This is a genomic window from uncultured Streptomyces sp., from assembly GCF_947488945.1.
Classification (GTDB): domain Bacteria; phylum Actinomycetota; class Actinomycetes; order Streptomycetales; family Streptomycetaceae; genus Streptomyces.
Window position 1 is genome coordinate 114,205 of the sequence record NZ_CANLBS010000017.1, and the last position, 81,279, is coordinate 195,483.

The window sequence follows — 81,279 nt, forward strand, 5'->3', positions numbered from 1 at the left end:
TGCGCATCAGGCCCGGCTGCTCACGCTGTTGCGCGACGGAGGCCCGCATTCGCGGGCGCAGTTGGGGGACCTGGTCGATCTCTCCCGCTCGAAGCTCGCGGTGGAGGTCGACCGGCTGCTGGAGACCGGACTCGTGGTGGCCGACGGCCTCGCCGCCTCGCGCGGCGGACGGCGGTCCCACAACATCAGGCTCGCCCCCGAACTCCGTTTCCTGGGCGTGGACATCGGCGCCACCTCGATCGACGTGGCCGTCACCAACGCGGAACTGGAGGTGCTGGGACACCTCAACCATCCGATGGACGTGCGTGAGGGACCGGTCGCCGTCTTCGAGCAGGTGCTCGCGATGGCGGCCAAGCTCCGCGCCTCCGGGCTCGCCGAGGGGTTCGACGGGGCGGGCATCGGCGTGCCCGGTCCGGTCCGCTTCCCCGAGGGCGTGCCGGTCGCCCCGCCGATCATGCCCGGCTGGGACGGCTTCCCGGTCCGCGAGGCGCTCAGCCAGGACCTCGGCTGCCCGGTCATGGTCGACAACGACGTGAACCTGATGGCCATGGGGGAGCAGCACGCGGGCGTCGCCCGTTCCGCGGGCGACTTCCTCTGCGTCAAGATCGGCACGGGCGTCGGCTGCGGGATCGTGGTCGGCGGCCAGGTCTACCGGGGCGCCACCGGCAGCGCCGGCGACATCGGGCACATCCAGGTGGAGCCGGACGGACGCCCCTGCGCCTGCGGCAACCGGGGCTGTCTGGAGGCCCACTTCAGCGGCGCCACCCTCGCCCAGGACGCCAAGGCGGCCGCGCGGGCCGGGGACTCCGCCGAACTCGCCGACCGGCTGGCGGCGTCCGGGCGGCTCACCGCCGTGGACGTGGCCGCGGCCGCGGTGGCGGGGGACACCGTGGCGCTCGACCTGATCCGCGAGGGCGGGGCCCGCGTCGGCCAGGTCATCGCGGGGCTCGTCAGCTTCTTCAACCCCGGCCTGGTGGTGATCGGCGGAGGCGTGACCGGACTCGGGCACACCCTGCTGGCCAGCGTGCGGACCCAGGTCTACCGCAAGTCCCTGCCGCTGGCCACCGGCAATCTGCCGATCGTGCTGGGCGAGCTGGGCCCCGTCGCCGGGGTCATCGGCGCCGCCCGCCTCATCAGCGACCACCTGTTCTCCCCGGCCTGAGCCGGGGCGCGGCGGGCCACACCGCCCGCCGCACACGTCACACCCGCACCACCCGTACGACCAGCGCCACGCGTGCCACCTGCACCACTAGTTCCACCGTCCCACCAGCGTCACCCGCCCCACCCGTCCGGCCCGCACCGCCCGCGAGACACGTACCACCGCGAGACACGTAGACCGTCGTCCACCGCACCGTCGTCCACCGCACAGCGCGTCCGCACCACCGGCGGCCGGCCCGTCGCCGCACCCGCCGCACCCGAGCCGCCAGCACCCGAGCCGCCCGCACCCGCAAGGCCCGTACGCACCGGGCCCGTTCCCGTGATCCGTACCGCCCCCGCCCCACCCCGCACCGCCCTGCGTCGACACACCGCGCGGCGGCGGCTCCGGCCGCCCCGCACCGGGGAACGGCACCGCCGCCCCGCGCATCCGCCCACCGGCCGCACCCGTCGAGGGGATCCGTCGTGGAACCCGAACCACCGCTGCTCACCATGTCCGGCATCACCAAGTCCTTCCCCGGCGTACGCGCCCTGGACGGCGTGGACCTGGAGGTCCGGGCCGGCGAGGTGCACTGCCTGCTCGGCCAGAACGGCGCGGGCAAGTCCACCCTCATCAAGGTGCTCGCCGGAGCCCACCAGCCCGACGGCGGGCAGATCACCTGGCGCGGCGAACCCGTGGCGCTGAAATCGCCCATCGCCGCCATGCGCCTGGGCATCGCCACCATCTACCAGGAACTCGACCTGGTGGCCGGGCTGTCCGTCGCCGAGAACGTCTTCCTCGGCCGCGAGCACACCACCGCCCGGTTCGTCGTCCGCCCCGGCGCCGGCCGCTCGGCCGCCGCCGCACTGCTGCGCCGGCTCGGCCACCCGGAGATCGACCCGGCCCGCGAGGTCGGCGAACTCTCCGCCGCCCAGCAGCAGATCGTCTCGATGGCCCGCGCCCTCTCGCACGACGCACGGCTGATCGTGATGGACGAGCCGTCGGCCGCGCTCGACCCCGACGAGGTCGACAACCTCTTCCGGGTGGTGGCCGCGCTCACCGCGGACGGCGTCGCCGTCGTCTACATCTCGCACCGCCTGGAGGAGATCCGCCGGATCGGCGACCGGGTCACGGTGCTCAAGGACGGCCGGGCCGTCGCCGTCGGGCTGCCCGCCAAGTCGACCCCGACCAAGGACGTGGTGGCGATGATGACCGGCCGCAACGTCGAGTACGTCTTCCCGCCCCGGCCGGACACCCCGTCCGTACGGCGGGACGCGCCCGTCCTGACCGTCCGGGGGCTCTCCCGGCCGGGCGAGTTCGACCCGCTCGACCTGGAACTGCGGCCCGGCGAGATCGTCGGCCTCGCCGGTCTCGTCGGCTCCGGCCGCTCCGAGATCCTGGAGACGATCTACGGCGCGCGGACGCCCGGCACCGGCACCGTGGCCGTCGGCGGCCGGGAACTGCGCACCGGCAGCGTGCGCGCGGCGGTCGCCGCCGGCATCGGCCTCGCGCCCGAGGAACGCAAGGCGCAGGCGCTGCTGATGACGGAGTCGGTGACCCGCAACGTCTCCGTCTCCAGCCTCTCCCGCTTCTCCCGGGCCGGCTGGCTGGACCGCTCCGGCGAACGCGCCGCGGCCCGCGCCGCCACCCGCGAGCTGTCGATGCGCCCCGACGACCCGGACACCGCGGTCCGCACGCTGTCCGGCGGCAACCAGCAGAAGGCCGTCCTCGCCCGCTGGCTGCTGCGCGGCTGCCGGGTCCTGCTGCTCGACGAGCCGACCCGCGGCGTCGACGTGGGCGCCCGCGCCGAGCTCTACGCCGTGATCCGGCGGCTCGCCGACGACGGCCTCGCCGTCCTCCTCGTCTCCAGCGAGGTGCCCGAGGTGCTGGGGCTCGCCGACCGCGTGCTGGTGCTGCGCGAGGGCCGCGTCGTGCACCGCGCCGACGCGGCGGACCTCGACGAACACCGCGTACTCGACCTCGTGATGGAAGGGAGCCCGACGTCATGACCCAGCCCCTCTCGCCGGCGCAGCACGACGGGCCGGACCCGGCGACCGCGCCCGGACCGGTCCCCGCCCGGCCCCGGAAGAACGGCGACGGCCGCCGCGCCGCACTCCGCCTCGACGTGCGCACCCTGTCGCTGCTCGGCGTCCTCGCCGCCCTCGTCCTGGTGGGCGGGATCACCGAACCCGACGCCTTCCTGGACACCGGCAACCTCCAACTGATCCTGACCCAGGCGTCGGTGATCGGCGTGGTGACCGTCGGCGCCACCTTCGTCATCACCAGCGGCGGCATCGACCTGTCGGTCGGCGCGATGGTGGCCCTGGCGTCCGTGTGGGCGACCACCCTCGCCACCCAGGAGTACGGCCTGTGGGGCATGCTCTTCACCGCCGTCGTCGTCGGACTGGGCGCCGGCCTCGTCAACGGGGTGCTGATCGCCTACGGCGGCATGGTGCCGTTCATCGCGACCCTCGCCATGATGGTGTCGGCGCGCGGCCTGGCCCTCCAGCTCACCGACGGCAAGACCCAGATCGTGACCGTGGACTCCGTGCTCGACCTCGGGCTGCCCGACTCCTACGTCCTGGGCGTCCCGCCGCTGGTCATCATGTTCGCCGTGGTCACGGTGGTGGGCTGGCTCGTCTTCAACCGCACCACCTTCGGCCGCCGCACGGTCGCCGTCGGAGGCAACGCGGAGGCGGCGCGACTGGCCGGCATCGACGTCCGCAGGCAGCGGCTGTACCTGTACCTGCTCTCCGGGGCCTGCTGCGGCATCGCCGCCTTCATGCTGGTCGTCCTGTCCGGCTCGGGGCAGAACACCAACGGCAACCTCTACGAGCTCGACGCCATCGCCGCCGCGATCATCGGCGGCACGCTCCTCAGCGGCGGGCGCGGCACGATCATCGGCTCCGTCCTCGGTGTCCTCGTCTTCACCATCATCACCAACATCTTCGCGCTGAACAACCTGCAGAGCGACGTCCAGCAGATCGCCAAGGGCGCGATCATCGTCGCCGCCGTGCTGGTCCAGCGCCGCACCCTCCGCAACGGCGAGACCTGAGCCGCGGAGCCCGGCACCTCCCCGCACGCACGTCCCTCGTGAGCCGCCGTCCCGTACGCCCCACCCGGAAGAAGGGTTCGACCGTCATGCCAGAGACCAGTCGCAGAAACCTGCTGTTCGGCACCGCAGCCGTCTCGGCCGGAGCGTTCCTCACCGCCTGCACCAGCAACGAGCCCAAGAGCGAGAACACCGCGCGGAGCGAGCAGCCCGCGGCGAGCGACGACAAGCCCGGCACCCCCGTCACGATCGGCTTCGCCGGGCCGCAGGCCGACCACGGGTGGCTGAACGCCATCAACGTGCAGGCCGCCGAGCGGGCGAAGAAGTACTCCGAGGTGACCATGGAGGTCACCGAGGGCTCCAACGACACCGCCGCGCAGATCGGCCAGGTCAAGACCCTCATCAACAAGAAGGTCGACGTCCTGGTGGTGCTGCCCGCCGACGGCAAGGCGCTCACCCAGGTCGGACTGGAGGCCATGAAGGCGGGCATCCCCGTCATCAACCTGGACCGCGTCTTCGCCTCCCCGCAGGCCTACCGCTGCTGGGTCGGCGGCGACAACTACGGCATGGGCCTCAACGCCGGGCACTACATCGGCGAGCAGCTCAAGGACAAGGCGTCCGCCAAGGTCGTGGAACTGGCCGGCATCGACAACCTCGAACTCACCAAGCAGCGCAGCCAGGGCTTCGCCGACGCTTTGAAGAACTACCCCAACATCAAGCTGGTGGCCCGCCAGGCCGCCGACTTCACGGTCGAGTCCGGCCAGGCGAAGATGGCCCAACTGCTCCAGGCGCAGAAGCAGTTCGACGCGCTGTGGAACCACGACGACGACCAGGGCGTGGGCGCGCTGCGCGCCATCCAGCAAGCCGGCCGTGACGAGTTCATCATGGTCGGCGGCGCCGGCGCGAAGTCCGCGATGGACGCCATCAAGGCGGGCGACAGCGTGCTCAAGGCGACCGTCCTCTACCCGCCGACCATGGCCGCCTCCGCCATCGACCTGGCCCGCGCGCTCGGCCAGAACAAGGGCGTCGGAGGGCTCGCCGAGATGGAGATCCCGACCTCGCTCACCCTGTACTCCGCCGTCGTCACGAAGGACAACGTCGACCAGTACCTGCCGACCGGCTTCAGCTGACCGGGCCCGCCCCGCGGGCCGTCCCGCGGGGCCGGCACCGCCGCACCGTACGAACCGACGAGGAGGAAGTCCGCATGGCCCTCAGTGAAGAGACGGAGCAGGACACCGCGGCGCCACCGGGCAGCCCACCGGCGACGCTCGGGATCGGCATGGTCGGATACGCGTTCATGGGCGCCGCCCACTCCCAGGGGTGGCGCACCGCCGGACACGTCTTCGACCTGCCGGCCCGGCCGGCTCTCGCCGCGATCTGCGGACGCGACCGGGCGGCGGTCGACGCCGCCGCCGCCCGGCACGGCTGGGCCGCCGCGGAGACCGACTGGCGGGCGCTGATCGCCCGCGACGACGTCGACCTGGTCGACATCTGCACCCCCGGCGACAGCCACGCGGAGATCGCGATCGCCGCGCTGGAGGCGGGCAAGCACGTGCTGTGCGAGAAACCGCTCGCCAACACCGTCGCCGAGGCCGAGGCGATGGCCGAGGCGGCCGAACGCGCCGCCGCACGCGGGCAGGTGGCGCTCGTCGGCTTCAACTACCGCAAGCTGCCCGCCATCGCGTACGCCCGCTCGCTGATCGCCGCCGACCGGCTGGGCGCGCTGCGCCACGTGCGGGCCGCCTACCTCCAGGACTGGCTGGTCGACCCGGCGTCCCCGCTGACCTGGCGGCTGGACCGCGACCGGGCCGGCTCCGGGGCGCTCGGCGACCTCGGCGCGCACCTCGTGGACCTCGCCCAGTATCTGGCGGGGGAGCCGCTGGTGGGGGTCTCCGCGGTGACCGAGACGTTCGTGCGCGAACGCCCGCTGCTCGCCGGGCCGGTGAGCGGACTCGGCGGCGCCGCGGACGCGACCGGGCGAGGCGCGGTCACCGTGGACGACGCGGCCCTGTTCACCGGGCGGCTCGCCTCCGGAGCACTGGCATCCTTCGAGACGACCCGGATGGCGGCAGGCCGCAAGAACGCGCTGCGGCTGGAGATCAACGGGGAGCTGGGTTCGCTCGCCTTCGACCTGGAGCGGCTCAACGAGCTCCAGTTCCACGACCACACCGAGCCCGCCACCACCTCGGGCTTCCGGCGGATCCTGGTCACCGAGCCGGAGCACCCCTACCTGGAGGCGTGGTGGCCGCCGGGCCACGGCCTCGGATACGAGCACACCTTCGTCCACCAGGCCCGCGACGTGGTGCACACGGTCGTCGGGGGCGCCCGCCCCTCGCCGTCCTTCGCCGACGGCCTCCAGGTGCAGCGGGTGCTCGCGGCCGTGGAGGAGAGCGCGGCGAAGAACTCGGTCCACACCCCCGTCCTGTCGTAGGAGGTCCGCCCATGCCCCGCCCCTTCACCCTGTTCACCGGCCAGTGGGCCGACCTGCCGCTGGAGGAGGTCTGCCGCCTGGCCCGCGACTTCGGTTACGACGGGCTCGAACTCGCCTGCTGGGGAGACCACTTCGAGGTCGACAAGGCGCTCGCCGATCCCGGCTACCTGGCCGGCCGGCACGCGCTGCTGGAGAAGTACGGTCTGCGGTGCCACGCCATCTCCAACCACCTGGTCGGACAGGCCGTCTGCGACGACCCGATCGACGAGCGCCACCAGGGCATCCTGCCCGCCCGCATCTGGGGCGACGGGGAGCCGGAAGGGGTGCGCCGACGGGCCGCCGAGGAGATCAAGGACACCGCGCGGGCCGCCGCCGCGTTCGGCGTCCGTACGGTGATCGGCTTCACCGGCTCGTCGATCTGGCACCTGGTGGCGATGTTCCCGCCGGTCCCGCCGCACATGATCGAGCGGGGGTACCAGGACTTCGCCGACCGCTGGAACCCGATCCTGGACGTCTTCGACGCCGAGGGGGTGCGGTTCGCACACGAGGTCCACCCCAGCGAGATCGCGTACGACTACTGGACCACCCACCGGGCCCTCGAAGCGGTGGACCACCGGCCCGCCTTCGGGCTGAACTTCGACCCCAGCCACTTCGTCTGGCAGGACCTCGACCCGGTCGGCTTCCTCTACGACTTCCGCGACCGGATCTACCACGTCGACTGCAAGGAGGCCCGCAAGCGCCTCGACGGCCGCAACGGCCGGCTCGGCTCGCACCTGCCCTGGGGCGACCCGCGGCGCGGCTGGGACTTCGTCTCGGCCGGCCACGGCGACGTGCCCTGGGAGGACGTGTTCCGGATGCTCCGTTCCATCGGCTACGACGGGCCCGTGTCCGTCGAGTGGGAGGACGCGGGCATGGACCGGCTGCACGGCGCGCCGGAGGCACTGGCCTCGTTGCGGAAGTTCGACTTCGACCCGCCCGCCGCCTCGTTCGACGCGGCGTTCGGCGGCGGCGACTGACCCACCCGGCCCTGCGGCGCCGGGGGGCTCCGCGACGGACGCCCCCCGGCCGCTCCGCCCTGCCCCGCGCCGTCCCGCACGGCTTTGTCCTGGCGCCGGCGAAAGGCGTACGCATCCGTGCGCAAGGCCTTTCCGTCCCGGACGAACGCGGCTACCGTCCGACAGGTGACGGGTGCCGACATGTACACGACATAAATGTGTCGGCACCCCCACGCCGGCACCTCTCCACGGCGCGGCAGTCCCCGCGCGGCACGGCACCACCCGCCCGCACAACCGGCCCCTCCCGGAGGACACTCGTGCACAGAGAAGGAAAACGGCTGCGACCCCGCAAAGCGCTCGCTCTCCTCACCGGCGGACTGCTCGCCGCGGCGACGCTCACCCTCGGCTCCGCGCCCACCGCCGCCGCGCACCCCGACCACCCGCCGGCCGAGGCCGCCGCGGGCGAGGTCCAGCAGGTCACCCTCGCCAAGGGCGCCGCCGAGACCGGCGAACCCATGTCGCTCGCCGTCCTCCCGGACCGCAGCGTGCTGCACACCTCCCGCAGCGGGGAACTGCGCATCACCGACAGCGCCGGCAACACCCGCGTCTCCGGCACCCTCCCCGTCTACACCCACGACGAGGAAGGGCTCCAGGGCGTCGGCGTCGACCCGGACTTCGCGGAGAACCGGGCGATCTACCTCTTCTACGCGCCCCCGCTGGACACCCCCGCCGGCGACGCCCCGGAGACCGGCACCGCCGCCGACTTCGCCCCCTTCGACGGGGTGAACCGGCTCTCCCGCTTCACCCTCGCCGAGGACGGCACGCTGGACCTCGCCAGCGAGAAGAAGGTCCTGGACGTCGCCACCTCGCGCGGCATCTGCTGCCACGTCGGCGGCGACATCGACTTCGACGCCGACGGCAACCTCTACCTGTCGACCGGCGACGACTCCAACCCCTTCGCCTCCGACGGATTCACCCCGATCGACGGCCGCGCCGACCGCAACCCCGCCTTCGACGCCCGCCGCACCTCCGGCAACACCAACGACCTGCGCGGCAAGATCCTGCGCATCAAGGTCGCCGACGACGGTTCGTACACCGTCCCGGACGGCAACCTCTTCGCCCCCGGCACCGACAAGACCCGTCCCGAGATCTACGCGATGGGCTTCCGCAACCCGTTCCGGTTCAGCGTCGACAAGGCCACCGGCATCGTCTACGTCGGTGACTACGGCCCCGACGCCGGAGCCGCGGACCCCGCCCGCGGACCCGCCGGACAGGTCGAGTTCGCCCGGGTGACCCAGGCCGGCAACTTCGGCTGGCCGTTCTGCACCGGGGACAACGACCCCTATGTCGCCTACGACTTCGCCACCGCCACCTCCGGCGAGCCGTTCGACTGCGCGGCCCCGAAGAACGAGTCCCCGCACAACACCGGGCTGGTCGACCTGCCGCCCGCCCGGGCCGCGTGGATCCCGTACGACGGCGCGTCCGTCCCCGAGTTCGGCACCGGCTCCGAGTCCCCGATGGGCGGACCCGTCTACCACTACGACGCCGGCCTCGACTCACCCGTGAAGTTCCCCGAGGAGTGGGACGGCGACTTCTTCGCCGGGGAGTTCGGCCGCCAGTGGATCAAGCGCGTCTCCCAGGACGCCGACGGCGCGGTCACCGCGATCGAGGACGTCCCGTGGAGCGGCACCCAGATCATGGACATGGCCTTCGGCCCGGACGGCGCCCTCTACGTCCTCGACTACGGCCTCTCCTGGTTCGGCGGCGACGAGCACTCCGCGCTCTACCGCATCGAGAACGCCACCGACGGCCGCTCACCCATCGCCGAGGCGTCCGCGAACAAGACCTCCGGCACCGCCCCGCTCAAGGTGAAGTTCTCCTCGGCCGGCACCGCCGACGGTGACGGCGACGCCCTCACCTACTCCTGGGACTTCGGCGACGGCGGCACCTCGACCGCCGCCGACCCCACGTACACGTACAAGAAGAACGGCACCTACACCGCCACCGTCACCGCGACCGACCCGGACGGACGCACCGGATCGGCCAGCGTGCACGTGACCGTCGGCAACACCGCGCCCACCGTCGTCCTGGAGACCCCCGTCGACGGACAGCTCTTCGAGTTCGGCGACGCGGTGCCCTTCAAGGTCACCGTCACCGACCCCGAGGACGGCACGATCGACTGCTCGAAGGTCGAGGTCAAGTTCACCCTCGGCCACGACAGCCACGGCCACGACATCACCACCGCACACGGCTGCGAAGGCACCGTCAAGACCGCCATGGAGGGCGGCCACGACCCCAACGCCAACATCTACGGCGGCGTCTCCGCCTCGTACACCGACGGCGGCGGCGGTGGCCAGGCCACGCTGACCGGCCGCGACCAGGCCCAGCTCCAGCCCCGCCACCGGCAGGCCGAGCACTTCGGCGCCTCCTCCGGCGTGAACATCATGGACAAGGCGAGCGCCCACGGCGGCAAGACCGTCGGCGACATCCACGACGGCGACTGGATCTCCTTCTCCCCGTACGTCCTCGACAAGACCACCCGGCTCACCGCCCGCGTCTCCTCGGCCGGAGCCGGCGGCTTCCTCGAAGTACGCGCCGGATCGGCCCGCGGCAAGCTCCTCGGCTCCGCCGCCGTCCCGGTGACCGGCAGCTGGGACACCTTCCAGGACGTCGACGTACCCCTGCGCGGCGCCCCGAAGAAGCAGAGCGACCTCGTCCTCGTCTTCAAGGGCGCGAGCGGCGCGCTCTACGACGTCGACGACTTCGAGATCTCCAGCTCCGCGCCCGACAAGAACGCCAAGCGCGTCCTCGTCTTCTCCAAGACCGCGGGCTTCCGCCACGACTCCATCCCCGAGGGCATCGCCGCCCTGAAGGAACTCGGCGCCGAGGCCGGCATCACCGTCGACGCCACCGAGACCGCCGCCCAGTTCACCACCGCCAACCTCGCCCGCTACGACGCCGTCGCCTTCCTCTCCACCACCGGCGACGTCCTCGACGCCGACCAGCAGAAGGCCTTCGAGAACTACGTCGGCAGCGGCGGCGGCTACCTCGGCATCCACGCCGCGGCCGACACCGAATACGACTGGGAGTTCTACGGCGGCCTCGTCGGCGCCCACTTCGACTCCCACCCGCAGATCCAGCCCGCGACCGTGCGCGTCGAGGACCACGACCACCCGGCCACCGCCCACCTGGACGACGCCTGGGAGCGCACCGACGAGTGGTACAACTACCGCTCCAACCCGCGCGGTGAGGCCAAGGTGCTCGCCACCCTCGACGAGACCACCTACACCGGCGGCACGATGAAGGGCGACCACCCGATCTCCTGGTGCAAGAACTACGGCGGCGGCCGCTCCTTCTACACCGGCCTCGGCCACACCAAGGAGTCCTACGCCGAGCCCGCCTTCCGCGGCCACGTCCTCGGGGGTCTGCGCTACGCCACCGGACAGGTCAAGGCCGACTGCGAGCCCGACACCGGCTACCGGCCGCTCTTCAACGGCACCACCCTCGAAGGCTGGAAGCAGGCCGGGCCCGGCACCTTCGACGTCGTCGACGGCGAACTCCGCTCCAAGGGCGGCATGGGCCTGCTCACCTACCAGGCCAAGGAACTGCACTCCTACTCGCTGAAGCTCGACTGGAAACTCGAAGGCGACGACAACTCCGGCGTCTTCGTCGGCTTCCCCGAGTCGGACGACCCCTGGTCCGCGGTGAACAACGGCTACGAGGTCCAGATCGACGCCACCGACGCCCCCGACCGCACCACCGGCGCCGTCTACACCTTCAAGTCGGCCGACCTCAAGGCCCGCGACCGCGTCCTGCGGCCGCCCGGCCAGTGGAACAACTACGAGATCCGCGTCCAGGGCGAACGCCTGCGGGTCTTCCTCAACGGGGTGAAGATCAACGACTTCACCAACACCGACCCCGCCCGCTCCCTCAGCGACGGCTACATCGGACTCCAGAACCACGGGGCCGACGACCAGGCGTCCTTCCGCGACATCCAGCTGAAGGAACTCCCGCCGCAGTAGCCCGCCCGGCGGGCGGGACGCCCCCGCCCGCCGGGCCCCGCGCCACCCCTCCCGGCCACCGTGTCCGCCGCCCCGCCCGCACGCCCCACCGCGGGCGGCCGGGGCGGCGCCACGGCGCCCGGCCGCCCGACCCTTCCCCTCGCACACCCACCGCTCCGGCCCGCCGGAGCCCCCGCCAGGGAGGCAGCCCGTGTCCGCACAAGCGTCACGCACCGGAGTCTGGTTCATCGGAGCACGCGGCTCCGTCGCCACCACCGCGACCGCGGGCTGCGCCGCCGTCGCGGCCGGACTCCATCCGGCCACGGGACTCGTCACCGAGACCCCGCCGTTCGCCGGGGCCGGACTGCCACCGCTCGCCTCACTCGTGTTCGGCGGCCACGACGTCACCGACTGCCCGTTGCCCAAGCAGGCCGAGGCGCTCGCCGCCGGCAACGTCCTGCCGCACGGCCTTCCCTCCGCCGTCCACGCCGAACTCGCCGCCGCAGACGCCGAGATACGCCCCGGCGGCCCCTTCCCCGGCGACACCCGCACCGACGAGGAACTCATCACCGGGTTCGCCGCCGACCTCACCGCCTTCACCGCCCGGCACGGACTCGCCCGGACCGTCGTCGTCAACGTGGCCTCCACCGAACCGGCGCCCGACCCGGACGCCGACCGGCTGCCCGCCAGTTCCCTCTACGCCGCCGCCGCCCTGAGGGCCGGCTGCCCCTACGCCAACTTCACCCCCTCCACCGGACTGCGCGCCCCGGCCCTGCGCGACGCCGTGGCGGAAGCCGCACTGCCCCATGCGGGCCGGGACGGCAAGACCGGGCAGACGCTGCTGCGCTCCGTGCTCGCCCCGATGTTCCTGCAGCGCGCGCTGCCGGTGCGCGCCTGGTCCGGCACCAACCTGCTCGGTGGCGGCGACGGGGCGGCGCTCGCCGACCCGGCCGCCGCCGCGGCCAAGAACGCCGGCAAGGAACGCGTGCTCGCGGACAGCCTCGGCATGGTCCCCGAGGGCCAGGTCCACATCGACGACGTCCCGGCCATGGGGGACTGGAAGACGGCCTGGGACCACATCGCCTTCGACGGGTTCCTCGGCTCCCGCATGGTCCTCCAGACCATCTGGCAGGGCTGCGACTCCGCCCTCGCCGCCCCGCTCGTCCTCGACCTCGCCCGGCTGCTCGCCCGCGCCGACGCCGCCGGACTGACCGGCCCCCGGCCGGAACTGGGCTTCTACTTCAAGGACCCGGACGGCGGTCCGGCCGGCCTCGCCGAACAGTTCGGAGCCCTGCTGGACTTCGCCGAGCGACTGCGGGAGCAGGCGTGAGCCGCCCCGGCCCCGCACCGCTGCGCCCGCTGAACGGCGCCGCCGCCCCGGCGGACGCCCCCACGAACGGCCTGCCCGGTGCGCGCGGGACTGCGCCCGCACCGGGCAGGTCCCCGGCCGGCACCCGGCCCGGCCCCGCCCCGGTGCTCCCGCCCGCTCCCGCCGCGGACGCCACGGCCGCGCCCCGCCGCGCGCGGGGCCGGGCACGGGCCCGCGCCTGGGCCGAACTCCTACGGGTTTCCGCCCTGTCCACGGTCGTGGGCGACGCGCTCGCCGGCGCCACCGCCGTGGGCGCGCGCCCCGGCCGGGGCACCGCCGCGGCCGTCGGCGCGTCCCTGTGCCTCTACGAGGCCGGGATGGCGCTCAACGACTGGGCCGACCGCACCGAGGACGCCGTGGACCGCCCGCACCGGCCGCTGCCGTCCGGCCGGATCGCCCCCCGCGAGGCGCTGGCCGCGGCCGGCCTGCTCACCGCCGGCGGCCTGGCCCTCGCCGCCCGCGCCGGCCGCCCCGCCCTGGCGGTGGCGGGCGGACTCGCCGCCACCGTCTGGGCGTACGACCTCCGGCTGAAGCACACCCCCGCCGGGCCCGCCGCCATGGCCGCCGCCCGCACCCTGGACGTCCTGCTGGGGGCGACCGCGACCGGCGGACGCACCGCCCCCGTTCGGGCCGCCGTGCCCGCCTCCGCGGCCCTCGGCCTGCACACCTGGGCCGTCACCACCGTCTCCCGGCACGAGACGCGGGGAGGCTCGACCACCGCCCCGCTCGCCGCCCTCGCCACCGCCACCGCCCTCGCCACCGCCCTGGCCCGCCCGGACCGCCGCCCCGCCGAGGGCGCCCCCCAGGCCCCCCGGGGCGGCCGCTCCCCGCTGCTGCCCGCCCTGTGCGCCCTCCCGTACCTGCGCACCGCGGGCCGCCCGCTGCTGCACGCCGCCCTCAACCCCTCCCCGGAGCTCACCCAGCGGGCGGTCGGCGGCGGCATCCGGGCGATGATCCCGCTCCAGGCGGCGCTCGCCGCCCGCGCCGGAGCCCCGGCGGTCGCACTCGGCGTACTGGCACTCGCGCCGCTCGCCCGCGCCCTCGCCAGGAAGGTGAACCCCACATGACCCTCGCTCTCGGCTACGGCACCAACGGACTGACCGACCTCCGGTTGGACGACGCCCTGGAACTCCTCGCCGACCTCGGCTACGACGGCGTCGGACTCACCCTCGACCACATGCACCTCGACCCGTTCGGCCCCGACCTGCCGGGCCGCACCCGCCGGGTCGCGCGCCGGCTGGAGCGCCTCGGGCTCCGCGTCACCGTGGAGACCGGCGCCCGCTACGTCCTCGACCCCCGCCGCAAGCACGGCCCCTCGCTCCTCGACCCCGACCCGGCGGCCCGCGCCGCCCGGGTCCGGCTGCTGGTACGGGCCGTCCGGACCGGCGCCGCGCTCGGCGCGCACGCCGTTCACCTCTTCAGCGGGGTCCTGCCGCCCGGCACCGACCCGGGGGCGGCGTGGAAGCGGCTGACCGAAGCCCTCGCCCCGGTGCTGGCCGCCGCCCGGCGCACCGGGGTGCGCCTCGCCGTGGAGCCCGAACCCGGCCACCTGGTCGGCGCGCTGGCCGACTTCCACCGGCTGCGCGCCCTCCTCGGCGACCCGCCCGAGCTGGGACTCACCCTCGACCTCGGCCACTGCCAGTGCCTGGAGCCGCAGTCGCCCGCCGACTGCGTACGGGCCGCCGCACCCTGGCTGGCCCACGTGCAGATCGAGGACATGCGCCGGGGTGTCCACGAGCACCTGCCGTTCGGGGAGGGCGAGATCGACTTCCCGCCCGTGCTCGACGCGCTCGCCGGGGTCGGTTACGAGGGCCTCACCGTGGTCGAGCTGCCCCGCCACTCGCACGCCGGACCCGAACTGGCCCGCACCTCCCTCGACTTCCTCCGCGCCGTCTCCCGTACAGCCGTCTCCCGTACAGCCGTCTCCAGCACCGCCGCTTCCCGGACCGCCGCGACCGTGGAGGGACGGGCATGACGCAGACGACCACCCGCGACACCCTCGACCGGAGCCTCCCCGGCGCCGCCCGCGCCTGGCTCGACGAGGCCCTGGACGAGGCCGCCCGCGTCGCCGACCGCCCCGCGGCCCGCCCCGCCGCCCCGCCCGCCCCCTGGGAGCTGCGGTTCGCCGCCGCAGGCCGCGTCTGCGGAGCAGGACACGCCGACGCCGTCCGGGTACTCCTGCTCGCCGAGGCGCGCGCGGACGCGTCCACGCTGACCCGGCTCTACGAGCGGGGGACCGCAGCAGAACGCCGGGCCGTCCTGCTCGCCCTGCCCGAACTGGACTTCGGCGGGACGGCGTTGGTGCTGGTCGAGGACGCCCTGCGCACCAACGACACCCGGCTGGTCTCGGCCGCCGTCGGCCCGTACGCCGCCGCCCGCCTCGACCCGCACGCCTGGCGCCACGCCGTCCTCAAGTGCCTGTTCACCGGGGTGCCGGTCGCCGACGTCGCCCGGCTCGCCGAGCGGGCCGCCGGTGACGCCGAACTGGCCCGCATGCTGCGGGACTTCGCCGCCGAGCGGACCGCCGCCGGCCGCCCCGTACCCGCCGACCTGCACACCGTGCTCCGGCACGCCGACCCGTCGTCGCCCTCCGCCACCGAGGAGTCCTGATGCGCATCTTCGACCCGCACATCCACATGACCTCGCGGACCACCGACGACTACCGGGCGATGTACGACTCCGGGGTCCGGGCCCTGGTGGAGCCCTCGTTCTGGCTGGGCCAGCCCCGCACCTCGCCCGACAGCTTCTTCGACTACTTCGACGCGCTCCTCGGCTGGGAGCCGTTCCGCGCCTCCCAGTACGGCATCGCCCACCACTGCACCCTCGCCCTCAACCCGAAGGAGGCGAACGACCCCCGCTGCACCCCCGTCCTCGACGAACTGCCCCGCTACCTCGTCAAGGACGGAGTCGTCGCCGTCGGCGAGATCGGCTACGACTCCATGACCCCGGCCGAGGACACCGCCCTCGCCGCCCAGCTCGAACTCGCCGCCGCGCACGGCCTGCCCGCCCTCGTGCACACCCCGCACCGCGACAAGCTCAACGGTCTGCGGCGGACCATCGACGTCGTCCGCGAATCCGGCCTCGCTCCCGAACTGGTCCTGCTCGACCACCTCAACGAGACCACCGTGGACGAGGCGCTGGACAGCGGCTGCTGGGCCGGCTTCTCCCTCTACCCCGACACCAAGATGGACGAGGACCGGATGGTCAGCGTCCTCAAGAACCACGGACCCGAGCGCATCCTCGTCAACTCCGCAGCCGACTGGGGCAAGAGCGACCCGCTGAAGACCCGCAAGGTCGCCGACGCCCTGCTCGCCGCCGGATTCTCCGAGGACGACGTCGACCGCGTCCTGTGGCGCAACCCGGTCGCGTTCTACGGCCAGAGCGGCAGGCTCCAGCTCGACGTCACCGCGCCCGGCACACTGCACGAGGGCAACTCCATCCTCCGGGGCGGGGAATAGCGCCGTGCGCTTCCGCCACCCCGACGGCTCGACCGTCCACCTCGCCTACTGCACCAACGTCCACCCCGCCGAGACCCTCGACGGCGTCCGCGCCCAGCTCCGCGAACACTGCGAACCGGTCCGCAGACGGCTCGGCCGGGACCGCCTCGGCATCGGCCTCTGGCTCGCCCGGGACGCGGCCCGCGCCCTGTCCACCGACCCCGCGGCCCTGCGCGCCCTGCGCGCCGAACTCGACCGCTGCGGCCTCGAAGTCGTCACCCTGAACGGCTTCCCGTACGAGGGGTTCGGCGCCGACGAGGTCAAGTACCGGGTCTACCGCCCCGACTGGACCGACCCCGCCCGGCTCTCCCACACCACCGACCTCGCCCGGCTGCTCGCCGCCCTCGTCCCCGACGACGTCACCGAAGGCACCATCTCCACCCTCCCGTTCGCCTGGCGCACCCCCTACGACCAGGACCCCGAGGCGGCCCCGGCGGCCCGCCGCGCCTTCACCACCCTGGCCGGCCGGCTCGACGCGCTCGCCGAGACCACCGGCAAGTCCATCAGGATCGGCGTCGAACCCGAACCCGGCTGCACCGTCGAGACCACCGCCGACGCCCTCGCCCCGCTCACCGCGATCGGCCATCCGCGCATCGGCCTCTGCCTCGACACCTGCCACCTCGCCACCTCCTTCGAGGACCCCGGCACCGCCCTCGACGCGCTCGCCGCCGCCGGCGTCCCGGTGGTGAAGGCCCAGCTCTCCGCCGCCCTGCACGCGGAACACCCGCACCTCCCCGAGGTCCGGTCCGCACTCGCGGCGTTCGCCGAACCCCGCTTCCTGCACCAGACCCGCACCCGCACCGCCGCCGGACTGCGCGGCGCCGACGACCTCGCCGAAGCACTCGCCCCCGGCTCCCCGCTCCCCGACGGCACCCCGTGGCGGGCCCACTTCCACGTCCCCCTGCACGCCCCGCCCGAGCCGCCGCTCACCTCCACCCTGCCGGTGCTGCGGGCCGCACTCGCCCGCCTGGTCGGCGGACCGGCGCCGCTCACCCGGCACCTGGAGGTCGAGACGTACACCTGGCAGGCGCTTCCCGAGGCGCTGAGGCCGCGCAGCCGCAGCCGGCTCGCCGAGGGCATCGCCGCCGAACTCACGCTCGCCCGCGATCTGCTGACCGACCTCGGTCTGAAGGAGCTGCCGTGACCACCCCCGAACCGGCCACCGGTCCCGTCCCGCTGCTCGTCCTCGACGTCGTCGGCCTCACCCCCCGGCTCCTCGACCACATGCCCCGGCTGCGGGCCCTCGGCGAGACGGGCGGGCGCGAGGCGCTCTCGACCGTGCTGCCGGCCGTCACCTGCGCCGCCCAGTCCACCTTCCTCACCGGCACCACGCCCGACGAACACGGCATCGTCGCCAACGGCTGGTACTTCCGGGAACTCGGCGACGTCCTGCTGTGGCGGCAGCACAACGGACTCGTCGCCGGCGACAAGCTCTGGGACGCCGCCCGCCGCGCCCACCCCGGCTACACCGTCGCCAACATCTGCTGGTGGTACGCGATGGGCGCCGACACCGACTGGACGGTCACCCCCCGCCCGGTCTACTACGCCGACGGCCGCAAGGAACCCGACTGCTACACCCGGCCGCCCGCCCTGCACGACGAACTCACCGCGAAATTCGGGACGTTCCCCCTCTTCCACTTCTGGGGGCCCGGCGCGGACCTGGTCTCCTCGCAGTGGATCATCGACGCCACCCGCCACCTGCTCGCCACTCGCGCCCCCGACCTCGCCCTGGCCTACGTCCCCCATCTCGACTACGACCTCCAGCGGTTCGGCCCCGACGACCCCCGCGCCCACCGCGCCGCCGCCGAACTCGACGAAGCGCTCGGCCCGTTGCTCGACCACGCCCGCGCCCAGGGCCGCACCGTCGTGGCGCTGTCCGAATACGGCATCACCCGCGCCGACCGGCCCGTCGACATCAACCGCGCGCTGCGCCGGGCCGGGCTGCTGGAGGTGCACACCCAGGACGGGATGGAGTACCTCGACCCGATGACGTCGCGCGCGTTCGCCGTCGCCGACCACCAGATCGCCCACGTCTACGTACGCCGCCCCGAGGACCTGGAGGCCGCCCGCGCAGCCCTCGCGGACCTGCCCGGCATCGCCGAACTCCTCGGCGACGAAGGCAAGAAGGCCCACCACCTCGACCACCCGCGCTCCGGCGAACTCGTCGCCGTCGCCGAACCCGGTGCCTGGTTCACCTACTACTACTGGCTCGACGACGCCCGCGCCCCCGACTTCGCGCAGCTCGTCGAGATCCACCGCAAGCCCGGTTACGACCCCGTCGAACTCTTCATGGACCCCCAGGACCCCTACGTCCGCGTCAAGGCCGCCGGAGCCGTCGCCCGCAAGAAGCTCGGCATGCGCTACCGGATGGCGGTCGTCCCGCTCGACCCCTCGCCCATCCGCGGCAGCCACGGCCGCCTCCCCGACCACGACGACGAGGGCCCCGTCATCCTCTGCTCCGCACCCGGCGCCCTCACCGGCCGGGTCGCCGCCACCGAGGTCAAGGCCCTCCTGTTGCGCCTGGCCGGCCTCGACCAGCCCTTCTCCGACCAGGAAGACAGCTCCCCGCACCCCACCGAAGGAGTACGCCCATGAGCCGCCGCACCCCTGCGGACGCCGAACTCGCCCACCGCCTCGGCCGCCGCTCCCTGCTCGGCGTGGCGGCCGGCGCCGCCGCCGCCGCCCTCGTCGGGGCCGCCGCGCCCACCGCCGCCGCCCTCGGCAAGGGCCGCGGCGCCCCGCTGCTGCCGCCCGGCCGGCTCGGCATCCAGCTCTACACCCTGCGCGACAAGGTGGCGACCCTCGGTTTCGACAAGGTCTTCGCGGAACTGGAGACGTACGGCTACGACGAGGTCGAGTACGCCGGCTACACCCAGGGCTCGGCCGGTGACATCACCCTCGCCCAGCTCAAGCGCATCACCCGGGACCACGGGCTGACCGGCATCGGCAGCCACGTCGGCTACTGGTCCGACGACGACCCGAACGCCTACACCTTCGCCCAGAACCTCACCAAGGTCCTCGACGACGCCCAGGCGCTCGGCCTCAAGCACATCGGCACCGCGTCCGGCCCGTTCCGCTACGGCTCCACCGTCGACGCCTGGAAGCGGGCCGCCGACGACTTCAACACCTACGGCGCGGCGGCCCGCAAACGGGGCATGAAGTTCTACCAGCACAACCACGCCGAGGAGTTCTCCTTCGCCACCGACCGCCCCGACGTCCGCCTCTACGACGTGCTGCTCGCCGAGACCGACCCCGACCTCGTCCACCTGGAGATGGACATCTACTGGGCCTACGTCGCCCAGCACCGGTTCGGCAGGCGCGCCGACGGCACCCCCGCCCCCTTCGACCCGCTGGCCTACGTACTGAAGCAGCCCGACCGCTACCCGCTCTTCCACGTCAAGGACGGCGAACGCGACATCGCCGAGCGCGACGGTTACCGGATGGTCGACGTCGGGGACGGCGACATCGACTACCGCCGCTTCCTGACCGCCGTCGGCCAGACCCGTGGCGGCCGGCGGGACCACCACTGGCAGGTGGAGCACGACGCGCCGATCGTCGACTCCCTCGTGACCGCCCGCCGCTCCGCCGCCCATCTGCACGGCCTGCGCGCCCGGGGCTGCTGACCCGGCGCCGCACACCGGAAACCGACCGGCCCTCCCCGCGCCGGCGGGGAGGGCCGGTCGGTTTCACGCGGTGCGCACGGTCAGGGGGCGCTCCTCGTCGGAGCTTCCCGCCGTCCCCGCCTTCCCGCCTTCCCCGCCGTCCCCGTCGTTCCTGCTGGTCCGCGCGACCCGCCCCTGCGCCGTCCGGCCCGCCGGACCCCGCCCGGCGACCGCCGGTGTCCGTGTCGGCACGTTGCGTACGCGCGCCCGCCCGCGAACCGCGTCCGGCACCCGTACAGGCCGACGAGACCGCACTGACCACCCGATATGCAGGTGAGAGGCGCTCCGAACCCCTGGTATTGTTTTCCACGTCGGAACGGGCGCGGCCCGTGAGACAGACACCTTGTCCGGGTGGCGGAATGGCAGACGCGCTAGCTTGAGGTGCTAGTGCCCTTTATCGGGCGTGGGGGTTCAAGTCCCCCCTCGGACACCAACCAGGGTCGACCGACCGAACAGAGCCGGTCAAAGCGAGAGTTCGTCGCTTTGACCGGCTCTGTTGTTGTGTCCGGCGTACGGGAGGCCGGCTGCGGTTCGCGTGTTCGGTAGGGATACCGACGGATCGGCTGGGCTGGGATCCGGGCCTGTGTGCCCCGTGTCCTCCGGTCGGGACTCCCGGGGACTCGTCACGTCGAGGTCGTCACGTGCCGCGGTCTCGTGGCGGGGCCGGCGGATCGTGCCACCTCTGAAGACATCACCTCGCTCGCAGTGCAGCTTCGTCCCGCCCCGTTGTCACCGACGCAGGAGACCGCCGCGTTGGCCGCCCCGGCCGTGAGTGGAGGAGGCCAAGTGTCTCGGGTCGGCGGCGAGGACCGGGAGGTCAGAGGAAGGTGACGACAATGGGACCTGAGGGCCTGATACGGAGGTGATCCCGCCGGGGCTGAGGCAGTCGAGCAGGTCGGTCGCGATGGCCAGAGTCGTGCGGCCGGCGGTGTCGCCGACCAAGACACCGGAAATCACGGTGCCCACGGTGGTGAGCACTGTCTGACCACCGGGCTTGAGATCGAGAGTGCGGGTATGTCGGACCGTGCTGCTGGAGCCGTCGTTCCAGTTGTGGACGGTGTTGTAGGCGCCGGGGCTCCCCCCGACGCATGACAACGGATCGGTGCCTCGGAACGATCCGGTCCCCCGGCGATGGAAGGAGAGGGGTGCCCACGCCGTCGCAGGCCGCGCCGGCTCCCAGCCCCACGGCTCGGGCGGCGGTCGCATCCGACGAACGAGGTGTCAGCCGGTCGGATGGTCGGCGTTGCCGACCTCTGCGGTGACTCGGCGCAGTTCGTCGGCGGCTTCGTCTCGCCGAGGATTGTTCAGCCCGACGAGGGTGCGGTGGGCCGCGGTCAACACCGTGCGGGCCTCGTCGTGACGGTCGAGGTGGCGCAGGGTGATGCCGAGGTCGAGGCGGACGGGTTCGCTCCAGGCAGGCATCCGCCCTGCCTCCCAGTGGGCCAGGGCGGCACGCAACGAGGCTTCCGCCTGGTCCCATCGCCCCAGGGCCATGAGGTCGCTGCCGAGGTTGTGGCGGGTCTGTGCCAGGTAGGAGGTGATGAGGTCGTGGGGCGTCCCCGGTACTCCGGCGAGGCAGAGAGCTTCGCTGCGCCGGTGGATGACCAGGGCCTCGTCCGCACGATTGGCGTAGCGCAGGTGCTGGCCCAGGGTATTGAGGATGGTGAGTTCGGCGAGGCGGACTTGCGGGTCCGTGTGGTTCCTGACGTGGGTGGCTGCTTCGTGCAGCCGGACGATGGACTCGTCGGTCCGTCCGAGCCGGCGGAGTGCTCCTGCCTCGTAGCCCAGGGCCCATCCCGCCTGGAGCTGGTCCGCGGCCTCGTACGCCGCGGCCAGGGCGGCCCGTGCGGCGGCCAGGGCGGCGGGGTAGTCGTGGAGGCAGAAGTTGTGGGCCCAGGCGAGGTAGTTGAGGTGGACGGCCTCGTCGCGCCTGCTGCCGAGCGCGCGGGCGGAGTCGACGGCCCGCTGGAACACCTCCGCCCACAGCTCCCAGTGCGCGGTCACGTCGGAGAACCAGTGCATCGCTTCCGCGGCGTCGACGACCTGCCGGTGCCGGCCTGCCGCCTGGGCCTGGCCCAGGGCCGCGAGCCACTGGGCCCGTTCGGCTTCCAGCCAGATCCGGGCCTGCTCGCGGTCGGTGGGCGCGGTGGCCGGGTCGGGGTCGCCTTCCGGCGCGTCCTGGTGGCGGTCGGCATCGAAGCGCAGTGCGGCGGCGGTGGCCCGGCGCAGGGTCCAGCGGGCGGCCCGTTCCTCGGCAGCGGCGACCTGGGCGGGATCGTCGTCCTCGGCCAGTTGTTCGGTGGCGAACAGGCGCAGGAGGTCGTGGAAGCGGTAGCGGTCGGCGGTGGGATGGGGCTGGAGCAGTCCGGCGTCGGCCAGCCGTTCGAGGCAGCGCGTGGCCTGGCGTGGGGGTACGCCTGCCAGGAGTGCTGCGGTGGCGGGGCTGAAGTCGGGGCCGCAGGCGAGTGAGGCGCGGCGGAAGACCGTGCGGGCGGCCGGGCCGAGCTGCCGGTAGGACAAAGTGAAGGCGGACCGGATCCGCAGGGAGCCTGCCTGAAGGGTGTCCAGGCGGTCCCCGTGAGCGGTGAGCTGGGTGACGAGTTTCGCCAGGGTCTCGCCGGGCCGGGCGGCCAGGCGCTGGGCGGCGATGCGCACTGCCAAGGGCAAGTACCCACAGAGTTCTGCGAGGTCGCGGGCGGCCTGTGTCTCCCGCTCGACCCGCTCCGGCCCGATGACGCGGGTGAGAAGTTCGACCGCGTCCTCGCGGCGCAGCAGCGCCAGTTCCGTGCGGTGGACGGCTTCCAGGCCGGCCAGCGAGCGGCGGCTGGTGACCACGGTCAGACAGGCGCCGTGGCCGGGCAGCAGAGGGCGGACCTGGTCCTCGTCGGCGGCGTTGTCCAGAAGGAGCAGCACCCGGCGCTCGCGCAGCACCGAGCGCAGCAGACCGCTGCGCTCGTCGGTGGCGGCCGGGACGGCGGTCTCGGCCACCCCGAGCGCATGGAGGAGGCGGGCGAGCACCTCGCGCGGCGGTACGGGCTTCGGGTCCATGCCGCGCAGGTCGACGGCGTACTGCCCGTCCGGGAAACGCGGCGCCAGAGCATGGGCGGCGTGCACGGCGAGGGCGGTCTTGCCCAGCCCGGGCTGCCCGCAGATCACGGCGACCGGCGGTCGGGCGGGATCGAGGCGCTCGGCCAGGACCCGCAGTCCGGCCAGGGCGGGGCCGCGGGCGGTGAAGTCACCCAGATCGCGGGGCAACGCCAGCCCGTGCCCAGCCGCCGACCCCGTGCCCGGCACTTTCCCCGCCGCCGACCGGGGCCCCGCTCCGCCGACGGTCCGCGGACGACCCGACCGGGCGGCGTCCTCCAGCTCCTGGGCCACGACGCCATCCACGCGCAAGGCCGCCACCAACGCTTCCACCGTGCGCTGCCGCGGCCCCCGCGTCCGCCCGCGTTCCATGTCCGACAGCGCCCGCACACTGATCCCCGCCCGCTGCGCCAGCCCTTCCTGGCTGATGCCCGCGCCCGTGCGCAAGGCGTGCAGCCGCTCGCCGAACCCGTTGTCGCTCACAGCTGTGGTCCCCCTGGTCTGCGTGGCCCGGCCGGGACGGCGTACCTACTGGTAGTACTCACCGGCAGAAGTATGCGGGCCGCTCCATCCACCGGTCGAACTTCCTGGTCCCCCCGGCCCGCACCGGATGGGATGAGGCGTGTCGGGCGCGGTCCTGAGGGTTCTCGTGCCGGAGAAGCCGCCAGGGCGCGGCATGCGCGCAAACGCGCCTCACGTCACGCAGGGCGCCGTGTCGGCCACCCGGCAGCGGGCGCCCGACCACCTACGCATCCAACCGGTTGCCGCGTGCCTGTTCGGTTGCGCGGCGACTTCTAACCAAGGCCCCTTCACATGCGCATATCACGATTTTCAGCTGGTTCCGGTCGACGTCCGGGTCGCCGCTCAGGCATGGCTGTCCGCCGGTGGGACCTGTGGGCATTGGCGGCGAGTTCCTTGATGGCCCTCGGCGTGGGGCTCGCTTCCGCATCGAACACGTCGCAGCACCGATGGGGACTTGCCGCTGCTGCCGCCTATGCCTGTGCCGCGCTGGCGTCGCTGGGCTCCCGTGCACGGTGGTCCCGTTCGGTGGCTCTGATCTGCGTCGTAGGCGCGCTGGCGGTTCCGCTGGTGTGGCTGACGGCCGTGGGCCTGCAGCAGATGGAGGTCGGCGTCGTGGAACGGTCCGCCCAGCACTTCCAGGAGACCGGCACCCCTTACCTCTCGCATCCGGTCGCGGTGCGCGACTTCAACCCCTACCTCCCCGGCATGGCCCTCTTCGGCCTCCCCCACGCGCTGTTCGGTGCGGGAGTGTTCTCCAGCGCCCGTCTGTGGAACCTGGCCGGGTTCGCCGCCGCGCTGGCCGCTGCCGTGGGCGTGCTGGTCAAGGGCCGGCCGCACGCCGGACGAACGGTGGTGACGGGGGCTGCGTGGATCGCGGCCTGCCCCGTGGTGGCGCTGCCGCTGGCCATAGGCGGGGTTGATCCCGTGGTCGTGGCCTTCGTTCTCCTGGCTCTGGCATACGCGCACCGGGGCCGTTCCGTGGGTGCGGGGCTGGCACTGGGAGCGGCAGCCATGCTGAAGTGGACCGCGTGGCCGGCCATTCCAGTCGTCGTCGTCCTCCTTGCTGCGTCCAAGGGATCACGCGCGGCCAGGACAGCGGCTGCGGTGGCGGTCGCACTGGCGGCGCTGGTGGTCGTACCGCCGCTCCTGGCCGATCCGCGGGCCTTCCTCGACAACGCGGTGCTCTACCCGTTCGGGCTGAGCGATACGGCCTCGACCGCCGCCAGCCCGCTCCTGGGCGCCCTTTTGTCTGCCCTGTTGCCGCACGGCAAGACCGTCGCCGTCGCGCTCATAGGCGTCGGAGCCATCGCTGTGGCACTCTCGCTCATCGTGCAGCCGCCCACGACCACGGCGGCTGCCGCCCACCGGCTCGCGCTCGGACTCACCATCGCCATCCTGCTGTCGCCGGCAACCCGCATCGGCTACGCCGTCTACCCCCTCACCCTCCTGATCTGGGCCCGCTGCACCACCCTGGCCGGGCCGCAACCCGGTCCAGCGACGGCGCAGGGCCAGGGGACCGGCAGCCCAGTACCGCGCCCGGCCGTGGAGCGGCTCTGAGACCGGCCGGAGCCGCCCGCCGACTGCGGGGAGGGAGACCAGCTCGGGCCGCCGGACGCTCCGTGGTGGCAGCCGCCCGTCCGCCGTGCCCGGCCTCGCCCCGGACCCGCCTGCGCGGGTCAGGCGTCCGCGTGCGCGGGCGGCTGTTCGGGGCGGTCGGAGTCCTGCAGTTCGGCGAGGAGTGCGCTCTGGCCGGCGAGCAGCTCGGTCAGGATGCGGCGGGCGGCGCGCAGCAGTTCGGCGACGTCGCCGCCGGCCAGGGCGTAGCTGACGGTCGAGCCCTCGCGGATGGAGACCACGATCCCGGAGCGGCGCAGTACCGCGAGCTGCTGCGAGAGGCTGGACGGCTCGATGTCGATGTCCTGGAGCAGGTCGCGCACGGGGACCGGCCCGTTCTGGAGGAGTTCGAGGACGCGGATGCGCACGGGGTGCCCGAGCATACGGAAGAACTCTGCTTTGGCCTGGTAGAGGGGCACCTGCACGGGCTCGCTCACTCCCTGACTCGGATCGGGCTGACTGGTCGGGGTGCGGCGGCCTCACCCGCCGCACCCCGGGCGTGCTGTGTGCATCCTCCCAGGTCAGGGCCGTCGAATCCGATCAGTTGACTGGATGCGGATGTGGGCAGTTGAAGAAGTCTTCAAGTTGAAGTCAAAGAAAAAGGCCTGCGGCTCAGACCTCCAACTGCTCCTCGGTGCGCTTGAGGTGGTGGCGCGCCATGGCCAGGTTCGACCTCTCCTTGTCCAGGACGAGATAGATGAACAGGCCGTTGCCGCCGCGGCCGGAAACCGGGCGGATCAGGTGGTACTGGCCGCCGAGGGTGATGAGGATGTCCTCGATCCGGTCCTGGATGCCGAGCATCTCCATCGTGCGCATCTTGGCGCGGATCACGTCGGTGTTGCCGGCCGCGGCGACGGTCAGGTCCAGGTCCTTGTCGCCGCCGAGGGTGCCGAGGGCCATGCCGCTGGTCCAGTCGACGACGGCGGCGCCCCGCGCGCCCTCGATGTCGGTCAGCAGGCTCTTGAGAGACACTTCCACGCTGGTCACGGATTCTCCTTGTCGCGAGGGAGGGCGGGTTCTCCAGCCCCCGACGCGCACCCTAGGCACTCCGCGTACCCCGCGTCCGGCACATGCCGGAAGTGGCGGAAAGAGGCCTCCCGCCCGTCCCCGGCACGGCCGGCGCACGTCGGCCCCGCAGCCGCAGCCGCAGCCGCAGCGACAGGGCCTGGCGGTCGGCGTACGGTGCGACGCCCGCCCGCGTCAGGGAAGTTCGGCCGGACGCGGCGGGGCGCCGACCGGCAACGCGGACGCGGCGGCTCCCCTCGACTCCGGTACCACCGCCGCGGCGGCCGCCTCGTCCGGCGGCGCGGTCCGTTGCTTCGGGACCGCCGGGCACAAGGTGCGCGGCCCGGGCACCACCGCGTAGTCGGAGCCGAGGAAGTCGGGCGTCAGCTCGCCGGGGTCGTCGCCGAGCGCGAGGCGTACGGCGGCCCACGGCACGTTCAGCCCGCACTGGGCGAGTTGGTGGAGGCCGCCCGACGGGCGGGTGTTGACGTCCATCAGGACGGGTTCGCCCGCGTACATGCGGAACTGGATGTTCGTCAGCCAGTGCAGCCCGAACGACCGGGCCACCAGCCGGGCCGGCCCGATCCACGCGGGGTCGACGGTGAACCCGCGCCGACGCCCGTTCTTCGTCCGCCCCACCGCCATCCGCACCTCCCCGTCGGGGCCGGTCAGGCAGTCGACGGACACCTCCGGCTCGTCCAGCCGCGGCATCACCAGCCAGTCGACGGACCGCTCGGTGCGCCGCAGAGCCCCGGTGACCAGTTCCAGCGGCACGTACGGGCTCGGGAACCCGGTCAGGTGCAGCATGGAGAACGGCGCCCGGGTGATGACCCGGAACCCGACCCCGCCCTCGCCGGTGGTCGGCTTGAAACACGCCTTGCCGCCCGCCGCCTCGATGGCGTCCACCGCGGCCAGCAACTGCTCCTCGTCGCGCACCCGCCACCACGGCGGCACCGGGGCGCCGACCCGTTCCACCGTCTCGTACGCCACGGCCTTGTTCGCGAAGAGGGCCGTCGCCTCGGCGGGCGGGGCGAGCAGAGTCGTCCCGAGGGCCGCGAAGTCGTCCCGGTGCGCCGCCAGCACCGCCTGGTGCAGGACCGGCACGAACACGTCGAAGCCGCGCCGCGCACACTGGTCCAGGGCGTACTCGACGTATCCGGCGGGCGACAGGTTCTCCGGCTCCGGGGCCGCGGTGTCGGCGGCGGCCAGCACCGGGGAATCCGGGTCGCCGTGCGTGGCGTGGATCTCGACCGGACGGCCCTGCGGATTGCGCCGCAGCTGATCCATGAAGAACACGTTCTCCGCGTACGTGCGGTTGAGCCAGACGCGTACGGGAGAGACCATGCAGGCCGCCTTACGGGGTCGCGGACACGGCGGGGCAGGGCCGCACCCGGGGGTGACGAGGGGGAGTGGACACCTACCGCGTGCCGCGGCGCCGAGCCGCGGGCGGAAGTGCTGGGGCGATCCTAGGCCGCGCGAAGCCCCCCTTCTGCTACGTGCGTGTTACGGATTCCGGCACCGCCCCCACCTTCCTCCGGGCTCGTTCCCGCGCCCCGCGATGTCCGCCCGGAACCGCTGGTCCGGAAGGGTGTCGTCACGCGATGCGGTCGGTCCGTCACGGGGCCGGGGGCGGCGGGGACGGCCGGAGCCGTGAACGGCCCGAAACCTGTTGGACATGCTCCGAGCGGCGGAGCTTCCTACCCTCGAAGGACGCGCGTCACCGCGAAGGGGCGCCCGGACCCGCAGCCAGCGGTGAGCGTACGCACCCGACAGGAGGCGAACCGGTGACCGAAGTGACCGAAGCCCCGGCCCCTGAACCGCGCCCGCGCCCGACCCGCACCGGGCGCAGGCGCCCCGGCCCCGACGCGGAGCCCGCCGAGCCCGCCGAGCCCGTGGTGCGGCTGCGCCACCACACCGTGCACGGCTACCGCCGGGCGTACCGGATAGCCGGGCAGGGACCCGCGCTCCTGCTCATCCACGGTATCGGCGACTCCTCCGCCACCTGGGAGAACGTGATCCCGGCGCTGGCCCGCCACCACACCGTCATCGCCCCCGACCTGCTCGGCCACGGGGCGTCCGACAAGCCCCGCGCCGACTACTCGGTCGCCGCGTACGCCAACGGGATGCGGGACCTCCTCGGCGTCCTCGGCATCGACCACGTGACCCTGGTCGGGCACTCCCTCGGCGGCGGCGTCGCGATGCAGTTCGCCTACCAGTTCCCCGACCGCACCGACCGCCTGATCCTGGTGAGCGCCGGTGGCGTCGGCCAGGAGGTCACCCCGCTGCTCCGCGCCGCCTCGCTGCCCGGAGCGGACCTGATGCTGCACTCGCTGCGGCTGCCGGGGATGCGCGCCCAGGTGGGCCTCCTCAGCCGCGCGGTCCAGTTGCTCGGCACGGACCTCGGCCAGGACGCCGCGGAATTCCTCAACGTGGTGGACGGCCTGCCCGACGCCACCGCGCGGAGCGCCTTCATCAGCACCCTGCGCTCGGTGGTCGACTGGCGCGGCCAGATCGTCACCATGCTCGACCGCTGCTACCTCACCGCGGGCATGCCGACCCTGCTGCTCTGGGGCTCCCGCGACAGCGTGATCCCGGTCCGGCACGCGTACGGCGCCCACGCCGCCATGCCCGGCAGCCGCCTGGAGGTCTTCGACGGCGCCGGCCACTTCCCCTTCCACACCGACCCGCAGCGATTCCTCAGCGTCGTCGAGGAGTTCGTCGCCACCACCGCACCCGCCGACTGGAGCCAGGAACGCTGGCGCGACCTCCTGCGCGCCGGCCGCCCCGGCACCACCCCCCACCTCCCGGAAGCCGCCCCGCACCACCGGGCCGTCCAGCGCGAACTGCGGGACGCGAGCGAGCGGAGCGCCACGTAGGCGAGGGGACGGACGCCATGCCTCGGGACGTGCGCGGGCCGAGTGCGCCCCGCCGTTGGGCACGTCGGTGCGTCGTTTTCCGGTCAAGCGACGAGGACGGCCCGCGTGTCGGGGTGCAGGGCTCTCGAACGCCGTAGCTGGATCGGGTGGGTCCTGCCCCCTTGGGCCATGGGCTCATGTCCGCACATGTGCCCGCAGGGGGGCCGAGAACCCAGCAGAGGTACCCCGGTCTCGAGTCGGTACCCCTGTTCGACCGTCCGCCGTGCACGGCCGGATCTTCCGCACCCTTGTGGGAGTGTGATGGAGTGTCCGCCATCAGGCCCTAAAGTAGGCGGAGTTGTGTTGAAGGGCATCGGGGGACGACAGAGTGACCACTGCTTTGAGGACGGATACCACCACCCTTGTACTGGTCGCCGGATATGCCGGTTCCGGCAAGTCGGAGGCGGGCAAGCTGTTGGCTTCCGCGACCGGCTGGGCATTGCTCGACAAGGATACGATCAGCCGCCCCATGACCGAGCGCCTACTGATCGCGCTCGGCGGGGATCCGGACGACCGGCACAGCCCGTCGTATCTGGAGCATGCCAGGCCCTTGGAATACGAGTGCTTGATGAAGGCCGTGTGGGAGAACGTGGAGTGCGGAACGTCTGTCGTTGCCGTCGCGCCGTTTCTCACGGAAAGCTCCGATCCTCGGTGGGCGGCGCGAGTTTCGCGGCGCTGCGTCAGGTCCGGTGCCCGCATGGCCACGATCTGGGTGGACAGCGACCTGGAGTCCATGCGCGACCGGCTGATCTCGAGGAACGCTTCTCGGGACACCTGGAAGCTCACCCATTGGCATGCTTACACCGCCGGACTCGATCTGGATCTGCGGCCGGTACTTCCGCATCACCTCATCGACAATCGCATCGGCGCTTCTCGGCCACTGGCGGAGCAGGTCGAATCCGTGGCACAGGTTCTTCGGACCGTATCGTGACCGCCGTCGTACTGTACGGACCGCCTGCAGCAGGCAAGGACACCGTCACTGCAGCGCTCTGCTCCCTTGACCCTCGCTTCGAACTACTCGTCAAGTTGAAGCAGGGGGCGGGTCGGTCATCCGGCTACCGGTTCGTCGAAGCGGACGAACTGGATGCCCTCCGGCGGCAGGGGCGCATTGTCGTGGAGACCCGCCGCTACGGAAACGTCTATGCCGTGGACCGGCAGACGCTGAACGAGGCCCGACAGCGCCAGGCTGTCCCGATCACCCATATCGGGAATGTTGCAGACATGCGGCGTCTGCTGGTCGGGACGCCCGGGACCTCTTGGTTACGCGTCCTCCTCTGGACCCCGAGGAGCGAATGCGAGAGGCGTTCTCGCGCCCGCGGTGACACGGATACGGCGGCTCGTCTCACAGCGTGGGACCAGACGGCCGAGGACGTGCTCGCTGCCGACATACATGATCTGTTCGATGTGGTGATTCGGACAGACCGCACAGATCCGGCGACAGCGGCCAAGAGGATCATTGCACTGGTCGGGAGTCACCACGGGGCGCTACAGCACGAGGAAGTCATGACCGCTCTAGCTCTCTTCCCGCCGGACGGAAATCGCTCATGACTGCCGTTCCCCTCTGTTGTGGGGGACCGCGTTCACTCATCCTTCTGTTCCAGTCGTATGGGTTTCCGGGGTACTGATGGGCGTCGCGCGCACATTGGAAGAGCTGGCGAGAATCGGTCGCCAGCGAACCGTCAACGATCGCAGTGTGCATCTGCGGCACGAAGAGATTGCTACCGACCTCCTGCTGGACACGGTCTCGGCGGACCAAGTCTCCCTCGAACGGCTGAGCGTGGACGGGGCGCTCACCGTTCGGTCGTGCCACATCGATGAACTCGTCATCGACCACGTGGAGGCCGATGCGATACTCATCGTCAATGCGCGCATCGGCCGACTGACCGTACGCAACGCCGCGGCCGGTTGCGAAGTGACGGTCACCGATTCCTCATTGGACTTCATCGCTCTGCACTCATGTGGCGCCACTCGGCTCGAACGTCTCCGTGTGGAGGAGGTGATCCAAGTAAACGCGTTGCGCGGCCTCCTGCGTATCGCCAATACCCGTGTCGCCGCACTGACGATTCGGAGCCAGGCGACCGGTGGCCGGCTCGGCAGACCGCGAGTGATTCTGCGCGGGGTGCGGGCACGGGAAGACGTCACCTTCGACGATCTCTGGTTGTCTGCCATCGACATCGACGATGTCGAGACCCGCGAACTCTCCCTCCGGCGTGTGCGGCTGGACGAACCCCTGTGCGCGAACGAACTCCGCTGCAGCGAGACGATGCGTGTCAACGGACTCGTCCTTCCCGCAGAGAACAGCACGATCAGCAACAGCTCCATCAGAGGCCCGGTGGAATTGAGGAACCTGGAACTGGGCGAGGAAAGCGGTGAGGGATCGGCGGTGGCCCGGCTCGGCCTGCACAATACGACAGTGATGTCGCTCTCTTCCTCGTCGGAATCGCCGTCGGTGGTCAGTCTGCACGGCTCCTCGGTGACCGGCACACTGGGTATTCCGAACGGCGGTTCCCGATACAACCTCGACAGTTCGTCCAGCGTCGGGGACATGGAGCTGGCCGGGCACGTCTTCCGCAACAGAAGCCAGGTCAGCGGCTTCCTGAACCGCACGTTCACCGAGGTGACGGGCGTGACCATCGAGTCGGTTCGGTCGGCATTGGCCAAGAGGAATCGGAACAGCGAGGTGGACGAGCTCTACTTCCTGGCCCGACAGCGTGAGGCCTCGGCCCGACCGCCAATACGGAGAACCGTGGAGCGGGTGATCCTCGGCGGAGTCCTCGGCTGGGGAGTCCGCGCACGTAACCCCGCGCGTGTCCTCGGGCTGTGCGTTCTAGTGACGGGAATCGTCCTTCACCTGGCCGGCGCGCTGCGCGATCCGGGCCGCGGGCTCACCGACGTGACGGCCATGGGTAAGAGCTTGGTGCTGGCCCTGGCGCTGTGGTTGAACGTAGGCACCGGACTGCCGTCGGAGCTGAAGACGGCAGAGTGGTCGGCGATCGCGGTCTCGCTCACCGCCGCCGGCATGCTCTTCACCACCCTCATCGTGGGGATGGTCATACGCAAGCTGGTGCGCTGACCTCGGGATCCCATCGGTGGCACAGTGGCTCCATGGACACGAGTGCAGAGGCCGCACAAGGCGTTCCCACGAGTCCGGCCGCCATCTACGGGTTGCGTGGCAAATCGTTCGTGGTCACCGGAGGAAGCCGAGGTTTGGGGCTCGCCACCACACGCCTTCTCGTAGCCGAGGGAGCCTCAGTGGCGATCTGCGGCAGAAACCCGGAGAGCCTCGACAGCGTCGCCACACGCTTGTACGAGGAGTTCGGCGTCCGGGTACTGACAGAAGCGGTGGACGTATTGGCCGAGGGGCAGTTGGAAGACTTCACCCGGCGCGCGGGCGAGACCCTGGGCGGACTCGATGGTCTGGTTGCGAACGTCGGCGGCAAACGTGGTGGCGCCCTTCTTGATTCCACGCGTGCGGACTGGGAAGAGACCTGGGAACTGAACACCGGTCACGCGGTACGCGCTATCCGGTCCGGCCTGGCCAGCCTTCGTGAAGGCAGCTCCGTGGTTCTGGTCGCTTCCGTTTCGGGCTGGAAACCTCGCTTCCCCGCGCAGTATGGAGCGGCCAAGGCGTCGGAGATCTACCTCGCGAGTGCTCTGTGCCAGGAACTCGCTCCTTACCGGATCCGGGTCAACACGGTCAGCCCCGGTTCGATCCTGCTTCCGGGGAAGAGCTGGGACCGCCTGCGTCTGCGCGACCCGGAGGCGTTTGAGGCGTACGCGGCACGGAACCCCAGCGGGCGCCTGCTGAACCCGGACGAGGTAGCCCAGGTCATCGCATTCCTGCTCTCTCCGGTGTCCGGGGCGGTGAACGGCGCGCATGTCCCTGCCGACGGTGGACAGCCACAGGCAGGGCTCGGCGGTGCGCCGGTCCGCCCCGGAGGGCGCAACTGACCCGCGGGCAAGGGGCGGTCGGATCCCGTGGCTGCCCCGGAGGCCTTCTCCGGCCGACTGCGTAGCACAGTTGCGGCGAGGGCTGGCTCAGCCCTCGATGGGCTTCCGGATCGCCGCGATGTCGAACTGGAGGCGGAGCCGCTCGCTGACCATCGCGCCGCCTTCGGCGAGGCGGGCGTTGTAGGTGAGACCCCAGTCCGAGCGGTTGATGGTGGTGGTGCCGTCGAAGCCGACGCGCTCGTAGCCGAACGGGTCGGTGACGTGGCCGATGTAGGTGAGGTCGAGGTCGACCGGGTTGGTGACGTCCCTGATGGTGAGGTCACCGGTCATGCGGTAGACGTCCTTGGACAGCAGCCGTACCGAGGTGCTTGTGAAGATCATCCGCGGATACTTCCGGGCGTCCAGGAACTCACGTCCCACGAGATGCGCGTCGCGCTGCTCCACTCCGGTGTCCACGCTGGCGGTGGCGAGGGCGATCTCGGCGCGCGAGCGGGAGGGGTTGCTGCCGTCGAAGACGAGGCGGCTCTCGTACTCCAGGAACGAACCCCGCACGGTCGTCACCATGGCGTGCCGCACGGAGAATCCGATCCTGCTGTGCGCCGGATCGATCATCCACTCCCCGGTAAGAGCCGCCAGCTCGGGGTCCGGCAGTACGGCGGCCGGGGGCGCGACCGCCGTGCCGGCGTCCGCCGAGCGTCGGGGTGTGGAGTTGCGGCTGAAAAGGTTCATGGAACATGTTGCTACCTGTGCGTGAGCGGTGCTGGCAAGTCGTGCACGAGAAATCCGAACATCTCCACACAAACCTTCACAGCGCGAGTGATCTACGGTGCGAGAGCGATGACGGCAAGTCACCATGAGTGTGACGTCTCCCTTCCCGGTCAGGACATGCGGAGCGGGAGCGGAGGGAAGAGTGGAGTCGTGGCCGACCGTCCCTCTCGGCTCCTCTTACCCCGACTTCGACCAGGAACGCGCTGGGCCCGCCCGTTCAGGACACGATCGCGACGCACCGGAACCCGAGCCCTGTGAACGCGTGCGTCGTGCCGACCTGCACCGTGTTTGGGCCCGCGGACGCGTCACCGCGCAGCCGCGCCGCGCGGATGCCGGCCGCCCCTCAGCTGCTCCCCGGCTCTGTCGCAGTCTTCTTGGAGCGGGCGCTGACGCCGGTCTTGCCCGGCGCGGACCCACTGTCCAGCCATCCACGCACCCTCGCGGCGAGCGCATCGGGTTCCGCGTCCTGTGAAGCCCCGGAGAATGTCTCCGGCCCATCGCCGTGAAGGGCTGAACGCCAGGGGAGCAACGTCTCGTTGCGAGCGTCGTCCGCCGACTGTTCGAAAAGCCGGCCGACGAGCCGGGCGGTGGGCCGGCTCAGGAACCCGTGCGTGGAGCGGTAGTTCTTGCGCATCTTCGTCGTCCGGCCGCCGGCCCTGGTGTCGATGGCCTTCAGGCTGACCTTCGTGTCGGAGATGCGCCGGCAAGGCCGCTTGACATGAACAGGCCCTTCGGTCGGCCCGGTGTGGCGGCTCGCAGCATCCGCCACCGGGCGGGGTGCGGGTCCAGCGTCTCGTCCACGATCACGTGCCGGCAAGCGGGCCACCGTTGATATCGCCCCCCTGATCCAGAATGATCACCGCCCAGTTGTGGTAGCCGAAGCGCTGTGGCGCACACACACGACACCGAGCAGGGAAGGCATGAGCGTCGGAAAGATGTCCGGCAGAGCGAAAGCGCTTTGCGTGGTGGTGATTTTGACGCTTGTCGGAGCGGGCTTCTACGCGTGGCTGTCCCGCTCCCGCGGAGACGAGGACAGCGCGCTGAAGGCCCCCGCCAGGCCGTGCTGGCACGGTGCGCCGGACGGGGCCACGCTGCAGAAGCTCCTCGGTCCAGGTGACAGGCTTCTGCACCAAAAGGATGAATTCCGGGTGATGAAGGACCACTTTCCGAGCCACTGCCAGTACGAGGCGCAGGCCGAAGGAGTGCTGGACACCGTTCTGGATGTCGACGTTGCGTGGAACGACGACGCACTTCCGACAAATGAGCTGCCCACGTCCGACGCGCAGGGGGACGAGCCCAGGACTCCATGGGACGCCGGAGTCCTCGCGTACTACCTGAGGGCGTCTCAAGTGGTGTTCTTCGAGTGTGTTCCCGACTTGTCGGCGGATGCGCCCGCTTATATGAAGCGTGACAAATACATTGAGGTTGATGTCCTGGCGCGGCCGATGAAGGGGGCCGGCCTGTCTGCGCTCGAAGCACGGAAGGTAGGCCTGGACGCCGTGCTGCAGGTGGCCCGTGACGTAGCGAAAAAGGCGGGTTGCAAGAACGACACCAACCTTCCGGACTCGCTGCCTTCCGTGAGCAATCCCAATTGGCCTGGATTCAATCGCTGAATTTCAGCCGACTGCCGCAGGCGCACTGAAGGGGGTGTTCAACCCGGGCGGAACACCGCCTTCGTGAACGTGCGGCCCAGCTCGCCGCGGCCTGCGCGCGTATCTGGCGCGCTGAGGCTGCCGATCCGCGGGGTGCTCGCGCACGTCCTCCTCGCCGCAGAGCGCGCAGACGAGCACACCCGTCCCTCGCCCGATGCCCTTGTGGCGTACAACTCCCGGTTCACTGCCGCGTGCCCGCGCCGGTTGGCGAAGACCAGGTGGTCGGCTTCATTTTACTCCAAAACGCTCTGAGTTTGGGCTCGTTGGCAGGGTGCGCGATCTGGTGGAGGGGATGCGCGGACCTGGTCGCGCGACGCTCAGGAGGCTGTGGGGTTGCCGGCGGTGTCCGCGCTGGTGGAGGGGCGGGACCGGGCGGACAGTCGCGGACCTGTGCGTCGTCGGGCCGGTCCGTGGCGTGTCGCCGCGCAGGCGGTCCTCAGGAAACCATGCGCTCGATGGCATGTGCGAATGACCTGTAACCGGTTTTCACGGCTTCCGAAGAGCGTGCATGCGGCATCAGAATGGCCGGAAGGTGTGCGACGCGCCACATGCGATACGTTGTGCGATCCGATCCGGATTCATGAATTCCGGCCACGGTGCATGCCCGCTGAATCGCTTCGAGAATCAGATGGGACGTGGATTCTGCGGGTTGCCCGCCGGCAACGGCTGCGCCGATCAACGCATGCATGAAGGCGACCAGTTGCAGGTCGCCTCCCGCGCTCAGCATCCGGCGAATGTCTTGAGGAATCCCCATGTTCGGAGAGTATTCGTCGATTCCTCCGGACCACAGGAGTAGAGATGGCGCAGTCACCTTGTGGTCGGAGTGCCAGCCCAACTCGTCCACGAGTGCCATCGTTGATTCATGGAATGTGCCGATCGCCTGTACGAGGTGCAGGATTCGCCGCACGTCGTTCTGGTTTCGGATGATGAAGTTTTTGACGGAGACGCGTTCGAGTGGCACGCTCTCCAGGGAGGCGGCCACTGCTCCGATCTCGACGATCCCCCCGAGAGGGCCGAAGATTCCACGGGCCAATGACGTTTCCGGTACTCCAGTCTCGCTATTCATTTCCATATCCCTGAAGAACGTTCATGAAGTGCTGAGAGGCGTTGTTGCGGCGGGGAAGCGGCATTTTTTAAAGAGCGGCAATACGTTGTCGGCGGAATGGCGAAGTGCTCTCGCAAGTCTCCCGCAGGTCCTTCGTTGAGCCACAGCCCATCGTCCCTCCTGGGCCGGTGCATTGGGTAGTGGCGCGAGTGATCCTCTTTCATGTGAATAGTCGCAGTTCGGTAGCGTGTGGACGGCTTGGATGAAGGTGCCGAGGTGGCGGGTGGAGCATCTGGCTCGCCGGAGCAGTCGCCAGGCTCTCAGTTGCGCGAAGGCGCGCTCTCCAAGGGCTCCGGGTTGGGCTGGCCGACCACCAGGACGAGATCGAGCTGCATTTCCTGCCCCCGTACTCACCCGAGCTCAACCCGGACGAGCTCGTCGACGCCGACCTCAAACGCAGCCTGCCCCACACCCACCGGGCCAGGAACCGGGCCGAACTCGCCGCCGAGACCCGCAGATTCTTCCACCGCCGACAACGCCAACCCCACATCTTCACCGGCTACTTCAAAGCCTTGCCAGGAGGGCTGTCGGCTGAGAGGAAGCAAGCACTCTCCAGGTGAACGAGCGCATCGTGCCGTGGCCGCTTGCCCGAGCTCTTGTCGGCGGTGCCGCGGGGTCGCGTAGGCGCCCGCAAAATGGCTGGTCACGGGAGTGGTCTGTGCAGGACTCTGTGGGTATGCCTCGACGTCTCATGTTCGTGCAGTTGAAGACTGGTTACACCACCGACCGCGGACCCTCGTGGATCGGGTGGGTGGACTTCTCGAAGACCTGGAGTACTGCGTACTTCCGCGGGAGGACACTGCGCCGGGCAGGGGGGATGTTCGATGCGAACTTCTACGACGTGCAGACCGACGAGGAGTTCTGGGTCTCCGGGCCGAAGCGGGACCGCACGGACACCCGCTACGGCCCCTCCGACCCTGAAATCGATCCGGAAGCCGTCGACACCTATCGCGCCTTCCTGGAGGGCGCATCTCTGCCGGGCCGGGAAAACGGCTGACCTCGCGCCCTTGCGAGCGGGGTGTCCGGGTCTTGATCAAATAAGCGGAGAGTGCTCCTGACCTGCAACGATGGGACTTGTCTAGGGTCCTGTCAGCTGCACGGAAAGAAGCACTCTCCAGGTGAAGAAGCGTGTCGGGTCATACCCGCGGATCCGCATCGAGGGCGGCGGCCGGGCGGTGGTCTCGCAGGCCGGGAGCGTGCTGCTGGTCGAGATCGTCCGCAAAGCGGGCCTGGACACCGCGATATCGGCGGCGTTGGCGCCGTGGCGGAAGGCGAGGGCCGTCCATGATCCCGGGAAGGTTCTGCTGGACGTGGCGTTGGCGGTCGCGTCGGGCGGGGACTGCCTGGCGGATGTCGGCCTGCTGCGGGCGGAGCCGGCTGTGTTCGGGCCGGTGGCCTCGGACCCGACGGTCTCCCGTCTCGTCGGCACTCTCGCCGCCTCCGGTGAGAAGGCTCTGGCGGCGATCCGTGCCGCGCGGGCCGAAGCCCGCGCTCGTGTCTGGGAGTTGGCCGGCGCCGGGGCACCCGATGCCGGCGGGACGGTGACCGTGGACCTCGACGGGGTGCTGGTTCTCGCGCACTCCGACAAGGAGGACGCCGCACCCACCTGGAAGCGGACCTACGGCCACCACCCGCTGATGGGGTTCGTCGACCACGGACCGGGCGGCACCGGCGAACCGGTCGCGGCCCTGCTCAGACCGGGCAACGCGGGATCGAACACCGCCGCCGACCACATCACCGCCGCCCGACTGGCCCTGGCCCAGCTGCCGAAGTCCTACCGGCGCGGGCGCCGGACCCTGATCCGCACCGACTCAGCCGGCGGCACCCACACCTTCGTCGCCTGGCTCGCAAAGCCGGGCCGGTGGCTGTCCTACTCCGTCGGCATGACCGTCACCGAGCAGATCCACAGCCACGTCCTGAAGGTCCCGGCCTCGGCCTGGACGCCGGCCGTCGAGACCGGCGGCCAAGTCCGCGATGGCGCCTGGGTTGCCGAACTCGCCGGCGACGTCCTTCACGGCTGGCCCAAGGGCATGCGGCTCATCGTCCGGAAGGAACGCCCGCACCCGGGCGCTCAGTTGAGGATCACCGACGCCGACGGCATGCGGCTGACGTGCTTCGCCACCAACACCGTCGGCCTCCCGATCTCCGAGCTCGAGCTCCGTCACCGACTGCGGGCCCGGGCCGAGGACCGCATCCGGGCCGCCCGCGCCACCGGCCTGCGCAACCTGCCCCTGCACACCACCGCGGAGAACCGGATCTGGCTGGAGATCGTGCAAACCGCCCTCGACCTACTGGCCTGGATGCCGATGCTCGCCCTGACCGGCCAGGCCCGCCTCTGGGAACCCCGCCGCCTACGGCTCCGCCTGTTCACCACGGCCGGACAACTCGTCACCACCAGCCGCCGCCGAATCCTCCGCCTCGCCCGCCACTGGCCCTGGACCGGCGTGATCACCGACGCACTCGAACGGCTCGCACTCCTGCCGAACCCCGGCTGACCAGCAATTTTGCCGCCCCTACGACAGCAACCCGAAACCGGAGCAGTGGAACCCGGCGCCACCCCGAGACGACACTCGGGCCCCCGGCCTGCCCACCCTCAGCCCACCACACGAAAACGGCCCACCAACTCCGTCGGCGGACCGTCATGAAACTTCGAGGCTAGAGATTGTGTGGTCCTGGAATCGGGCAAGGTGGCTTGCCACGCTTGGCATCGACTCCGCGTCGCTTGACAGGACGATGCAGAATTTGCTGAGCGTGATCCCTTCGGGCCGTTTGATGTAAGACCATTGTTTACCGGCTCGGTACAGGACCTTGAAGAATTCCTCGCGAGCGGCGTGATCCTCGGAAAGTGCACGTTCGGCTGATTCGATGATCAGAATGTGGTAGTCCGATGAGAGTCATTGGAGGTCTCGAAGGCAATCGTAGAGAGCATGCCAGTTCCATCCGAAATAGTCGGGGAATTTCAGTGTCTCCCAGAATTTCTCAAAAGCCGACGACTCGTCAGGCATGTCTTCGCCGTTGAGGCGTGCCACGTAAACGCTGCCCGATGAGGGCAGGAGTTGATCAAAATTCAGGCCGGCGCCTGGTGCGACGATGTGCAGCCATGGGGCGACATGGATCGCCTGTGTTTCGTCTCTCATTAGTGCACCCATTCAGGGCTTCTGCTTTTCCATGTCCCGAAGGACCTGCATCGACTCTGCTTGGTGCCATCCGCCTCGATACGGCGGGCGAGTCTGCCCTCGACCGTCCATTCCAGACGCGTGACGGCTCCCAGCGGACCGGTGATCGCAACGGGCCCCCCGAAGGCGTCACGCTCGTAGTGTGTGACTTCCCTCAGTGGATCGGTGAGCAGCGCCTGCTTGAAGCAACCGAGCCTTTGTCACCGGGTGTTGCGGACCCGGCGGTGCTCGTACAGCAGCCAGGAGACATGCTCGACGAGCCCGTGCGGGACGTCGAGCATGGAAGGATACGGAACCAACAGGGCCCCTCAGGTCGCCGGTGTGAGGAGTGGGATCACCACGCCTACGGCGAAGGGCCCTGCCTCGTCGCCACACCCGCTGAGCAGACCATTTCATTCCTGCGCCACAGGATGAAAACGAAACATGATGGAAGAACTGGAGAAGGTGGATCAGGGTGACCAGGTCGGCTGTCGGATGTGCGTTGTTCGTGGCTGCCTCGCTGCTTGCTGCCGGTTGCTCCGGTGGGGAATCCAGGCGGGAAGAAGCTCCCAAGGGGTGGGCCGTCTGCAACGAATTCCTCGGCGTCGAGAGCATCAATGCCTTGGATGAACAGATGGGTGAAGGGGTTCTGCGAATCGAGAATCAACTCGTTTCCGTGGATGACACCGGGAGGTGGATGGCGTCCATGGCTCGGTCCTGGGAGCCGGGCAGCACAGCTCATTGGTCGAATCGGAACAAGCCCTGTGCGATCGCTCTTGAGGGCACGAGGCAGGAGTTCGTCTCGGAGGTGGGCTGGTCCGTTTCGTCCTTCGCGGACCTGAAGTCCGTCCGGGAGCCGCGAGGTTGGCGCAGTGTGGGCGGAGATGTCTTCACCTACGAGGAGGCTGACGGGAGGACGCTGGTGGCAGCGTTTCCCTGCGAGGTGCCGGATGCGGGCGAGCAGCAGGAAGCCGGCCTTCCGATGGAGGTGAGAGTCAGCGGGAGGGCGATCCCCGGCTTCAAGGATCACTTGAGGGGCACGTTGGCCTCCGCTCTCGCCCGAACGATGAGCGGCGCGTTGGGGTGCGTCAACGCGCCGCTCATTCCTGAGGAGTTGTAGCCCTCGCCGTCACCCCGAGGGGCGGTTCAGCGCTCAACGGGTACGTGGTGGTGCGGGTCGGCCTTCGCAGCGAGGTGTGAGGCGGGCCGGGCAGTGCCACAGGTCGCCCGGCCCTTCAGCCCCACGCGACCCAGCAGTAGACGCCGTGATCCTGGTGCCGGGCGCTGCTGACGAGACCGGCCGGCTCACGCACGATCGCCTCCGCGATCTGCGTGTCGATGGCCTCGCCGTCCTCCGCGCGCAGCTGAGCCCATGAGGCGGCGATGTCCCGCAACCTGGAGTGCCCGGCGTCCGCGAGTGCAGTGGACAGGCGAGGCGAGATCGCGAAGACGACGCACCTGTCGTTGTGTACTCGGGATCGTGTTCACGCAGGGTCTTGAGCAGCCCCGGCGCCCGGTCGGCCAGCAGTCGCACGACCGCGGTGGTATAGGCGTGGGCGGTGGCGACGGATATGCCGAAGCCGGCGGCGATCTGGGCGAGGGTGTCGTGCTTGCGCAGGTAGACGAGAGCGACCAAGGCCCGCTGGTGCGGCGGAAGGTTGCAGCGTCGGTCGCCCTCACGGGTGACGATGAGCATCGTGACCCACTCGACCAGCGCATGCGGCAGGTCGAGTGCGGCAGGATAGGGAACCAACAGGGTTCCTGGACCGGCAGGTTGAGACTTCGAACACCTCACCCAACGGCACGGGAGCCCTGTCCGTTGCGGGCACCGAGGCCATCACCCGATCGGTGGCCCCGCTGAAAACGCTCAACCAGAAAATAATCGACGGAATCGCCAGCACCAATCCCGGCGCGGACAGAGGAGCGGTGGCAGCCAAGTGGACCGGCCGAGGTCTACTCGCCGCCGACGTCGGGTTCGGCGTGTACGCGGTGGTCGAGGCTCCTGAGGGCGAGAAGGTCCGGAGCGCGGCCCGGGAGACCGGAAGCGTCGCCGGTGGCTGGGCCGGTGCCGCCTACGGTGCCACGACCGGTGCCACGATCGGAGCCGCGGTCGGCAGCTTCATTCCCGGGGCCGGAACGGTCGTGGGAGGCGCCGTCGGCGGTGTCGTCGGCGGTGTCGTCGGCGGATTCGCCGGGAGTAGGCTCGGCCGGAAGACCGGAGATGTCCTGGGAGGGTTGTTCTAGCCAGTGACCGAACAGTCACCGGAGACCGTGGTGCCCGCCCTCGTGACGGGCACCACGGGTGTCTCCTACGCGGAAGTCGAGGACGGTTCCTTGCGGCAGGTGTCTCCCCTGCAGGGCCCTGGCGTCCTCACCGGGGCGCAGCCCACGTGGGCTGCTCGTCATGGGCGCGGACTCAGCGTCCGAGTCTCCGTGGAGTCGGCCGACGTGCCCCTCGTCACCGGCGAGAACGCCTCCTCGCTGCGGCCGCTCCCCCCGCTTCCGCGGGCCGGGCGCCCCGCACGGCTCCGTGCCGTGTGCGACGACGGCACCACTCTCGCGGACGTCCCCGAGGACCGCCCCCCCGCCGACAGACTGGACGAGGCGGTCCTGTACGCCCTCCCCTGGCAAGCGTCCACCTGGCAGGCGGTCGAGGTGCCGGAGACGTTCCGGCTGCGGCGACCCGTGGGCACGGAGGGCTCGGCCGTCCTCCTGGCGGGCACGATCGGAACGCCGCCGCTGCGGCGCACCCCCGAACGCGCGGCGCTGTTCACCCTCGACCTGGCGGCGAACACCCTCACCGCGAGACCGTTGCCCTCGGTAAGACCTCGCCGTGGACTGCTCGATCGGCTCGTACGGATCTCCGCCGACCCGGCCCACACCGATCTCTTTGGCGGAGCCACCCGTCGGAACATGCTGGTCGTCGGATCCACTTTCACCCACCAGACGCTGACCTATCCGGAGACCGATTTCACGATCCTGCACGCCATCGATCTCCAGCACGACTCCTGGTCGACCGTGCGGCTCAGGGCCGAGGAGTTGGTGACCGCCTGGCACGTGAACGAGGAACGCACCGCCTATGCGCTCAGCAGCCGCCCCGACCTGTGGAGCTGCTCCCCGAACGGCCGGTGGCGGCGCACTCCGCTGCGCCGAGGTCTCGCCCGGCTGCTCGCCGAGCCGGCCGAGGAGCTCCGGCTCTCCTCAGGGCGCGTCACGGAGGACCGGGTGCTGCTCACCGTGAGCAGAACCGTTGTGGCTTGCGCACTCGACGGAACAGGGCTGGAAGTGCTCTACCGGTTCGCCAACAACGTGACCGACGTCGTCTGCCTGTGACCGGCGTTCGAACGCCGCGTCTCACCACGGCAGGCGTGGCCTGCGCTCTCCGGGGCGCCGGCCACGCCTACCCGGCTGGGCCAGGGTCCGACCGTTCGCGCGGTTCGCATCATTGGGGAGCGACAACAGGTATCAGATGTCAGCGCGTTTCCTTTCTGGGGACGCAGAGCCTCTGAGATACATCACCCTTGCCGCGGGAGTCGATACCGGCCCGCTATTTCGCATGCCTGAATTCCCTTGCGCTCATAAATTTCACAACATGTTGATCACGTAACCTTTTCCGAAGATCCCGTGAATGCCAGTATGTCGCTGCCACATCTCAACTGCATTGCATTCAAAGAGCGTTTTCAGCGGGGCCACCGATCGGGTGATGGCCTCGGTGCCCGCAACGGACAGGGCTCCCGTGCCGTTGGGTGAGGTGTTCGAAGTCTCAACCTGCCGGTCCAGGAACCCTGTTGGTTCCCTATCCTGCCGCACTCGACCTGCCGCATGCGCTGGTCGAGTGGGTCACGATGCTCATCGTCACCCGTGAGGGCGACCGACGCTGCAACCTTCCGCCGCACCAGCGGGCCTTGGTCGCTCTCGTCTACCTGCGCAAGCACGACACCCTCGCCCAGATCGCCGCCGGCTTCGGCATATCCGTCGCCACCGCCCACGCCTATACCACCGCGGTCGTGCGACTGCTGGCCGACCGGGCGCCGGGGCTGCTCAAGACCCTGCGTGAACACGATCCCGAGTACGTGCTCCTGGACGGCACCCTCAGTGAGTGCGACCGACTGGGCGACGGACGCGCCGACTACTCGCACAAGCACCGCCGCCACGGCGTGAACGTGCAGGTCGTCACCGATCCCGACGGCAGGCTGCTGTGGATCTCGCCGGCACTGCCGGGCCGAGCCCACGACCTGACCGCAGCCCGCACCCACCGCATCCGGATCTGCGAACGCCAGGGCGTCCCGATCGTCGCCGACCGCGCCTACATCGGCGCGGGCCCCTGGGTCACCACCGCCATCCGACGCCCGCCCAACGGTGAACTCACCCAGACCGAACGGACGCTGAACCGCGCACTCGCCCACGCCCGCGCTCCCGTCGAACGAGGCGTCGCCCGGCTGAAGTCCTGGCGGATCTTCCGCCGAAGCCGCTGCAGCCCGAACCGGATGACGGTCATCGCCAAAGCGGTCCTCACCCTGGAGAGGCAACGCTGAAAACGCTCACTGCCTCCTCGGGATCGAAGTTGCCGAAGGAGAGCGACTCGAATGTCCGTCCCGGCCCGGTCTGGAGGGTCAGAACCGCTGACGTGTCGTCCGGCGCCACGAAGAACTTCACGATGATGCTCACCCGGGCATCAGCCGGGCTGCCCACACCCGTGATCGGCCGGACAAGCTCCAGCGCTCCGCGCGGACGGATCTCGACGATGGCATCGCCGAAACGCTCGGCCTGCGTTGCGAATACGCTGGCGACGCCAGGGTCGGACGAGGTTGGCGTGATGCCGTGCCGCTGGACGCCGGGGCTGCCCTCGAAGCCCCTGGTGGTTCCTCGGAAGAGGTGCGGAAGGCACGGTGACAGGCCGATCTGGTCGGTCCAGACGTGCGGATCGGCGGTCGTCCGGGGCGGCAATCGAGGGGCAGGCCCGTGCCGCTGCCGGGTGGCGTCGGTCCTCGGTGGGACGGCGACAACCCCCCGCCCCCACCCGTCATCCCGATCCATGCCCAAAGCCTCACCCAACCTCCCTATAGTGGGGGCGCGTTGATCGTATTGGCCGCAACGCGCGAAGCCGTGTCCCTGGAGTCCGTACGATGACGAGCACCTCCTTACCCGCAGCCGCCACGTCCGGAGGCGGCTGCCCCGCGCACCTCTCCACCGCCCCCGTGCAGCTCGGCGGGGGCGCGCTCCAGGCCGAACCTCGGGCCCTGTACCGGAAGATGCGGCACGAGTACGGGTCCGTGGTACCCGTGGAGCTCCCCGGAGGGGTTCCCGCCTGGCTGGTCGTCGGGTACCGGGAGCTGCACCGGGTCATGGGCGACGGCGAGCTCTTCCCTCGGGACGTCGGGCTGTGGAACCAGTGGGAGCGCATTCCCGAGGACTGGCCGCTGCTCCCCATGGTCGGCCGGCCCATGCCATCCATCTACTTCACCGCGGGCGCCGAACACCGCCGGCACGCGGCGATGGTGGTGCCCGCGCTGGAGGCGGCGGACCCGCTGGAGATCCGGGAGCACTGCGAGCAGCTCGCCGACCGGCTCGTCGACGACGTCTGCACCCGGGGCGCCGCCGACCTGGTCGCCGACTTCGCCGAGCCGCTGCCCGTCCTCGTCCTGGCCCGGCTCGTCGGCTTCCCCGACGCCGAAGGCAGGGACATCGCCCGGGTCCTGAAGGACCTCGCGGACGGGGGGCCCGGCGCCCAGGAGGCGCACGGCCGGTTCGGTGAGCACATGCGGAGGCTGGTGGAGGCCAAGCGGGCCACCCCCGGCGACGACATCACCTCCCGCATGCTCGCCGATCCGGAGCCCTTCACGGATGAGGAGTACGCCCTCGACCTGATGGCCATCACCGCGGCCGGGCACCTCACCACCGCCGACTGGATCAGCAACTCGCTGCGTCTGATGCTGACCGAGGACCAGTTCGCCGACTCCCTGGCGGGCGGCCGGCGCAGCGTCGGCGACGCGATGAACGAGGTCCTCTGGGAGGAGAGCCCGACCCAGATCCTGGCCGGCCGCTGGGCGGCCCGCGACACGCGGCTCGGAGGCCGGACCATCCGTGCCGGGGACATGCTGCTGCTCGGCCTGGGCGCCGCCAACACCGACCCGCTGATCCGTCAGGACGCGCTGCCGGGCGGCGTGGGGCAACGGGCGGGCAACGGGGCGCACCTGGCGTTCAGCCACGGGGAATACCGCTGCCCCTTCCCGGCGCAGGAGATCGCGGAGACCATCGCACGGACCGCCATCGAGGTCATCCTCGACCGGCTGCCCGACCTCGAACTCGCCGTGCCCGTCCAGGATCTCGTCCGTCGGCCGTCCGCCTTCCTGTGCGGGACGAACGCGCTCCCGGTCCGTTTCACGCCCGCGCCCATGACAGGAGACCAGCTGTGAACTGCCCGTACGCCACCGTGGTCGTCGATCCGCTGGTCCAGGATCTCGACGGTGAGACCGAACGGCTCCGCGCGTTCTCTCCGCTCGCGCGCGTCGAGCTCCTCGGGGTCCCCGCGTGGGCGATCACCGGGCACGCCGAGGCCCGTCGGCTCCTCGTCGACCCGCGGCTGGTGAAGGACCTGGACGCCTGGGGCCTGTGGCGCAGCGGTGAGGTGACCCACGCCTGGCCGCTCATCGGCATGATCGACGCGGGGCGTTCCATGTTCACCGTGGACGGCGAGGAGCACCGCAGGCTGCGGACGAAGACCTCCCAGGCGCTCACCCCGCGCCGCCTGGAGGCGATCCGCCCCGAGATCGAGCGGTTCACCGCAGAGCTGCTGGACGCGCTCGCCGAGCAGGGCGCGGACGGCGTCGTGGACCTCAAGTCCGTGTTCGCCCAGCCGCTGCCGATGCGCGTGGTCGGTCTGCTGATGGGCGTGGACGAGGCGCTGCACCCCATGCTGACCCGGCAGTACAAGGCGTTCTTCTCCATGCTCACCCCGCAGGAGGAACGTCTCGCTCTGCTTGCCGAACTCGACGTCTTCTACGCCGAGTTGGTGCGGGGGAAGACCGCCCGCCCGACCGACGACCTGACCAGCGCGCTGATCCTCGCGGACGAGGGCGGGAAGCCGCTCACCGAGGAGGAGGTGGTCGGCAACCTCAAGGCGATGGTGGCGGCGGGGCACGAGACCACGATCGGGCTCATCCTCAACGCCGTGCGTGCGCTGCTCGCCCATCCCGACCAGTTGCGCAAGGTGCTGGACGGTGAGATCCCGTGGGAGACGGTGATCGAGGAGACCCTGCGCTGGGACACGCCCACCACCCACCTGCTGATGCGGTTCGCGACCGAGGACATCGAGGTCGGTGACCACGTGATCGCGGAGGGGGAGGGCGTGGTGATCTCCTACCGGGCCATCGGCCGCGACACCACCCACCACGGGGAGGACGCCGACGCCTTCGACGTCACCCGGCCGACCCCGATCCGGCACATGACCTTCGGCCACGGCCCGCACATCTGTCCCGGAGCGGCGCTGTCCCGGATCGAGGCCGGCATCGCCCTGCCCGCCCTGTTCGGGCGCTTTCCCGGTCTGCGACTCGCGATCGCCGACGACGAGATCCGCAAGCTGCCGGTCATGACCCAGAACGACATGGAGGCGTTCCCCGTACTGCTCCACGGCTGACCGGGCGCTCCGACCCGGCGGGCACCCCGCCCGCGGCGCTCCCACCCGCGGGTACCTGGCCCGCGGTGCTCCCATCCGCGGGCGCCCCGCCCGCGGCGCGGGCGGCCGGCACCGGGCGTACTCTTCGCGGCAACCTTTTCGTCGTCGGTGGCGACTGGAGGACGGAGCCCCACATCCTCCGCCCCCGACCGAAACGGATCACGTCATGGCTGTGAATCGACGACGTACGGCTCTTCGTCCCGGACCGCGCCGGGTGGTGACACTGGGGGTGAGCGCAGTGCTGGCTGCGGGCGCGCTCCAGGCGACCGGGTCGGCCTCGGCCGCCGCGGTGGCGACCACGCTCACCGTCGCCAAGGACGGCAGCGGGCAGTACACGACGGTGCAGGCCGCGGTGAACGCGGTCCCGGCGGGCAACACGGCACGGGTGGTCGTCCTCATCAAGCCGGGAACCTACCGCGAGTTGGTGAAGATCCCCTCCACCAAGCAGAACGTCACCCTGCAGGGCAGCGGTACCAGCCGAAACGACACGGTCATCGTCTACGGCAACGCCTCCGGCACGCAGAAACCCGACGGGTCGGGTACGTACGGGACCAGTGGCAGCGCGACCCTCGCGGCTGAAGCAAACGGCTTCCAGGCCCGCAACCTCACCATCGCCAACGACTTCGACGAGGCCGCGCACCAGAACATGAGCGGCCTTCAGGCGGTCGCGCTGCGTACCGCCGCCGACAAGGTCGTCCTCGACTCCGTCGTCGTCACCGGCGACCAGGACACCCTGCTGCTGGACACCGCCTCCAAGACGACGCTCGGGCGCGTCTGGATGACCAACTCCTATGTCGTCGGCAACGTCGACTTCATCTTCGGCCGGGCCACCGCGGTGATCGACAAGTCGGTCATCACGCTGAAGAAGCGCTGGGACGGCAGTTCGGCCGGCTACATCACGGCGCCCAGCACCGCCGCCGGACGCAAGGGCTTCCTGATCACCGGCTCGACCGTCAACGGCGATGTCTCCGCCGCCTCCTTTTACCTCGGCCGGCCGTGGCACGCGGGCGGCGACGCGACGCTCGACCCGATGGCCACCTTCCGCGGTACGACGCTCAGTTCGGCCGTCAAAGCCGCCCCGTGGACGGACATGAGCGGCTTCTCCTGGAAGGACGACCGGTTCGCGGAGTACCGCAACACCGGTCCCGGTGCCGGTTCCGCGAGCGGCGACCGCCCCCAGCTCTCGGACGCGCAGGCCGCGGAGCAGGAGACCGCCGACTGGCTGGCAGACTGGACGCCTTCGGCTTCCTGACCGGGATGTCGCTCCCGGACGAGATCGGTGGAGTCGAAGCGCTTCGACTGCCCTCAAAGGCAGTGTTCACAGCACCCTGGACAGTGTTTTACGTCGAAGTCTAGGCTCCACTCTGTTGGTGATGATGGTGCAAGTAGGGGCGCGAAGGAGAGCTCGACACCGCCGTGTCGAAGCGCTTCACCTCTTTCGTGGACACCTTTTTCAGGGGAGAAGTCGAATGGTCACGCTTGCCGAGGTCGCCCAGCACGCCGGAGTCTCCGCCAGCACGGTGAGCTACGTCCTCAGCGGGAAACGGTCGATCTCCGCCTCCACCAAGGAGCGCGTCGAACTCAGCATCCAGACGCTGGGCTACCACCCCAACGCGGGCGCCCGCGCCCTGGCGAGCAGCCGGTCCAACATCATCGCCCTCATGGTGCCGTTGCGGACCGACATGTACGTCCCGGTGATGATGGAGATCGCCATCGCCGTCGCCACCGCCGCCCGCACCCACGGGTACGACGTGCTGCTGCTCACCGGTGAGGAGGGCCCGGCCGGGGTGCGCCGCATCGCGGGGAGTTCCCTCGCGGACGCCGTGATCCTGATGGACGTGGAACTGCACGACGAACGCCTGCCGATCCTGCGGGAGAGCGACCGGGCCGCCGTGCTGATCGGTCTGCCCGCCGACACGACCGGACTGACCTGCGTGGACCTGGACTTCGAGGCCACCGGAGCGCTCTGCGTCCAGCACCTGACCGACCTCGGACACCGCGAGATCGCCCTCATCGGCGAGGCGCCCGCCGTGTACGAACGGCACACCGGGTTCGCCGAGCGCACGGTCGACGGGGTACGGGCCAGGGCCGCGGAGACGGGTGTCACCGTGCTGCACCGGCCGTGCGAGGGCGGGTACGCCGCCATGGCCCGGACGCTCGCCCGCATCTTCGACGAGCGGCCCGGCACCACGGGGTTCATCGTGCAGAACGAGGCCGCCGTCGAGCCGCTGCTCAACCTCCTCCAGCAGCAGGGCCGGGCGGTCCCGGAGGACGTGTCCGTCGTCGCGGTCTGCCCCGAGCAGGTGGCGGTGCAGGCATCCGTCCGGCTCACCTCCGTGGCCATCCCCGCCCAGGAGATGGGCCGTCGCGCGGTGGAACAGGTCATGGCGACGCTCACCGGCCGCATCACCGGCGAAGTGGAGCTGCTGGCACCCGAGTTGACCGTACGGGAGAGCACCGGGCCGGCGCCGTCGGCCTGAGGCCGCCGCCCCGCCCCCGCCACCCCCGCCCCGCCCCGCCCCTCCGGACTCAGCCCCCGCCGCGTCCCGCCGCCACCGCCTCGCCCGTTTCCGTCCGGTAGTAGAGGACCGAGCGGCCGGCGCGGCGGCGGCCGATGAGGCCGGCGTCGAGCAGTACGCGCAGATGGCGGCCGACCGAACCGAGCCCCTGGCCGGTCAGCGCCACCAGGTGGGTGGTGCTCTTCGGGGTGCCGAGCAGGACCAGCACGCGGGCCCGCGCGGTGCCGAGCAGCGCGCCGAGCGCCTCCGGTACGGCCACGGCGCCGCCCTGGTCGGCGAGGGTGCCCGAGCAGGGGTAGACGATCGCGTAGCGGTGCGGGGCGTGCCAGCTCACCCACCCGTGGCCGGGGGTGACCGGTACGAACAGCAGCCGTGCGCCGACGATGTCGCGCGGCGGATTGGCGCGGGTGTTGATCTGGAGGCGGCTGTCTCCGAGCCACTGCCTGCCCCGCCCCATGCCCTCCAGCGCCGCCGCCCACCCGTCACGCCCCCCTCTGGCGGCGCGCGCGACGATGTCGGCCTCGATGACTCCGCGGCGGCGCGGCCAGGAGGGCGCGACCGTCCGTTCCCACACCCATTCGAGCAGCGCCGCCGCCCGTTCCGGCAGGTCGTCGCGGTGCAGAACGGCGGGCAGCGGCCCGCCGAGGGAGGCGAGCAGATCGCTGCGGGCCGCCTCCGGCCGGGTGTCGCGTACGCCGGCCACTTCGGTGGGGAAGCCGCCGGGACCGTCCTCGCCGGTCGGCGTGGGCGTCAGGAAGTCCGCTGTCCAGGTGCGGCCCAGCGCGGCCCGGATCAGCGGGGCGGTCACCGGGTCCTCGGCCAACCGTGCCCGGTAGGCGGGAAGATGGTCGTCCAGCCAGGCCCGCTCGCCGGGGTGCGGCGCGGTTCCCCTGTGCAGGGTCTTGAGCGCTCCGACGGTCTCCGCCAGCGGCGACACCGCGAACCGGCTGTCCGCCAACGTGTCGGCGTCCACCTGCCACCAGCCCATGCCGCCCGCCTCCCCCGCGCCGACGTCGTTTCGCGCCGCCGCGAAACATTAACCGCCGCGCCCCGCCCCGGCCGACACTCCCGCCATGCGTACCTACCGGGAACTCTTCCGCGTACCTGAGTTCACCCCCCTCTTCGCCGCCGCCTGCGCGGGTGTGGCCGGCCGCACCCTGAGCGGACTGGCCCTCGGCACCCTGGTCTACGGGGAGACCGGGTCCCCGCTCTCGTCCGCGCTCGCCATGTTCGCCCCGTCGCTCGCCCAGGTGCTCGGCGCGGCGACCCTGCTGTCGGCCGCCGACCGGCTCCCGCCCCGCGCCGCGCTGACCGGCCTGGCACTACTGACCTGCGCCGCCACCGCGCTCCTCGCCCTGCCCGGCTTCCCGCTGTGGGCGGCCTTCGCCGTGCTGCTGTCCCTGGGCGTGGTGTCCGCGCCCGCCGGCGGGGTGCGGTACGGGTTGCTGAACGAGGTCCTCGCCCAGCATGGCTATCTGCTCGGCCGCTCGCTGCTCAACATGTCCACCGGGCTCATGCAGATCGCCGGATACGGGACGGGAGCGGTGCTGCTGGTCGTGCTGTCGCCGCGAGGGGCGCTGCTCGTCGCGGCGGCGCTGCACCTGGCCGCCGCGCTCACCGCGCGGTACGGGCTGCTGTGCCGCCCGCCCCGCGCGTCGGGCCGGCTCTCCGTCGCCGCGACGTGGCGGATCAACCGGCTGCTCTGGGCGTCGCCGCCCCGCCGGTACGTCTTCCTCGCCCTGTGGGTGCCCAACGGCCTGATCGTGGGGTGCGAGTCGCTGTTCGTCCCCTACGCGCCCCGGCACGCGGGGCTGCTCTTCGCGTGTGCCGCGCTCGGCATGCTGGCGGGGGACGTGCTGACCGGCCGGTTCCTGCCGCCCCGGTGGCGGGCGCGGCTCGCGGCGCCGATGCGGCTGCTCCTCGCCGTCCCGTACCTGCTCTTCGCGTACGGGCCGCCGTTGCCCGTCGCCGCGGCGGCCGTCGTGCTGGCCTCCGTGGGGTACGCGGCGAGTCTGCTGCTCCAGGAGCGACTGCTCGCCCTCACCCCGGAGCGCCGGACCGGACAGGCGCTCGGTCTGCACTCGTCCGGGACGACGGCCGTGCAGGGGGCGGGCGCGGCGCTGGCGGGCGGTGTCGCCCAGTACACCTCGCCGACCGCGGCGATGGCCGTGATGGCGGTGCTCTCCGTCGCCGTCACCCTGGTGCTGGCCCCGGGGCTGCGACCTGCGGCCGGGGTTCCGGCGGGCGGGGCCGCCGGCGCGGAAGCGGCCGGGGAGCAGGACGCGCCGGCGCGGTAGGCGCGGGACGCGAAGGCGCGTGGGTGCAGGCAGTGGCGCGAAGGCGCGGGGGCGCAGGCGGTGGCGCGGGGACCGGTCCTCACCCGGAGGTCCGGGCCCCCGCGCCGCTCCCGTCAGCCGGAGGAGACGCTGAAGGAGTTCGTCCGGAAGTCCATCCCGCCCGCCGACGAGGTGATCTCGTAGCCGAACTGGACGTCACCGATGGTCTCGTCGCCCCACCAGCCCTTGGTGTCCTTGATCCACTTCAGGATCGGCAGCACGTTGACGGTGCCGGCGGACGAGTCCGAGGTGCGGAGGAACGAGAAGACCTGGTTGGCGCCGTTGTCGCCCTTGTAGACGGCCCAGGTGTGGCCGCCGAGCGTCACCGTCCCCTGCGAGGTGCCGAGGGGGCCGACCGCGCCGTTGTAGTTGACCCAGAGCATCACCTCGTAGTCGTAGTCGGTGTCCCAGATGTCGTACGAGGTGTTGTACGCCCCGCCGGACGGCACGGTGACGTTGTAGCTGCTGGTCAGCGACGTCAGCGAGGAGAGCGGCTTGTTCACGATCTTCTTGGCGTTGGGGTAGGACTTGATGCCGCCGGTGTTCGGGTGGTCGGCCCAGACGCCCCAGTTGCTGGAGGAGTTGGCCCAGATGGACTGGGTTCCGGCGCCGGAGCCCCAGATGTTGTTGTAGAGGATGTAGTTGTCGGAGGTGGTGTAGTTGCCCCACTGGTCCGACGAGGACCAGATCGCCGCGTGGGCGGGGGCGGCGGCGAAGCCGATCAGCGCGGCGACGGCCGCGGCCGGTGCCACGACGAGACGGGTGAGGGCAGGTCGTGCCGGGGATGACGCCATGGTGTCCCTTTCCATGGTGGGGGGAGTGTCGCTACCGCGGTCTCAGGGTGAGGACGCGGTCCACGCCGGCCGTCAGGACGAGCGGCTCCTGCGGGCGGCCGGCGGAGTCCGGGGTGGGGGGAGCGGGTGCGGGGGCCTGCGGGCCGGCGGGTTCCGCGCCACCGGCCTCGTGCACGGTCAGCCCCGGCCCGGTGCGTACGTCGATCCGGGCGTCCCGGTCCGGGCGGAGCACGGCGGTCGCCCCGTCCGGCGACCAGGTCAGGTCGACGCGCGCGCCGAACCGGGTACGCACACCGGTCAGTTCGCCGTACGGGTGGAGGGGCGCGGCGGCGGTCGGCAGCAGTACCAGGCGGTCCGGGGCGGACTGGACGAGGCTCTCCAGGACGAGGGCGGGCAGCGCGTGCGCGGCGTCGGCGTTGTAGACGTCCCGGCCCGGATAGTGCGCGCTCATCAGCGAGTCGTGGAAGTAGTCGCCCCCCAGCACCGACGCCAGCGCTGCCGACGCGCGTACGCCGTCCCTCAGGCGGGCCGCGATCAGGCCGTGGTGCAGATGGCCGTGGGCGGAGCCGTTCTCCGGTCCGCGCAGGGCGAGCGCCCGGTGCGCGGCCTCGGCGAGCTCCGGCGTGTCGTACGGATTGATCTCCGTCAGCGGCCACACCGCGTACAGATGGCTCAGATGCCGGTGGTCGTAGGTGTCGCGCAGTCCGGGCCAGGCCCACTCGGCGAGGGCGCCGTCCTCGTTGACCCGGTGGGAGGGGAGCCGGTCGGCCAGGGCCCGCCGGCGTCGGGCCGTGGACGTGCCGGGGCGGAGCGCAGCGGCGGTGGTGAGGGCGTGGCGGGCCGCGGTGATGTCCATGGCGGCGTTGAGCGTGCCCCAGCTCGCGTTCTCCGGACGGTTCTCCGGCGAGTACGAGGGGACGATGACCAGGGTGCCGTCCGGTGTGGAACGGGTGAGGAAGTCCTCGTAGAAGAGCGCCGTCTCGTCCAGGGCGGAGATCAGCTCCGACGGGAACTCGCCTGTCGTGTCGGCCTGTTCGAGCAGCGGGGCCAGCAGCCAGTCCGCGCCCGCCGTCCACAGGTGCAGCGGGTAGGCGCGCTGGAAGTGCCGGGTGTGGCCGCCGGCGCCGTCGGTGTGGGAGGGCGCCACGATGCCGCGGGCGCCGAACAGCGCGCGGGCGTTGTCCCGCCAGTCCGCCAACTGGCCCATGATGAGCCGGGCGTGGGCCTCCATGACCTCGGTGAGGCCGGCGGCCGGTGCGCAGGCCACCTGGAGGTTCAGGTTGGCGTTGGTGGTGAACGCCCCCGACCAGGCGGTGTCCCACTCCCCGGTCCAGATGCCGGGCAGCCGGGGCGGCAGCAGCCCGGAGGAGGACAGGAGGTGGTAGCGGCCCGCCGCGAAGAGCCGCTCCAGCAGGGCGGGGCTCGACGGGCGGCGCAGCAGCTCGCTGCCGGGCAGTGCCCCGAGGCTGTCCTCGGCGTCCGGCAGTCGCAACGCGACCCGTTCGAACGCGGCCCGCTGCGGGGGGAGATGGCGGGCCATGAGCGACTCGTAGTCGCCCTCGGGCAGGGTGACCGGCCGTGTCGCCCCCGCGTCGTCCGCGTCCCTGCGGACCCGCGTCAGCAGCAGCAGGGACGCGGCGCCCGTCACCCGGACCCCGTCCCCCGACACGGTGACCGTGCCTGTCTCGGCACGCAGCCGGGTGGTGCCGGTGTACGAGGCGGTGCTGCCCGGATAGCCGACGCGCAGGGTGAGCAGCGCGCCGTCCGGGGTCAGCTCGGTGGAACGCGTGACCGCGAGGTCGGCGGGCGCGCCGGGCAGCGCGTGGTCCAGGACGAACTGGGCCACCGGGCCGGGTGCGGTGACGTGCTGCACGATCACGTCGTCCGGCCGGGAGACGAAGACCCGGCTGCGCCAGGCCCCGCGGGCGGCGCCCGCCTGGCCGGAACCGAACTCCACCCACCTGCGGTAGCCGCTTCCCTGATCCCGGACTGCGACGTCGTCGCCGCCCGGCTCCGGGGGCCCGCCGCGCAGCCGGGTTTGGAACGCGGGGTGGAACGGCTGGACCCACAGCATCGGGTACGCGGCCCCGAAGCGCTCCGCCGCCGCGGTGTCACCGGCCAGCAACGCGTCCTGCAACGCTCCCAGTTCGTCCGCCAGCTCGGGCGGTCGCGCGTGCTCGCTGCCGTTGGGGCGCACCAGGGTGTGGTGGGTGACGACGACCCGGTCGTCGGCCGGATCTCCGTACACCATCGCCCCGTGGCTGCCGTTGCCGCTGAGGAACGCGTCCTCCCACCGGGCGGCCGGGCGCGGCTCCCAGGTCCCGCCGGCGTTGCCGAAGGCGCCCCGGCCCCCGCCGCCCCCGCCCGGCCGACCGCCGTTCACGCCGCGCCGTCCAGGGGGCGGAGCGCGACGACGCCGTACCGGCCCAGTTCCACGCGTCCCGAGGTCTTGGCGCCGGTCAGCAGGTCGAGGTGGTCGCCGGCCGGCAGCTCCACGGAGACCGGCCCGGTGCCGTGGTGGAGGAGGAAGAGCACCGGGCCCCGGCGCACCGCCTCGACGCCGGCGGGCAGTCCTTCCAGCACCGGCCGCACGCCCGCGCCGGCGGTGATCCGGGCCAGCAGGGCGGCCAGCGACGCCGGTTCCGGGAGGGTGGAGACGTACCAGGCGGTGCCGTTGCGGAGCACCGCGGGGAGCCCGTCCAGTTCGCCGCCCCGGTAGGCGGCGACGGTCTCGGCGCCGTCCTCGGCCTCCAGCTCCTCCGACCAGAGCAGCCCTTCGAACGCCTCCGTCCCGCCGGTCCCGCCGCACTCCACCGTCGCGTCCGCGTCTAGCGGCCACCACTCGTGGACCGCGCGGATGCCGAACAGGGCGCGCAGCCGTGCGTCCATGCCGCCGGGCCGGATGCGGTTCTCCCGGTCCGCGACGCCGGTGAAGAAGCCGCAGACCAGGGTCCCGCCCCCGGCGGCGTACGCCACCAGGTTGTCGATCGCCGCGTCCGACAGCAGATGGAGCTGGGGGACGACGACCACGCGGTACCCGGACAGGTCGCCCTCCGGGCGGGCGAACGCCGTGGTGACGCCGTTCTCCCACAGCCCCCGGTGCCAGGCCCGCACCACCTCGGGGTAGTCGACGAGCGTCGAGGGGCGGCCGGCCTGACCGCTCGCCCACCAGGCGTCCCAGTCGTGCAGCACCGCCACCCCGGCCGCCACCGGGGCGCCCTCCACCGCCTCGCCCAGTTCGGCGAGTTCGGCGCCGATGCGGGCGATCTCGCGGAACCCGCGGCTGTGTTCACCCGCGTGCGGGACCATCGCGGAGTGGAACTTCTCCGCCCCCTGGCGGGACTGGCGCCACTGGAAGTAGCAGACGGCGTCCGCGCCGCGGGCGACCGACTGGAGCGACCAGAGGCGGTTCAGCCCGGCGGGCTTGGGGCGGTTCACGGGACGCCAGTTGACGGCGCCCGCCGCCTGCTCCATCAGCATCCACGGGCCGCCCGCCTGCGAGCGGGTCATGTCGCCGAGCATCGCGTTGTACTGGCCGCCCCACGGGTCCTGCGGGTCGGGGTAGACGTCGACGGAGACGATGTCCTCGTGCTCCGCCCACGCCCAGGCGTCCTGCCCGGACCACAGCGGCATGAAGTTGGTGGTGACCGGGACGCCGGGGGTGTGCCGGGCGACGATGTCGCGCTCGGCGCGGTAGCACTCCAGCAGCGCGTCCGAGGTGAACCGCCGGAAGTCAAGCACCTGCGCCGGGTTGTGCAGGTACTGGGCCTTGCGGGGCGGCAGGATCTCCTCCCAGTCCGCGTATCCCTGGCTCCAGAACGCCGTGCCCCACGCCTCGTTGAGGGCGTCGAGGGTGGTGTGGCGTTCGATGAGCCAGCGCCGGAAGTGGGCGGCCGTCTCGTCGCAGTAACAGGAGGTGCAGTACTCGTTGTTGATGTGCCAGACGGTGAGTGCGGGGTGGTCGGCGTACCGGGCGGCGAGGTCCTCGGTGAGGGCCGCCGCGTACCGCCGGTAGACCGGGGAGCTGGCGCAGAAGTGCTGGCGCGAGCCGTACCAGACGACCGAGCCGTCCTCGGCGCGCGGCAGCGTCTGCGGGTGGAGCGCGCCCATCCACGGCGGCGGCGACGAGGTGGGGGTGGCGAGCACCACCCCGATGCCGGCCCCGTGCATCAGGTCCATCACCCGGTCGAGCCAGCCGAAGTCGCGTATGCCCGGACGGGGTTCGATGCGGGCCCAGGAGAACACCCCCACGGTGACGGTGTTCACCCCGGCCTCACGCATCAGCCGGACGTCCTCGGCCCACACCTCCTCGGGCCACTGCTCGGGGTTGTAGTCGCCGCCGAAGAGGATGCGGCCGGCGGTGGCGTCGTGCAGGGACGGCATGGAGTTCTCGTTCCTCACTCAGGGTCCGCGTACTGGATGCCCCGGCCGTTGGTGCCCAGGTACACCCGGCCGTGGACACGGGGATCGCCGGTGATGGTCTCGCCGGTCCACCCCCACTGGTGGGCGTCGTCGTTGATCCGCACCCAGGTGGCGCCGGCGTCGTCGGAGCGCAGCACCGCCACCCCGTCGTGGGTGGCGGACACCCGCCCGGTCTGGAAGACCGCCGGGTAGCCGGAGCCCCCGCGGCCCGGGGCGGCCTTGCCGAAGCCCAGCGCGTGCGACTCCTGGCAGCCCGCGACGGGGGCGAAGGCGTCCCCGCCGTCCGTGGACCGGTGCAGCCCGCCGGTCTTCGCCGACAGCCAGAGGTCGCCCCGGCGGCCCGGTGCCGCGACCATCGCGAACTGGACGTCCCCCGACGGCAGCCCGCCGGACACCTCGGTGAAGGTGGCGCCCGCGTCGGTCGAGCGGTGCACGGTGCCGGTCCGGGTGTCGTACGCGTAGAAGCGCGCCGGATCGACGGGGTCGGCGACCGGTTCGGCGCCCGCCGGGCAGGTCGGGACCTCGGCCCAGCTCGCCCCGCCGTCGGTGGACCGCTGGGCGGGGTAGGGGGTGCCGTCCCAGTGGACGAAGGACCAGACCAGCACCGTGCCGTCGGCGTTCACCGCGATCGGACCGGGTGCGGACGGCGCGATCTCCGGCTGGGCGGCGAACGGCCGCCAGCTCCGGCCGCCGTCCTCGGAGAACGCCCCGGCCGACTGCGAGCCGGACGGCCAGCCGGTGCGCACGACGTAGGAGGGGCGCCGGGCGGCCAGGGCCAGACCGGTCGCCGTGCCGAACACCGGACCGGTCGCCATGCCGCGCGAGGGGGAGGCGGTCAGCGACTCGTGGAACATCACGCCGATGTCGCCGAGTCCGCTCAGCAGGGCGGCACCGCCCCGGTCCGGCGGGGCCAGCAGCTGGCGCACCGAGGACTCCTCAAGCCCGCGGATCCGGGGCGCCCAGTGCGTCAGGTCGCGGGTGCCGTAGATCGTCGCGCCCGTCCCGAAGAGCAGGTTCCGGGAGTCGAAGGGGTCCAGGGCCACGGCCTGGATCCACCAGCCGAACTTCGCCTCGCCGCCCCAGCGCAGGTACGGCGTCTCCGACACGTCGAGCACCGCGGTGTCCTTGAGGGAGGTCCACGTCGCGCCGTCGTCGGTGGTGCGGAAGAGGGTGTCGACGGGGCCCCAGCGGTTGTTGGTGGAGACCACGGCCGTCCCCGGCCGCCGGGCGTCCACGGCGACACCGCCGTAGCCGAACGCGTCGCCGTCCGCCGGGACGAGGGGGGTGACGTCGCTCCACGCACCGGTGACCGTGTCCAGCCGGTGCACCGCGCCGGCGCTCTGGTTGTTGGGGCCGGGCCCGTTCGCGTACGTCACCCACAGGGCGCGCGACCCCGCGTCGTACGCCGCCCGGACGGGGAACGCGGTCGCGCCCGCGGCGGGCGGCTGACCGGGGACGGCCTCCCAGCCGCCGGACGGGGTGGTGCGCAGCAGGGAGGTGGTGCCGTCGCCCCAGCCCGCGTAGACCGTCCGGCCGGCGGCGACCAGCAGGGTGACGCCCTGGCCGGCCGGGTCGGGGGTGACCGGGAAGCCGGTGACGGGCGCCCAGGTCGCGCCCCGGTCGGTGGAGCGCAGCAGCCCGTCGTGGCGGGTGCCGAGCCAGAGCGTGGAGCTGTCGCGCGGGTCGACCAGCAGCCTCTCCCCGGCGCCGCGCCCGTCCTCGTTCGCCCCGAGCCGCACCGTCAGGTCCGCCCGTTTCCAGGTCCTGCCCCGGTCCTCGGACCGCAGCACCGCGCCGGGGGACGCCCAGGACTGGGCGTACGTGCCGAGCGCCAGGTACAGCCGGTCCGGGTGGGAGGGGTCGACGGCCATCGCCTCGACGCCCAGCAGGTTCCAGTCGTCCCAGCCGAGATGGTCGGTGAGCGCCGTCCAGCGGGCCGTGCGGTCGTCCCACCGGTAGGCGCCGCCGATGTCGGTCCGGGCGTAGGCCAGGCCCTTGACGGACGGGTGGAACAGGATGCCGGTGACGAAGCCGGTACCGCCGATCGCCGCGGTCCGCCACCGGTGCGGCTCGGTGGTGGCCGGCCGCCGGGCGGCGACGGCGGGGGACCCCGAGGGGACCACCGCCGCCGCCGCGGCGACCGCCGCGGCGGCGCCGAGCACCGTGCGGCGCGCCGGTGTGGACCGGGCCCGGTCCGGGGGAGCGGAGTCGGGCCCGGGGAACGGGGCGGACGAAACGCGCATGGGGAACACACCTTCCGGATGGGGGAGTTGCCGGGCCGTGCCGTTCTCGGGAGCCGTGCTGTTCTCGGGAGCCGTGGCGTGCGGGAGAGCCGGGGCGTGCGGGGCGTCCGTCCCGTACGGGTGCGCGGGGGCGGGGGTCAGCCCTTGACCGCGCCGGTGAGCATGCCCTCCTTGAAGTGCTTCTGGACGAAGGGCGACAGGACCGCGACCGGGATCAGCGCCAGCACCATGACCGCCATCTGGATGGCGAGCGGCGACAGGTGCCCGGTGTTGATCACCTGGGTGAGCCCGGTGGGCCGCTCCTGCTTCAGCACCAGTTGGTTCATCACGTTCTGCAGCGGCAGCATCTGCGGATCGCTGATGTAGATCGAGGCGTTGAACCAGGCGCTCCAGTACCCCACCGCGTAGAACAGGGTGATGACGGCGATGACCGCGCGGGACAGCGGCATGACGATCTGCCACAGGATGCGGAAGTCGCCGGCGCCGTCGAGCCGGGCGCTCTCGATGAGCTCCTGGGCGGTGCTCATGAAGAAGGCCCGCAGCACCAGGATGTTGAAGACGTTCAGCGCGCTCGGCAGGATCAGCGCCAGGTACGAGTCGGTGAGACCGAGCCCCTGCACCACCAGGTAGGTGGGGATGAGTCCGGCGCCGAAGAACATCGTGGCGAGCATGAACACCAGCAGCGGCCGGTGCAGCACCGAACCGGTCCGGGACAGGCCGTAGGCGCACAGCACCGAGACGGTCATGCTGAACAGGGTCCCGACGACCGTCACGCCGATGCTGATCAGGGTGGCCCGGGTGACCTGGCCCCCGCCCAGCAGTTCCTGGTACGCGACGAAGGTGACGCCGCGCGGGATCACCACCAGGCCGCCGGTCTCGGTGATGGTCTTCACCGAGGAGAGGCTGGTGACGACCACGACCCAGAGCGGGAAGAGGACGGCCAGGCACACCAGCACCAGGACCACGCCCTTGGAGGCGAGGCCCGCCTTCGACGGCTCCTCCTCCCACACCGGTCGGAGCCGACCGCGGGTGCCGGGCTTCACCCCGGCGATGCCGGTGAGCCCGGAGAGCAGGCTGCTCACTTCTTGTACACCCCCTGCTCGCCCATGAGATGGGCGACCTTGTTGGCCCCGAGGACCAGCAGCAGACCGAAGATTCCCTTGACGATGCCGACGGCCGCCGCATAGCTGAACCCGCCGTTGGTGATGCCGACGTTCCAGACGTAGGTGTCGAGCACCTCGGAGGCGCCGGGGCCCACCGCGGTGCGCTGGAGCAGGATCTGCTCGAAGCCCACGGTCAGCGCGTTGCCGACCTGGAGCACCAGCAGCAGGGCCACCACCGGGCGCAGGGCGGGCAGCGTGATGTGCCACATCCGGCGCCAGCGGTTCGCGCCGTCCATCGCGCTCGCCTCGTACAGGTCCGGGCTGACCGAGGCCAGCGCGGCGAGGAAGACGATGACGCCCCAGCCGGCGTCCTTCCAGATCATCTCGAAGGTGATCAGGAACTTGAACAGGCCCGGGTTCGTCATCAGGTCGAAGCCCTCGTGGCCGTGCTCCCGCAGCGTCTGCGCGATGAGTCCCGCGCCGCCGAACATCTGCTGGAAGACGGTGACGACGAGCACCCAGGAGAAGAAGTGCGGCAGGTAGAGGATGGCCTGCGCGACCGCCCGCACCCGGGGGCGCACGAAGCTGTTGACGAACAGCGCCAGCAGGATCGGTACCGGGAAGAACAGGGTGAGCTGGATCAGGAAGATCACCAGCGTGTTCCGCAGCGCCGACCAGAACAAGCGGTCGTTCGCCATCTCCTGGAACCACTCGAACCCGACCCACGGGCTCTGCGCGATCGCCTGGAAGGCGTTGTCCGCGATGTAGGGGTCGTAGTCCTGGAAGGCGACCACGTTGCCCGCGAGCGGGACGTAGGCGAAGACCAGGAGCAGCAGCATCGCCGGCAGGGTCATCAGCAGCAGGGTGCGGTCCCGGCGCAGCCGGTGCCGCAGCGGCATGCCCTTGGCAGCCGTGCGGCGCCCGGCCGCCTTCGTCCGGACCGGCGGCGTCGCCGACTCCCGCGTGCGCCGGTCCTCGGTGCTCAGTGCCATGTCAGGAGGCCGACTCACCGGTCTCGTCGAGCAGCTTCTTGTACCAGTCGCGCAGGGCGTCGCCGCCCTTGGACTTCCAGTCGGACACCGCCTGCTGCATGTCGCCGACCTTCCTGCGGCCGCGCACGATGTCCTTCTCCAGGTCCTCGAACTGGGCGTTCAGCTCGGTGTAGCGGGTGGGTTCCTGGATCTGCATGCCGAAGAAGAGCGGCTTCCTCAGGTGCGCGCCCTGGCGCTGCTGCCACTCGATGACGCCCTTGGCGACGTCCGGGTGGTCGGGGTAGGCGCGGAAGGGGGCGGGGCTGGCGACGTACTCGTAGGTGGCGAAGACCTCGTTGTTGCCCTGCTCGGTCTTGGTGAGGACGCCGTCCTTCAGGGTGTGGTGGGTGCCTTCCAGGCCGTACGCCTTGAGCCGCTGCTCCTTCGAGCCGTACGGGGCGGCCGTGTAGTTGGCGAGCGCGAGGACGTCCTCGACCGTCTTCTTGTCGGCCTTCTTGTTGACGAAGCACCAGATGTTTGAGGGGGCGGCCTCGTAGATGACCGGGTCGCCGCCGTCGTGGGCGAAGAAGTCGATCGCACCCATCCGGAAGTCCGGGTTGTCCAGCCGCTGCACGGTGGTGGCCGCGTACCAGTCGGAGATGTCGGCGTTGTACATCATGACGTTGCCCGCGGAGAAGGTGGTGCGCATGTCACCGGTCTCGGCCTTGGCGTCCGGGTGCACGAATCCGGCCGAGTACAGCGAGCGCGACCACTCCAGCGCTTCCAGGTACTCGTCGGTCTCGTAGCGGTTGACCAGCTTGCCGTCGACGAGCTGCCAGTAGTACGGCTTCTCCGGCAGCACCCCGAAGAACACGAACGACGACCAGGTCATGTCGCTGCACGCCCAGACCTTGCTCTTGGGGGCGTTGATCTCCTTGCAGAGGTCGAAGAACTCCTGGGTGGTGGTGGGGACCTCCCAGCCCTTCTCCTCGAAGAGGTCCGCGCGGTAGAAGGGCGTGATGTTCGGGGTCGACTCCGCGGGCATCGGCAGGCCGCGCAGCTTGCCGGCGAAGACGGCGCGCTGCCAGGCGCCGGTGGGAATGGCCGCCAGGTTCGGGTACGCCTTCACCTTGTCGCCGGAGAGGTACGGGCCGAGGTCCGCGAACTTGTTGGCGATGGCGCTCGGGATCTTGCCGCCCAGCTCCCAGCCGGGGACGACCACGGCGTCCGGGATGCTGGAGGAGGCCAGCACCGCGCCGAGCTTCTGGCCGTAGACGTTGCCGTCCTGGTTCTGCCACTTGACGGAGACGCCGGCCGCCTCGTCCATCGCCTTCCAGTACGGGTTGCCCTCGCCCGGGGAGGTGCCCCACAGCGGCGCCATGATCGTCAGCTCGCCGCCCTTGCCGAGCTTCTTCGGCACCGAGACGGCCAGCTGGTCGGCGGGGAGGGCGGTGGTGAAGCCGTCGGCCGAGCCGTTCTTGCCGGGGATGTCCGGGGTGACGGCCTTCGAGGGCACGTAGGACGGCAGGACGTCCTTCAGCTTCTTGCCGGTGGTGGTGCCCTCGTTCTTCGACCCGCCGGAACCGCCGCCGCAGGCCGCGAGGAGCGGTATCCCGCCGCCCACGACGGCCGCGGCGACGGCGGTGGAGGCGAGGAAGCCTCTCCGGCTCGGGGCGGAGGGGGAGTTCGGCGTCATTGCGTCAACCCTTCGTGGTGCACCAGGACGATCCGTCGGCGGCGTGCCGTTCGGTTCCTCGGTCTGAGGTGGGCGTTACCGTCCGAGCCGGCGGCACGGCGCCGGCCGAGACGAAGCGGCCGACTCCCGTGTCCGATGGGCGGGTTGTCGAAGCGCTTCGATGTTGCAGCGAGGTTAAGTGAACCCTTCCACTCGCACAAGAGTCCGTTTCGAACTTCCTGCCGCGTGTTTCCCACGGGTTTCTCCTGGACGTAAACGTGCATAGGGCAAGCGCTTGTTGCCGCTCTTGACACCCTCGGGGTGGGACCCGGAGCATCGAAGCGCTTCGAAGATCCGAACTTGTCCCACTGCCCTAGGGGAACCGCACGTGACGGACCATCCGCTGCCCTTCCGCGACCCGAACCTGTCCTTCGAGCGGCGCGTCGACGACCTCCTGCGACGGCTCACGCCGGACGAACGGATCGCGATGCTGCACCAGTTCGCCCCGGCCGTGGAGAGACTCGGCCTGGCCGCGTTCCGCACCGGCCAGGAGGCCCTGCACGGCGTCGCCTGGATGGGCGGCGCCACCGTCTTCCCGCAGGCGGTCGGACTCGGCGCGACGTGGAACGACGAACTGGTCCGCCGGATCGGCGAGGCCGTCGGCGACGAGGTCCGCGCCAAGCGGGCACTCGACGACCGGGTCGGCCTCAACGTGTGGTCCCCGACGGTCAACCTGCTGCGCCACCCGCTGTGGGGCCGCAACGAGGAGGGGTACGCGGAGGACCCCGCGCTGACCTCCGCCATCGCCGTCGCCTACACCCGCGGCCTGCGCGGCGACGACCCGCGCTACTGGCGCACCGCCCCCGTCCTCAAGCACTGGCTCGCCCACAACAACGAGACCGACCGCGACACCGCCTCCTCCTCGGTCCGGCCCCGCGTCCTGCACGAGTACGACCTCAGGGCGTTCCGCTCCGCGGTCCGCGCCGGGGCCGTCGCCGGGGTGATGCCCGCCTACAACCTCGTCAACGGCCGCCCCAACCACGTGTCGCCGCTGCTGGAAAGGGAGTTGAGGAGCTGGACCGACCAGCCGCTGGTGGTCTGCTCGGACGCCGGAGCCCCGAGCAACCTGGTCGACTCCGAGCACTACTTCGACACCTACGAGGAGGCCACCGCTGCCGCGCTCAAGGCCGGCGTGGACAGCTTCACCGACCACGGCACCGACTCCTCGGTCATGACCGGGCGCGTCCGCGACGCCCTCGCCAAGGGGCTCCTCGACCCCGAGGACGTGGACACCGCGGTGCGTCGGCTGCTCTCCATGCGGTTCGCGCTGGGGGAGTTCGACCCCGCACTCGACCCGTACGCCGGGCCCGCCCCGTTCGACACCGAGGAGCACCGGGCCCTCGCCCTGGAGGCCGCCGAACAGGCCGTGGTGCTGCTGAAGAACGACGGTCTGCTGCCGCTGGCCCCGGAACCCGGCCGGAAGATCGCCGTGGTCGGACTGCTCGCCGACGCCTGCAAACTCGACTGGTACAGCGGCACACTGCTGCACCGCTCCACCCCGCTCGACGGACTGCGCGCCCGCTTCGGGGCGGACCAGGTGGTCTTCGCCGAGGGAGCCGACCGCGTCCTGCTGACCTGCGAGGGCGGCGCCCTCCGGGTGCCGGAGGCCCCCGCCGCCCCGGACGCGGCGACCGCGACCGCCGCGGACGGCGCGCTCGACCCGGCCCTGCTCACCGGCCGCACCGACCTCCCGCCGCTCGACGTCGCGCCCGTGGGCACCGAGTTCGCCCTGGTCGACTGGGGCGAGGGCGTGCTCACCCTCCGTACGGCACAGGGGCGTTACCTCTCCGTCGCGGACGACGGACACGTCAGGGCGTCGGCGGACGAACCCGGTGGCTGGGTCGTCCAGGAGACGTTCCGGCTGGAGTCGGTGGAGGGACACGACGGCGGCTACCGCCTTCTGCACATCGGTACGGGTGGGTACGTCTGTGTCGCCGCCGACGGCGCGAAGGTTGCCGAGGAGGGCGAAAAACTTGCCCGGGACCGTGCGACCGTCTTCGGAGTCGACACCGTGGAGCGCGGCGAGGACGCCGTCGCCCGCGCCGCCGCCGTCGCCCACACCGTCGTCGTGGTGGCCGGGAACGACCCGCACATCAACGGCCGGGAGACCGAGGACCGCACCACCCTCGCCCTCCCGCCGCACCAGGACCGCCTCTGGCGCGCCGCCCACGCCGCGAACCCGCGCACCGTCCTGGCGCTCACCTCCGCCTACCCCTACGCGGTGCCCGAGGCGGACGAGGCGCTCCCCGCGCTGCTGTGGACCGCCCACGGCGGCCAGGCCGCCGGCGCCGCGCTGGCCCGGATCCTGGCCGGCGACGTCTCACCCGGCGGCCGCCTCCCGCAGACCTGGTACGGCTCCGACGCCGATCTGCCGGACCTGCTGGACTACGACGTGATCGGCTCCCGGCAGACCTACCAGTACTTCCCCGGCCAGGCCCTCTACCCGTTCGGGCACGGCCTGTCGTACGGCGCCTTCGTCCACTCCGGCCTGACCGTCGCACGCGACGGCGACACCGTGCGCGCCGCGCTGACCGTCACCGCCACCGGGGACACCACCGCCGACGAGGTCGCCCAGCTCTACGTACGGCGCACCGGCCCCGGCGCCGAGCGGCTCCCGCTGCGCAAGCTCGTCGCGCACCGCAGGGTACGGCTCGCCCCCGGGGAGGAGCGGCGGCTCGACTTCGCGGTGCCCTTCGAGGAGCTGGGCCACTGGGACGTGGCGCACGGCCGCTGGACCGTCGAACCCGGCACGTACGAGTTCCTGGCCGGCGCCTCCAGCGCGGACGTCCGGCTCACCGCGACCCTCACCGTCGACGGCGAGCCCGCCGGACCGCGCCCCGTGCGGGAACGCGGCCTGGAGGCCGCCGACTACGACGAGCAGCACGGCACCGCCCTCGTCGACCGCGCGAAGACCGACGGCGACGCGGTCGCCGCCGCCGGACCGGAGGGCGGCCGGCTGCTCTTCGAGCGCTGCGCCTTCGGCACCGGTACCCGCACCGTCACCGCGACCGTCTCCGGCGAGGGCACGCTCGCACTGACCGCCGGGGGAGCGACCGCGGTGCTGACCGTGGCCGACGCCGGGGGCCCGTACGCGTACACCACCGTGACCGGGGAGTTCGCCGCGGAGGGCGAGCGGGACCTCGCGGTCCAGCTCACCGGCTCGGTGCGCCTGGCGCGGCTCGCCTTCGACGGCGGCCCGGCCGGAGCCGGCCGATGACCCCGCCGCGCGGCCTGTCCGCGACCCGCCGCACCCCCTCCGGCCGGGCCGGGTCCCGCCCCGGCCGTGCCGCCCTCTGCGAGGAGTCCCGATGAAGTTCACCGACGGCTTCTGGCTGATGCGCGAAGGGGTCCACGCCTCCTACGCCACCGAGGTCCGCGACCTGAGCGTGGAGGCCGACCGGTTCACCGCGTACGCCTCGGTCAAACGCGTCGCCGACCGGGGCGACACCCTCAACACGCCGCTGATCACCGTCGAGTGCTTCTCCCCGGCGGAAGGCGTCATCGGCGTCCGCGCCACCCACCACGCCGGGAAGGTGCGGCGCGGACCGGACTTCGCGCTCGCCCCGGCCGCGGCGGGCGCGCGCACCCGCAGGGACGGCTCGGTCACCGAACTCACCAGCGGACCACTGACGTTGCGGATGGACGGCGACGGGCCGTGGGGGATCACCTTCCACGACGCGGACGGCGAGCGGATCACCGGCGTCGACCGCAAGGGCACCGCCTTCGCCACCGCCCCCGACGGCACGCACCACATGATCGCCCAACTCGCGCTGGCCGTAGGCGAGAACGTCTACGGACTCGGCGAACGCTTCACCCCGTTCGTCAGGAACGGCCAGACCGTCGAGATCTGGCAGGCGGACGGCGGCACCAGCAGCGAGCAGGCCTACAAGAACGTCCCGTTCTACCTCTCCTCGCGCGGCTACGGCGTCTTCGTCAACCACCCCGGCAAGGTCTCCTTCGAGATCGGCTCCGAATCGGTCGGCCAGGTCCAGTTCAGCGTCGAGGACCAGACGATGGAGTACTACGTCGTCGCCGGACCCACCCCCAAGGAGGTGCTGGCCCGCTACACCGCGCTCACCGGCCGCCCCGCGCTGCCCCCGGCCTGGTCGTTCGGCCTCTGGCTCACCACGTCCTTCTGCACCTCCTACGACGAGGACACCGTCACCTCGTTCGTGGAGGGCATGGCCGAGCGGGACATCCCGCTCTCCGTCTTCCACTTCGACTGCTTCTGGATGCGCGAGTACCAGTGGTCGGACTTCGCCTGGGACCCCGAGGTCTTCCCCGACCCGGCCGGCATGCTCGCCCGGCTCAAGGAGCGGGGCCTGCGGATCAGCATGTGGATCAACCCGTACATCGCCCAGAAGTCCCCGCTCTTCGCGGAGGGCGCCGCACGCGGATTCCTGGTGCGGCGGCCCGGCGGGGACGTCTGGCAGTGGGACCTCTGGCAGCCCGGGATGGCCCTGGTCGACTTCACCGACCCGGACGCCCGCGCCTGGTACGCCGACAAGCTGCGGGTCCTGCTCGACCAGGGCGTCGACTGCTTCAAGACCGACTTCGGCGAGCGCATCCCCACCGACGTCGTCTGGCACGACGGCTCCGACCCCGAGCGGATGCACAACTACTACGCCCAGCTCTACAACCGGACCGTCTTCGAACTGCTGGAGAAGGAGCGCGGCGCCGGCGAGGCGGTCCTGTTCGCCCGCTCGGCGACCGCGGGCGGCCAGCAGTACCCGGTCCACTGGGGCGGCGACTGCTTCGCCTCCTTCGGCGCGATGGCGGAGTCGCTGCGCGGCGGCCTGTCGCTGTCGCTGTCCGGCTTCGGCTTCTGGAGCCACGACATCGGCGGCTTCGAGGGCACCCCCGACCCGGCGGTCTTCAAGCGCTGGCTCGCCTTCGGCCTGCTCTCCTCGCACAGCCGTCTGCACGGCAACGTCTCCTACCGGGTGCCGTGGGAGTTCGGCGACGAGGCGGTCGACGTGACCAGGAAGTTCACCCTCCTCAAGCACCGCCTGATGCCCTACCTCTACGGTGCGGCGGTCGAGGCCCACCGCACCGGCGTCCCGATGATGCGCCCCATGCTGCTGGAGTTCCCGAAGGACCCCGCGACCCGCACCCTGGACCGGCAGTACATGCTCGGCCCGGACCTGCTGGTCGCCCCCGTCTTCACCGAGGACGGGCGGGTCGAGTACTACGTCCCCGAGGGCGCCTGGACCCACCTGCTCACCGGCGAGACGGTCACCGGACCGGCCTGGCGCCACGAGACCCACGGCTTCGACAGCCTGCCGCTGCTCGTCCGGCCCGGCGCGGTGCTGCCCTGGGGCGAGGACGACCAGCGCCCCGACGGGGACTGGCTCGGCGGCCTCACCCTGCGCTGCTACCCCGGAGGCCCGGCGGACGGCGCGGCCGTCACGGTCACCGTCCCCGGCCCCACCGGCACACCAGCCGCCTCCTACCGCGTCCTGCGCGACGCCGACGGGCTGCGGGTGGAGGCGGAGGGAACCGACCGCCCCTACCGGGTGTGCGACGAGCGGTCCGGCGCGTCCGCCGAAGGGACGGGCGCACTGACCGTGCCGGTCCGGGAGGCGGAGGTCCCGCCCTCTCCGTGAGAGACAGGGGAAGGGACCGGCCGCGGCACGGCCCCTTCCCCTTCGACGGGAGCGGTGGCGGGCCGTGGGCCGGCGTGCCCGCCGCCGCATCCGCGGCGCCGCTCAGTCGCGGCCGGCACCCGTTCCCGCCCCGTCCGCCCCGCCCCCCGACCGCCGTGCCGGGACGCCGAGGGCGAGCAGCGCGGTGTCGTCGTCCACGCCCGCGCCCAGCTCCGCCAGGAGTCTCTGCAACGCGGTGATCGCCGCCCGCGCGCCCGCCGGGGCGAGGGCGGCGGTGAGGGCCAGCAGCGCCTCGTCGCCGTAGCGGTCGCTGCCCGACGCGTCCCGGGTCTCCGTACGGGCCTCGGTGAGCCCGTCGGTGTAGAGCAGCACGGTGTCCCCCGGCCGCAGGCGGACCGTGGTGGTGGCGATCTCGGCCTCCGGGAACGCCCCGATGAGCTGGCCGCCCGGGGTCGGCAGCCGGCGCGCGGTCCCGTCGGCGCTCAGCAGGATCGCCGGAGGATGCCCGCCGGACGCCAGCGTCAGCCGTACGTCGCCGCCGTCGCCTTCGGGGGCCACCACCCCGAACAGCACCGTGCAGAAACGCGGCTCGGTGTCGTGGTACTCCCTGGTCAGGACCGTGTTCAGGTTGGTGAGCACGGCGGCCGGGTCACCGTCGTAGACCGCCGCGGCGCGCAGGGTGTAGCGCACCAGCGAGGTCACGGCGGCGGCCTCCGCGCCCTTGCCGCGCACGTCCCCGAGGAACAGCCCCCACGCCCCGCCGGCCAGCGGGAACAGGTCGTAGAAGTCACCGCCCACCTCGTCGACGGAGGCGATGTGGTAGTGGGCGGCCACTTCCAGGCACTCGGGGGCGCTCAGCACCGGTGGCAGCAGGGTGCGCTGCAGGGTCGTCGTCAGCCGCTGGAGCCGTGCCCGCTCGCGTTCGGTGGCGAGGAACGCCGCCTCGGTCTCCCGGCGGGCCCGCTCGGCCTCCCCGTGGGCCCGCTCCGCCTCCAGGCGGGCGTCCTCCGCCTCCTGCCGCGCGCGCAGCAGCTCCGTCTCGTAGGCCCGTCGGTCGTGCGCGTCGAAGAGCGTCGTTCGGATCAGCAGCGGCCGGCCCTCGCCGTCCGACTTGACCGTGGAGGTGACGAGCACCGGCAGCCGGGTGCCGTCCGCCGCCTTCAGCTCCAGCGCGATGCCGCCGATCTCGCCCTGCATGCCGAGCAGCGGCGCGAAATGCGTCTCGTAGTACAGGCGCCCACCGACCGTGAGCAGGTCGGCGAAGGTACTGCGGCCCACCAGCTCCTCCCGGTCGCGGCCCAGCCACCCCAGCAGGGTGTTGTTGACCTTGGCGATCCGGCCGTCCAGGAAGGTGGACAGGTAGCCGCACGGCGCGTTCTCGTACAGGTCCTCGGCGCTGTCCGCCAGAAGGGCCGACAGCCGGTCCGGGGCCTTGGCGGCCCCGGGGTCGGCACCGGGCCGCTCCTCGTCCCCGTCCCCCGCGGCCGTCACGAGCGGGCCCGGACGAACGCGGCGATCGTCGCGGCGGTGGGGCCGGGGGAGCTGAGCTGCGGACAGTGGCCCGTGGAGTCGAGGACCACCAGCTCGCTGCCGGGGATCGCCGCGTGCACGTACGCGCCGACCTCCGGCGGGGCGATCGCGTCCACCGCGGACTGCACCACGAGGGTGGGCACCCCGACCTGCGCCAGGTCCGCGCGGTTGTCCGAGCGGAACGTGGTGCGGGCGAAGACACGGGCGATGGCGGGGTCGGTGCGGCAGAAGCTGTTCGTCAGCTCCTCGCCCAGCTCGGGGCGGTCCGGAGTGCCCATGATGACCGGCGCCATCGCCCCGGACCAGCCGAGATAGTTCGCGTCCAGGGAGTCCAGCAGTTCGTCGATGTCCTCGGAGCTGAAGCCGCCCCGGTAGCCGGTCGCGGGCTCGTCGACGTACCGGGGCGAGGGCGTCAGCAGGATCAGCCCGGCGAACAGGCCGGGCTCCCGCACGGCGGCCAGCACCCCGGCCATCGAGCTCACCGAGTGCCCCACGAAGAACACCGGACCGAGGTCCAGCTCCCGGCAGATCCGACCCACGTCGTCCGCGTAACCGTCCAGCGTGGAGTACCGCTCCTCGCTCCACGCGGACACGTCCGAACGCCCGGAGCCCACATGGTCGAACAGGACGACCTTGAACTCCTCCGCGAGGACCGGGGCGACCAGCCGCCACAGATGCTGGTCACAGCCGAAGCCGTGGGCGAGCACCACCACGGGACCGTCGTCCTGACCGGTCACCACCACATGGTTCCTGCTCACCACGCCCATAGCCGCCAGTTTCGCACCACCGGCCCCACCCTCTCCACAGGACGGGCGGAAACCAAGATCGACGACGGCGGCCGGGGCGCGGCTCCCCGGCTGCGCGCCCGGCCGCCGGCGTCAGACGGTGGCCCGCGCCCGTACGGTCGCCATCACGTCGCGGTCCGGCTGGAGGGTCAGCGACGGCACCGGCAGGATCTCGCCCGGCTCGATCTCCAGGTCGAAGCGGCGCGCCAGCACCGCCAGGATCAGCACCGCCTCCACCATCGCGAACCGGGTGCCGAGGCACCCCCGCGGACCGCCGCCGAACGGGAACCAGGCGTACTCCGCGATCGTGTCCCCGTTCTCCGCGTCCCACCGCTCGGGCCGGAACTCCTCCGGCTCCGGGAACCACCGGGCGTCCCGCTGGGTCGCCCACTGGCTCGACCACACCCGGGTGCCCTCCGGCACCGGCCGCCCCCCGAGCGTCGCCCCCTCCTTGGCGACACCGGTGACCAGCCAGATCGTCGGATAGAGCCGCAGCGTCTCCTTCACCACCGCCTGGGTGTACGGCAGCCGCGCGTAGTCGTCGAAGCCCGGTTCCCGGTCGCCCAGCACCGCGTCCAGCTCCGCCGTCAGCGCCGCCCGGGCCTCCGGCGTGCGCGACAGCAGGTACCACGCCCACACCAGCGTGGAGCTGGTCGTCTCGTGCCCGCCGATGTAGAGGGTGACCGTCTCGTCCCGGATCTCCTGGTCGCTGAGCCGCTCGCCCTTCTCGTCGACGGCGGTGAGCAGTCGGCTGAGCAGGTCCGGCCGGTCCTCGCCGCCGTCCCGGTGACGCGCCACGACCCGGCCCACCTCGGCGTCGATCACGGCGGCGGCCTTCTTGATCCTGGCCCGGCCCGGCGTCGGCACCCAGTCGGGCAGCACCGCGCCGAGTCCGCTGAACTCCTTGCCGATCTCCTGCTGGGCCACGTCCATCGCCCGGCCCATCGACGCGGCGTCGGCCGGGGTGTCCACACCGAAGATCGTGCGGACCGCGATGTTCTGCGTCAGCGCGGACATCTCCCGCTTGATGTCGACGCGCCGGCCGTCCTGCCACGCGTCGGCGACCTCCACCGCGCACGCCGCCATCGTCGCCGCGTACGACTTCACCTGCTTCGGGCGCACCGACGGCTGTACCAGCGACCGCTTCCGCCGCCAGTCGTGCCCGCGCGCCACGACGACCCCCTCGCCCATCACGGTACGGAAGGCGATGCCCAGCCTCGGCTGGTCGTAGGTGCGTTCGGTCTCGGCGAGCAACTCGCCTATGCAGGAGGGGTCGGAGACGAACAGGCAGCGGTTGCGCCCGAACTTCCAGCGCACCACGTCCCCGTGGGAGCGCAGCCGCTCGAAGAAGGCCAGCGGGTCCTTGCCGAACTGCGGCAGGGACCCGAGGAACGGCAGCCCGCGGGGCCCCTGCACGGGCTCCGGCCCGAGCTTCGCGCCGCCTCCGGCGGAGCCGCTCCCCGCGCCGCCCCCGACGCCGTGTTCCGTGCCGTTCTCGGTGGACATGTACACCGCTCCGCTCTCTGTCGTCGCACCGCACGACCGGTACGCCCCGAATCACCCCGCACGCCCCCGAGTTCAGCCCATCGGCCTTACGGAATACGTGAGTTGCCGAGAGTAGCCGCTCCGGGATCATGTTTCGAACGGGGGTGCGGGCGGCACTCCGACGCGTCAGGCGGCGCGCGCCTCCGCCGGATCCGGCGAGTCCGGCGCGAGCCCGGTGCGGTCCCGGCGCAGCGGCCCGGACGACAGACCCAGCAGGCCGACGCCGACGAGCGCGACCGCGCAGCCGACGGTCACCCCGGTCGGCCCGCCGGTGTCCGCCAGCGCGCCGAGCAGGTTGTTCATGACCAGCAGCGCGAGGCTCTGTACGAGTACGAGCACGGCCTGCACGCGCGACAGGTGGCTCTGCGGGGTCGCCGTGAGCAGGAGCGGGGCGATGTGCGCGGCGAACATCCCGTTCCCCACGCCGACGACCACGGCGGCGGCCGTCGCGGCCGCCGTGCCGGGCGCGAGGGCGAGGCCGAGGACCCCCAGTCCGGACAGCGCCAGCGCGGCCGCCGACAGGAGTCCCGGCCGGCCCATCGGCCCGCGCTTCACGACGAAGGCGGTCACGGCCACCATGCCCGCGCCCTGCGCGCCGATCAGCAGTCCGGCCGCTCCCGCGCCCCACTGTTCCTGGCGGGCGAGGAGCGGGAGGAGCAGCGGAGTGACGGGCAGCAGGAGACCGGCCGCCGCGCCGGTGAGGCAGAGCCCCGGACGCAGCACGGGGTGCCGGAACGCGATGCGCACACCGTCCACGGCCTCTTTGGCGAGCCCGGATCGCCCCGGCGGCGGCACCTGGCGTCGGGGCCGTACCACCAGCAGCACCGCCAGCGTGAGGGCGAAGGTGAGGGCGTTGACCAGGGCGGCGCCGGCCAGGCCCGCAAGGCCGACCAGCACACCGCCGAGCGGTCCGCCGCCCATGTTGACGACCTGTCCGCCCATCTGACGGAGCGACAGGGCCCGTGGCAGATGCTCGTCATCGACCAGGCGTCGGGGCATGGACCCGGAGGCGGGCAGGTAGAACGCGTCGACGACGCCCACCGCGACGCCCGCCGTGATGAGCAGCAGGGGCGGAGCCCCCAGGTGGTAGGCGGCCGCGGCCAGTGCGAGCGAGAAGACCAGCATGGTCGCGTCGCCCCACACGAGCACCCGGCGCGCGCTGAACCGGTCGGCGACCGCGCCGCCGACGAGCAGCAGCAGGACGCGGGGGAGCGTGATGGCGCTCAGCGTCAGACCGGCCACCGTACCGCCGTGCTCACTGGCGGCCCAGCCGAGGGCGAAGTAGAAGACCGCGTTGCCCGCCAGGGACACCAGGATCCCGGACAGCCACAGCAGATACGACCGGGGCAGCCCGCCCCCGCTCCGTGTTCCGGCGGCCGGTGGGTCCGGCGCGGTGGCGGCGTTCGTGGTGCTGGAATCCGAGAGGTGCGCGTCGGACGCCGACACGGAACACCCCTCCTGTCGGTCGGTTCGGCCGTGGTCGTCGGTCACGGCACGCAGACTGTCACGCGGCACTGACAGTCGGCCCTTGTCACGCGGCACTGGCAGCCGGGCCGCCGCGGCCCCGGTGTCCGACCCCTTCGGCTCCGGCACCGGCCCCTCGCGCCGGGGGCGGGGCCCGGTGTCCCGCGCGCCGACGCCGCCGAAGACGGGTCGCCCGGCCCGCGGGACGAGGGCCGGGCGGAGGAGCGGCGGAGGAGTGTCACCGTCCGCGGGGACGGAGCCGGCGGGGGCCGGTGGCCGGGGGACCGGTGTCGGGTGGGGTCACAACCCCACGATGAGCTGGATGCACACGATCTTGACCAGGATGCTCAGCGCGAAGAGCGTCGAGTAGCCGTTGTTGACGCGGCTGTCCGAGACGCGGCTGTTGGCGTACGCGGTGATGGCGGGGTTGCCGACGTAACCCGCGAGCAGACCCATGGTGCGTTCGCGGCTCTGGCCGAGCAGCTTGCAGACAAGGACCATGAGCGTGTAGCTGACGACGGCGCCGATCACCAGGACCGCGACCAGCTTCAGCCCGAACAGGGAGAAGGCGTGCTCCCGGAACGAGTACCCGGCCGAGAGCCCCACCGCCGCGAGGAAGAGCAGTAGCCCGAGCTGGCGGAGCGTGAGGTTGGCGCGGGTCGGCAGCGTCCAGACCAGGGGGCCGGTGCGGCGGCGCCAGCCGAGGATCATGCCCATCACCAGGGGGCCGGCGCCGGTGCCGAGGGCGAGCGTGGTGGACCCGAGGGTGAGCGACGGGATGCCGATGAGGAAGCCGAGGGCGAGCCCGAGCCCGAGGCTGACCGCGCTCACCTCGCTGACCTTGGCCTCGGTGTCACCGAGGTACTGGGTGACCTCGACGGTCTCCTCGCGCGGCATGACCACCCGCACCCGGTCGTCGAGCTGCAGCACGAGGTCGTCGTGGGCCAGCATGTCGAGGTCGCCGCGGCGCACCCGGCTGACCAGCGCCCCGAACCGCTGGTCGAGACCGAGTTCGGCGACGCTGCGGCCCGCGAGGTCGGGGTTGGTGAGCAGGATCCGCCGGTAGTCGACGACGGACCGGTCGTCCAGCAGGTGTACGGGCGCGAGGGAGCCGAGCGCCTCGATCGCGTCGGCGACGTCCGAGTCGCCGCCGACCACGACGACCTGGTCGCCGGCGCGCAGACGGTCGACGCCGTGGGCCACCTCGGTCGGCCGGCCGCCCGCCGGCCGCAGCGCGCTCGCCAGCAGCCGTCCTTCGGCGACGCCCGGCACGTCCGCCCACAGAACGTCCCGCGTCACCTGGACCGTGCGGGTGACGAGCGTGGACGGCAGACCGGAGCCGGGGTCGCGGCGGGCGGTCCAGTGGCGGCGGGCCGCGATGGCGGCGACGAACATGATGGTGATGACGACGGCGAGGGGATAACCGATGGCGTACCCGACGGCCGGCTGGTTCGGGTCGTCGGACGCCGCCTGGGCCGCGGCGAGGCCCGGCGTGGTGGTGCCGATGCCGGCGTAGCCGCCCGCGAGGTACGGGCCGCTGATCCCGAACCCGCCCTTGCCCACCACGCCGACCACCACCGCGGTGATCACCAGCGCCACGATCGCGCCGATCATCACGGGCAGCTGGCCGCGGAGTTCACGGAAGAAGGCGGGCCCGGACTCCAGTCCCACGGTGTACACGTACAGGGCGAGGCCGAGGGCCGAGATGCCGGCGGGCACGGCGGCCGCGATGTCCTTGTCGAGCGCGCCCACGAGGAGCCCTACGAAGAGGACACCGGCCGCGCCGAGCCGGACCGGGCCGAACCGGACCATGCCGAACAGGGCGCCGACCGTGATGACGGAGAACACCGTGACCCAAGGATTGTCGGCGAAGAATTGCCACACCGGCGCTGCCTCCTCCGGAGAGTCGAGCGGACTGGCTTGCAGGCGCTCAGCTTCGGCCAGGTGGCCGAGACCCGCCAGTCGGCCGGACGCCGCCCGGGGGAGGCGGCACCGGCGTCCCCATCCCCCGGAACGCCGGACGCCGCCGCCTCGTGGCAGAGGCGGCGGCGTCCTGGTGAAGAGGTACGGGCTGCGGGGTGCGGGCCGGGGCCGGCGGGCGTCGCCGGGAGCCCGCCCCCGCGGGGTCAGATCCCCGGACCCGCTCCCGGCCCCGGCCGGCGGCCGGAGCCGCGGGTCAGGGAGTAGCCGAAGACGCCGGCCAGCGCGGCCAGGACGCCGCCGGCCGCGGTCCACAGCCAGCGGTCGGTCCACCAGCCGGAGGACCAGCCGTCGTCCGGCTCCGCCCCGAGCGTGACCCGGGGCCGATCCGACCCGTCGTCCGGGGTTTCCCCTCCGTCGGAGGTCGTGGCCGAGGCGCCGCCGTCCACCGGGGCCGGCCCGCTCACCGCGGACACGCCCGGCACCAGCGGTTCGGCGAGCATGCCGTCCACGTCGTACGCGCCGCCCGAGTCGGTGGAGGTGACCTCCAGCTCGGCCCCGACGGGCAGACCGAGATCGGTCTCCTTCAGGTCGAGCACGGTGAGGCGTACGTAGTAGCTTCCGGCCAGCGGGTCGTTCGCCCACGGCTCGGACCAGGCGCGCACGGTCCGCAGCACGCAGTCCAGCCGGACGGTGGCCGCGTCGGCCGCCGCCTTCACCGTCTGGTGGCCGTACATGCAGGCCTGGCGGCGGCGCAGACCGTCGTACACGTCGATCTGCCAGGTGGACCCGCCCTGCCGGGCGGTCTCCGTGGGCAGGGTGACCGTGGCGCGGACCGTGGGCCGCTGCCCGGCGTCGGCCGGGAAGACCCAGTAGAGGTAGTCGCCGGCCGATGCCTGGGCGGTGCCGCGCTGCTCCTGCTGGAGCGGGGTGGCGGTGCGGAAGGTGGTGCCCGCCTCGGTCGGCCCGGAGTCCTCCGACGGGGTCGCGGAGGACGACGGGTCGTCGGCGGACGCCGCGCCCGCCGGGACGAGCAGGGCGAAGCCGGTGACGAGAGCCGCGGTCAGAACACGGCCGAAGCGGACGCGCCTCAGGTGGTCGCGCATCAGTTGGTCCTCCAGACGGCGACGCGCCAGCGGGATATCCAGCCGAACAGGATGCCGAACAGCAGCCCGGTCAGGGCCAGCGCGCCGAGCAGCCACCAGCCGCGGCCGAGGCCGAAGGCGGCCACGTCGGACGCCTCGTCTGGCGCGTCGACCAGGTCCACGGTCAGCTCGACCGGCATGCCGGGGGTGGTCTTGACGTTCGCGGGGGCGGAGAAGGAGTGGGAGAGCTGGAGGCAGACGGTCTCGGCCGCCGCCTCCGTGCCTTCGTCGTCCTCGGCCTCCGCCTTCGGGTAGCGCAGGCCGGTCGAGATCGCGTCGGTCCGGCCGGTGCCGGACTCCGAGCCGCGGACGATCTCCCGCCCGTGCACGGTCACCGCCCGCAGCAGCACGCCGTAGTCGTTGTTGACGGCGCGGTCGGCCGCGACGCTCACCGAGGCGCGCAGCTCCTGGCCGGGCTTCACGTCGACGCGGTACCAGCGGTGCTGGCCGAAGGTCTCCCGGTCGGTGTAGAGGCCTGGCTTCAGCTCGGGGGCGGCGGAGCAGCTCCCGGCGCCCTCGGTCGCCACCGGGGTGACGACGGGCTCGGCGGCCCGGTCCACGAGCTGCTTCACGCGGTGGGTCAGCTCGTCCTTGTGCTGCACGGCGGTGTAGGTGCCGCCGGTCGCCTCGGCGATGCAGGTGAGCTGCTGGCGGATCTTGGCGTTGGGGACCAGCCCCAGGGTGTCGATGACCAGGTGCACACCGCGGGCCGCGATGTCGCGGGCCACCTCGCACGGGTCGAGCGGGCCGCAGGTGTCCTCGCCGTCGGTGATGAGGACGATCCTGCGGGTGCCGTCGCCGCCGTCGAGGTCGTCGGCCGCGCCCAGCAGGGCGGGGCCGATCGGGGTCCAGCCGGTGGGGGCCAGGGTGGCGACGGCGGTCTTCGCCTCGGTCCGGTCGAGCGGGCCGACCGGGTAGAGCTGCCGGGTGTCCTTGCAGCCGACCTTGCGGTCGTCGCCGGGATAGTCGGCGCCCAGGGTGCGGATGCCGAGCTGCACCCCCTCGGGAACGGCGTCGAGGGTGTCGTTGAACGCCTGCTTCGCCGCGCTCATCCGGGATTCCCCGTCGATGTCACGGGCCCGCATCGAGCCGCTGACGTCCAGGACGAGTTCGACCTTGGGCGAGGTGGCGGTGGAGGGTTCGTCGGCCGCGGCGGGGACGGCGGTGCCGAGCCCGGCGGCCAGGGTGGCCAGCGCCAGACACACCCCGGCCCTCAGCCGTTTTCTTATGATCATCGCCGGATCCTATTGAACAACGGTTCGCATCCCAAACCCGCTGCACGAGAACCCGGTTCGCCTCCCGGCGCGGGCGGATCAGCCGCCCAGCAAGGGGCCCGACGCCCGGTCCAGAACCGATCCGATCCGTTCCCAAGCGGCCATGTCACGTTCCACCGCCGTCAGTTGACGGGTGGCATGCCGGCGCTCCTCCTCGCGGTCGTTCCATCCGCCCGCGACCGCCACCGGGTCGCCGCCGCCCGCCGCGGAGGCGGCCAGCGCCGCCGCGCCGAGCGCGACCAGTTCGCCGTCGCCGGGCACGATCAGCGGCCGTCCGGACAGGCGCCGCACCGTCTCGGTCCAGACCGCCCCGCGTGCGCCGCCGCCGATCATCCGGATCGGGCGGGCGGCGACCTCCGGGTCGGCCGGGTCCAGGCCGCACGCCCGGAGCAGTTCGTCCAGGGCGCGCAGCACGGTGTACGCGGCTCCCTCGTAGGCGGCGCCGAGGATCTGCTGCGGGGTGGTGTCGTGGCGCAGTCCGGTCATCAGACCGGCCGCCAGCGGCAGGTCCGGGGTGCGTTCGCCGTCCAGGTACGGCAGCAGCACGGTCTCGCCGCCGGGGACGGCGTCGTCGCGGTGCAGCCCGAGCAGGGAGGCCACCTTGTCCACCGCGAGCGTGCAGTTCAGGGTGCAGGCCAGGGGGAGGTAGGTGCCGTCGGCGGCGGCGAAGCCGGAGAGCGCCGCGGTGGCGGGCCGGGTGCGCGAGGCGGCGAAGACCGTCCCGGAGGTGCCGAGGCTGAGCACCGGCTGGTCGAGCAGTCCGGCGCCGCCCAGGCCGAGCCCGACGGCGGCGCCCATGTTGTCGCCGGTGCCGGCCGCCACCGCGATGCCGGCCGGGAGGCCCAGCTCCTCGGCGGCGGACGCGGTCAGCGAGCCGATCCGGGTCCCGCCGGTCGGTGCGACCTCGGGGAGCAGCCCCGCGTCGAGCCCGATCAGGTCCAGCAGACCGGTGTCGTACGCGCCGGTGGCGGTGGAGTACCAGCACGTGCCGGAGGCGTCGCCCGGGTCGGTGGCGGCGACGCCGGAGAGGCGCTCGGTGAGGAAGTCGTGCGGGAGCCGGACGCCGGCCGCGGCTTCGGCGCTCGCCGGGTCGTTCTCCCGGAGCCACTGCCACTTGGTCGCCGTCATCGAGGCGACCGGGACCGTGCCGGTGCGCGCGGTCCACGCGTCCGGCCCGCCCAGCGCGGCGGTGAGGGCCGCGGCCTGCGGGGCGGAGCGGGTGTCGTTCCACAGCATCGCCGGCCGGACCGGGCGGCCCGCCCGGTCCAGGACCACCAGACCGTGCTGCTGGCCGGCGACCGCGATGCCGCTCACCGAAGCGGCGGTGACGCCCGACTCCTTCAGCCCGGAGGCCACCGCGTCGCGGAGCGCGCGCCACCAGGTCTCGGGGTCCGTCTCCCGGGCCCCGCCCTCGCCGGTGACCTCGTGCGGGGCGCGGCCGACGGCCAGCACCTCGCCCGTGGCGAGGTCGACGAAGGCCGCCTTGGTGGACTGGGTGGAACTGTCCACGCCGATGACGACGGTACGCGGCGGCATGGCTGCCTCTTCTCGTGATGCGGGTGCGGTGAGGGTGCGGGCGGGCCCGGCCCGAGGGCCGGAGCGGGGGGCGCCGGGGCGCCTCCCGTGACGCAATCCTATTTGGTCGCGCGTCGAACAAATTACGCCATCCCGACGGCCCGGAACAGAGGCGCGCGTCACGTCCGTGCGTCCGACGGGTTTCCTCCACCGCCGAGTGCGTGCATGATTAGTCATGACAGTGAACAAATTAGGGCCCGTGCGGAACCGGGCCCGACGCATGCGAAGGCGGTCGGACGATGACGGAACGCTTCACGCCCACTCCGGAAGACAAGTTCACCTTCGGTCTGTGGACCGTGGGCTGGCGCGGGAACGACCCCTTCGGTGAGCCGACCCGGCCCGCGCTGGACCCGGTGGAGTCGGTGGAGCGGCTGGCGGAGCTGGGTGCGTACGGGGTGACGTTCCACGACGACGACCTGATCCCGTTCGGGTCGTCGGAGGGTGAGCGGGCGCGGCACGTGGCGCGGTTCCGCGAGGCACTGGACCGGACGGGTCTGACGGTGCCGATGGCGACGACGAACCTGTTCACGCACCCGGTGTTCAAGGACGGCGGTTTCACCTCCAACGACCGTGAGGTGCGGCGGTTCGCGCTGCGGAAGGTGATCCGCAACATCGATCTGGCCGCCGAGCTCGGTGCGCGGACGTATGTCGCGTGGGGCGGGCGCGAGGGTGCGGAGTCGGGTGCGGCCAAGGACGTGCGGGTCGCGCTGGACCGGATGAAGGA

The 81,279-nt window shown here is 72.0% G+C and carries 62 protein-coding genes, 1 tRNA gene and 4 pseudogenes (1 of these 67 only partly in view); 38 read left to right on the forward strand and 29 right to left on the reverse strand.

Features of this window, described 5'->3' with window-relative positions; genetic code table 11:
- The 16 genes from Q0994_RS24465 to Q0994_RS24540 all read left to right on the forward strand — a co-directional run.
- Positions 1-1,162, forward strand: the 3' portion of a protein-coding gene (locus Q0994_RS24465) for an ROK family transcriptional regulator (RefSeq protein ID WP_299538346.1). Its footprint begins 20 nt before the window's first position; the window shows 1,162 of its 1,182 coding nt (coding positions 21-1,182); its start codon lies off the left edge, out of view; its stop codon occupies positions 1,160-1,162.
- Positions 1,163-1,620: 458 nt separating this feature from the next.
- Positions 1,621-3,144 carry a sugar ABC transporter ATP-binding protein gene (locus Q0994_RS24470; RefSeq protein ID WP_299538348.1) on the forward strand — a complete coding sequence of 508 codons (1,524 nt, stop codon included), beginning with the start codon at positions 1,621-1,623 and terminating at the stop codon, positions 3,142-3,144.
- Complete coding sequence (locus tag Q0994_RS24475; protein ID WP_299538350.1) at positions 3,141-4,190, forward strand: ABC transporter permease; 1,050 nt, start codon at positions 3,141-3,143, stop codon at positions 4,188-4,190. The genes Q0994_RS24470 and Q0994_RS24475 overlap by 4 nt, the downstream gene beginning before the upstream one ends.
- 86 nt (positions 4,191-4,276) lie before the next feature.
- Positions 4,277-5,317 (forward strand): substrate-binding domain-containing protein, encoded by a 1,041-nt coding sequence (locus tag Q0994_RS24480; protein WP_299538352.1) that lies wholly within the window; start codon positions 4,277-4,279, stop codon positions 5,315-5,317.
- Positions 5,318-5,391: 74 nt separating this feature from the next.
- A complete protein-coding gene (locus tag Q0994_RS24485; RefSeq protein WP_299538354.1) occupies positions 5,392-6,618 on the forward strand; it encodes a Gfo/Idh/MocA family protein in 1,227 nt (408 codons plus the stop codon).
- An 11-nt stretch (positions 6,619-6,629) separates the two neighbouring features.
- Entirely contained in the window at positions 6,630-7,634 is a 1,005-nt protein-coding gene (locus Q0994_RS24490; protein WP_299538356.1) for a sugar phosphate isomerase/epimerase, read from the forward strand.
- 296 nt (positions 7,635-7,930) lie between these two features.
- The gene (locus tag Q0994_RS24495; RefSeq protein ID WP_299538358.1) at positions 7,931-11,635 is read left to right on the forward strand and encodes a ThuA domain-containing protein; all 3,705 of its coding nucleotides are present in this window, start codon (positions 7,931-7,933) and stop codon (positions 11,633-11,635) included.
- 190 nt (positions 11,636-11,825) lie between these two features.
- Entirely contained in the window at positions 11,826-12,944 is a 1,119-nt protein-coding gene (locus Q0994_RS24500) for an inositol-3-phosphate synthase (RefSeq protein WP_299538360.1), read from the forward strand.
- Between the two features lie 245 nt (positions 12,945-13,189).
- Entirely contained in the window at positions 13,190-14,050 is an 861-nt protein-coding gene (locus Q0994_RS24505; protein ID WP_363325570.1) for an SCO3242 family prenyltransferase, read from the forward strand.
- Positions 14,047-14,958 carry a sugar phosphate isomerase/epimerase gene (locus tag Q0994_RS24510; RefSeq protein WP_299538363.1) on the forward strand — a complete coding sequence of 304 codons (912 nt, stop codon included), beginning with the start codon at positions 14,047-14,049 and terminating at the stop codon, positions 14,956-14,958. The genes Q0994_RS24505 and Q0994_RS24510 overlap by 4 nt, the downstream gene beginning before the upstream one ends.
- Positions 14,955-15,593 carry an EboA domain-containing protein gene (locus Q0994_RS24515; protein ID WP_299538365.1) on the forward strand — a complete coding sequence of 213 codons (639 nt, stop codon included), beginning with the start codon at positions 14,955-14,957 and terminating at the stop codon, positions 15,591-15,593. Before Q0994_RS24510 ends, Q0994_RS24515 begins: the two co-directional genes overlap by 4 nt.
- Complete coding sequence (locus Q0994_RS24520) at positions 15,593-16,441, forward strand: TatD family hydrolase (RefSeq protein ID WP_299538366.1); 849 nt, start codon at positions 15,593-15,595, stop codon at positions 16,439-16,441. Before Q0994_RS24515 ends, Q0994_RS24520 begins: the two co-directional genes overlap by 1 nt.
- Before the next feature lie 4 nt (positions 16,442-16,445).
- The gene (gene eboE / locus Q0994_RS24525) at positions 16,446-17,624 is read left to right on the forward strand and encodes a metabolite traffic protein EboE (RefSeq protein WP_299538367.1); all 1,179 of its coding nucleotides are present in this window, start codon (positions 16,446-16,448) and stop codon (positions 17,622-17,624) included.
- The gene (locus Q0994_RS24530; protein ID WP_299538368.1) at positions 17,621-19,075 is read left to right on the forward strand and encodes a nucleotide pyrophosphatase/phosphodiesterase family protein; all 1,455 of its coding nucleotides are present in this window, start codon (positions 17,621-17,623) and stop codon (positions 19,073-19,075) included. Before eboE ends, Q0994_RS24530 begins: the two co-directional genes overlap by 4 nt.
- Complete coding sequence (locus Q0994_RS24535; protein WP_299538369.1) at positions 19,072-20,103, forward strand: sugar phosphate isomerase/epimerase; 1,032 nt, start codon at positions 19,072-19,074, stop codon at positions 20,101-20,103. The genes Q0994_RS24530 and Q0994_RS24535 overlap by 4 nt, the downstream gene beginning before the upstream one ends.
- A 384-nt stretch (positions 20,104-20,487) precedes the next feature.
- Positions 20,488-20,575, forward strand: a tRNA-Leu gene (locus Q0994_RS24540).
- 788 nt (positions 20,576-21,363) lie between these two features.
- Here the strand turns inward: Q0994_RS24540 and Q0994_RS24545 are convergent.
- Complete coding sequence (locus Q0994_RS24545; RefSeq protein ID WP_299538371.1) at positions 21,364-23,709, reverse strand: helix-turn-helix domain-containing protein; 2,346 nt, start codon at positions 23,707-23,709, stop codon at positions 21,364-21,366.
- Positions 23,710-24,273: 564 nt separating this feature from the next.
- Here Q0994_RS24545 and Q0994_RS24550 point away from each other — a divergent pair.
- Positions 24,274-25,305: a glycosyltransferase 87 family protein gene (locus tag Q0994_RS24550; RefSeq protein WP_299538373.1), complete on the forward strand. Its 1,032-nt coding sequence runs from the start codon at positions 24,274-24,276 to the stop codon at positions 25,303-25,305.
- 119 nt (positions 25,306-25,424) lie between these two features.
- On the opposite strand, the gene Q0994_RS24555 is transcribed toward Q0994_RS24550, so the two are convergent.
- The 3 genes from Q0994_RS24555 to Q0994_RS24565 all read right to left on the reverse strand — a co-directional run bounded on the left by Q0994_RS24555 (position 25,425) and on the right by Q0994_RS24565 (position 27,711).
- Positions 25,425-25,787: a helix-turn-helix transcriptional regulator gene (locus Q0994_RS24555; protein ID WP_299538430.1), complete on the reverse strand. Its 363-nt coding sequence runs from the start codon at positions 25,785-25,787 to the stop codon at positions 25,425-25,427.
- Between the two features lie 187 nt (positions 25,788-25,974).
- Positions 25,975-26,349, reverse strand: coding sequence for a hypothetical protein (locus tag Q0994_RS24560; RefSeq protein ID WP_299538374.1), 375 nt, complete (start codon positions 26,347-26,349; stop codon positions 25,975-25,977).
- 213 nt (positions 26,350-26,562) lie between these two features.
- Positions 26,563-27,711, reverse strand: a complete 1,149-nt coding sequence (locus Q0994_RS24565; RefSeq protein ID WP_299538375.1) for an ATP-grasp domain-containing protein — start codon at positions 27,709-27,711, stop codon at positions 26,563-26,565.
- 548 nt (positions 27,712-28,259) lie between these two features.
- On the opposite strand from Q0994_RS24565, the gene Q0994_RS24570 reads away from it, so the two are divergent.
- The 5 genes from Q0994_RS24570 (at position 28,260) to Q0994_RS24590 (ending at position 33,233) form a co-directional block, all read left to right on the forward strand.
- Positions 28,260-29,243 carry an alpha/beta fold hydrolase gene (locus tag Q0994_RS24570; protein WP_299538431.1) on the forward strand — a complete coding sequence of 328 codons (984 nt, stop codon included), beginning with the start codon at positions 28,260-28,262 and terminating at the stop codon, positions 29,241-29,243.
- Between the two features lie 367 nt (positions 29,244-29,610).
- Entirely contained in the window at positions 29,611-30,213 is a 603-nt protein-coding gene (locus Q0994_RS24575) for an AAA family ATPase (RefSeq protein WP_299538376.1), read from the forward strand.
- Positions 30,210-30,830, forward strand: a complete 621-nt coding sequence (locus Q0994_RS24580; protein ID WP_299538377.1) for a guanylate kinase — start codon at positions 30,210-30,212, stop codon at positions 30,828-30,830. Before Q0994_RS24575 ends, Q0994_RS24580 begins: the two co-directional genes overlap by 4 nt.
- A gap of 76 nt (positions 30,831-30,906) precedes the next feature.
- Entirely contained in the window at positions 30,907-32,355 is a 1,449-nt protein-coding gene (locus Q0994_RS24585) for a hypothetical protein (RefSeq protein WP_299538378.1), read from the forward strand.
- Between the two features lie 32 nt (positions 32,356-32,387).
- Positions 32,388-33,233, forward strand: a complete 846-nt coding sequence (locus Q0994_RS24590; RefSeq protein ID WP_299538379.1) for an SDR family NAD(P)-dependent oxidoreductase — start codon at positions 32,388-32,390, stop codon at positions 33,231-33,233.
- Between the two features lie 87 nt (positions 33,234-33,320).
- Here the strand turns inward: Q0994_RS24590 and Q0994_RS24595 are convergent, their stop codons facing one another.
- Together Q0994_RS24595 and Q0994_RS24600 are read right to left on the reverse strand one after the other, a co-directional pair.
- Entirely contained in the window at positions 33,321-33,962 is a 642-nt protein-coding gene (locus Q0994_RS24595; protein WP_299538381.1) for a YceI family protein, read from the reverse strand.
- Positions 33,963-34,344: 382 nt separating this feature from the next.
- Positions 34,345-34,770, reverse strand: coding sequence for a hypothetical protein (locus Q0994_RS24600; protein WP_299538382.1), 426 nt, complete (start codon positions 34,768-34,770; stop codon positions 34,345-34,347).
- A 151-nt stretch (positions 34,771-34,921) separates the two neighbouring features.
- On the opposite strand from Q0994_RS24600, the gene Q0994_RS24605 reads away from it, so the two are divergent.
- Positions 34,922-35,614, forward strand: a complete 693-nt coding sequence (locus Q0994_RS24605; protein WP_299538383.1) for a hypothetical protein — start codon at positions 34,922-34,924, stop codon at positions 35,612-35,614.
- Positions 35,615-36,089: 475 nt separating this feature from the next.
- Here Q0994_RS24605 and Q0994_RS24610 read toward each other — a convergent pair whose 3' ends face one another.
- Both Q0994_RS24610 and Q0994_RS24615 read right to left on the reverse strand, forming a co-directional pair.
- Entirely contained in the window at positions 36,090-36,719 is a 630-nt protein-coding gene (locus tag Q0994_RS24610) for a hypothetical protein (protein ID WP_299538384.1), read from the reverse strand.
- A 204-nt stretch (positions 36,720-36,923) separates the two neighbouring features.
- Positions 36,924-37,040: pseudogene (locus Q0994_RS24615) on the reverse strand (IS5/IS1182 family transposase); the annotation flags it as partial.
- A gap of 16 nt (positions 37,041-37,056) precedes the next feature.
- Between Q0994_RS24615 and Q0994_RS24620 the strand changes: the two are divergent.
- The 3 genes and pseudogenes from Q0994_RS24620 to Q0994_RS24630 all read left to right on the forward strand — a co-directional run.
- A pseudogene (locus Q0994_RS24620) lies at positions 37,057-37,318 on the forward strand (transposase); the annotation flags it as partial.
- 116 nt (positions 37,319-37,434) lie between these two features.
- Complete coding sequence (locus Q0994_RS24625; protein ID WP_097922249.1) at positions 37,435-37,755, forward strand: hypothetical protein; 321 nt, start codon at positions 37,435-37,437, stop codon at positions 37,753-37,755.
- Between the two features lie 121 nt (positions 37,756-37,876).
- Positions 37,877-39,253 (forward strand): IS1380 family transposase, encoded by a 1,377-nt coding sequence (locus Q0994_RS24630; protein ID WP_299538387.1) that lies wholly within the window; start codon positions 37,877-37,879, stop codon positions 39,251-39,253.
- A gap of 399 nt (positions 39,254-39,652) precedes the next feature.
- On the opposite strand, the gene Q0994_RS24635 is transcribed toward Q0994_RS24630, so the two are convergent.
- The 3 genes and pseudogenes from Q0994_RS24635 to Q0994_RS24640 all read right to left on the reverse strand — a co-directional run.
- Complete coding sequence (locus Q0994_RS24635) at positions 39,653-39,895, reverse strand: barstar family protein (RefSeq protein ID WP_299538389.1); 243 nt, start codon at positions 39,893-39,895, stop codon at positions 39,653-39,655.
- Complete coding sequence (locus Q0994_RS34175) at positions 39,895-40,107, reverse strand: RHS repeat domain-containing protein (RefSeq protein ID WP_363325571.1); 213 nt, start codon at positions 40,105-40,107, stop codon at positions 39,895-39,897. The genes Q0994_RS24635 and Q0994_RS34175 overlap by 1 nt, the downstream gene beginning before the upstream one ends.
- A gap of 30 nt (positions 40,108-40,137) precedes the next feature.
- Positions 40,138-40,236, reverse strand: a pseudogene (locus Q0994_RS24640) (IS5/IS1182 family transposase); the annotation flags it as partial.
- 185 nt (positions 40,237-40,421) lie between these two features.
- On the opposite strand from Q0994_RS24640, the gene Q0994_RS24645 reads away from it, so the two are divergent.
- Positions 40,422-41,033, forward strand: coding sequence for a hypothetical protein (locus Q0994_RS24645; protein WP_299538390.1), 612 nt, complete (start codon positions 40,422-40,424; stop codon positions 41,031-41,033).
- A 348-nt stretch (positions 41,034-41,381) separates the two neighbouring features.
- On the opposite strand, the pseudogene Q0994_RS24650 reads toward Q0994_RS24645, so the two are convergent.
- Positions 41,382-41,666: pseudogene (locus tag Q0994_RS24650) on the reverse strand (transposase family protein); the annotation flags it as partial.
- A 95-nt stretch (positions 41,667-41,761) separates the two neighbouring features.
- Here Q0994_RS24650 and Q0994_RS24655 point away from each other — a divergent pair.
- The 3 genes from Q0994_RS24655 to Q0994_RS24665 all read left to right on the forward strand — a co-directional run bounded on the left by Q0994_RS24655 (position 41,762) and on the right by Q0994_RS24665 (position 44,448).
- Positions 41,762-42,157, forward strand: a complete 396-nt coding sequence (locus Q0994_RS24655; RefSeq protein WP_299538391.1) for a hypothetical protein — start codon at positions 41,762-41,764, stop codon at positions 42,155-42,157.
- A gap of 3 nt (positions 42,158-42,160) precedes the next feature.
- Complete coding sequence (locus Q0994_RS24660; RefSeq protein ID WP_299538392.1) at positions 42,161-43,246, forward strand: hypothetical protein; 1,086 nt, start codon at positions 42,161-42,163, stop codon at positions 43,244-43,246.
- A 455-nt stretch (positions 43,247-43,701) separates the two neighbouring features.
- Positions 43,702-44,448, forward strand: a complete 747-nt coding sequence (locus tag Q0994_RS24665; protein WP_299538393.1) for a transposase family protein — start codon at positions 43,702-43,704, stop codon at positions 44,446-44,448.
- On the opposite strand, the gene Q0994_RS24670 is transcribed toward Q0994_RS24665, so the two are convergent.
- Positions 44,426-44,950, reverse strand: a complete 525-nt coding sequence (locus Q0994_RS24670) for a hypothetical protein (RefSeq protein WP_299538394.1) — start codon at positions 44,948-44,950, stop codon at positions 44,426-44,428. The two genes, Q0994_RS24665 and Q0994_RS24670, sit on opposite strands and share 23 nt — an antisense overlap.
- Before the next feature lie 89 nt (positions 44,951-45,039).
- Here Q0994_RS24670 and Q0994_RS24675 point away from each other — a divergent pair, with 89 nt between their 5' ends.
- The 4 genes from Q0994_RS24675 to Q0994_RS24690 all read left to right on the forward strand — a co-directional run bounded on the left by Q0994_RS24675 (position 45,040) and on the right by Q0994_RS24690 (position 50,068).
- A complete protein-coding gene (locus Q0994_RS24675) occupies positions 45,040-46,329 on the forward strand; it encodes a cytochrome P450 (protein ID WP_299538395.1) in 1,290 nt (429 codons plus the stop codon).
- Positions 46,326-47,549 carry a cytochrome P450 gene (locus Q0994_RS24680; RefSeq protein ID WP_299538396.1) on the forward strand — a complete coding sequence of 408 codons (1,224 nt, stop codon included), beginning with the start codon at positions 46,326-46,328 and terminating at the stop codon, positions 47,547-47,549. Before Q0994_RS24675 ends, Q0994_RS24680 begins: the two co-directional genes overlap by 4 nt.
- Before the next feature lie 268 nt (positions 47,550-47,817).
- Entirely contained in the window at positions 47,818-48,840 is a 1,023-nt protein-coding gene (locus Q0994_RS24685; RefSeq protein ID WP_299538397.1) for a pectinesterase family protein, read from the forward strand.
- Between the two features lie 217 nt (positions 48,841-49,057).
- Positions 49,058-50,068: a LacI family DNA-binding transcriptional regulator gene (locus Q0994_RS24690; protein WP_299538399.1), complete on the forward strand. Its 1,011-nt coding sequence runs from the start codon at positions 49,058-49,060 to the stop codon at positions 50,066-50,068.
- A gap of 49 nt (positions 50,069-50,117) precedes the next feature.
- Here Q0994_RS24690 and Q0994_RS24695 read toward each other — a convergent pair whose 3' ends face one another.
- On the reverse strand, positions 50,118-51,095 hold the full coding sequence (locus tag Q0994_RS24695; protein WP_299538400.1) for a helix-turn-helix transcriptional regulator: 978 nt from the start codon (positions 51,093-51,095) through the stop codon (positions 50,118-50,120).
- Between the two features lie 85 nt (positions 51,096-51,180).
- Here Q0994_RS24695 and Q0994_RS24700 point away from each other — a divergent pair, with 85 nt between their 5' ends.
- Complete coding sequence (locus Q0994_RS24700) at positions 51,181-52,404, forward strand: MFS transporter (protein WP_299538401.1); 1,224 nt, start codon at positions 51,181-51,183, stop codon at positions 52,402-52,404.
- Positions 52,405-52,517: 113 nt separating this feature from the next.
- Here Q0994_RS24700 and Q0994_RS24705 read toward each other — a convergent pair whose 3' ends face one another.
- From Q0994_RS24705 to Q0994_RS24735, 7 genes are all read right to left on the reverse strand, one after another.
- Positions 52,518-53,237 (reverse strand): GH12 family glycosyl hydrolase domain-containing protein, encoded by a 720-nt coding sequence (locus tag Q0994_RS24705; protein ID WP_299538402.1) that lies wholly within the window; start codon positions 53,235-53,237, stop codon positions 52,518-52,520.
- Positions 53,238-53,268: 31 nt separating this feature from the next.
- Positions 53,269-55,620, reverse strand: coding sequence for a glycosyl hydrolase family 95 catalytic domain-containing protein (locus Q0994_RS24710; protein WP_299538404.1), 2,352 nt, complete (start codon positions 55,618-55,620; stop codon positions 53,269-53,271).
- Entirely contained in the window at positions 55,617-57,620 is a 2,004-nt protein-coding gene (locus tag Q0994_RS24715; protein WP_299538405.1) for a beta-galactosidase, read from the reverse strand. The genes Q0994_RS24710 and Q0994_RS24715 overlap by 4 nt, the downstream gene beginning before the upstream one ends.
- A gap of 14 nt (positions 57,621-57,634) precedes the next feature.
- Positions 57,635-59,902 carry an exo-alpha-sialidase gene (locus Q0994_RS24720; protein WP_299538407.1) on the reverse strand — a complete coding sequence of 756 codons (2,268 nt, stop codon included), beginning with the start codon at positions 59,900-59,902 and terminating at the stop codon, positions 57,635-57,637.
- Positions 59,903-60,039: 137 nt separating this feature from the next.
- Positions 60,040-60,975 carry a carbohydrate ABC transporter permease gene (locus Q0994_RS24725; RefSeq protein ID WP_299538433.1) on the reverse strand — a complete coding sequence of 312 codons (936 nt, stop codon included), beginning with the start codon at positions 60,973-60,975 and terminating at the stop codon, positions 60,040-60,042.
- A gap of 5 nt (positions 60,976-60,980) precedes the next feature.
- Positions 60,981-61,997 carry a sugar ABC transporter permease gene (locus Q0994_RS24730; RefSeq protein WP_299538409.1) on the reverse strand — a complete coding sequence of 339 codons (1,017 nt, stop codon included), beginning with the start codon at positions 61,995-61,997 and terminating at the stop codon, positions 60,981-60,983.
- Between the two features lies 1 nt (position 61,998).
- On the reverse strand, positions 61,999-63,672 hold the full coding sequence (locus tag Q0994_RS24735; RefSeq protein WP_299538410.1) for an extracellular solute-binding protein: 1,674 nt from the start codon (positions 63,670-63,672) through the stop codon (positions 61,999-62,001).
- Positions 63,673-64,039: 367 nt separating this feature from the next.
- Between Q0994_RS24735 and Q0994_RS24740 the strand changes: the two genes are divergently transcribed.
- Together Q0994_RS24740 and yicI are read left to right on the forward strand one after the other, a co-directional pair.
- Positions 64,040-66,928: a glycoside hydrolase family 3 C-terminal domain-containing protein gene (locus tag Q0994_RS24740; protein ID WP_299538411.1), complete on the forward strand. Its 2,889-nt coding sequence runs from the start codon at positions 64,040-64,042 to the stop codon at positions 66,926-66,928.
- 91 nt (positions 66,929-67,019) lie between these two features.
- The gene (gene yicI / locus Q0994_RS24745) at positions 67,020-69,317 is read left to right on the forward strand and encodes an alpha-xylosidase (RefSeq protein ID WP_299538412.1); all 2,298 of its coding nucleotides are present in this window, start codon (positions 67,020-67,022) and stop codon (positions 69,315-69,317) included.
- Positions 69,318-69,419: 102 nt separating this feature from the next.
- Here yicI and Q0994_RS24750 read toward each other — a convergent pair whose 3' ends face one another.
- The 8 genes from Q0994_RS24750 to xylB form a co-directional block, all read right to left on the reverse strand.
- Positions 69,420-70,808, reverse strand: a complete 1,389-nt coding sequence (locus Q0994_RS24750) for a PP2C family protein-serine/threonine phosphatase (RefSeq protein ID WP_299538413.1) — start codon at positions 70,806-70,808, stop codon at positions 69,420-69,422.
- Positions 70,805-71,614, reverse strand: a complete 810-nt coding sequence (locus tag Q0994_RS24755) for an alpha/beta fold hydrolase (RefSeq protein WP_299538414.1) — start codon at positions 71,612-71,614, stop codon at positions 70,805-70,807. Before Q0994_RS24755 ends, Q0994_RS24750 begins: the two co-directional genes overlap by 4 nt.
- 111 nt (positions 71,615-71,725) lie before the next feature.
- Complete coding sequence (locus Q0994_RS24760; protein ID WP_299538415.1) at positions 71,726-73,138, reverse strand: cytochrome P450; 1,413 nt, start codon at positions 73,136-73,138, stop codon at positions 71,726-71,728.
- A gap of 165 nt (positions 73,139-73,303) precedes the next feature.
- Positions 73,304-74,623 carry an MFS transporter gene (locus tag Q0994_RS24765; RefSeq protein WP_299538416.1) on the reverse strand — a complete coding sequence of 440 codons (1,320 nt, stop codon included), beginning with the start codon at positions 74,621-74,623 and terminating at the stop codon, positions 73,304-73,306.
- A gap of 318 nt (positions 74,624-74,941) precedes the next feature.
- Positions 74,942-76,525 carry a TrkA C-terminal domain-containing protein gene (locus Q0994_RS24770; RefSeq protein ID WP_299538418.1) on the reverse strand — a complete coding sequence of 528 codons (1,584 nt, stop codon included), beginning with the start codon at positions 76,523-76,525 and terminating at the stop codon, positions 74,942-74,944.
- A 242-nt stretch (positions 76,526-76,767) separates the two neighbouring features.
- Positions 76,768-77,667, reverse strand: a complete 900-nt coding sequence (locus Q0994_RS24775; protein WP_299538419.1) for a hypothetical protein — start codon at positions 77,665-77,667, stop codon at positions 76,768-76,770.
- On the reverse strand, positions 77,667-78,941 hold the full coding sequence (locus Q0994_RS24780) for a VWA domain-containing protein (RefSeq protein WP_299538420.1): 1,275 nt from the start codon (positions 78,939-78,941) through the stop codon (positions 77,667-77,669). Before Q0994_RS24780 ends, Q0994_RS24775 begins: the two co-directional genes overlap by 1 nt.
- A gap of 78 nt (positions 78,942-79,019) precedes the next feature.
- The gene (xylB, locus tag Q0994_RS24785) at positions 79,020-80,516 is read right to left on the reverse strand and encodes a xylulokinase (protein ID WP_299538421.1); all 1,497 of its coding nucleotides are present in this window, start codon (positions 80,514-80,516) and stop codon (positions 79,020-79,022) included.
- 278 nt (positions 80,517-80,794) lie between these two features.
- Between xylB and Q0994_RS24790 the strand changes: the two genes are divergently transcribed.
- On the forward strand, positions 80,795-81,279 hold a 485-nt coding region (locus Q0994_RS24790), incomplete at its 3' end, for a TIM barrel protein (RefSeq protein ID WP_299538422.1).

Coding starts and splice junctions, on each gene's coding strand:
- Q0994_RS24590 (WP_299538379.1), top strand. CDS start 32,388: ATGGACACGAGTGCAGAGGCCGCACAAGGCGTTCCCACGAGTCCGGCC.
- Q0994_RS24565 (WP_299538375.1), bottom strand. CDS start 27,711: ATGGTCTCTCCCGTACGCGTCTGGCTCAACCGCACGTACGCGGAGAAC.
- Q0994_RS24515 (WP_299538365.1), top strand. CDS start 14,955: ATGACGCAGACGACCACCCGCGACACCCTCGACCGGAGCCTCCCCGGC.
- Q0994_RS24690 (WP_299538399.1), top strand. CDS start 49,058: ATGGTCACGCTTGCCGAGGTCGCCCAGCACGCCGGAGTCTCCGCCAGC.
- Q0994_RS24510 (WP_299538363.1), top strand. CDS start 14,047: ATGACCCTCGCTCTCGGCTACGGCACCAACGGACTGACCGACCTCCGG.
- Q0994_RS24480 (WP_299538352.1), top strand. CDS start 4,277: ATGCCAGAGACCAGTCGCAGAAACCTGCTGTTCGGCACCGCAGCCGTC.
- Q0994_RS24670 (WP_299538394.1), bottom strand. CDS start 44,950: ATGGATCGGGATGACGGGTGGGGGCGGGGGGTTGTCGCCGTCCCACCG.
- Q0994_RS24700 (WP_299538401.1), top strand. CDS start 51,181: ATGCGTACCTACCGGGAACTCTTCCGCGTACCTGAGTTCACCCCCCTC.
- Q0994_RS24490 (WP_299538356.1), top strand. CDS start 6,630: ATGCCCCGCCCCTTCACCCTGTTCACCGGCCAGTGGGCCGACCTGCCG.
- Q0994_RS24720 (WP_299538407.1), bottom strand. CDS start 59,902: ATGCGCGTTTCGTCCGCCCCGTTCCCCGGGCCCGACTCCGCTCCCCCG.
- Q0994_RS24485 (WP_299538354.1), top strand. CDS start 5,392: ATGGCCCTCAGTGAAGAGACGGAGCAGGACACCGCGGCGCCACCGGGC.
- Q0994_RS24760 (WP_299538415.1), bottom strand. CDS start 73,138: ATGTCCACCGAGAACGGCACGGAACACGGCGTCGGGGGCGGCGCGGGG.
- xylB (WP_299538421.1), bottom strand. CDS start 80,516: ATGCCGCCGCGTACCGTCGTCATCGGCGTGGACAGTTCCACCCAGTCC.
- Q0994_RS24520 (WP_299538366.1), top strand. CDS start 15,593: ATGCGCATCTTCGACCCGCACATCCACATGACCTCGCGGACCACCGAC.
- Q0994_RS24605 (WP_299538383.1), top strand. CDS start 34,922: ATGAGCGTCGGAAAGATGTCCGGCAGAGCGAAAGCGCTTTGCGTGGTG.
- Q0994_RS24695 (WP_299538400.1), bottom strand. CDS start 51,095: ATGGGCTGGTGGCAGGTGGACGCCGACACGTTGGCGGACAGCCGGTTC.
- Q0994_RS24675 (WP_299538395.1), top strand. CDS start 45,040: ATGACGAGCACCTCCTTACCCGCAGCCGCCACGTCCGGAGGCGGCTGC.
- yicI (WP_299538412.1), top strand. CDS start 67,020: ATGAAGTTCACCGACGGCTTCTGGCTGATGCGCGAAGGGGTCCACGCC.
- Q0994_RS24755 (WP_299538414.1), bottom strand. CDS start 71,614: ATGGGCGTGGTGAGCAGGAACCATGTGGTGGTGACCGGTCAGGACGAC.
- Q0994_RS24635 (WP_299538389.1), bottom strand. CDS start 39,895: ATGAGAGACGAAACACAGGCGATCCATGTCGCCCCATGGCTGCACATC.
- Q0994_RS24625 (WP_097922249.1), top strand. CDS start 37,435: ATGCCTCGACGTCTCATGTTCGTGCAGTTGAAGACTGGTTACACCACC.
- Q0994_RS24705 (WP_299538402.1), bottom strand. CDS start 53,237: ATGGCGTCATCCCCGGCACGACCTGCCCTCACCCGTCTCGTCGTGGCA.
- Q0994_RS24610 (WP_299538384.1), bottom strand. CDS start 36,719: ATGAATAGCGAGACTGGAGTACCGGAAACGTCATTGGCCCGTGGAATC.
- Q0994_RS24535 (WP_299538369.1), top strand. CDS start 19,072: ATGAGCCGCCGCACCCCTGCGGACGCCGAACTCGCCCACCGCCTCGGC.
- Q0994_RS24475 (WP_299538350.1), top strand. CDS start 3,141: ATGACCCAGCCCCTCTCGCCGGCGCAGCACGACGGGCCGGACCCGGCG.
- Q0994_RS24595 (WP_299538381.1), bottom strand. CDS start 33,962: ATGAACCTTTTCAGCCGCAACTCCACACCCCGACGCTCGGCGGACGCC.
- Q0994_RS24780 (WP_299538420.1), bottom strand. CDS start 78,941: ATGATCATAAGAAAACGGCTGAGGGCCGGGGTGTGTCTGGCGCTGGCC.
- Q0994_RS24730 (WP_299538409.1), bottom strand. CDS start 61,997: ATGGCACTGAGCACCGAGGACCGGCGCACGCGGGAGTCGGCGACGCCG.
- Q0994_RS24775 (WP_299538419.1), bottom strand. CDS start 77,667: ATGCGCGACCACCTGAGGCGCGTCCGCTTCGGCCGTGTTCTGACCGCG.
- Q0994_RS24715 (WP_299538405.1), bottom strand. CDS start 57,620: ATGCCGTCCCTGCACGACGCCACCGCCGGCCGCATCCTCTTCGGCGGC.
- Q0994_RS24735 (WP_299538410.1), bottom strand. CDS start 63,672: ATGACGCCGAACTCCCCCTCCGCCCCGAGCCGGAGAGGCTTCCTCGCC.
- Q0994_RS24585 (WP_299538378.1), top strand. CDS start 30,907: ATGGGCGTCGCGCGCACATTGGAAGAGCTGGCGAGAATCGGTCGCCAG.